The organism is Pimelobacter simplex (genome assembly GCF_900114845.1).
Taxonomy (GTDB): domain Bacteria; phylum Actinomycetota; class Actinomycetes; order Propionibacteriales; family Nocardioidaceae; genus Nocardioides; species Nocardioides simplex.
This window is the reverse complement of sequence record NZ_FOUK01000001.1, coordinates 1,279,972-1,391,554: the sequence shown is the minus strand read 5'-3', so window position 1 is coordinate 1,391,554 and position 111,583 is coordinate 1,279,972. Positions and strand designations below refer to the sequence as shown.

The 111,583-nt window shown below is 73.4% G+C and carries 112 protein-coding genes and 1 pseudogene (2 of these 113 running past the window's edge); 52 read left to right on the top strand and 61 right to left on the bottom strand.

All coding sequences use genetic code 11. From position 1 onward, the window contains the following. Both BM223_RS06795 and ndk read right to left on the bottom strand, forming a co-directional pair. Positions 1–506, bottom strand: partial view of a rod shape-determining protein gene (locus BM223_RS06795; RefSeq protein ID WP_269465042.1) — the beginning only. The gene continues 526 nt to the left of window position 1, outside the view; only the first 506 of its 1,032 coding nucleotides appear in the window; its start codon is at positions 504–506; its stop codon lies beyond the left edge, outside the window. A 200-nt stretch (positions 507–706) separates the two neighbouring features. Beyond that, positions 707–1,117 carry a nucleoside-diphosphate kinase gene (ndk, locus tag BM223_RS06790; RefSeq protein ID WP_038680623.1) on the bottom strand — a complete coding sequence of 137 codons (411 nt, stop codon included), beginning with the start codon at positions 1,115–1,117 and terminating at the stop codon, positions 707–709. Positions 1,118–1,164: 47 nt separating this feature from the next. On the opposite strand from ndk, the gene BM223_RS06785 reads away from it, so the two are divergent. Then, positions 1,165–1,623, top strand: a complete 459-nt coding sequence (locus tag BM223_RS06785; RefSeq protein ID WP_038680625.1) for a protein-tyrosine phosphatase family protein — start codon at positions 1,165–1,167, stop codon at positions 1,621–1,623. On the opposite strand, the gene BM223_RS06780 is transcribed toward BM223_RS06785, so the two are convergent. After that, complete coding sequence (locus BM223_RS06780; RefSeq protein ID WP_052138885.1) at positions 1,598–2,359, bottom strand: MerR family transcriptional regulator; 762 nt, start codon at positions 2,357–2,359, stop codon at positions 1,598–1,600. The two genes, BM223_RS06785 and BM223_RS06780, sit on opposite strands and share 26 nt — an antisense overlap. A gap of 142 nt (positions 2,360–2,501) precedes the next feature. On the opposite strand from BM223_RS06780, the gene BM223_RS06775 reads away from it, so the two are divergent. The 9 genes from BM223_RS06775 to BM223_RS06735 are packed head-to-tail and all read left to right on the top strand — an operon-like array spanning position 2,502 to position 12,383. Beyond that, positions 2,502–3,311 carry an MlaE family ABC transporter permease gene (locus BM223_RS06775; RefSeq protein ID WP_052138886.1) on the top strand — a complete coding sequence of 270 codons (810 nt, stop codon included), beginning with the start codon at positions 2,502–2,504 and terminating at the stop codon, positions 3,309–3,311. After that, positions 3,308–4,138: an MlaE family ABC transporter permease gene (locus tag BM223_RS06770; RefSeq protein WP_038680627.1), complete on the top strand. Its 831-nt coding sequence runs from the start codon at positions 3,308–3,310 to the stop codon at positions 4,136–4,138. The genes BM223_RS06775 and BM223_RS06770 overlap by 4 nt, the downstream gene beginning before the upstream one ends. A 16-nt stretch (positions 4,139–4,154) precedes the next feature. Then, positions 4,155–5,234 (top strand): MCE family protein, encoded by a 1,080-nt coding sequence (locus tag BM223_RS06765; protein ID WP_038680629.1) that lies wholly within the window; start codon positions 4,155–4,157, stop codon positions 5,232–5,234. Then, positions 5,231–6,292: an MCE family protein gene (locus BM223_RS06760; protein WP_052138887.1), complete on the top strand. Its 1,062-nt coding sequence runs from the start codon at positions 5,231–5,233 to the stop codon at positions 6,290–6,292. The genes BM223_RS06765 and BM223_RS06760 overlap by 4 nt, the downstream gene beginning before the upstream one ends. After that, positions 6,292–7,263, top strand: a complete 972-nt coding sequence (locus tag BM223_RS06755) for an MCE family protein (protein ID WP_038680631.1) — start codon at positions 6,292–6,294, stop codon at positions 7,261–7,263. The genes BM223_RS06760 and BM223_RS06755 overlap by 1 nt, the downstream gene beginning before the upstream one ends. Next, positions 7,260–8,387 (top strand): MCE family protein, encoded by a 1,128-nt coding sequence (locus tag BM223_RS06750; protein WP_038680633.1) that lies wholly within the window; start codon positions 7,260–7,262, stop codon positions 8,385–8,387. Before BM223_RS06755 ends, BM223_RS06750 begins: the two co-directional genes overlap by 4 nt. Then, on the top strand, positions 8,384–9,373 hold the full coding sequence (locus BM223_RS06745) for an MCE family protein (RefSeq protein WP_038680635.1): 990 nt from the start codon (positions 8,384–8,386) through the stop codon (positions 9,371–9,373). Before BM223_RS06750 ends, BM223_RS06745 begins: the two co-directional genes overlap by 4 nt. Continuing rightward, positions 9,370–10,482, top strand: a complete 1,113-nt coding sequence (locus tag BM223_RS06740; RefSeq protein WP_038680637.1) for an MlaD family protein — start codon at positions 9,370–9,372, stop codon at positions 10,480–10,482. The genes BM223_RS06745 and BM223_RS06740 overlap by 4 nt, the downstream gene beginning before the upstream one ends. A 29-nt stretch (positions 10,483–10,511) precedes the next feature. Next, the gene (locus tag BM223_RS06735; RefSeq protein WP_038680639.1) at positions 10,512–12,383 is read left to right on the top strand and encodes an AMP-dependent synthetase/ligase; all 1,872 of its coding nucleotides are present in this window, start codon (positions 10,512–10,514) and stop codon (positions 12,381–12,383) included. A 208-nt stretch (positions 12,384–12,591) separates the two neighbouring features. Here BM223_RS06735 and BM223_RS06730 read toward each other — a convergent pair whose 3' ends face one another. Genes BM223_RS06730 through BM223_RS06720 form a run of 3 tightly spaced genes read right to left on the bottom strand, consistent with a single transcriptional unit; the run spans position 12,592 to position 16,156 of the window. Beyond that, positions 12,592–13,551, bottom strand: coding sequence for a zinc-dependent alcohol dehydrogenase (locus BM223_RS06730; protein WP_052138888.1), 960 nt, complete (start codon positions 13,549–13,551; stop codon positions 12,592–12,594). Continuing rightward, positions 13,548–15,047, bottom strand: a complete 1,500-nt coding sequence (locus BM223_RS06725; RefSeq protein ID WP_038680641.1) for a class I adenylate-forming enzyme family protein — start codon at positions 15,045–15,047, stop codon at positions 13,548–13,550. Before BM223_RS06725 ends, BM223_RS06730 begins: the two co-directional genes overlap by 4 nt. Then, positions 15,044–16,156 (bottom strand): zinc-dependent alcohol dehydrogenase, encoded by a 1,113-nt coding sequence (locus tag BM223_RS06720; RefSeq protein ID WP_141267575.1) that lies wholly within the window; start codon positions 16,154–16,156, stop codon positions 15,044–15,046. Before BM223_RS06720 ends, BM223_RS06725 begins: the two co-directional genes overlap by 4 nt. Before the next feature lie 120 nt (positions 16,157–16,276). On the opposite strand from BM223_RS06720, the gene BM223_RS06715 reads away from it, so the two are divergent. From BM223_RS06715 to fdxA, 11 genes are all read left to right on the top strand, one after another. Beyond that, positions 16,277–17,467 (top strand): ABC transporter substrate-binding protein, encoded by a 1,191-nt coding sequence (locus tag BM223_RS06715; protein WP_052138890.1) that lies wholly within the window; start codon positions 16,277–16,279, stop codon positions 17,465–17,467. Continuing rightward, a complete protein-coding gene (locus BM223_RS06710; protein WP_038680643.1) occupies positions 17,464–18,336 on the top strand; it encodes a branched-chain amino acid ABC transporter permease in 873 nt (290 codons plus the stop codon). The genes BM223_RS06715 and BM223_RS06710 overlap by 4 nt, the downstream gene beginning before the upstream one ends. After that, complete coding sequence (locus BM223_RS06705) at positions 18,333–19,298, top strand: branched-chain amino acid ABC transporter permease (RefSeq protein ID WP_052138891.1); 966 nt, start codon at positions 18,333–18,335, stop codon at positions 19,296–19,298. The genes BM223_RS06710 and BM223_RS06705 overlap by 4 nt, the downstream gene beginning before the upstream one ends. Next, positions 19,295–20,083: an ABC transporter ATP-binding protein gene (locus BM223_RS06700; RefSeq protein WP_038680645.1), complete on the top strand. Its 789-nt coding sequence runs from the start codon at positions 19,295–19,297 to the stop codon at positions 20,081–20,083. The genes BM223_RS06705 and BM223_RS06700 overlap by 4 nt, the downstream gene beginning before the upstream one ends. Further along, positions 20,080–20,784, top strand: a complete 705-nt coding sequence (locus BM223_RS06695; protein ID WP_038680647.1) for an ABC transporter ATP-binding protein — start codon at positions 20,080–20,082, stop codon at positions 20,782–20,784. The genes BM223_RS06700 and BM223_RS06695 overlap by 4 nt, the downstream gene beginning before the upstream one ends. Positions 20,785–20,848: 64 nt before the next feature. Then, complete coding sequence (locus BM223_RS06690) at positions 20,849–21,451, top strand: 2-oxoacid:ferredoxin oxidoreductase subunit gamma family protein (protein ID WP_052138892.1); 603 nt, start codon at positions 20,849–20,851, stop codon at positions 21,449–21,451. Beyond that, positions 21,448–22,554, top strand: a complete 1,107-nt coding sequence (locus tag BM223_RS06685; protein WP_038680649.1) for a hypothetical protein — start codon at positions 21,448–21,450, stop codon at positions 22,552–22,554. The genes BM223_RS06690 and BM223_RS06685 overlap by 4 nt, the downstream gene beginning before the upstream one ends. Before the next feature lie 2 nt (positions 22,555–22,556). Continuing rightward, positions 22,557–23,372, top strand: a complete 816-nt coding sequence (locus tag BM223_RS06680) for a thiamine pyrophosphate-dependent enzyme (RefSeq protein WP_082003740.1) — start codon at positions 22,557–22,559, stop codon at positions 23,370–23,372. After that, positions 23,365–24,090, top strand: coding sequence for a GntR family transcriptional regulator (locus BM223_RS06675; RefSeq protein ID WP_052138893.1), 726 nt, complete (start codon positions 23,365–23,367; stop codon positions 24,088–24,090). Before BM223_RS06680 ends, BM223_RS06675 begins: the two co-directional genes overlap by 8 nt. Further along, positions 24,090–24,335 (top strand): 4Fe-4S dicluster domain-containing protein, encoded by a 246-nt coding sequence (locus BM223_RS06670; RefSeq protein WP_038680651.1) that lies wholly within the window; start codon positions 24,090–24,092, stop codon positions 24,333–24,335. Before BM223_RS06675 ends, BM223_RS06670 begins: the two co-directional genes overlap by 1 nt. Then, the gene (gene fdxA / locus BM223_RS06665) at positions 24,332–24,652 is read left to right on the top strand and encodes a ferredoxin (protein ID WP_038680653.1); all 321 of its coding nucleotides are present in this window, start codon (positions 24,332–24,334) and stop codon (positions 24,650–24,652) included. Before BM223_RS06670 ends, fdxA begins: the two co-directional genes overlap by 4 nt. 4 nt (positions 24,653–24,656) lie before the next feature. On the opposite strand, the gene BM223_RS06660 is transcribed toward fdxA, so the two are convergent. The 8 genes from BM223_RS06660 to ahcY all read right to left on the bottom strand — a co-directional run bounded on the left by BM223_RS06660 (position 24,657) and on the right by ahcY (position 34,411). Beyond that, on the bottom strand, positions 24,657–25,868 hold the full coding sequence (locus BM223_RS06660; protein WP_038680655.1) for a winged helix-turn-helix domain-containing protein: 1,212 nt from the start codon (positions 25,866–25,868) through the stop codon (positions 24,657–24,659). Between the two features lie 150 nt (positions 25,869–26,018). After that, positions 26,019–26,678: a response regulator gene (locus tag BM223_RS06655; protein WP_235318970.1), complete on the bottom strand. Its 660-nt coding sequence runs from the start codon at positions 26,676–26,678 to the stop codon at positions 26,019–26,021. Between the two features lie 100 nt (positions 26,679–26,778). Then, positions 26,779–27,402, bottom strand: coding sequence for a ribosome hibernation-promoting factor, HPF/YfiA family (gene hpf, locus BM223_RS06650; protein WP_038680659.1), 624 nt, complete (start codon positions 27,400–27,402; stop codon positions 26,779–26,781). A gap of 520 nt (positions 27,403–27,922) precedes the next feature. Next, the gene (locus BM223_RS06645; RefSeq protein WP_052138895.1) at positions 27,923–28,663 is read right to left on the bottom strand and encodes a ComF family protein; all 741 of its coding nucleotides are present in this window, start codon (positions 28,661–28,663) and stop codon (positions 27,923–27,925) included. A 62-nt stretch (positions 28,664–28,725) separates the two neighbouring features. Further along, positions 28,726–30,462, bottom strand: a complete 1,737-nt coding sequence (locus BM223_RS06640) for an LpqB family beta-propeller domain-containing protein (protein WP_038680660.1) — start codon at positions 30,460–30,462, stop codon at positions 28,726–28,728. Beyond that, positions 30,459–32,213 carry an MtrAB system histidine kinase MtrB gene (gene mtrB, locus BM223_RS06635; protein ID WP_235318972.1) on the bottom strand — a complete coding sequence of 585 codons (1,755 nt, stop codon included), beginning with the start codon at positions 32,211–32,213 and terminating at the stop codon, positions 30,459–30,461. Before mtrB ends, BM223_RS06640 begins: the two co-directional genes overlap by 4 nt. Further along, the gene (gene mtrA / locus BM223_RS06630) at positions 32,185–32,892 is read right to left on the bottom strand and encodes an MtrAB system response regulator MtrA (protein ID WP_038680662.1); all 708 of its coding nucleotides are present in this window, start codon (positions 32,890–32,892) and stop codon (positions 32,185–32,187) included. The genes mtrB and mtrA overlap by 29 nt, the downstream gene beginning before the upstream one ends. Positions 32,893–32,968: 76 nt before the next feature. Beyond that, the gene (gene ahcY / locus BM223_RS06625; protein WP_038680664.1) at positions 32,969–34,411 is read right to left on the bottom strand and encodes an adenosylhomocysteinase; all 1,443 of its coding nucleotides are present in this window, start codon (positions 34,409–34,411) and stop codon (positions 32,969–32,971) included. 234 nt (positions 34,412–34,645) lie between these two features. Here ahcY and BM223_RS30215 point away from each other — a divergent pair. Then, positions 34,646–35,635, top strand: a pseudogene (locus BM223_RS30215) (DUF222 domain-containing protein); the annotation flags it as partial. A gap of 188 nt (positions 35,636–35,823) precedes the next feature. Here the strand turns inward: BM223_RS30215 and BM223_RS06615 are convergent. After that, positions 35,824–37,185 carry an MFS transporter gene (locus tag BM223_RS06615; protein ID WP_082003741.1) on the bottom strand — a complete coding sequence of 454 codons (1,362 nt, stop codon included), beginning with the start codon at positions 37,183–37,185 and terminating at the stop codon, positions 35,824–35,826. A 301-nt stretch (positions 37,186–37,486) separates the two neighbouring features. On the opposite strand from BM223_RS06615, the gene BM223_RS06610 reads away from it, so the two are divergent. The 3 genes from BM223_RS06610 to BM223_RS06600 all read left to right on the top strand — a co-directional run bounded on the left by BM223_RS06610 (position 37,487) and on the right by BM223_RS06600 (position 39,190). Beyond that, entirely contained in the window at positions 37,487–38,254 is a 768-nt protein-coding gene (locus BM223_RS06610) for a class I SAM-dependent methyltransferase (RefSeq protein ID WP_052138896.1), read from the top strand. A gap of 10 nt (positions 38,255–38,264) precedes the next feature. Beyond that, entirely contained in the window at positions 38,265–38,717 is a 453-nt protein-coding gene (locus BM223_RS06605; protein WP_038680670.1) for a 6,7-dimethyl-8-ribityllumazine synthase, read from the top strand. Between the two features lie 113 nt (positions 38,718–38,830). After that, positions 38,831–39,190 (top strand): DUF6234 family protein, encoded by a 360-nt coding sequence (locus BM223_RS06600; RefSeq protein WP_038680672.1) that lies wholly within the window; start codon positions 38,831–38,833, stop codon positions 39,188–39,190. Here BM223_RS06600 and BM223_RS06595 read toward each other — a convergent pair. The 6 genes from BM223_RS06595 to BM223_RS06570 all read right to left on the bottom strand — a co-directional run bounded on the left by BM223_RS06595 (position 39,157) and on the right by BM223_RS06570 (position 44,385). Beyond that, positions 39,157–40,182 (bottom strand): DUF808 domain-containing protein, encoded by a 1,026-nt coding sequence (locus BM223_RS06595; RefSeq protein ID WP_082003742.1) that lies wholly within the window; start codon positions 40,180–40,182, stop codon positions 39,157–39,159. The genes BM223_RS06600 and BM223_RS06595 overlap by 34 nt on opposite strands. Before the next feature lie 38 nt (positions 40,183–40,220). After that, positions 40,221–41,312: an acyltransferase family protein gene (locus BM223_RS06590; RefSeq protein WP_082003743.1), complete on the bottom strand. Its 1,092-nt coding sequence runs from the start codon at positions 41,310–41,312 to the stop codon at positions 40,221–40,223. Positions 41,313–41,386: 74 nt separating this feature from the next. Next, positions 41,387–42,412, bottom strand: a complete 1,026-nt coding sequence (locus tag BM223_RS06585; protein WP_038680673.1) for an SIS domain-containing protein — start codon at positions 42,410–42,412, stop codon at positions 41,387–41,389. A gap of 9 nt (positions 42,413–42,421) precedes the next feature. Continuing rightward, positions 42,422–42,598, bottom strand: coding sequence for a Trm112 family protein (locus BM223_RS06580; RefSeq protein ID WP_082003744.1), 177 nt, complete (start codon positions 42,596–42,598; stop codon positions 42,422–42,424). Continuing rightward, entirely contained in the window at positions 42,595–43,974 is a 1,380-nt protein-coding gene (locus BM223_RS06575; protein ID WP_038680675.1) for a phosphomannomutase/phosphoglucomutase, read from the bottom strand. Before BM223_RS06575 ends, BM223_RS06580 begins: the two co-directional genes overlap by 4 nt. A 33-nt stretch (positions 43,975–44,007) precedes the next feature. Next, complete coding sequence (locus BM223_RS06570) at positions 44,008–44,385, bottom strand: DUF3499 domain-containing protein (protein WP_082003745.1); 378 nt, start codon at positions 44,383–44,385, stop codon at positions 44,008–44,010. A gap of 50 nt (positions 44,386–44,435) precedes the next feature. On the opposite strand from BM223_RS06570, the gene BM223_RS06565 reads away from it, so the two are divergent. Beyond that, on the top strand, positions 44,436–44,903 hold the full coding sequence (locus tag BM223_RS06565) for a metallopeptidase family protein (RefSeq protein ID WP_235318973.1): 468 nt from the start codon (positions 44,436–44,438) through the stop codon (positions 44,901–44,903). Between the two features lie 16 nt (positions 44,904–44,919). Here BM223_RS06565 and BM223_RS06560 read toward each other — a convergent pair whose 3' ends face one another. From BM223_RS06560 to BM223_RS06550, 3 genes are all read right to left on the bottom strand, one after another. Beyond that, positions 44,920–46,365: a DUF5719 family protein gene (locus BM223_RS06560; RefSeq protein ID WP_038680678.1), complete on the bottom strand. Its 1,446-nt coding sequence runs from the start codon at positions 46,363–46,365 to the stop codon at positions 44,920–44,922. Beyond that, on the bottom strand, positions 46,358–49,219 hold the full coding sequence (locus BM223_RS06555) for a glycosyltransferase family 2 protein (protein ID WP_075018480.1): 2,862 nt from the start codon (positions 49,217–49,219) through the stop codon (positions 46,358–46,360). The genes BM223_RS06560 and BM223_RS06555 overlap by 8 nt, the downstream gene beginning before the upstream one ends. A gap of 85 nt (positions 49,220–49,304) precedes the next feature. Further along, a complete protein-coding gene (locus tag BM223_RS06550) occupies positions 49,305–49,559 on the bottom strand; it encodes a WhiB family transcriptional regulator (RefSeq protein ID WP_038680682.1) in 255 nt (84 codons plus the stop codon). Positions 49,560–49,703: 144 nt separating this feature from the next. Here BM223_RS06550 and cofD point away from each other — a divergent pair, with 144 nt between their 5' ends. The 3 genes from cofD to BM223_RS06535 are packed head-to-tail and all read left to right on the top strand — an operon-like array spanning position 49,704 to position 52,535. Beyond that, positions 49,704–50,762 carry a 2-phospho-L-lactate transferase gene (gene cofD, locus BM223_RS06545; RefSeq protein ID WP_255319153.1) on the top strand — a complete coding sequence of 353 codons (1,059 nt, stop codon included), beginning with the start codon at positions 49,704–49,706 and terminating at the stop codon, positions 50,760–50,762. Then, complete coding sequence (gene cofE / locus BM223_RS06540; protein ID WP_052138898.1) at positions 50,762–51,739, top strand: coenzyme F420-0:L-glutamate ligase; 978 nt, start codon at positions 50,762–50,764, stop codon at positions 51,737–51,739. The genes cofD and cofE overlap by 1 nt, the downstream gene beginning before the upstream one ends. Positions 51,740–51,785: 46 nt before the next feature. Then, entirely contained in the window at positions 51,786–52,535 is a 750-nt protein-coding gene (locus BM223_RS06535; RefSeq protein ID WP_038680686.1) for a DUF3105 domain-containing protein, read from the top strand. Positions 52,536–52,814: 279 nt separating this feature from the next. Here the strand turns inward: BM223_RS06535 and BM223_RS06530 are convergent, their stop codons facing one another. Next, complete coding sequence (locus BM223_RS06530) at positions 52,815–53,894, bottom strand: mannose-1-phosphate guanylyltransferase (protein ID WP_038680688.1); 1,080 nt, start codon at positions 53,892–53,894, stop codon at positions 52,815–52,817. Positions 53,895–53,918: 24 nt separating this feature from the next. Here BM223_RS06530 and BM223_RS06525 point away from each other — a divergent pair, with 24 nt between their 5' ends. After that, positions 53,919–54,638, top strand: coding sequence for a TIGR03089 family protein (locus BM223_RS06525; RefSeq protein WP_038680690.1), 720 nt, complete (start codon positions 53,919–53,921; stop codon positions 54,636–54,638). 40 nt (positions 54,639–54,678) lie between these two features. On the opposite strand, the gene BM223_RS06520 is transcribed toward BM223_RS06525, so the two are convergent. Then, entirely contained in the window at positions 54,679–56,835 is a 2,157-nt protein-coding gene (locus BM223_RS06520; protein ID WP_052138899.1) for an N-acetylmuramoyl-L-alanine amidase, read from the bottom strand. 231 nt (positions 56,836–57,066) lie between these two features. On the opposite strand from BM223_RS06520, the gene BM223_RS06515 reads away from it, so the two are divergent. Beyond that, the gene (locus BM223_RS06515) at positions 57,067–57,666 is read left to right on the top strand and encodes a hypothetical protein (protein WP_038680691.1); all 600 of its coding nucleotides are present in this window, start codon (positions 57,067–57,069) and stop codon (positions 57,664–57,666) included. A gap of 132 nt (positions 57,667–57,798) precedes the next feature. Here the strand turns inward: BM223_RS06515 and BM223_RS06510 are convergent, their stop codons facing one another. Genes BM223_RS06510 through glf form a run of 4 tightly spaced genes read right to left on the bottom strand, consistent with a single transcriptional unit; the run spans position 57,799 to position 62,662 of the window. After that, positions 57,799–58,572, bottom strand: a complete 774-nt coding sequence (locus BM223_RS06510; RefSeq protein WP_038680694.1) for an ABC transporter ATP-binding protein — start codon at positions 58,570–58,572, stop codon at positions 57,799–57,801. 1 nt (position 58,573) lies between these two features. Continuing rightward, entirely contained in the window at positions 58,574–59,473 is a 900-nt protein-coding gene (locus tag BM223_RS06505) for an ABC transporter permease (RefSeq protein WP_052138900.1), read from the bottom strand. Further along, entirely contained in the window at positions 59,466–61,472 is a 2,007-nt protein-coding gene (locus tag BM223_RS06500) for a glycosyltransferase (protein ID WP_038680696.1), read from the bottom strand. The genes BM223_RS06505 and BM223_RS06500 overlap by 8 nt, the downstream gene beginning before the upstream one ends. Beyond that, a complete protein-coding gene (gene glf / locus BM223_RS06495) occupies positions 61,469–62,662 on the bottom strand; it encodes a UDP-galactopyranose mutase (protein ID WP_038680698.1) in 1,194 nt (397 codons plus the stop codon). The genes BM223_RS06500 and glf overlap by 4 nt, the downstream gene beginning before the upstream one ends. An 86-nt stretch (positions 62,663–62,748) precedes the next feature. On the opposite strand from glf, the gene BM223_RS06490 reads away from it, so the two are divergent. Beyond that, positions 62,749–63,882, top strand: coding sequence for a phosphatase PAP2 family protein (locus tag BM223_RS06490; protein ID WP_038680699.1), 1,134 nt, complete (start codon positions 62,749–62,751; stop codon positions 63,880–63,882). Here BM223_RS06490 and BM223_RS06485 read toward each other — a convergent pair. Further along, positions 63,791–64,693 carry a glycosyltransferase family 2 protein gene (locus BM223_RS06485; RefSeq protein WP_038680701.1) on the bottom strand — a complete coding sequence of 301 codons (903 nt, stop codon included), beginning with the start codon at positions 64,691–64,693 and terminating at the stop codon, positions 63,791–63,793. The two genes, BM223_RS06490 and BM223_RS06485, sit on opposite strands and share 92 nt — an antisense overlap. After that, positions 64,690–65,592: a glycosyltransferase family 2 protein gene (locus tag BM223_RS06480; RefSeq protein WP_280522257.1), complete on the bottom strand. Its 903-nt coding sequence runs from the start codon at positions 65,590–65,592 to the stop codon at positions 64,690–64,692. Before BM223_RS06480 ends, BM223_RS06485 begins: the two co-directional genes overlap by 4 nt. A 29-nt stretch (positions 65,593–65,621) precedes the next feature. On the opposite strand from BM223_RS06480, the gene BM223_RS06475 reads away from it, so the two are divergent. Next, complete coding sequence (locus BM223_RS06475) at positions 65,622–67,073, top strand: AAA family ATPase (RefSeq protein WP_052138901.1); 1,452 nt, start codon at positions 65,622–65,624, stop codon at positions 67,071–67,073. On the opposite strand, the gene BM223_RS06470 is transcribed toward BM223_RS06475, so the two are convergent. Then, complete coding sequence (locus BM223_RS06470) at positions 67,070–67,465, bottom strand: hypothetical protein (RefSeq protein ID WP_038680704.1); 396 nt, start codon at positions 67,463–67,465, stop codon at positions 67,070–67,072. The genes BM223_RS06475 and BM223_RS06470 overlap by 4 nt on opposite strands. Before the next feature lie 45 nt (positions 67,466–67,510). On the opposite strand from BM223_RS06470, the gene BM223_RS06465 reads away from it, so the two are divergent. Next, entirely contained in the window at positions 67,511–68,290 is a 780-nt protein-coding gene (locus BM223_RS06465) for an inositol monophosphatase family protein (RefSeq protein ID WP_038680706.1), read from the top strand. A gap of 15 nt (positions 68,291–68,305) precedes the next feature. On the opposite strand, the gene BM223_RS06460 is transcribed toward BM223_RS06465, so the two are convergent. Next, positions 68,306–69,871 (bottom strand): LCP family protein, encoded by a 1,566-nt coding sequence (locus tag BM223_RS06460; protein WP_235318976.1) that lies wholly within the window; start codon positions 69,869–69,871, stop codon positions 68,306–68,308. A 72-nt stretch (positions 69,872–69,943) separates the two neighbouring features. Continuing rightward, positions 69,944–70,903 carry a threonine ammonia-lyase gene (locus BM223_RS06455; RefSeq protein ID WP_052138902.1) on the bottom strand — a complete coding sequence of 320 codons (960 nt, stop codon included), beginning with the start codon at positions 70,901–70,903 and terminating at the stop codon, positions 69,944–69,946. 88 nt (positions 70,904–70,991) lie between these two features. On the opposite strand from BM223_RS06455, the gene BM223_RS06450 reads away from it, so the two are divergent. Beyond that, positions 70,992–71,873 (top strand): LysR family transcriptional regulator, encoded by an 882-nt coding sequence (locus BM223_RS06450; RefSeq protein ID WP_038680708.1) that lies wholly within the window; start codon positions 70,992–70,994, stop codon positions 71,871–71,873. Here the strand turns inward: BM223_RS06450 and BM223_RS06445 are convergent. Next, entirely contained in the window at positions 71,863–72,369 is a 507-nt protein-coding gene (locus BM223_RS06445; RefSeq protein WP_038680710.1) for an acyl-CoA thioesterase, read from the bottom strand. The two genes, BM223_RS06450 and BM223_RS06445, sit on opposite strands and share 11 nt — an antisense overlap. Positions 72,370–72,392: 23 nt before the next feature. On the opposite strand from BM223_RS06445, the gene BM223_RS06440 reads away from it, so the two are divergent. Then, the gene (locus BM223_RS06440; RefSeq protein ID WP_052138903.1) at positions 72,393–73,634 is read left to right on the top strand and encodes an LCP family protein; all 1,242 of its coding nucleotides are present in this window, start codon (positions 72,393–72,395) and stop codon (positions 73,632–73,634) included. An 8-nt stretch (positions 73,635–73,642) separates the two neighbouring features. Next, positions 73,643–74,509 carry a crotonase/enoyl-CoA hydratase family protein gene (locus tag BM223_RS06435; protein ID WP_038680712.1) on the top strand — a complete coding sequence of 289 codons (867 nt, stop codon included), beginning with the start codon at positions 73,643–73,645 and terminating at the stop codon, positions 74,507–74,509. Positions 74,510–74,534: 25 nt separating this feature from the next. On the opposite strand, the gene BM223_RS06430 is transcribed toward BM223_RS06435, so the two are convergent. The 6 genes from BM223_RS06430 to BM223_RS06405 form a co-directional block, all read right to left on the bottom strand. After that, complete coding sequence (locus tag BM223_RS06430; RefSeq protein WP_075018479.1) at positions 74,535–74,678, bottom strand: DUF1059 domain-containing protein; 144 nt, start codon at positions 74,676–74,678, stop codon at positions 74,535–74,537. Positions 74,679–74,793: 115 nt separating this feature from the next. After that, the gene (locus tag BM223_RS06425; RefSeq protein ID WP_038680714.1) at positions 74,794–75,360 is read right to left on the bottom strand and encodes an LPXTG cell wall anchor domain-containing protein; all 567 of its coding nucleotides are present in this window, start codon (positions 75,358–75,360) and stop codon (positions 74,794–74,796) included. Between the two features lie 80 nt (positions 75,361–75,440). Next, positions 75,441–76,205 (bottom strand): class E sortase, encoded by a 765-nt coding sequence (locus tag BM223_RS06420; protein ID WP_082003748.1) that lies wholly within the window; start codon positions 76,203–76,205, stop codon positions 75,441–75,443. A 63-nt stretch (positions 76,206–76,268) separates the two neighbouring features. Next, positions 76,269–76,781, bottom strand: a complete 513-nt coding sequence (locus BM223_RS06415) for a hypothetical protein (protein WP_141267567.1) — start codon at positions 76,779–76,781, stop codon at positions 76,269–76,271. 195 nt (positions 76,782–76,976) lie between these two features. Then, complete coding sequence (locus BM223_RS06410; protein ID WP_038680718.1) at positions 76,977–77,171, bottom strand: hypothetical protein; 195 nt, start codon at positions 77,169–77,171, stop codon at positions 76,977–76,979. Between the two features lie 63 nt (positions 77,172–77,234). After that, the gene (locus BM223_RS06405; RefSeq protein ID WP_038680720.1) at positions 77,235–78,191 is read right to left on the bottom strand and encodes an AraC family transcriptional regulator; all 957 of its coding nucleotides are present in this window, start codon (positions 78,189–78,191) and stop codon (positions 77,235–77,237) included. 99 nt (positions 78,192–78,290) lie between these two features. Here BM223_RS06405 and BM223_RS06400 point away from each other — a divergent pair, with 99 nt between their 5' ends. Continuing rightward, positions 78,291–78,860: a type 1 glutamine amidotransferase domain-containing protein gene (locus tag BM223_RS06400; protein WP_052138904.1), complete on the top strand. Its 570-nt coding sequence runs from the start codon at positions 78,291–78,293 to the stop codon at positions 78,858–78,860. Positions 78,861–78,882: 22 nt separating this feature from the next. Here the strand turns inward: BM223_RS06400 and BM223_RS06395 are convergent, their stop codons facing one another. Beyond that, entirely contained in the window at positions 78,883–81,651 is a 2,769-nt protein-coding gene (locus BM223_RS06395; protein WP_052138905.1) for a fibronectin type III domain-containing protein, read from the bottom strand. A gap of 93 nt (positions 81,652–81,744) precedes the next feature. Further along, positions 81,745–82,914: an acyl-CoA dehydrogenase family protein gene (locus BM223_RS06390; protein ID WP_038680722.1), complete on the bottom strand. Its 1,170-nt coding sequence runs from the start codon at positions 82,912–82,914 to the stop codon at positions 81,745–81,747. Between the two features lie 82 nt (positions 82,915–82,996). Between BM223_RS06390 and BM223_RS06385 the strand changes: the two genes are divergently transcribed. Both BM223_RS06385 and BM223_RS06380 read left to right on the top strand, forming a co-directional pair. Further along, positions 82,997–83,698 carry a TetR/AcrR family transcriptional regulator gene (locus BM223_RS06385; protein WP_200886998.1) on the top strand — a complete coding sequence of 234 codons (702 nt, stop codon included), beginning with the start codon at positions 82,997–82,999 and terminating at the stop codon, positions 83,696–83,698. Then, positions 83,695–84,114, top strand: a complete 420-nt coding sequence (locus BM223_RS06380; protein ID WP_038680724.1) for a CoA-binding protein — start codon at positions 83,695–83,697, stop codon at positions 84,112–84,114. Before BM223_RS06385 ends, BM223_RS06380 begins: the two co-directional genes overlap by 4 nt. 87 nt (positions 84,115–84,201) lie before the next feature. Here the strand turns inward: BM223_RS06380 and purE are convergent, their stop codons facing one another. From purE to BM223_RS06350, 6 genes are all read right to left on the bottom strand, one after another. Next, positions 84,202–84,702, bottom strand: a complete 501-nt coding sequence (gene purE / locus BM223_RS06375) for a 5-(carboxyamino)imidazole ribonucleotide mutase (protein WP_038680726.1) — start codon at positions 84,700–84,702, stop codon at positions 84,202–84,204. A gap of 21 nt (positions 84,703–84,723) precedes the next feature. Next, positions 84,724–85,911 (bottom strand): 5-(carboxyamino)imidazole ribonucleotide synthase, encoded by a 1,188-nt coding sequence (locus BM223_RS06370; protein ID WP_038680727.1) that lies wholly within the window; start codon positions 85,909–85,911, stop codon positions 84,724–84,726. Between the two features lie 27 nt (positions 85,912–85,938). Beyond that, a complete protein-coding gene (locus BM223_RS06365) occupies positions 85,939–86,265 on the bottom strand; it encodes a winged helix-turn-helix domain-containing protein (protein WP_052138906.1) in 327 nt (108 codons plus the stop codon). A 93-nt stretch (positions 86,266–86,358) separates the two neighbouring features. Then, positions 86,359–87,279, bottom strand: a complete 921-nt coding sequence (locus tag BM223_RS06360; RefSeq protein WP_038680730.1) for an adenylate/guanylate cyclase domain-containing protein — start codon at positions 87,277–87,279, stop codon at positions 86,359–86,361. Next, positions 87,272–87,793: a PH domain-containing protein gene (locus BM223_RS06355; protein ID WP_038680732.1), complete on the bottom strand. Its 522-nt coding sequence runs from the start codon at positions 87,791–87,793 to the stop codon at positions 87,272–87,274. Before BM223_RS06355 ends, BM223_RS06360 begins: the two co-directional genes overlap by 8 nt. A 45-nt stretch (positions 87,794–87,838) precedes the next feature. Then, a complete protein-coding gene (locus BM223_RS06350) occupies positions 87,839–88,603 on the bottom strand; it encodes a biotin--[acetyl-CoA-carboxylase] ligase (protein ID WP_038680733.1) in 765 nt (254 codons plus the stop codon). 130 nt (positions 88,604–88,733) lie between these two features. On the opposite strand from BM223_RS06350, the gene BM223_RS06345 reads away from it, so the two are divergent. Together BM223_RS06345 and BM223_RS06340 are read left to right on the top strand one after the other, a co-directional pair. Further along, positions 88,734–90,347: an acyl-CoA carboxylase subunit beta gene (locus tag BM223_RS06345; RefSeq protein ID WP_038680735.1), complete on the top strand. Its 1,614-nt coding sequence runs from the start codon at positions 88,734–88,736 to the stop codon at positions 90,345–90,347. After that, complete coding sequence (locus BM223_RS06340; RefSeq protein WP_038680736.1) at positions 90,344–90,565, top strand: acyl-CoA carboxylase subunit epsilon; 222 nt, start codon at positions 90,344–90,346, stop codon at positions 90,563–90,565. Before BM223_RS06345 ends, BM223_RS06340 begins: the two co-directional genes overlap by 4 nt. 51 nt (positions 90,566–90,616) lie before the next feature. On the opposite strand, the gene BM223_RS06335 is transcribed toward BM223_RS06340, so the two are convergent. Beyond that, on the bottom strand, positions 90,617–91,729 hold the full coding sequence (locus tag BM223_RS06335) for an epoxide hydrolase family protein (protein ID WP_038680738.1): 1,113 nt from the start codon (positions 91,727–91,729) through the stop codon (positions 90,617–90,619). Positions 91,730–91,783: 54 nt separating this feature from the next. Between BM223_RS06335 and BM223_RS06330 the strand changes: the two genes are divergently transcribed. The 4 genes from BM223_RS06330 to BM223_RS06315 are packed head-to-tail and all read left to right on the top strand — an operon-like array spanning position 91,784 to position 96,858. Beyond that, positions 91,784–92,800 (top strand): helix-turn-helix transcriptional regulator, encoded by a 1,017-nt coding sequence (locus BM223_RS06330; RefSeq protein ID WP_052138907.1) that lies wholly within the window; start codon positions 91,784–91,786, stop codon positions 92,798–92,800. Next, positions 92,797–94,467, top strand: coding sequence for a DUF885 domain-containing protein (locus tag BM223_RS06325; protein WP_038680740.1), 1,671 nt, complete (start codon positions 92,797–92,799; stop codon positions 94,465–94,467). Before BM223_RS06330 ends, BM223_RS06325 begins: the two co-directional genes overlap by 4 nt. A 16-nt stretch (positions 94,468–94,483) precedes the next feature. Beyond that, positions 94,484–95,530 (top strand): DNA glycosylase AlkZ-like family protein, encoded by a 1,047-nt coding sequence (locus BM223_RS06320; RefSeq protein ID WP_038680741.1) that lies wholly within the window; start codon positions 94,484–94,486, stop codon positions 95,528–95,530. A 47-nt stretch (positions 95,531–95,577) separates the two neighbouring features. After that, positions 95,578–96,858, top strand: coding sequence for an HNH endonuclease signature motif containing protein (locus BM223_RS06315; protein ID WP_038680743.1), 1,281 nt, complete (start codon positions 95,578–95,580; stop codon positions 96,856–96,858). Positions 96,859–96,931: 73 nt separating this feature from the next. Here the strand turns inward: BM223_RS06315 and BM223_RS06310 are convergent, their stop codons facing one another. From BM223_RS06310 to BM223_RS06295, 4 genes are all read right to left on the bottom strand, one after another. After that, positions 96,932–97,855: an SDR family NAD(P)-dependent oxidoreductase gene (locus BM223_RS06310; RefSeq protein WP_038680745.1), complete on the bottom strand. Its 924-nt coding sequence runs from the start codon at positions 97,853–97,855 to the stop codon at positions 96,932–96,934. Positions 97,856–97,935: 80 nt separating this feature from the next. Beyond that, a complete protein-coding gene (locus BM223_RS06305) occupies positions 97,936–98,352 on the bottom strand; it encodes a hypothetical protein (RefSeq protein WP_141267325.1) in 417 nt (138 codons plus the stop codon). 19 nt (positions 98,353–98,371) lie between these two features. Then, a complete protein-coding gene (locus BM223_RS06300) occupies positions 98,372–99,466 on the bottom strand; it encodes a hypothetical protein (protein ID WP_038680750.1) in 1,095 nt (364 codons plus the stop codon). A gap of 35 nt (positions 99,467–99,501) precedes the next feature. Next, entirely contained in the window at positions 99,502–100,689 is a 1,188-nt protein-coding gene (locus BM223_RS06295) for a homogentisate 1,2-dioxygenase (RefSeq protein WP_038680751.1), read from the bottom strand. A gap of 83 nt (positions 100,690–100,772) precedes the next feature. Here BM223_RS06295 and BM223_RS06290 point away from each other — a divergent pair, with 83 nt between their 5' ends. The 3 genes from BM223_RS06290 to BM223_RS06280 are packed head-to-tail and all read left to right on the top strand — an operon-like array spanning position 100,773 to position 103,519. Next, positions 100,773–101,591 (top strand): hypothetical protein, encoded by an 819-nt coding sequence (locus BM223_RS06290; protein ID WP_038680753.1) that lies wholly within the window; start codon positions 100,773–100,775, stop codon positions 101,589–101,591. Between the two features lie 25 nt (positions 101,592–101,616). Beyond that, positions 101,617–102,843: a fumarylacetoacetase gene (fahA, locus tag BM223_RS06285; RefSeq protein ID WP_038680755.1), complete on the top strand. Its 1,227-nt coding sequence runs from the start codon at positions 101,617–101,619 to the stop codon at positions 102,841–102,843. A gap of 10 nt (positions 102,844–102,853) precedes the next feature. Further along, entirely contained in the window at positions 102,854–103,519 is a 666-nt protein-coding gene (locus BM223_RS06280; RefSeq protein ID WP_052138908.1) for an IclR family transcriptional regulator, read from the top strand. 76 nt (positions 103,520–103,595) lie between these two features. Here the strand turns inward: BM223_RS06280 and BM223_RS06275 are convergent, their stop codons facing one another. The 5 genes from BM223_RS06275 to BM223_RS06255 form a co-directional block, all read right to left on the bottom strand. Next, positions 103,596–104,927, bottom strand: a complete 1,332-nt coding sequence (locus tag BM223_RS06275; protein WP_052138909.1) for an MFS transporter — start codon at positions 104,925–104,927, stop codon at positions 103,596–103,598. 67 nt (positions 104,928–104,994) lie between these two features. Continuing rightward, positions 104,995–106,416 carry an FAD-dependent oxidoreductase gene (locus BM223_RS06270; protein WP_038680759.1) on the bottom strand — a complete coding sequence of 474 codons (1,422 nt, stop codon included), beginning with the start codon at positions 106,414–106,416 and terminating at the stop codon, positions 104,995–104,997. Then, positions 106,413–107,192 carry an SDR family NAD(P)-dependent oxidoreductase gene (locus tag BM223_RS29480; RefSeq protein WP_038680761.1) on the bottom strand — a complete coding sequence of 260 codons (780 nt, stop codon included), beginning with the start codon at positions 107,190–107,192 and terminating at the stop codon, positions 106,413–106,415. The genes BM223_RS06270 and BM223_RS29480 overlap by 4 nt, the downstream gene beginning before the upstream one ends. Further along, positions 107,185–108,000: an SDR family NAD(P)-dependent oxidoreductase gene (locus BM223_RS06260; protein WP_038680763.1), complete on the bottom strand. Its 816-nt coding sequence runs from the start codon at positions 107,998–108,000 to the stop codon at positions 107,185–107,187. The genes BM223_RS29480 and BM223_RS06260 overlap by 8 nt, the downstream gene beginning before the upstream one ends. Beyond that, the gene (locus BM223_RS06255; RefSeq protein ID WP_052138910.1) at positions 107,997–108,491 is read right to left on the bottom strand and encodes a nuclear transport factor 2 family protein; all 495 of its coding nucleotides are present in this window, start codon (positions 108,489–108,491) and stop codon (positions 107,997–107,999) included. Before BM223_RS06255 ends, BM223_RS06260 begins: the two co-directional genes overlap by 4 nt. A gap of 138 nt (positions 108,492–108,629) precedes the next feature. Here BM223_RS06255 and BM223_RS06250 point away from each other — a divergent pair, with 138 nt between their 5' ends. The 3 genes from BM223_RS06250 to BM223_RS06240 all read left to right on the top strand — a co-directional run bounded on the left by BM223_RS06250 (position 108,630) and on the right by BM223_RS06240 (position 111,027). Further along, the gene (locus tag BM223_RS06250; RefSeq protein ID WP_218030666.1) at positions 108,630–109,328 is read left to right on the top strand and encodes an IclR family transcriptional regulator; all 699 of its coding nucleotides are present in this window, start codon (positions 108,630–108,632) and stop codon (positions 109,326–109,328) included. Positions 109,329–109,362: 34 nt separating this feature from the next. Beyond that, a complete protein-coding gene (locus tag BM223_RS06245) occupies positions 109,363–109,962 on the top strand; it encodes a Maf family protein (RefSeq protein ID WP_038685054.1) in 600 nt (199 codons plus the stop codon). Positions 109,963–110,634: 672 nt separating this feature from the next. After that, positions 110,635–111,027, top strand: a complete 393-nt coding sequence (locus tag BM223_RS06240) for a hypothetical protein (RefSeq protein ID WP_052138911.1) — start codon at positions 110,635–110,637, stop codon at positions 111,025–111,027. Here BM223_RS06240 and BM223_RS06235 read toward each other — a convergent pair. Further along, a protein-coding gene (locus tag BM223_RS06235) for an acyl-CoA dehydrogenase family protein (protein WP_038680769.1) crosses the window boundary here: on the bottom strand, positions 110,993–111,583 show its 3' portion. It continues 609 nt past the right edge of the window; 591 of the gene's 1,200 nt are visible here — the last part of the coding sequence; its start codon lies beyond the right edge, outside the window — the gene reads right to left on this strand; its stop codon occupies positions 110,993–110,995. The two genes, BM223_RS06240 and BM223_RS06235, sit on opposite strands and share 35 nt — an antisense overlap.

Genomic DNA, 111,583 nt, shown 5'->3' with positions numbered 1-111,583 from the left:
ATGACGGCGACCTCGGTGGTGCCGCCGCCGACGTCGACGATCATGTTGCCGGTCGCCTCGTGCACCGGCAGCCCGGCGCCGATCGCCGCGGCCATGGGCTCCTCGACGACGTACACGCGGCGGGCGCCGGCCTGGTAGCCGGCCTCCTTGACCGCGCGCTGCTCGACCGGCGTGATCGAGCTGGGGACGCAGATGACCATCCGCGGCTTCGCGAAGTAGCGGCGCCGGTGCACGCGCGCGATGAAGTGGCGCAGCATCTGCTCGGTCGCCTCGAAGTCGGCGATCACGCCGTCGCGCAGGGGGCGCAGGGCGGTGATGTTGTCCGGCGTCCGGCCCAGCATCTGCTTGGCCTGGTGCCCGACGGCGATCACCTCGCCGGTGCTGTCGTTGAGCGCCACGACGCTCGGCTCGTCGAGCAGCACACCCCGCCGGCGGACATAGACGAGCGTGTTCGCGGTGCCGAGGTCCACGGCCATGTCGCGGCCGATGATGGAGTTCGCCCTCACGCTTCCTCGCAAGACGTCGCCGGACCGACCGGTTGGGGCCGGGTCCGCTCGCGCGCGTCTGGGGAAGCCGGCTCACCCCGGGGAGATCACCGGGGAGACCTCCGTGCGCACGCTCCGACGGCCTCCGTCAGCGAGCGTAAGCAAGGAAGGCGGTCACACGGGGTAGCCACGCCGTGTCGGCGTGGTGTAGTACCCCGGGCTCAGCCGAGGTTCGGGAACCAGAGCGCGATCTCGCGCTCCGCCGACTCCGGCGAGTCGGAGCCGTGCACGAGGTTCTCGCGGTTCGACAGCGACAGGTCGCCCCGGATGGTGCCCGGCGCCGCCTTGCGGCCGTCGGTCGCCCCGTTGAGCGCGCGGACCACCTCGATGGCCTCGTCGCCCTCGAGGACGAGCGCGACGAGCGGACCGCTGGTGACGAACGTGCGCAGCGGCGGGTAGAAGTCGCGCTCGACGTGCTCGGCGTAGTGGGCGTCGGCCATCGCGGCGTCGATGTGGCGGTGCTCCAGGGCGACGATGCTCAGTCCCTTGGCCTCGAACCGGGCCAGCACGTTGCCGACCAGGCCGCGGCGGACCGCGTCGGGCTTGAGGAGGACGAGGGTGCGTTGGGTCACGTGCGTGACCCTAGGCCATGCGTCCCGGCCGTTTGTAGGTTGGCCCCGTGGACGAGCTGTGGGATCCGGCGGCGCCGGGCGTGCTCACCCTCCCCTCCGGGCTGCGGGTGCGGGGACGGGGACTGAGCCGGCCGCTGCCCGCCGGCCCGCTCCCGACCTACGGCGTGTACCTGCTCGGCAAGGCGCCGGACCCCGTGGCCTGGCCGAGCCGCTGGGTGCGCTGGCCCGACTTCCGGCTGCCGGCCGACCCCGACGACCTCCCCGCCGTCCTGACCGACGTGCTGCGCCGGGCAGCCTCCGAGCGTGTCGAAGTAGCGTGTTCCGGCGGCCGAGGACGCACCGGTACGACGCTCGCCTGCCTCGCCGTCCTCGACGGCGTCGCGCCGGACGAGGCGGTCGGCTTCGTACGACGGCACTACCACCCGCGCGCGGTCGAGACGTTCGGCCAGCGTCGGTTCGTACGACGGTTCGGGCCCGGGGTCAGCGGCGGTCGAGCGACCGGGTGATCACCTTGTTGGCCGAGCGCTGGAAGCCGCGCACGATGGCCTCGAGCGTGAGCCGGCGCAGGGTGGCGATGGTGGCCTCGAGCTGGGCGGCATCCTCGCGGGAGTGACGGCGGTCGTGGCGCCAGGGCTCGACGACCTCGTCGTGCAGGACGACGGTCAGCTCCTCGGCCAGCGCCGACATGTGCCGCTCGATGGCCTCGCCGGCCGCGCGCATGCCGGCCACGGGGATGTCGACCTGGAGCAGCTCGACGGCGACGTCGAAGCCGTGCACGGGCGTGTAGCGGACTCGGCCGCGGTCGTCGGTGCTCCGGCGGAGCATGCCGAACTCCTCGACCAGGGCGACCTCCTCGTCGGTGAGCCGGCGTCCGGCGTGCTCGTCGAGCTGGCGGCGGGTGAGCTCGGCCGGCTCCCCCACGGTCCAGGAGGTGAGCATCGCGCGCTGGACGGCGAGGTCCTCGACGCCGGCGTCGGCGGGTAGCGAGGCGAGGTACTTCTCGATCGCCTGGAGCGTGAAGCCGTGCCCCTGGAGCGCCCGGATCATCTCGAGGCGGGCGAGGTGGGTGTCGTCGTACCAGGCCATCCGGCCGCGCCGCGCGGGCGGCGGGAGCAGGCCGAGGCTGGCGTAGTAGCGGGTGGTGCGCACGGTCAGGCCGGCGGCCGCGGCGAGCTCGTCGATGGTGCGCAGGCCCTCGTCGCGCTCGGACGACGGTCCCGACTCGACCCCGATGGCGCTCATGACTGTCACAGTACGGCTGTCATTTCAGCGACGCAACGCGGGGATGAACGGAGGGGTTGACGTACGTCACATCCGCGGGGACAGTACCGGTGTGACAGTTCTACTGTCATTCTCGACTGCCCCGCGAGAGACAGGAGTGACGATGCCGGCCACCAGCGCGGCTCGCGTCCTCCCGGCGCTCGCCCGTCCGCTCGGCGAGGTCGTCGGCCTCCTGCGGTTCGGCCGGCAGGTGTTCGCCGCGGTCCTCACCAGCATCGGCAGCCGCCGCTTCCCGCTCGCCGAGACCGTGCTGCAGACCTGGTACGCCATCCGGGTCTGCACGCTGCCGGCGCTCGCCGTGTCCGTGCCGTTCGGCATCATCCTGGCGCTGCAGGTCGGTGTGCTCGCCCAGGAGGTCGGCGCGGTGGCGTTCACCGGCGCCGGCAACACGCTCGCCGTCGTCCGCCAGGCCTCTCCCCTGATCACCGCGCTGATGCTCTCCGGCGTCGCCGGCTCCGCGATCTGCGCCGACCTCGGCTCGCGCCGGATCCGCGAGGAGATCGACGCGATGGAGGTGATGGGCCTCCCGGTCGTCGAGCGGCTCGTCGTGCCGCGGATGTTCGCGATCGTCGCGGTCGCCGTGCTCCTCAACGGCGTCGTCATGTTCTTCACGATCATCACTACGCTCGGCGTCAGCGTCGTGCTGCAGGACCTGCCGCCGGGCAGCTACCTCGCGTCGGTGACGACGCTCGCCCAGCTCTCCGACCTGTGGCTCTCGCTGACCAAGGCGGCGATCTTCGCTGTCATCTGCGCCGTGGTCGCGTCGTACAAGGGGCTGCGGGCCGGCGGCGGCCCGACCGGCGTCGGCGACGCGGTGACCAGCGCGGTGGTGACCAACTTCGTGCTGCTCTTCGCCGCCAACTTCGTCATCTCCCAGGTGCACAGCACGTTCGCCGGGGGTCCGATCGGATGACGGCGATCGAGCAGACCGTCGACAGGGCGGTGGTCGGTCCGCTCGCCGGCATCGGCCTGCAGCTCGTGCTCGCCTGGCGCGCGGTCGCGGCGCTGCCGGTCGCGCTGACCCGCTACCGCGGCGAGATCCGCCGGGTGCTCGCCGACGTGACGCTCGGCTCGGGCATCTTCCTGGTCGGCGGCGGCGTGGTCGGCGTCGTCCTGCTGCTCTCGACGCTGACCGGCACCGAGGTCGGCCTCGAGGGCTACCAGGGCCTCGACGTGATCGGCCTGGCTCCGCTCACCGGCTTCATCTCCGGCTACGCCAACACCCGCGAGCTGGCGCCGATGGTCGCCGCGCTCGGCTTCGCGGCGCGCATCGGCTGCGGCTTCACCTCGCGGCTGGGCGCGATGCGGATCAGCGAGGAGATCGACGCCCTGGAGTCGATGGCGATCCGGCCGATCCCCTACCTGGTCAGCACCCGGCTGGTCGCGGCCTGGATCGTCGTCCTGCCGCTCTACCTGATCGGCCTGGTCGGCACGTACGTCGCCACCGACGTCATGGTCACCACGTTCTACGGCCAGTCGGCCGGCACCTACGACCACTACTTCCGCACGTTCGTCGCGCCGGTCGACGTCATCTACTCGGCGATCAAGGTGGTCGTGCTGACCACCGTCGTCACCCTGATCCACTGCTACCACGGCTTCACCGCCACCGGCGGGCCCGAGGGCGTCGGCCGCGCCACCGGCCGCGCGATCCGGGCCAGCATCATCTCGCTCACCGTCGTCGACATCCTGCTGACGCTCGTCCTGTGGGGCGTCGACCAGCAGGTCCAGATCTCCGGGTGACGGCGGCGACGACACGATGAGCGAGTTCCTGTTCCCCCACTCCCGGGTCGATCCCGTGGTGCTGCGACTGCGGCTCGCCGCGGTCGGGCTGGCCGGGTTCCTCGTTCTCGGGCTGTTCGCCGGCGTGCTCGGGCTGCAGACGCTCGGCGTGCTCAGCGGCGACGTCCGGGTCACCGTGCAGCTGCCCACGGTCGGCGACACCCTCGGCATCAACTCCGACGTGAAGTTCAACGGCCTGCGCGTGGGCCGGGTGACCCGGGTCGACCCGGCCGGCCCCACCGCCGAGGTGCTCGTCGCCCCCGAGCACGCCGACCTCATCCCGGCCGCCGTGCGCGCCCGGGTGCTGCCCGGCACCCTCTTCGGCAACGAGTACGTCGACCTGGTCGCCGCCCGCTCGAAGGCCGCGCCCACGGCGTCCACCCACCTCGCCGACGGCGCCGTCGTCCCGGCCGACCGGTCGGTGGCGACGCTGCGCCTGATGGACACCTTCTCCGCGACCCAGCGGCTCCTCGCCGCGGTCGACCCCGCCCAGTGGGATGTCGCGCTCTCCCAGCTCGCCGACGCGCTCGACGGCCGCGGCGCCCGGATCGCCGAGCTGGTCCGCGACGGCGACGCCTTCCTCGCCCGGTGGACGGCGCTCCAGCCGCAGGTGCGCCGCGACCTCGACCTGCTCACCCGCGACACCGACCTGGCGGGCGACGTCGAGCCGCAGCTGGTCGCGGCGCTGCGCGACACTCGCCCGCTCGCCCGCACGCTGGTCGAGCAGCAGGACGGCACCACCACCCTCCTCACCGGGACGGCCGCGCTCACCGACGACGTCGCGACCTTCCTGCGCACCAACGGCGCCGCGACCGCGCGGCTGCTCAACGCGACCGCCGCCAACCTGGAGGTCTTCGCCCAGCGCTACCCGGCGTTCGCGCTGCTGCTGCGCAAGGTCCCGGTGCTCCTGCGCAACGGCGCGGCCGCCGTCGAGAACGGCCGGATCCAGATGGAGGGCGTGCTCGCCCCCCAGCTTCTCGACCCCTACGACGCGAGCGATCCGGCCGACTGCCCCACCTACCGAGGGCTGCACGGCCGGTGCGGGGGTGCGCGATGAGGAGCCGCCAGCTCAGCGAGCTGCGCCGGCACAAGTCCGCGGTCCTCGGGGTCGCCGTCTTCGCCGCGGTCGCCGTCGTGCTCACCAGCATGGTCGCCGGGACGCTGTCCCGCTCGACCAGCGGCGACACGATCAGCGTGACCGCGGTCTTCCGCGACGCGACCGGCCTGCGCGCCGGGGACGACGTCCGGGTGGCCGGCGTCCGGGTCGGCCGGGTCACCGGCACCCGGGTCGGCACGGGCGACGAGCGCGGGCTCGCCGTCGTCACGCTGAGCGTCGCCGCCGACCAGCGGCTCCACGACGACGTCGTCGCGGCGATCGACTACCTCAACCTCATGGGTCAGCGCTATGTCGCGCTCTCCCGGCCGTCCGGGGCCGAGCAGCAGGCGGGCCGGCTGCACGACGGCGACCGGATCCCGCTCGCCCGCACCCGTCCCGCGCTCGACCTGACCGCGATGTTCAACGCGTTCGAGCCGATCTTCGACCTGCTCCAGCCCGGCGACATCAACCAGCTCGCCACCGACATCGTCCAGGTGCTGCAGGGCCAGGGACCGACGCTGCGCCACCTGCTCGAGCAGACCGCCGAGCTCACCTCCGGCCTCGTCGACCGGGACGCGGCACTCGCCCGGGTCGTCGACAACGTCACCCTGGTGCTGCGCACGACCGCCGAGCACCGCACCGAGGTCACCGCCCTGGTCGACGGCCTCGCCTCGCTCACCTCCGGACTCGCCCGGGACGGCGACCGGATCGGCACCAGCCTCGACGCGCTGGCCCGGCTGTCCGCCACCACCGCCGACCTGGTCGACGAGGCCGGCGGCCCGGCCGTCGACGTCGCCCGGCTCAGCAACCCGTGGCTCCGCTACCTCGCCGAGCGGCGCGACCTGCTCGCCCGTACCGGCGGCGCGGTCCCGAAGCAGCTCGACACCTACCTGCGCACGCTCGGCTACGGGAGCTACCTCAACGTCTACGTCTGCACCCTCTCGGCCGGGCTGGCCGGGGTGCCCACCACCCTCGACCTCGGCGTCACGGGCAACCGGTTCTCGAAGAGGTGCCGCTGATGACCCGTCTCGGCTGGCCGCTGCGCGCCGTCGTCGCGGCCGTGGTGCTCGGGCTGCTCCTCCTGGGTGTCCGGGCGCTGGGCGGCGATCCGTCGTACCACGTGCGGCTGCGGCACGCGGCCGGCATCGAGCCCGGGGACGACGTCCGGGTCGCGGGCCTGAAGGTCGGCAAGGTCCGCGCCGTGACCGCCGACCGCGACCAGGTCGACGTCCGGTTCACGCTCGACCAGGCACCCGGCGACCTCGGCGTCACCACCGACAGCACGGTCGAGGTCAAGCTCCTCTCGATCCTCGGCGAGCGCTTCCTCGCGCTCTCCCCCGGCGCCGGCGACGCGCTGGCCGGCGGCGCGACGATCGGCGTGCGGCACGCGGTCGACAGCTACACGATCGAGCGGTTCTGGCTGGAGTCGACGCCGCAGGTCGAGGCGCTCGACCTCGACCGGGTGCAGCAGGCCATCGACGTGCTCGCGACCGACCTGGCGGTGGCACCCGAGGAACTGCGGGACGCTCTCGACGGGATCGCCGGCGTCTCCGCCATCGCCACCGACCGCGAGCAGCAGCTCGACGACCTGCTCGCCTCGACCCGCGCGGTCACCGACCTCGTCCTCGACCAGACCGCCCAGCTCGACCGGGTGCTCGGCAACGGCACCACCGTGCTGCGGATGGTGCAGGAGCGCCAGGACACGCTGCGCGCGCTGCTGAGCGATGCGCACCGGTTCGTCACCGGGCTCACCGCCGTCGTCCGGCAGAGCGCGCCGCAGCTCACCCCCGCGCTGCGCGACCTGCGCCGGGTGCTCGCGGTGCTCGACGACCACCGCGCCGACCTCGAGCGCACGATGCGGCTGGCCGGTCCGACGATGCGCGTGTTCACCAACGCCACCGGTGACGGCCCGTGGCTCGGCGTCAACGCGCCGTGGGCGATCGTCCCCGACGACCTGGTCTGCTCGATCACGCCGGAGGACTGCCGATGAGCCGCCGCCTCCTGCTCACCGCCCTCGTCCTCGCGCTGGTCGCGGCAGCCGGGCTGTCCGGCGCGCGGCTGGTCGGCGGCGACGACCCCGACGACCTCGTCGTGACGGCCGACTTCGCCGACACCACCGGCGTCTACGTCGGAAACGACGTGACCTACCTCGGCGTCAAGGTCGGCGAGATCGTCCGCATCGAGCCGCGGGGCACGACGATGCGCGTGGTCCTCCACCTCGCGCCCGACACCCGCGTGCCCGCGGACGCCGGCGCGGAGATCCTCCAGGGCTCGCTCGTCACCGACCGGTTCATCGAGCTCGGCCCGGCCTGGGACGGCGGCCCGACGCTGCGCGACGGCGCGCACATCGAGGCGTCGCACACCCGGGCACCCGCGACCGTCGACGAGATCGCCACCGCCGTCGACGACCTGGTGCGGGCCCTCGACGGCACCCTCGGCAGCGAGGGCCGCGGAACCGGCCTCGGCGACGTCCTGTCCACGACCGCCCGGGCACTGAAGGGCAACGGACCGCACCTGCGGGCCGCACTGGCTGAGAGCCGCGACGCACTCGCCACGATCAACGCCAAGGACGCCGACCTCACTGCCGTCAGCAAGAACCTCGTCACGCTGGTCACCACGCTCGCGGAGCGCGACCGGGCGCTGCGGACGTTCACGCACGCGGCGGCCGACACCGGCGGCGTCCTCGCCGACCAGCGCGAGGCGCTCGTCGCCACGCTCGACAGCCTCGACGAGCTGACCCGGCTGGCCGACCGCTTCCTGAAGGACAACGGCGCCGTGCTCGGCGACGACCTGGCCGGGCTGGCCGACGTGGTCGGGATCGTGCGCCGGCACCAGGACTCCCTCGAGGAGGCCTTCGACACGATGCCCACGATGGCCGAGAACTTCGCCCGGGCCTACGACTGGGACCTGGGCCGGCTGCGCGTGCAGTTCGCGTTCAGCGCCGGCCCGTTCTCGGCGATGTTCCGCGACCACACGTGCCGGGTGTTCGCCGAGAAGCTCGTCGGCGAGACCGGCACCCGGGTCTGCGGGCTGCTCTTCAACGGCCAGGGCACGGGCGTGCTCGACCCGATCCTCGACGGGCTCTACAACGGGCTGCCGGGGGCGATCCCGTGACCGGGCGGCTGCGACGCGGGCTCGCCGTTCTCCTGGTGCTGGGCGGGGTCGTGACCGGTACGGCGGGGTGCGGGCTCACGCTCGAGGACGTCCCGCTGCCGAAGCTCGTCGACGGACCGACGTACCCGCTGACGATCGAGTTCACCGACGCCCTCAACCTCCCCGTCGACGCACCGGTCAAGCTCGACGGCGCGACCGTCGGCCAGGTCACCGCGGTCGAGGCGGGCGACTACGTCGCCGAGGTCGAGCTGGCGCTGTCGACCAGCGTGCGGCTGCGGGCCGGCTCGCGCGCCGAGATCCGGCTGACCTCGCCGATGGGCACCGCCTTCGTGCAGCTCTTCCCGGCCGCCGAGGGAGAGGTGCTCGCCGAGGGTGCGACCATCCCGGCGGCCGCGACCGGCGCCGCCCCCGACGTCACCGACCTGCTCAGCGCACTGTCGACGGTCGTCACCGGTGGCAGCTTCGCCGACATCTCCACGATCGTCCACGAGCTCGACACCGCGCTCACCGGCAACGCCGACGACGTACGCCGCCTGCTCGGCCGGCTCGACACCGCCGTCACCGACCTCGACCAGGACCTCCCCCGGCTCGACCGGTTGACCGGTGCGCTCGACCGGCTCACCACGCGGCTGGCCGGCGACCTGCCCGTGATCACCCGCTCGCTGACCGAGCTCACCGACCTGGTGACCACGCTCGACGAGCAGCGCGACGAGATCGTCGCCGCGCTGGCGTCGCTGCAGCGCTTCGACGCCGTCGCCACCCCGCTCACGAAGGCGGTCCGCGCCGACCTGGTGGCGCAGCTGAAGGACATGCGGCCCGTCGTCCAGTCGCTCCTCGACGGCCGCAAGGACGTCGACGGCGTCATGGCCGGCCTCGTCGCGTTCGCCGAGGGCAGCGACCGCGCGGCACCCGGGGACTTCGCCAACTTCGACCTGACGTTCCTGCTCGACCTGAAGGCGCTCACCGCGACGGGAGCACCGCGATGAACGACTCCGCCCGCGTCTGGCAGCGCCGCAGCCGGCTCGCCCAGGTGCTGATCCTGCTCATCCTGGTCGGCGGCGTCGTCTACGTCGCCGACACCGTCGTCGGCGGCTCGCTCTTCCACCGTCCGCGCACGATCACCGTCGAGCTCCCCCAGGCCGCCGGGCTGCACCCGGGCTCGGTGGTGACCTACCGCGGGCAGCGGATCGGCGAGGTCAGCGACGTCCGGCTCTCCGCCGACGAGGGCGTCGGTGCCGTCGCCACGCTGAAGATCGAGGCGGACGTCGACCTCCCGCGCGACAGCGAGATGCAGGTGCGCAACCTCTCCGCGGTCGGCGAGCAGTACCTCGACGTCCGCCCGCGGAGCGACGGCGGGCCGTTCCTCGCCGACGGTGCCACCGTGCCGGTCGCCGACACCACGGTGCCGCTCGGCGTGCCCGAGGTGCTCGCCCACGCGCAGGGCCTGATGGCGCACCTCGACGTCGCCGACATCCGCACCATCGCCACCGAGACCGCGGCGATCTTCGGCGACAGCGACCAGGACGTCGACCTGCGCTCGCTCGCCATCGAGATGGAGACCGCGTTCGCGCTGCTCCGGCGCCTCGAGCCCGACCTCACCACCCTCGCCCGGCGTGCCGAGACGCCGCTGCGGACGGTGGCCGACCTCGATCCCGAGCTGCGCCGGCTCGCCACCGACCTCGAGGCGATCGCGCAGTCACTGGCCGACGCCACGCCTGCCGTGCGCCGGACGGTCGCGACGTCGCTCGACCTGCTCCCCCGCCTGCAGCGCTGGTGGCGTGCGGCCTCGCCCGAGCTGCGCCGGATGCTGCGCGACGGCGTGCCCCTCAGCGAGATGGCCGCCCGGCACCTGCGCGGGCTCCAGCACTGGCTGGACTGGGCGCCCGTGCAGGCCGACGTGATGGCCGGCAGCACGCGCGACGGCAGCGGCCGGGTCGTGCTCGTGCCGCGCATCCTCAAGAACTGCGTCTACGACCGTGGCGTCCAGCGCGACGTCCAGGACACCCGGCGCCGCCCGCCCCGGACCGACGTCCGCTGCACCGACCCGCCCCCCGGAACCCAGGGCCGCGGCTCCGCCCGCGTCCCCCAGCAGTAGCCCCCCACCCGCACACCGAGAGGAACCCGATGAGCACCGACACCCTGACGATCCGCGCCGAGATCGAGCAGGAGATCGCCGGCCTCACCCTGCCGATCGCGCTGGCCCGCACGGCCGACGCCGAGGGCGAGCGTCCGGCGTACTCCGATAAGATCGGCATCGACATGTCCACCGGATATGCCCCGGGATGGCGCACCATCGGGTGGACCGAGCTGCGCGAGCGCGCGCTCGACGTGGCCGGTGCGCTCGTCGCGTCCGGCGTCGCGGCCGGCGACCGGGTGGCACTGATGGCGAGCAACCGGATCGAGCACGTCGTCGCCGACCTGGGTGCCGTGCACGCGGCCGCCGTCTCGATGTCGGTCTACAACACGCTGTCGCCCGAGCAGGTCGCGTTCGTCGCGGGGCACGCCGAGCCCGCGGTCGTCGTCCTGGAGAGCGCGGACCACCTGGCCCGGTGGGAGCGGGCGCTCGCCGCGAGCACGTCGGTGCGCCGGGTCGTCGTCATCGACGCCGAGGCACCGGCCGGCGACGACCGCTTCGTCACCTGGGATGCGTTCGTCGCCGAGGGTGCGGCCTGGCGGGCCGAGCACGCCGCCGAGCTGGCCGAGCGGACCGCGTCGATCGCCCCCGACGACGCGCTCACGATCCTCTACACGTCGGGCACCACGGGCAACCCGAAGGGCGTCGTCCTCACCCACCACGCGGTGCTCTACGAGTGCGCGTGCTCGCTGCGCACCGCCGCGCCCACCCAGCACAACGACTTCATCTCGTACCTGCCGTTCGCGCACATCGCCGAGCGCACGCTGGGCATGTACATCCCCCAGGTCAACGGCGCCCACATCCACCTCATCGCCGACCCGGCGCTGCTGCTGGGCGCGCTCGGCGAGGTGCACCCGACGCGCTTCTTCGGCGTCCCGCGGGTCTGGGAGAAGATCAAGACCGGCATCTCCGCCAAGCTCGCCGCCGAGACCGACCCCGAGAAGAAGGCGCAGGTCGAGGGGGCGCTCGCGATCGGCCTCGAGTACGTCGAGGCGCAGCAGACCGGCGGCACCATCTCGCCCGAGCTCGAGGCTCGCTTCCAGGCCGCGGACGCCGGGCTGCTCGCCTTCCTGCGCGCCCTGCTCGGCCTCGACCGCTGCGAGTGGGCGGCCTCGGCCGCGGCACCGATGCCGCTCGAGGTCGCCCGCTTCTTCGCGGGTCTGGGCATGCGGATCTACGACGTCTACGGCATGACCGAGACCTGTGCCGCCGTCACCGCCTGCGGTCCCGACGACTTCCGCCTCGGCACCGTCGGCCGCGCCCTGCCCGGCATCGAGATCGCCATCGCCGAGGACGGCGAGATCCTCGCCCGCGGCCCGGTCGCGTCGAAGGGCTACTACCAGCAGGAGTCCGCGACGGCGGAGCTGATCGACGCCGACGGCTGGGTCCACACCGGCGACATCGGCGAGCTCGACGACGACGGCTTCCTCAAGGTCGTCGACCGCAAGAAGGAGATCATCGTGACCTCCTCCGGCAAGAACATCGCGCCATCCAACATCGAGAACTACCTCAAGGAGAGCCCCCTCGTCGGCCACGCCCTCGTCTTCGGCGAGGGCCGCCCCTATGTCGTCGCGGTGCTCACCCTCGACGCCGAGATCGCCCCCCTCGTCGGCGCCCAGCTCGGCATCCCGGCCGGGACGTCGCTCGCCGAGCTCGCCGAGCACCCCGCCATCCTGGCGATGGCGCAGCAGGCCGTGGACGCCGCCAACGAGCGGCTCTCCCGCCCCGAGCAGGTCAAGGCCTGGGAGCTGCTGCCGGTCGAGTGGACCGCGGAGTCCGAGGAGCTCACGCCGACGCTCAAGCTCAAGCGCCGCGTCGTCCACGCCAAGTACGCCGACGTCCTGGAGCGGCTCTACGGCTGAGGCCCGGCCGGGCGCGGGGCCGTGCCCGGCCGATCGTCGGGTAACACGCTGTCCACCTGCCTTCGCGCCGCTTGTCGTTGCTTCCACGCCGTTGCCGTCGGCGTGTCGGGACGACAACCGCCGACCAGCAACGTGGACAGCGTGTTACAGCGGCAGGGGCCGGGCGCAGGGGCAGGGGGCCGGGCGCAGGGGCCGGGCGGGAGCGCGCTCAGAACGCCAGCGCCACCTTGCCGGCGCCCCGGGACGGGTCGCCGGCGAGGGCGAAGGCCTCGGCGACGTCCTCGAGTCCGAAGGTGTGGCTGAGCATCGTCGGTGCGTCCGGGGCGGCGGCGGACACGATCTCGACGGCCTCGGCGAACGACGCGAGCCCGTCCTCGAGCTGGGCGTTCCAGGTCATGTCGAGGGTGGCGCGCTTGCGGAAGACCGCCCGCATCGGCCAGGTCTCCAGCTCGTCGTCGCCGTAGAGGCCGAAGAGGCCGATCCGGCCCTCGTCGCGGACCATCCGCATCGCCTGGTGCCGGGTGGCGGCGGTGCCGGCGGCCTCGATGGCGAGCTCGACGCCGGCGCCGCCGGTCAGCTCGTCGACCACGGCGACGACGTCGTCGTCGGGGGCGTGCACCACCGTCGTCGCGCCGTACGACGTCGCGGTGGCCAGGCGCGCGGGCGACAGGTCGCTCGCGATCACCTGGTCGAAGCCCGCGCGCCGCAGCAGCTGGACGAACGCCAGCCCCGCGGGACCGGTCCCGACCACGGCGGCCGCGCGCGGCTCGGCGGTCGCGGGCCAGAAGCGCTTCATCGCGAAGATCGCCGTGCCGAGCTGCTGGGCGAGCACGAGCCGGTCGGCCGGCACCCCGTCCGGGACCGGGACGACGGCCGAGGGCGGCAGCACCTGGAGGTCGGCGAAGCACGCCGCCACCGCCGCGGGCGGCGTGCAGAGCACCCGGGTCCCGACCACGAGCGAGGCGGAACGGCTCTCGACCACGACCCCGACCGCCTCGTGGCCCGGGCTGCCGGGCATCCCGTTCCCGCCCTCGGCGGCCAGGTGCAGGTCGGAGCCGCAGATCGCGGCGACCTCGGTCCGGATGAGCACCTCGCCCGGCCCCGGCGCCGGATCGGGCACCTCGACCACCTCGAGCCGGCTCGGGCCGGTGACGAGCGCAGCCCTCACCGGGCGTCGCCGATCTGGGCGGCGAGCACCCGGCGCTGCACCTGGCCGGTGGCGAGCGTCCGCGGGATCGCGTCGACGCCCACGACCAGCCGCGGGTGCTTGTGCCGCGCGAGGCGTCCGTCGAGGAGCTGACGCACCGCGTCGACGTCCGGCAGCACCGAGGACGAGCGCACCGCCAGGCAGACGATCTCGCCCCACCTGTCGTCGGGGACGCCGACCACCGCGAAGTCCTCGGCCCCGGGCAGACCGCGCAGCGCGGCCTCGACCTCGGTCGGCCACACGGTCTCGCCGCCGCTGCGGATCAGCTCGCTGACCCGGCCGGTGATGAAGAGGTAGCCGTCCTCGTCGAGGTGCCCGACGTCGCCGGACCGGTAGGTGCCGTCGACCAGCACCGCGGCGGTCTCGTCCGGCCGGTCGAGGTAGCCGTTCATCAGCGTCGGCGAGGCCACGCAGATCTCCCCCTCGTCGCTCGTCCACAGCAGCGACGGCGGCGTGGCGAGCCCGACGCTGCCCGAGCGGGTGCCGAGGTGGGCGTGCGCGTCGTGCAGCCGGGCCATCGAGCCGGCCTCCGTCGTCCCGTAGAGGACGGTGGTCGTCGCCTGCGGCACGCGGGACTTGATCCGCTCCAGCAGGGTCTCGGAGATCCGCGAGGTGCCGGTGTCGGCGTGGTGCAGCGAGCTCAGGTCAGCCGCGACGTCGGTCGCGTCGAGGACCCGCTCCCACACGGCCGGGATGGCGTAGAACGCCGACGCGCGCCACCGCTCGACGGCGGTGAGCAGCTCGGCCGGGTCGGCGCGGTGCACGAGGTGGATGGCGCGGCCGTTCTGCCACGCCTCCATCACGTAGTGCCAGCCGCCGTAGTGGAACAGCGGGAACGCCGTGACCAGGCCGGTGCGCCCGCGCATCGCCTGGCCGAACGTGCCGCCGCCCGCGGCCGAGCGCAGCCAGCTCGCGCGGTGGCTGACCAGCGCGCCCTTGGGTCGTCCGGTGCTGCCGCTGGTCAGGTAGAGGATGTGCGGCAGCCGGTCGTCGACCGCCGTCCCCAGCGGCCCGCCGGACAGGCGGGCGCACAACGCGTCCAGGTCCGCGCCGGGCACCAGGCCGTCGGCGTCGAAGACGGCGAGCGGCAGCTCGCGCTCGCGGGCGAGCTGCTCGGCCTCGTCGAGGTGGTCGAGGTCGGTGACGAGCAGCCGCGGTCGCACGTAGTCGAGGACGCCGGCCAGCTCGCTCGCCGGCAGCTGCGGGTTGAGCGGCGCGAAGATCGCGCCGAGCCGCCCTGCGCCGAGGAAGCCGTCGAGCGCCCGCAGCGACGGCGATCCCCACCAGGCGACGGTGTCGCCGGTGCCGATGCCCAGCGCCGCGAAGGCACGAGCCGTGCGGTTGCCCGCCTGGTCGAGCTCGCCGAAGCGCACCTGCTGCGCGCCGAGCGTGGCGGCGAGGGCGTCGGGGCGGACCCGGGCGACGCCGGCGACGGTGGTTCCGAGGTCGAGACTCACGACAGCTCCATCTGTGCGGGGTTGATCGCGCCGTACCGGCTCTTGTGCTGGGTGATGTCCATCGCCTCGTGGATCGCCCCCAGTCCCGGCACCGTATGCGTGATCAGGGCATCGGGGTCGACGAGGTTCCGCTGGACGAGTCCGAAGGAGTGCTCGAAGACGCTGGCGCCGCTCGCGTAGTCACCGGCCCCCGAGCGCGGGTGCACGAGGGTGACCGACTTGCTGCGCAGCAGCCCGGTCGGCAGCGGCGCGTGCGCGTCGAGCACCGAGACCATCGCGATCCGCCCGCCCCGTCGTACCGCCTGGGCGGCGAGCTCGACGGTGCTCAAGCCCGCGAGGCCCACGTCCGCGCTGCCGCCCGCCGTCTCGAGGACGACGTCGAACCCGATGCCGTCGGTCAGCTCGAGCGCCGTGGCGAGCACGTCGGAGCCCGCGTCGATCAGCGCGTCGGCACCGAAGCGCCGCCCCAGCTCGAGCTTGCGCGGGCTGTGCGTCGAGAGTGCGACCAGGCCGGCGTTGCCGTGCCGGGCGACCGCGACGCCGAGCAGCCCCATCACGCCGCCGCCGAGCACGAGCACCGACTCCCCCGGCCGTACATCGAGCGCCGCGTGCGCGTGCACCGCCCCGGCGAGCGGCTGGATCGCCGCGGCCGCCGAGAGCGAGACGCCGTCGGGCACCGGCACCACCGCCGACGCCGGGACGACGACCCGCTCGGCCAGCGCGCCCGGCCGGGTGAACCCGATGATCGCCGGCGCGACGCACGCGCCGGCCCACGAACGGCGGCAGGCCGCGCAGGTCCCGCACGGCAGCGTCTCGACCGCGGTCACCCGCTGGCCGACCCGCAGCCCGGTCGCCTCGGGGTCGACCGCCGTCCCCAGGGCGATGATCTCGCCGGCGAACTCGTGCCCGCCGAACTGCAGCGGCCCGTCCTCCAGGCGCCGGGCGAGCTGGTCGCTCAGGGCGACGTCCGCACCGGCCAGGAGCATGCACTCGGTGACGCTCAGCTGGACCCGGCGCACCGCGATCACGACGTCCCCGGGGCCGCACCGGGGCTCGGGCACCTCGGCGACGTCCACGACGAAACCGGGCTTCACGACGACTGCCTGCAACGGATCGTTCCTTCCTCTCGGGGCCGAGCCGGGGGGCTTGTGTAACCCACGTCACGGTGATCTAATCACGCCCACTGCATTTTGAATACATTGTTCAAGATCTGAAATTCAGGAGGCACAGTGACCCGATTCAGGGCGACGATCGCCGGACTGCTGACGCTCACCGTCGGCACGGCGCTCACCGGATGCGGCTCCTCGGGCGACGACGACAACGGCGACACGGTGGTGATCGGGCTGGTCTGCGACACGACCGGTCCGGGCGCCGGCTACGCGACCCCCGCGTGCACGGCGACGAAGGAGACCATCGACCAGGTCAACGCCGACGGCGGGATCGACGGCAAGAAGGTCAAGGTGGTCCAGGGCAACGACGAGAGCGACCCGACCAAGACCCCCACGGTCATCCAGAAGCTCGTCAGCCAGGGGGCCGACGCGCTGCTCATGCTCACCAGCAGTGCCGGGGTGCTCCAGGCCAAGTCGCTCATCGAGCGGACCAAGATCCCGGTCTTCATGCCGGTCGCGGCCAACCCGCAGGTCACCGAGCCGCCGAGCAACACCTACCTCTACCAGCTCGGCACGCCCACCTCCGACTGGGCGACGGTCTACTGCGCCGCCTTCGACTCGCTCGGCGCCAAGAAGGTCGCCTTCCTCCAGGACAGCTCGCCCTCCCAGGTGCAGTTCAACAAGGGCCTCATCGACAGCCTCGACTGCGTCGACCTCGACGTCGTCAACGGCGCCATCGACGCGACCGACCTGAGCGCCGAGGTCGCCAAGATCAAGAACGCCGGCCCGGACGCCGTCCTGGTCGCGACCCAGAACGCCAACTTCGACGTCCTCGCCCAGAACACGCTGCACCAGCAGCTGCCCGGCGTCCCGCGGTTCACCGAGCTGCTGCTGAGCTCGCTCCCGTCCGCCTGGGCGCAGGCCCAGCCCGGCGCCCTCGAGGGCCTGGTCGGGCTGGCCGGCACGACCGACACCAACACCAGGACCGTCGAGGTCGCCCAGTTCTTCGCCGAGACCGAGGGCGCCGACTTCCGGGTCAACAACTTCTGGACCCAGTCGTACGACGCGGTGCAGATCCTCAAGCAGGCGATCGAGGAGTCCGGCACCACCGACGGCGAGAAGCTCAACGCCGCCATCCAGGAGGTGACCGGCTTCGTCGCCAGCTCGGGCTATCCCGGCTTCACGCTCTCGTTCGGGGACGACAAGCACCTGGGCGCCGACGGCATCTGCGGCCTGGTCCTGGTCGAGTGGGACAAGGACAACCAGGTCGCCGGCCCATGGTCGGGCTACGAGCCGGACTGCGCGGCATGACCAACCCCCAGCTGTGGATCGCCGTGGTCGAGAACGGGTGCTTCTTCGCCCTTCTCGGCCTGGCGTTCTACTTCAACCTGACCGGCGCCGGGTTCTTCAACTTCGGCATCGGCGCGATCGCCATGGCGGCCGCCTTCACCGGCAGCTGGCTGGTCACCGAGCACGGCCTGAGCCGGCCCCTGGCCGGCGTGGTGGGGGTGCTCGGGGCGATCGCGATCGCGGTGGTGATGGAGCTGGCGGTGGTCCGTCCGGTCCAGGCCCGCGGCGAGGGCGAGCTGTCCGCCCTCGTCGCGGTCGGCGCCAGCCTGTTCACGATCATCCAGCTCAGCGGGCTCTTCCTGGGCCACGAGGCCCGGTCGGGCCAGCCGTTCTGGTCGACCGCACCGTTCAGCGTCGGCTCGGCGCGGGTCGGCTCGACCGTCGTCCCGATCGTGGTGATCACGGCCGCGCTGTTCACGCTGTCGTACCTCGCGCTGCAGCGCACCCGGCTCGGCCGGCTGACCCGGGCGATCGGCAACGACACCGACGCCGCGCGAGTCCTGGGCCTGCCGATCAACACCGCGCGGCTCCTGTCGTTCGCCGCGGCCGGGCTGATCGCGGCGCTGGCCGGGATCACGTTCGCCGGCCGCAGCGGGGTCAGCCCCGACAACGCCCTGCACTGGACGATCACCGGCTTCCTGGCGCTCGTCATCGGCGGCACGGGCACCGTGTGGGCGCCGCTGCTCGGCGGGGCGCTGCTCGCGCTAGCCAACGTCTTCATCCCCTTCTACTTCGGAGGTGACGTGCTCGCCTACGGCCTCGTCGTCGTCGCCATGCTCTTCTTCGCCTTCCGCCCCGAGGGCGTCTTCGCACCGAGGGTGCGGGTATGAGCGCCCGGCTCCCGAACGTGGCCGGCGTGCTCGGCCTCGTGCTCCTGGTCGTGTGGGCGGGCAGCGACCTCTACCGCAGCAGCCTGCTCGTCACGATGCTGACCTACGCGCTCGTCGCGCTGGGCATGTACGTGCCGTTCGTGCTGGCCGGCTCGCTGTCGCTGTCCTACAGCGCCTACGCCGCCACCGGCGCGTACGCCGTCGCCATCGGGACGGCGCACGCGGGATGGCCGCTCTGGCTCGGCATGCTCGTGGCACCCCCGGTGGCCGCGATCATCGCCGTGGTCCTGGGCGCGGCGACGATGCGGCTCTCCGGCTTCTACCTGGGCGCGGTGACGCTGCTCTTCGCGGAGGCCTTCATCCAGCTGCTCGGCAACCTCGGCGTCACCGGCGGTCCGAGCGGCATCGTCGGCCTCCCCCTGCTGAGCTTCGGCGGCTGGGAGCCCTCCCCGCAGCAGACCGTGCTGATGGCGGTCGTGCTGACCGGCGTCCTCGCGCTCGCCCTCGACCGGCTGCGGCGCAGCCCGTGGGGCGTGGTCATCCGGGCCTCGCGGGAGGTGCCGATCGCGGTCGACACCGCCGGCGTCTCGGTCTCGGTGCTCAACCTCGTCGCGCTCGGCGCCGGTGCGGCGATCGCCTCGCTCGGCGGCGCTCTCTTCACGACGTACGTCGGCGCGGTGAACCCGGAGACGTTCAGCGTCAACGTCATCTTCCTCGCCGTCTTCATGCCGCTGATCGGCGGCATCGGCAACCCGTGGGGCGCCGTGCTCGGCGCGGCGATCGTCGTCCACCTGACGCTCAACGTCGACTCGCTGGCCTCCAGCGGGACGCTCCTGGTGTCGCTCAGCGTGCTCGTCATCCTCGTCCTCTTCCCACGCGGGGTGCTCGGCTTCGCCGGCACCGCGGCCCGCGGCGGGACCACCCTCCTCACCACCGTCACCAAGCGAGGTGCCCGCACATGACCACCGCCGACCCCCTGCTCTCCGGCAGCGGCCTGAGCAAGAGCTATGGCGGCGTGCACGCCGTGAGCGACGTGTCGTTCACCCTCCACGCCGGCGAGGTGCTCGGCCTGATCGGGCCCAACGGCGCCGGGAAGACCACCCTGGTCGACCTCGTCACCGGCGCCCAGGACGCCGACACCGGCGAGCTCGTCCTCACCGGCAGCCCGCTGCGCGGCGGCGCCGCCCACCGCGCCGCCCAGGGGCTGGCCCGGACCTTCCAGCACCCGCAGCTCGCGCTCGACCTCAGCGTCGCCGACAACCTGCTGCTGGGTGCGTACGCCGCCCGGCACCGCGGCCTGGGCCGGCTCCTCGCGGGCCTGGTCCGCGGCATCCTCCGCCCGCACGCACCGGCCGACCGGGCCCTGGCCGAGCGCCTCGCCACGTCGGTCGGGATCTCCGGGCTCGACCGGCACGCGCGCGACCTCACCCTCGGCGAGCAGCGTCTCGTCGAGGTCGGTCGGGCACTCGGGGCCGAGCCCTGCGTGCTGCTCCTCGACGAGCCCTTCGCCGGCGCCGACGCCCACGGCGTCGCCGGCACCACCCGGGTGATCGAGGTGCTGCGCGGCGCCGGGCACGGCGTGATCCTGGTCGACCACAACGTCGACCTGGTGACCACGCTCGCCGACCGGGTGATGCTCATGGAGCGCGGCCGGGTCGCCTTCGAGGGCAGTCCTGCCGACTGCCTGGCCAGTCCGGAGATGCAGCGCGTCTACTTCGGCACCGCCCCCGAGGAGGTCGCGTCGTGACCGCGCTCGAGATCGCCGGCCTCTTCGTCCGGTACGGCGGCGCGCTCGCCGTCGACGACATCGCGCTGTCCGTGCCACCCGGGCAGGTGACCGCCCTCGTCGGGCCCAACGGCGCCGGCAAGAGCAGCGCCGTCCTCGCCACGTGCGGCACGGTCCGCTCGACCGGCGAGGTGCGCCTCGACGGCGAGCGGGTCGACGGCTGGTCGCCCGGACGGCGTACGAGGGCCGGGCTGGCGCTCGTCCCCCAGGGCCGGCAGCTCTTCTCGCGCCTCACCGTGCGCGAGAACCTGCTCATCGGCGCCGACCAGCTCCGCCTCCCGGCACGCTCGGTGGCGGCCGCCGAGGAGCGCTTCCCGATCCTGGCCGAGCGCCGGAGCAGCCTGGCCGGCGTCCTCAGCGGCGGCGAGCAGCAGATGCTCGCGGTGGCCCGCGCCCTCATGGGCCGCCCCCGCGCGCTGCTCCTCGACGAGCTCGTCACCGGGCTCGCGCCGCTCATCGTGCAGCAGCTCGCCACGACCGTGCGCGCGCTCGCCGACGACGGGCTCGCCGTCCTCGTGGCGGCGCCCGACCTGGTCGGCCTGCGCGACGTCGTCGACCGGGGCTACGTGCTCGTCCGCGGCCGCGTCGTCGCGGAGGTCGAGGGCGGCCACCGGCCGCTGCAGTCGGCGTACGAGCGCGCCCTCGGGCTGGCCGTCGGGTGACCCGCGTCACGTTGCCGCTCCCCGTTCTGCATATTAAATTCAAAGTAGGAGGTGAGGCACGACCATGAGCCCCACGAGCACGACCGGCCCGCGCGGCCGCGAGCACGCCCTGATGGTCTCGGGCATCGGTGGCCAGGGCATCCAGCTCCTGGCGAAGACGCTCGCGCAGGCCCTGACCGCGCAGGGGCGCTACGCCATGCTCGGCGCCGAGTACGGCGGCGAGATGCGCGGCGGACCCACCCAGGCCACGGTCGTGGTCGGTGACGCTCCCCTGCGGGCGCTGCCGATCGTGCCCCGCGCCGACGCGGCGATCCTCATGCACGACCGGTTCAGCGAGAACACGCTCGCCCGGCTGGCCGCCGGCGGGCTCACCCTGGTCAACTCGTCGGTCGCTCCCGAGGAGTTCCTCGCCGACCGCGAGCACGTCGTCCGGGTACCGGCCACGGTGCTGGCCCGCGAGGCCGGCGCCGCCCAGGCCGGTGGCTTCGCGATGCTCGGCGCCTACTGCGCGCTGACCGGCGCGGCCGGGCACGACGAGTTGGTCGCGACGATGACCGCGCTGCTGCCGCCGTACCGCCGCCAGCACGCCGAGGGCAACGCCCGCGCCCTCGAGGCCGGAGCCGCCCACGTCACCTCTGTCCCCACTGCCGCAGGAGCCCTCACGTGACCCTCGAGCTGCTGCAGGGCAGCGTCGCCATCACCCGCGCCGCGCTCGCCGCCGACTGCAAGTTCTTCGCCGGCTACCCCATGTCGCCCTTCACCCCCTTGCTGGAGGCGATGTCGCGCGAGATGGCGGACGCCAGCGGCGTCTGCATCAACGCCGAGAGCGAGATCGAGGGCGCCAACATGGCGCTCGGCGCCTCGGCCGCCGGCTTCCGCGCGGCGACCGGCTCGTGCGGCCAGGGCATCGCGCTCATGCAGGAGACCATCGCCGAGGCCGCGCTCAACGAGACGCCCCTCGTCGTCTTCAACATGGCGCGCAACCAGCAGGACTACTACCAGTGCACCCGCGGCGGCGGCTGGGGCGACTACCGCACCATCACGCTCGCCCCCAAGGACATCACCGAGGCCGTCGAGCACACCCAGCTGCTCTTCCACCTCGCCGACAAGCACCGCGCGCCGGTGATCCTCTACGGCGACGACCTGCTCGCCAAGACCCTCGTCGGCGTCGACGTCGCTCCGCTCGACCTCCCTGAGCTGCCCGCCAAGGACTGGGCCCTCGACGGCTCGGCCAGCGGCACCGGCAGCTCGCGCCAGGTCTGGACGTTCGCGATGGGCAAGAAGAACGACCCCGGCCCGGGCCCCGACGGCCAGTGGCGCCGCGTCGCGGCCAAGTTCGCCGAGATCGAGCAGGTCGAGGCGCGCCACGAGACCGTGCACGCCGAGGACGCCGAGACGCTCGTCGTCGCCTTCGGCTCGGCCGCCAAGTTCGCCGAGTACGTCGTCGAGGAGCTGCGCGAGGAGGGCCACCGGGTGGGCCTGTTCCGCCCGATCACCCTGTGGCCCTTCCCCGGCGCGGCCCTGGCCGAGGCCACCCGCGGCGTGGAGCGGGTGCTCGTGTTCGAGCTCAACGCCGGGCAGATGATCGACGACGTCCGCCAGTGGGCGCACGACCGCGACACCATCCGGTTCATCGGCGGGGTGAGCATCGACGAGTCCGGGCTGGCCTTCGGACCGCTGCTCGACGCGCCCGTGATCCGGGAGCGGATCCTCGCCGAGCACGCCGAGCACGCCGAGCCCGCCGCTGCCGTCCCGACTGCGAGGAGCTGACCATGGCCACGACCGACATCACCATCGACACCCGCACCGCTCCCCCGCCGCCGGCCTCGAAGGCCGCCGCCGGCGCGCCGTCCCTCATCCTGGGCGAGCACTCGCTGTGCCCCGGGTGCGGCGAGCCGGTCGCGCTGCGGCTGCTGCTGGAGACGCTGCAGGACCTCGACGTCGTGCACCGCTCGATCGGCGTCGTGGGACACGGCTGCTACGGCAGCTTCGTCCGGATCATGGACGTGGACGTCCTACAATGCCTGCACGGCCGCGCCCCCTCCTGTGCCACCGGGATCAAGCGGATGCGGCCCGATTCGGTGGTCTTCACCCTGCAGGGGGACGGTGACATGGTCAACGAGGGCCTCCAGGAGATCCTCCACTCGGCGGCCCGCGGCGAGAACATCACCTGCATCCTGCTCAACAACGGCGTCTTCGGCGACACCGGCGGCCAGCAGACCGCGACCACGGTGCTCGGCCAGCGGACCAAGACCAGCCTCGAGGGACGCAACGCCGAGCAGCACGGCTACCCCATCCCGATCGCGGACATGGTCGCCTCGCTCCAGGGCAGCGGGTACGTCGCCCGCGGCGCCGTCTCCACGCCGGCCGCGGTCGCGAAGACCAAGCGGATGATCAAGCGCGCCGTCCAGTCGCAGCTCGACGGCAACGGGCTCTCCCTCGTGGAGATCCTCACCATGTGCCCGACGGGCTGGTTCGTCCCGGCCGCCGAGGGCGCCGACTACCAGGGCTCGTCGATGGAGCCGGTCTACCCGATCGGTGAGCTGAAGAGCCCCGAACCCCAGACCCAGGAGGCAGTGCATGCTTGAGCGGGCCAACACGAGCCAGGCCGTCGCGGACGTCGTCGTCCAGCGGATCATCAGCGGCGAGCTCGCCGCCGGCGACCGGATCGACCTCGACGCCCTCGGCAAGAGCCTGGGCGTGAGCCGCTCCCCCATCCGCGAGGCGCTCATCCAGCTCGAGCGCGACGGGCTGGTCGAGATGCCCTACCACCGCGGGGCGTTCATCGCCGAGATCGGCGTGGCCGACGTCCGCGAGGGGTTCACGCTCTACGCCCTGCTCTCCGCGCTGCCCGCCCGCACCGTCGTCTCGCGCCGCGACCCCGAGGTCTGGGCCGAGCTGACCGAGGCCGCCGAGGCGGCCCTCGCCGCCGGCTCGGTCGACGAGTTCGAGAAGCAGGCCCAGCGCTTCCGCCGGGTCATCGCCCGCGCGGCCGGCGGACCGCACCTGCGCTCCCTGCTGCGGACCTTCAACGGTCTGGTCCGGGTGGCCTCGCGACTGTCCATGGAGGACGACCTCGAGCAGGAGCGGAGCCTCTTCCGCGCCGAGTTCGAGGCCTTCCGCGACGACACCCCCGCGGCCGCCGTCACCGCCACCGTCCGCCACGTCGTCGGTACCGGCGAGCACGCCGTGCGCGTGCTCCGCGACCGCGGCGTCCTCCCCGACAGCGAGGGCGACGCCCTCGACGTCACCGTCGAGGACCTGCTCACCGTCGGCAACCTCGTCCGTCCCGAAGGAGAGGCCTGATGGCCACCACCGAGAACGGCCGCGTCACCCGCGGCACCCTGGTCATCGACGCCGACCGCTGCAAGGGCTGCGAGCTCTGCATCGCCGCCTGCCCGCCGTCGGTGCTGGAGATGTCGACCGACGTCAACGAGATGGGCTACCGCTACCCACTCCTGCACGACGGCTGCACCGGCTGCACCGCCTGCCAGATGGTCTGCCCCGACTACGTCTTCGACGTCTACCGGCTGAAGGCGCCGCGCGCATGACCTACGTGATCTCGGCGTCCTGCGTGGACGTCAAGGACCGCTCCTGCGTCGAGGAGTGCCCGGTCGACTGCATCTACGAGGGCACCCGGATGCTCTACGTGCACCCCGAGGAGTGCGTCGACTGCGGCGCCTGCGAGCCGGTCTGCCCGGTCGAGGCGATCTACTACGAGGACGACCTGCCCGCCGGGCAGGAGGACTTCCTCGCCGTCAACACGGGCTTCTTCGACGACCTCGGCTCGCCGGGTGGGGCGGGGGCGCTCGGGGTGGTGGCGCACGACCACCCGGTGGTGGCGGCGCTGCCGGTGGCCTCGGCCTGATCGCTCAGGCGGCCTGGCTGCTGACCTCCACCGCGAGGGCCGGCGCCAGGTCGCCCCGCGGCGCCACCACGATCTCGGCCAGCCCCAGCCACCCCGCCATCCGCTCGAGCTCGGCGGCCAGCTCGGCCGCGGTGTCGGCGGGCGCGTGCGGCTCGGACCAGGCCGACTGCACCAGCAGCCGGGACGTCGCCCGGTCGGCCTTGAGGTCGACCCGGCCGACGATCCGCTCGCCGAGCAGGAAGGGCAGCACGTAGTAGCCGTGCACCCGCCGCTCGGGCGGCGTGTAGATCTCGATCCGGTAGAAGAACTCGAACAGCGCCTCGGCGCGCGCCCGCTCCCACACGACGGGGTCGAAGGGGCTCAGCAGGGTGCGGGCCCGGACCCGGCGCGGGAGCCGCGCCTCGCGGTGCAGGTACGCCGGCCGCTGCCACCCGGCCACCTGGACCGGCTCGAGCTCACCGGAGGCCACCAGCGCGTCGACCGCCGGCCGGGCGTCGCCCGCCCGGATGCGGTAGTAGTCGGCCAGGTCCTGGACCGTGCCGACGCCGTGGGAGCGCGCGGCTCGTCGTACGAGCTCGAGGTGGGCGTCGGCCTTGCTCAACGCCGGCTGGTCGAGGACCGCCGCCGGCAGCACCCGCTCGGGCAGGTCGTAGCGGATCTCGAACTGGCTGTTGCGCCCCGCGATCGCGAGCTCGCCGGTCATGTAGAGGTAGTCGAGCATCCGGCGCGTGCGCGACCAGTTCCAGCCCCAGTGCTCCTTGGCGCGCGGCAGCCCGTCGTCCAGCTCACGCGCGGTGCTCGCCCCCCGATCGGTGATCTCGGCGATCAGCGCGGTCTCGAGCTCGTCGCCCTCGGACACCGTGAACCACTTGCCCCGTCGCCCCCGGTAGTCGTCCATCCGGTGCCTCATCGCCGGCCACAGCTCGACCGGCATGTAGGCCTGGACGTGCGCCCAGTACTCCACCACCCGCCGCCGGCTCCGGCCCGAGCCCGCCCGCCGCAGCAGCTCGGCGTCGTAGGCACCCATCCGCGAGTAGAGCGGCATGTAGTGCGCCCGCTGCAGCACGTTGACGCTGTCGACCTGCAGGACGCCGGTGCGCGCGAGGGTGCGGTCGAACGTCCGCAGCGTCGGGACGGCGTGCGGCGGGTCGAGGAAGCCCTGCGCGGCCAGCGCGATCCGGCGGGCCTGCGACAGCGACAGTGACTGCGTACTCACGGCGCCACCCTAGGAGGCGGCGCCGACAGCCGGCCGGGAGTCAGTCGTGCCGACCGGCTGGCCGCTCGGCGAACCTCGCCCCGCGCAGGCCTCGACTGCGCGCGCGGCAGCGCGGCGCGAGGCCCGAGCGACGCGCTCGCGCGAGTCAGATCAGTCCAATTCGACGAGCTTCGCGCGGACGGCGTACATGACCGCCTCCATGCGCGAGTGCAGCTGCAGCTTCTCCAGGATGTTGCGCACGTGGTTCTTGACCGTGTTCTCGCTGATCGCGAGCTGGGCCGCGACGTCGCGGTTGCTCAGCCCGCGGGCGACGAACCGCAGCACCTCGAGCTCACGCTCGGTGAGCTTGAGGGCGGGGCCCGTCGCCCGGTCGGGCTTCGACATGGTCTTGAACTCGTCGATGAGCTTGGCCGCCATCGACGGGCTGATCAGCGACTGCCCGTCGGCGACCACGCGGATGCCCTGGGCCACCTCCTCGATGGACGAGTCCTTGAGGAGGTAGCCCGAGGCGCCGCTCTTGACCGCTTCGTAGAGGTCGGCCTCGTCGTCGGAGACGGTCAGCATGATGATCTTCGTCGTCGGGACCGCCTCCTTGATCGCGACGCACGCCTCGATGCCCGACTGCTTCGGCATCCGTACGTCGAGCAGGACGACGTCCGGCGCGGAGCTCGTCACGAGCGCGACCCCGTCGATGCCGTTGCTGGCCTCGCCGACGACGTCGATGCCGTCCTCGATGCCCAGCAGCATCGTCAGGCCACGCCGGAAGAGCTCCTGGTCGTCGACCACCACCACACGTACCGGCTCGCTCACAGGTTGCCCCCCCGGCCCTGTGGCATCCGGTGAAGTCCCACTCGCCACAGCGGCATCATGGCACGACTTCGGCGTGCGCAGCGGTCCAGACCATTGTGGATCAGCCTTCGGCGCCCCCGATGTCGAGCGAGATGACCCCGTAGTCGTAGCCGCGACGGCGGTAGACGACGGCCGGCCGCTCGCTCTCCTTGTCGACGTACAGGTAGAAGTCGTGCCCGACGAGCTCCATCTCGTAGAGGGCCTGGTCGAGCGTCATCGGGTTGGCCGGGTGGGTCTTCTCGCGGACGACGAGAGGCCCGTCGCCGGTCACCGTGATCGGCCCGACCTGCCGCTCGATGGCGACGTCGTCGTTCTCGGTCTCGGTCTCGACCTGCACGTCGGAGAGCGCCTTGCCCACCGAGACGGGCGTCCGCCGTCCCCGGTGCACCCGGCGCCGGTCGGCAGCCTTGCGCATCTGCGCAGCCATCTTGTCGAGGGCCAGGTCGAGGGCGCCCATCTTGTCGTCGGCGGACGCCTCCGCGCGGATCACCGGCCCCTTGGAATAGGCCGTCAGCTCCACATGGACGGAATGGTCGTGCTGGCGCGGGTTGGCTTCGCAATCCACCTCCACGTGCACCCGCATGATGCGGTGATCGTGCTTCTCCAGCTTCGCGAGCTTCTCAGCGGCATGCTCTCGGAACCGGTCCGAGATCTCGCAGTGCCGTCCAGTGACCACGACGTCCATCAGATACCTCCAAGGATTTTCGGTGTGATGGGTTCTCCCGCCATCCGGGGCGGGACGTCTGCTCGTCGGCCGTGTGCTCGACCGACGGAAAGGAAGGGGCGCCCGAGGCGCCGGTGGAATACCGACTGCGAGCGCGGCAGCGCGTCGAGAGCCGCTCGTCGGGCAGCTTGCTGCCGGTTCGAAGCGTCGAAGACGCGCTCGCGCCCAAGAGAGAGGAGTTCCGCCCGGCCGACCTGGTCTTCTCCCCCACACCCGCCTGCTGAGGCTCTCGCAGCTTGTTGCCACTACTGACCTTCTCCCGGAGCCGGACGTATCTGACGTCCGGACCGAGGCAGGACTGACGACTAAGCCGCACCGTGATCACCGACCCGGGGGCCGGCTTACGTGGGCCGTTTCGCCTGCGACTGGCATCGGCTTGCCACACCTGGACGGGCTCGCGCCCGGCCTGGGCGACGCAACCACGGACCCGGGCGGACTCCATGACCAGACGTTAGTCCGTCGGTGGTGACGAAGAAAGCCTTCACCCGAAGTTCGGGACGGCGACCTTGCGCCGGGTCGCGGCGACGGTCGCGGCGGCCAGCACGGGCACCCCCGTGGCACGGAGCGCGCGCTGTGCCTCGCGCAGCGTGGCGCCGGTGGTGAGGACGTCGTCGCAGAGGACGACGTGAGCGCGGGGGCACCGCTCCCCCACCCTCCGGACGACGCCCGCGGGTGCGGTGAGCGTCCCCGCGAGGTTGGCGGCGCGGGCGGCGACACCGAGCCCGGCCTGGTCGACGAGACCGGCGCCGGGGCGGACCCGGACCAGCCGGGCGACGCGCACGCCGGGGCCGAGCGCGCGGGCGGCGGCGCGGGACATGGCGAGGGTCGGGTCGTGCCCGCGGTGGCGCACGGCGGCGGGCCGGGAGGGCACCGGCACGAGGAGGACCGGTCCGCTCCCGGCCGGCACCGCGGCGTCGTCGAGCGCCGCGCGGACCGAGCGGGCGAGCAGCCGGCCGAGGGGCCGGGTGAGCGCGAGGACCCGGTGCTCCTTGTGGGCCAGCACGAGCGCGCGCAGCACGGTGTCGTAGTCGCCGACGGCGAAGGTGGTCACCGTCCCGGTCGCCGGCGGCACGGTGCCGTGGGGCGTCGCGACGTCGGGCAGTGCGGTCCAGCAGGCGGGGCACAGGGCGCGCCCGGGCCGCTCGCAGCCGACGCAGCGCGAGCCGAGCACGAGGTCGGCGAAGGCGTCGGCGAGCTGAGGCAGGACGGGCAGGGCGGGCACGTCCGCCACCTCACCAAGCCCCGGCCGGCCGGGCAAGCGCGGGGCCGCGGCCTGTGGAGGACCTAGCCGGCGTAGTCGAGCTGGGTGAGCGGGAGGGACCCGGCGTCGTACGACTCCTGGCGCACGACGTCGATGTAGCGGTCGCCGTAGACGGCGAGCATCGGGGTGTCGGCGACCGGGGACGCCGTGAAGCCGATCACCCGTCCGGTGACGATCGTCGAGAGCGCGTCGACGCCGACGGTGGCCCCGTCGGCGGAGACCACGTCGACCTCGGACAGCACGCCGGGCGAGGTCGGCGCGAGCAGGCCGATCTGGATCGGGCTGGTCCAGGAGAGGTCGGCGATCCGGCTGCCGTCGGGCGGCCGGACGACGGACGCCTCGTGGGTCAGGCCGACCCTGCCGCGGGCGCCGAGCACGACCCGGGCGCCGAGCACGCGGTCGCCGTCGGGACCGCGGACGACGGCGATCAGGCGGGTGCCGTCGCGGCTCACGATGAGCGAGCGGGCGCGGGCGCCGGTCACCCCCGCGACGTCGATCTGGCGGGCCTCGCCGTCCTCGACGAGCCACACCACGGCGCTTCCCGAGCGGCGGTCGAGGACCCACAGCCGGCCCACGCTGTCCCAGCTCGGCCGCGCGTACTGGCCCCCGCTGAGCACCGTCGTGAGCGCCTCGGCGGAGTCGGCGCGCAGGGGCCCGACCCGGACCCGGCGACCGCCGAGGTCGACGCCGGCGACCCGCTCGCCGTCGGGCCGGACGGCGACGGCGACCAGCCCCGCGTCGTCCGCGCCGAAGTCGCCGGTGACGACCGAGAGCTCGCCGAGGGGGCCGGAGACGAGCCGGCCGCGGCTGATCCCGTACACCTGGTGCCCGGAGCCCGGTCCGGCCGGGCCGAAGGCGGAGGCCGACTCGACGGAGTACTGCGAGGCGCCACCGGGCAGGGGCAGGTCGGTCCCGTCGAGGTTGACCCGCAGCGCGGTGATGCTCGGGTCCTGGCGCAGCGTCCAGGCGAGCTGGGCGAGCATCAGCTCGGCCTCCTCGGCGGTCACCTTCGGCGCCTCGCCGACCAGCGTCACGTGGGCGATGCCCTCGTCGTCGACGGGCACGGAGAGACCGACGGTCAGGCCGGGGGGCAGGAACGAGCGGACGATCCCCCGCGCCAGCGGCGGCGGTCCGCTGAGCAGCGCCGAGACCAGGCTCGACGCGAGCTGGTCGCCCAGCGGCACGAACACCGGCTCCGGGACGAGGATCTGCGCGAGCGGGTCGAAGTAGAAGAGCGAGACCTGGCGGTAGCGCTGCCGGAACCACGACGCCGGGACGACGAGCGCGTCGGGCGGGTCGGCGATCCGGAACTCGCCGTTCTCGATGGCGAGGTGGAAGGTCAGGGTGAGCTCGTCCTTGGGCATCGCGCCCCGCCAGGCCCCGATCTGGTCGAGCCGGTCCGCGGCGGTGAGCTGGACCGAGACCGAGCCCGCGGTCTCGCGCACCGGCAGCGAGTCGCTGTAGATGACGGTCTCCTGCTCGGGGTTCCAGCCCGCGGAGGCCTCGCCGGTGAGGTACTGCTTGGCGACGCTCGTCTGGATCGGCCACGCGGTCATCGCGTCGAGGAAGCCGGTGATCACCTCGGTCCGGGTGGCGCCCGCGCCGGGCGGCCGGGCGTCGATGTCGCTGGCCCGGCGGGTGTCGGTGCGGTTGGTGCCGCCGCTCTCGACGACCGGTCCGCTGGTCGGCAGCGAGACGCAGCCCGACAGGACCACCGCGAGCGCGATCACGGCGGCCAGGCTGACGATCCGGCGGTTCATCGCTCCTCCTCGCGCGCCGGGACGACCGTGCCCGGGCCGACCACGGCGGCATCGCTGGACGCGGCGTCCTCGGGGATCAGCGGGAGCGGGCTGTGCCGCAGCGTGCCGCCGTTGTGGCGCGGCACGGTGAGCCGGAACTGCGCCCCCTGGCCGGTGCGTCCCCAGGCCTGCAGCCAGCCGCCGTGCAGGTGCGCGTCCTCCTGGGCGATGGCCAGGCCGAGGCCGGTGCCGCCGCTGGTGCGGGTCCGGGCCGGGTCGGAGCGCCAGAACCGGTTGAACACCATCGAGGCCTCCCCGGGCGCCAGCCCGATGCCGTGGTCGCGGACGGTGATCGCCGCCGCCTCGTCGTCGGAGGCGAGCCGGACGATGACCGCCTCGTCGGGGTCGTCGACGAGCGCGTGGTCGATCGCGTTGGTGACCAGGTTGCGCACGATCCGCTCGACGCGGCGCACGTCGACCTCGGCGCGGACCGGGACGCGGGGCTCCTCGACGACCACCCGGATGCCCCGCTGGTCGGCCAGCGGCTGGGCGGCGGCGACGACCCGACGTACGACGTCACCGAGGTTGACGTTCTCGGGAGTGAGGACGGCGGCGCCGGCGTCGAAGCGGCTGATCTCCAGCAGGTCGACGAGCAGGTTCTCGAAGCGGTCGAGCTCGGCCTGGAGCAGCTCGGCGGCGCGCGCGGTGCCGGGGTCGAACTGCTCGCGCGCGTCGTGGAGGACGTCCGAGGCCATCCGGACCGTGGTCAGCGGCGTGCGCAGCTCGTGGGAGACGTCGGAGACGAACCGGCGCTGGACCCAGCTCAGCTCCTCGAGCTGGCGGATCTGGCGCTGCAGGTTGGTCGCCATCTGGTTGAAGGAGTAGGCCAGCCGGGCGATGTCGTCCTCGCCGGCCACCTGCAGGCGCTCCTGGAGCCGGCCCGCGGCGAGCCGCTCGGCGACCTGGCGGGCCATCCGGATCGGGGTGACCACCTGCCGGGTCACCACCCAGGTGAGCCCCGCGACGAGCGCGAGCAGCAGGCCGGCGGCGGTCAGGAGTGCACGGGTGACCAGGCCGAGCGTGTCCTTCTCCTCGGTGAGCGGGAACAGGAAGTAGAGCGTGTAGGTCTTGCCGTCGGACGGCAGCTGGACCTGGGAGCCGACGATGATCCCCGGCACCCGCGTGGTCGGCCCCTCGACACCGGTGGTCGCGTCCCGCGGCCGGCGCACGATGTCGGTGTAGGTCCACGCCGTGGGCCGGTTGACGCCGTCGAAGTGGTCCTCGAGGCTCCGCGGCACGCTGACCAGGTCGAGCCCGCTCGTGTACTCGCCGCCGCCGGTGCGCAGCGGCGGGTCGTCGCCCTCGGGACCCGCCAGCACGACGGCGTACCCGCGGCTGACCCCGCGCTCGATGATCGGGTCGACCAGGTCGCGCTGCTGGCGGCCGGCGTTGACCTCGGTGCCGGACGCCGCCTCGAGCCGGTCCCGGGCGTCGGACACCTCGGCGTCCACCTCGCCCAGCACCACCTCGGCACGATGGCGCAGCAGGCCGTCGCGGGTCTGCTGCAGCAGGATCCAGCCCACGCCGCTGATCACGACCGCCGAGAGCACCAGGGTGCTCGCCACCACCCGGGCCTGGATCGAGCGGCGCCAGAACGTCAGCGCGCGCCGCAGCCGCGGCGCCAGCCAGCCCCAGAGCCGCCGCAGCCGGTCGAGCAGCGCACGCCCGACCCGCGCCGCGCCGCTAGGCGGAGCCGGCCTTGTACCCGACACCACGCACCGTCAGGACGATCTCGGGGTGCTCGGGATCGTGCTCCACCTTGGACCGCAGCCGCTGGACGTGCACGTTGACCAGCCGGGTGTCCGCGGCGTGCTGGTAGCCCCAGACCTCCTCGAGCAGCACCTGCCGGCTGAACACCTGCCCCGGCTTGCGGGCCAGGCACAGCAGCAGGTCGAACTCCAGCGGCGTCAGCGAGATCTCCTCGCCCCCGCGGGTGACCGCGTGCCCGGCCACGTCGATCTCGACGTCGCGGATGGCCAGCGTCTCGTGCGGCACCGCCTCGGTGCGCCGTACCCGGGCCCGGATGCGGGCGACCAGCTCCTTGGGCTTGAACGGCTTGACGACGTAGTCGTCGGCGCCCGACTCGAGCCCGACGACGACGTCGACCGTGTCGCCCTTCGCCGTCAGCATCACGATGGGCACCCCGGACTCGGCCCGGATCTCCTTGCACACGTCGATCCCGTCGCGGCCCGGCAGCATCAGGTCGAGCAGTACCAGGTCGGGGCGGTAGTCGCGGAACGCCGCCAGCGCCAGGTCGCCGCGCGGGCAGACCCGGCTCTCGAAGCCCTCCTGGCTCAGCACGATGCCGAGCATCTCGGCCAGCGGGGCGTCGTCGTCCACGACGAGGACGCGGCCCCGGGTGGGGTACGGCGCGCTGGCAGACGGGGTCATGCGGTCAATCCTAGGTGGGAGAAGCGCGGAGCCCCGCACCCTGACGGGTGCGGGGCTCGCGCGGCGTGCTGGGAGCTCAGTAGCGGTAGTGCTCGGGCTTGTAGGGGCCCGCCACGTCGACACCGATGTAGGCGGCCTGCTCCTTGGTCAGCTCGGTCAGCTCGACGCCGAGGGCGTCGAGGTGCAGCCGGGCGACCTCCTCGTCGAGGTGCTTGGGCAGCACGTAGACGCCGACCGGGTACTCGTCGGTCTTGGTGAAGACCTCGATCTGGGCGAGCACCTGGTTGGTGAAGGAGTTCGACATCACGAACGACGGGTGGCCGGTCGCGTTGCCGAGGTTCAGCAGACGGCCCTCGGAGAGGACGATGACCTTCTTGCCGTCGGGGAAGATCCACTGGTGGACCTGGGGCTTGATCTCGTCCTTGACGATGCCCGGGATCTTCGCGAGGCCGGCCATGTCGATCTCGTTGTCGAAGTGGCCGATGTTGCCGACGATGGCCTGGTTCTTCATCTTCTCGAAGTGCTCGACCTTGATGATGTCGTAGTTGCCGGTCGTGGTGACGAAGATGTCGGCGTACTCGACGACGGACTCGAGGCGCTTGACCTCGTAGCCGTCCATCGCGGCCTGCAGCGCGCAGATCGGGTCGATCTCGGTGACGATGACGCGCGCACCCTGGCCGCGCAGCGACTCCGCGGAGCCCTTGCCCACGTCGCCGTAGCCGCAGATGACCGCGACCTTGCCGCCGATCATGACGTCGGTGGCGCGGTTGATGCCGTCGACGAGCGAGTGGCGGCAGCCGTACTTGTTGTCGAACTTCGACTTGGTGACCGAGTCGTTGACGTTGATCGCCGGGAAGAGGAGCGAGCCCTCCTTGAAGCGCTCGTACAGGCGGTGCACGCCCGTGGTGGTCTCCTCGGTGACGCCCTTGATGCCCGCGGCGATGGTGGTCCAGCGGGTCGGGTCGGCGGCGACGGAGCGCGCGAGGACCCGGAGGACCTCCTTGAACTCCTCGTTGTCCGTCGAGTCCTGGCCCGGCACGACGCCGGCCTTCTCGTACTCGAGGCCGAGGTGGACGAGCATGGTGATGTCGCCACCGTCGTCGAGGAGCATGTTGGGGCCGACCTTGTTGCCGTCGGCGTCGGTGAAGTCGAAGACCTTCTCGGCCTCGTCCCAGTACTCGGCGAGCGTCTCGCCCTTCCACGCGAACACCGGCGTGCCGGCCGGCGCCTCGGCGGTGCCGTCCTTGCCGACGACGACGGCCGCGGCGGCGTGGTCCTGCGTCGAGAAGATGTTGCAGGTCGCCCAGCGGACGTCGGCGCCGAGGGCGGTCAGCGTCTCGATCAGGACGGCGGTCTGGATGGTCATGTGCAGCGAGCCGGCGATCCGGGCGCCCTTGAGCGGCTGGTCCGCGCCGTAGCGGGCGCGCATCGCCATCAGGCCGGGCATCTCGTGCTCGGCGAGCTCGATCTCCTTGCGGCCGAACTCGGCCAGGCTCAGGTCGGCAACCTTGTAGTCCATGAAAGTGATCCTCGAGTTCGATTGTCGTCAGACAAATCTGGGTCCTGCGGCGCATCTGCGCATCGTCGGGATCTCCCGCGCATGACGGTCCCCACCCTACAAGCGCCGTCCGAGGCCCGCTGAATCTCCGGAAACGTCCACTTTCCCTCCCCACCCACCCCTCCCCACCCCTCTCTCCACAGCCCACCCCTCCTCCCCCCGGTTTCCCTCGCCCCCTCCCCCTGAAGTGGTCCCATGACCACCACCGCCACCGTCACCGCCCTGTTCCCCGAGCACACCCCCGCCGACCTCCTCCACACCATCCGCAGCGGCGTCCGCAGCCGCGAGACGCTCGTCGTCGCCGAGTGGGACGCCATCGTCGCCTGGGCCGAGCGCCACGTCCTCGCCACGCCCGAGGGCGCGGCCACCCTCACCGAGGGCGTCATCGACACCGGCGTGCCCATCGCCGGCGACGGCGCTCCCCTGGTCAGCGACTACCACCCCATGGAGCTCGTCTCCGCGCTCGGCCGCTCCGCCCACGGCGGGCGCGCCTTCGTCGGCCGCGTCGTCGAGTGCGCCTGGCGGCTCCCCCACGTCTACGCCGCCGTCGCCGCCGGCCGGCTCGCGCCCTGGCGCGCCGAGCGGATCGCCGACCTCACCCGCCCGCTCTGCGCTCCGGCCGCCGCCTTCGTCGACCGCCAGCTCTACGACGTCACCGCGGTCGGCTGGGCCCAGCTCGGCCGCCTCGTCGACGAGGCCGTGCGCCGCTTCGACCCGGCCGCGGCCGAGGCCCGCCGGATCGCCGCCGCCAGCCGGCGCCGTCTCGACGTCGACGAGCCCGACACCGACGGCCTGGTCCAGCTCAGCGGCACCCTCGACGCCGCCGACGGCCACGACCTCGACCTCGCCGTCCGGCGCCGTGCGGTGCAGCTCGGCCGGCTGGGCAACGAGCAGCCGCTCGAGGTCCGGCGGTCGATCGCCGTCGGCGAGATCGCCCGGCAGGACCTCCTGCTCGACCTCGACGGCGCCCCCGGACGCAAGGTCGTGCTCAACGTCCACCTGACCGACGACCCCGCCAACCCGGTCGCCCGCTGGGACGACGGCGCCTGCCCGGTGAGCCCGGACCAGGTGCGCGAGTGGCTCCAGGTGGCCGGGAGCTCGGTCGTCGTGCGGCCGGTGGTCGACCTGGCCGAGCACGTCCCGGTCACCTCCTACGAGGTGCCCGACCGGCTGCGGACCAGGGTCGCCCTGCGCGATCCCACCTGCCGCTTCCCCCACTGCACCACCCGGGCCGGCCGCTGCGACCTCGACCACGCGGTGCCTCACGGCGACGGTGGCCCCACCTGCCCCTGCAACCTGGTCCCCCTCTGCCGCCGGCACCACCGGGCCAAGACGTTCAGCGCCTGGCGCTACGTCACCCTCGGGCCGGGCAGCTACCTCTGGCGCTCGCCGCGCCGGCTGCTCTTCCTGGTCGACCACCGCGGCACCCACCCCTTGGACGTCGATCGCACCGAGCTCACCCCGCTCTGGCGCTGCTCCGGCGTCGCGGTGGCGACCACCACGGCCGCGACCCCGAGCCCGGCGCCGACCCACAGCGGTGCGAGGGCGCCGGTGCCGGCTGCGGTCAGGACGCCCGCCGCCACCAGCGGACCCACCACCGCCCCCACGTTCAGGGCTCCCGTTGCGTAGGCGCCCGCCATCGTCGGCGCCGCCTCGGCCTCCCGCAGGCAGCGTGCGATCAGCGCGGTCCCGACCCCGAACGACACCGCCCCCTGGACCAGCACCGCCGCCAGCAGCGCTCCCGGCCACGCGGCCACCAGGGCGAGGACCGTCCAGCCGACCGGCACCGCCACGAGCGCCGCCCGGGGCACCCCGCCCGTGGTCGTACCCGCGCCCGGGCGGGGCCCAGGGTCCACGTCAGCGGAGGTGTCGACGTGGGTGTCGACGTGGGAGTCGACCCAGCGCCCGGCCAGCGTGACCCCCGCGAACGACCCGAGCCCGAACAGCACCAGCGCCACCGGGACCCACAGCTCCGCCAGTCCCGCCGGCCCGACGACCACCGGCGCCACGAAGGTGAACCCCGCGAACGTCGCCGCATTCACCAGGGCCGCCAGCGCCAGCGCCCGGACCACCCGCGGCCGGCCCAGCACGCCCAGCTCGGCCCGCAACGAGGGCGATGGTGTCGGCGCCGGTGCCGGTGCCGGTGCCGGTGCCGAAGCCGGTGACGGTGCCGGCCGCTCCCCGCCGCCCGGGCGCCGCGGCACCCCCACCAGGACCCCGACCGCCGCGGGCAGGCACAGCAGCGCGATCGCCCAGAACGTCGCCCGCCAGCCGAGCACCGTGCCCACCAGCGCTCCGGCGGGGACGCCGAGCACCGTGGCGAGCGTCGTCCCGGAGAGGAGGATGGCGAGCGCCCGCCCCCGCCGCTCCGGCGCGACCAGGGTGGTCGCCGTGCTCAGGGCGACGGCGAGGAAGCCCGCGTTCGCCAGCGCCGCCACCACCCGGGTGACCAGCAGCAGCGGCAGGTCCGCGGCGAGCGCGCCCACCACGTGCGTCGCGGCGAACACCAGCACGAACCCGAGCAGGCTGCGCCGCGCCGGCCACCGCCGCGCGAGCGCCGCCGTCAGTGGCGCACCGACGACCATCCCGATCGCGAACGCCGGGGTCGCCAGCCCCACGGCCGCCACCGGCCGGTCGAGATCGGCGGCCAGGTCCGGCACCAGGCCGGCCAGGACGAATTCGGACGTGCCCATGGCGAACACCGCCACGGCAAGGAGGTACAGCGGAAGAGGCATCGAGACTCCCAGGAGGGACGAAGGGGACGGACGAGACGGAACGAGCGGAGATCTCGCTCGCCACCACGCGCCCCACCGCCACCGACGAGCAGCGGCCGCGTCGCACCGCGCCACACCGGCGCGGCGCCACTCGGGCTCAGGCCCGGGCTCGGCTGCTCAGTCGTGCAGGGACGTGCGGTGACGACCGCACGCCCCGGTCCTGGATGCCTCGGGACTCGACATGGCTCCACCCTAGGGCGCCGCGCCACGCCCGGCCCACCGCTTTTCGGCGGTCCCGGTCGGCGCGGCGGATCATGGTCGCGTGGACCTCGATCGCGACCGGGCGCAGCGCCAGGCCGTCGTCCGCCACTACGACCACCGCGCCCCCACGTACGACGACGGCCCGCTCCACCGCGCCCTCGCCACCGCCGTCGCCGGCCTCGTCACCGAGGCCCTCGACGCCGCCCCCGACCCGCACGACCAGCGCCGTCCCGTCGTGCTGGACGTCGCCACCGGGACCGGCCTCGTCCTGCGCGCCCTCGCCGCGCCCACCCCCACCCCCACGCCCACGGCAGCCCGCCTGGTCGGCATCGACCTGTCCCCGGGGATGCTCCGGATCGCGACCGCCGCCCTCCCCCCGCCGGCGGCCACGTTCGTCCGCGCGGACGCCACCTCGCTCCCGCTGGCGGACGCCTCCGTCGACGTCATCACGCTGGTGACCGCGCTCCACCTGCTGCCCTCCGCGGCGGCCGCGGATGCGGCGCTCGCCGAGTGCGTCCGGGTGCTCCGGCCCGGGGGCCACCTCGTCACCGCGACGTTCACCGATCCCGCGACCCCGCCCGCGCCGGCCCCAACGCCAGCCCCCGCCGCAGCCCCGACCTCAACCCCGACCCCAGTCCCGGCCCGCCGCCACGACGCCTACGCCACCGTCGCCCAGCTGACCGCCGTCCTCACCCCGCACGGCCTCACCCTCCGCCGGCACCGGACCTGGACCGACGGCGAGCACCACCTCCTCCTCTGCCACGCCGTTCTCTGCCACGCCGTTCCGGCCAGCGGCCCCGTCCGGCCGGCGCCGCCGGCCAGCCAGTAATCTCGTCGCCGTGTCCGCGCCCTCGTCTGCCCCCGCCACTGGTCCCCGCGTCGCGATCGTGGCGGCGCGCTGGCACGCCGACATCGTCGACGTCGCCGTGAGCACGTTCACCGGCGAGCTCGAGGAGCGCGGCTACCGGGTCGACCTCGTCCGGGTGCCGGGCGCGTTCGAGATCCCCCTGCAGGTACGGCGGCGCGCCCTCTCCGGCGACTACGCCGCCGTCGCGGCGGCGGCGCTGGTGGTCGACGGGGGCATCTACCGGCACGACTTCGTGGCGTCGTCGGTGGTGGACGCGCTGATGCGGGTCCAGCTCGAGACGGACGTGCCGGTGTTCTCGGCGGTCCTGACGCCGCACCACTTCCACGAGCACGACGAGCACGCGAGCTACTTCCGCCGGCACTTCGAGACGAAGGGGCGCGAGCTCGCGAACGCGGTCGACGCGATCGTCAAGCTGCCCGCCTGAGCCTGCGCACTCAGGCGCCCGCCGCGGCTGAGCGGCAGCCTGCTGGGGTGCGACCACCCCCACGACCACCCCCACCCTCACCCCCACCCCCGCCCCTCCTGGCCGCCCTCGAGATGCTGGCGTCCCTGGGCGCGGTGGTGGTGATCGTGCTGCTGCCGCTGCAGTACCTCGGCGCGCACCTGTGCGCGTGGGGTGAGTGCGCGGTCCCGGGTCCGGACGAGATCCGGACGTTCCGGGTGCTGGCGGGCGTCCTGGCGGTGGCGGTGGTGACCACCCTCGCCCTCGCCGTACGACGTCGCGCCCGCCTCGCCGTCGCCGGCCACGCCGTGGTCGGGGTGGTGGGGCTGGTGGCGGCGCTGGTGTTCGCGATGCCCGGGATCGACTGGGCGGGCCTGCGGCAGGACGAGCCGCCGGCGCGAAACCCGGACTACGTCCCGTGCTACTCCGGCTCGGACGACTGCGTCGGAGGCTGAGCAGGGGGCGCGGCGGGCGCGGTGGGCTCGTCGGCGTCGTAGCGCTCGATGGGGTCCTTGTCGCCGCTGAACGGGAGGGCGCGGACGATGAGCACGACCACGCTGCCGACGACGAGTCCGATCACGGCGGAGATCGCCGTGTTGGCGAGCCAGGCGAGCACCGACCCGAGGAAGCCGTGGACGGCGTGCTCGATGTCGTGCTCGATGTCGTGGACCCACTCGTAGGGGGCGTTCCACCAGCCCACCTCGTGGATGTTGACGAGGAGGATGTGGCCGCCGACCCAGAGCATGGCCACGGTCCCGATGATGGAGAGTGCGGCCAGGACGCGCGGCATGGCGGCGACGAGGCCGCGGCCGATCCGCTGCGCGAGCGCGGAGGGGCGCTGGGCGAGGAGGAGGCCGGTGTCGTCCATCTTGACGATGAGCGCGACGACGCCGTAGACGGCGACGGTGATGACGAGGGCGACGACGACGAGGATCGCGAGGCGGGCCCAGAAACTCTCGTCCTTCACCGAGTCGAGGGCGATGACCATGATCTCGGCCGAGAGGATCAGGTCGGTGCGGACGGCACCGGCGATCATCTTCTTCTCGGCCTCGGGGCTCACCTCGGTGACGGGCGCCGCGTGGTCGTCGTGCTTCGAGAAGAGGTGCCACACCTTGTGCGCGCCCTCGTAGGCGAGGAACGTGCCGCCCGCCATCAGGATGACCGGCAGCAGGCCGGGCAGGAACTCGCTGAGCAGCAGCGCGACCGGCAGGATGATGAGCAGCTTGTTGCGGATCGAGCCGATCGCGATCTGCTTGACGATCGGGAGCTCGCGCTCGGCCGCGAGGCCGTGGACGTACTGCGGGGTGACGGCGGTGTCGTCGATCACCACGCCGGCGGCCTTGGTGGTGGCGCGGCCGGCGGCGGCTCCGACGTCGTCGATCGAGGCGGCGGCCATCTTGGCGATGGCGGCGACGTCGTCGAGCAGGCCGAAGAGTCCGGCGCTCACGACGGCTGCTCGTGGGTGCTGAGGCTCATGGCGGAAGGCTACCGGCCGGCGCGCACCGCCTCCGCCGCGTGCTCGGCCGTGGGCGCCGTCCCGTTCTCCTGCTCGTGGACGACGGCGGTCAGCACGACCGCCTCGCGGACCTTGCGCTGGGCGACGCCGAACGGATCGGCGACGTGGGTGAGCACCCGCCGGACGGGCGGCGCGGCGAGGCCGAGCGCGATCGCGAGCCCGAGCGTGGTGCCGACGACCAGGCTCAGGCCGACGTGGTCGGCCGACCACTCGCGGAAGCCGCCGTACTCGAGGCCCTTCACCGCGAAGCCGTGGAAGAGGTAGACGATCATCGTCGCGGCACCCATCCGGGTGAACCAGCCGCCCACCCGCGGGACGACGGCCAGCCAGGCGAACGTCCCCGCCAGCCCGACGCCGACGACCAGGAGCCGGGTCACCAGGGCGGTCGCGGTCGTGTCGTCCATCAGCGTGAACGGCCGGTAGTACAGGTAGCCGGTCCCGGCCCAGTGCTGCAGGTTGACCGCGAGGACGCCGATGAGGCCGAACGTCGCGACGCCGAGGAGCGCCGGGGTCCGGCCGCGCAGCCACTCCATCCGCTCGGGGGTCAGCATCGTGCCGAGAACGAAGAACGGCAGGAAGCCGAGGATCCGGGGCAGGTCCATCCAGCGGGTCCACTCGCCGTCGAGGAAGCCGCTGGCGAGGCAGATCGCGAGCGCCAGGACGACGGCCCCGCTGCCCAGCGGGCGCAGCAGCGGCACCGCGAGCCGCCACACGACGAGCGCGAGCAGGTACCACATCGGGAAGTGCGGGTCGGTCCACAGGTACTCGAGCCGCTCACCGCCCACGTGCAGCCGGAACCAGGCCAGCGCCCCCTCGAACAGCACGTAGGGGACGAGCAGCGTGGTGACGAGCTGCCAGAGCCGGTCCGGCCGGTAGCTGAACCCGCGCGAGAGGTAGCCGGAGAGGAAGACGAAGGCCGGCATGTGCCAGAGGTACACGAAGTCGTAGAGGTGTCCCGCCGGCCCGTCCGAGGGCAGCAGGGCCCACGTGTGCCCGAGCACGACGAGCACGATGAGGCCCATCTTGGCGTTGTCCAACCAGGGATCCCGATGAGTCGGCATCACTCCTTGGTACCCGGACCTGCTGAGGAAAGTCCAAGTGTCCGACAACCAGACACCGGGTCTCGGCCGCCTTCTCAGTCGGCGACGAGCCCCAGCCGGAGGTACTCGGCCGCGTAGGTGCCGCTGAGCAGCAGCGAGGCGTAGCGGCCGACCTCGCCGACGGCCTCGGAGGCGACGTGCTCGATGCGGACGTCATGCCCGCGGGCGGCGTCCTCGAGCCGGCGCCGCTGGTCGCGGACGACGGGGTCGTCGACGCCGTCGTCGAGCAGCACGAGGACCGGGCGCCGGTCACCCGTCTCGTCGGCGAACGGGTCGGCGAAGACGTTGCGCGGTCGCGCCGCCTCGATCACGGGCAGGAGGTGCTCGGCGTCGCCGGCGAGCGCGGCCCGCCCGGACGTGCGGCGGATCGACTCGGCGATCCGGCGCGCGGCGCGGGCCGCCAGCACCGAGCCGCCCCACAGCAGGGGGTTGGCGTCGGCGAGCGAGATCGCGAGCACCTTGGCCGGGTTGATGGAGATGTCGCGGTGCGGCGAGCAGGCGATCGCGACCGCGTCGAGCGCCTCGGCGACGGCCTCGGGCTCGGCCTCGGGGCCCAGGTGGACCTGGTCGAGGAAGGAGAGCATGGCGACCGCGGTGGCGAGCTGGTCGCTGGTCCGCGTGGGGAGGATCGTCGCCCAGCGGCCGGTGGCGTGCTCGGCGACGATCGACTCCGGCGGCGCGGCGACGACGAGCTGGCAGCCCCGGCGCGCGGCCTCGGCGACGGCGAGCGCGGTGCCGGCGTCCCCGCCCTCGGGCGCCAGGACGACGACCAGGTCGAGGCTGCCGGCCCACCCGGGCAGCGCCGGCGAGGGCCAGGCGACGAACGGGACCGGGCAGAAGGGCTCGAGCACGGCCCGGAGCAGGCGGGAGTCCGGTCCGGCGGCGATCACCGCGCGGGGCCGGGTCTCGGCGGAGCGGGCGACCGCCTCGGCGATCGCCTCGGCCGCGCCGTCGACCTCACGACGTACCCGGGCGCCGGACTCGGCCAGGGTGCGCAGCCGCAGGTCGGCCGCGGCCAGGGCCGAGGCGTCGTCCAGCCGGGACTCGTCGAACCAGACCATGGCCGGGCCTCAGGCCGGCTTGCGGGCTTCGTCGACCAGCAGGACCGGGATGCCGTCGCGCACCGGGTAGACCAGGCCGCAGCCCGTGCAGGCGAGCTCGGGGACCTCGGTGAGGGTCAGCTCGCCCTTGCAGGACGGGCAGACGATGATCGCGAGCAGCTCCGGGGAGACCTCCGGGGCGCTCACTTGCCGCTCCGGATGATCGCGAGGGCCTCGTCACGGACTCGGGCCATGGTGGGCTCGTCCTTTCCTTCGGCGTTCAGCCGCAGCAGCGGCTCGGTGTTGGAGGCGCGCACGTTGAACGCCCAGTCGGCGTGGCCGACGCTCAGCCCGTCGAGCCGGTCGATCGTGACGCCGTCGCGGTCGACGTACGCGGCCTCGAGGGCCCGCAGGACGACGTCCTGGTCGGCGACGGTGCTGTTGATCTCGCCGCTGAGCGGGTAGCGCTCGTAGGCGCGCAGCAGCTCGGAGAGCGGCCGGTCGGTCTCGGCGAGCGCCGCCATCGCGTGGAGCGCGGCGAGCATGCCGGAGTCGGCGCGCCAGAAGTCGCGGAAGTAGAAGTGGCCGCTGTGCTCGCCGCCGAAGATCGCGTCGGTCTCGGCCATCGTCGCCTTGATGTACGAGTGGCCGACCCGGGTGCGGACCGGCGTGCCGCCCAGCTCGGTGACGATCTCGGGCACCGCGCGCGAGGTGATCAGGTTGTGGATCACCGTGGCGCCGGGCTCCTTGGCCAGCTCGCGGGCGGCGATCAGCGCGGTCAGCGTGGACGGCGAGACCAGCTCGCCGCGCTCGTCGACGAGGAAGCAGCGGTCGGCGTCGCCGTCGAACGCGAGGCCGATGTCGGCACGCTCGGAGATCACCCGCTTCTGCAGGTCGACGAGGTTGGCCGGCTCGATCGGGTTGGCCTCGTGGTTCGGGAAGGTGCCGTCGAGCTCGAAGTACATCGGGATCATCTCGACCTGGTCGGCCAGCCGCTCGAAGACGGCGGGCGCGGTGTGCCCGGCCATGCCGTTGCCGGCGTCGACGACGACCTTGAGCCTGCGGCCGGTGACCGGCGCGAGCGAGAGCAGGTGGGCGGCGTAGGCCTGCAGCACGTCGTGCTCGCCGATGGAGCCGGAGCGCCCGCTGCCGGTCACGGGTGCGCCGGCGGCGACCCGGTCGCGGATGTCGGCGAGGCCGCTCTCCATGCCGACCGGCTGCGCGAGCGCGCGGCACATCTTGATGCCGTTGTACTGCGCGGGGTTGTGGCTCGCCGTGAACATCGCGCCCGGCAGGTTCAGGTGACCCGAGGCGAAGTAGAGCTGGTCGGTCGAGGCGAGGCCGATCATCGTGACGTCGGCGCCCGCGGTGGTCGCGCCGTCGGCGAAGGCGCCCGCGAGCGCGGGCGAGCTCGGCCGCATGTCGTACCCGATGACGAGGGCGTCGACGCCGAGGACGGCGACATAGGCCGCCCCGGTGGCGCGGGCGAGCTCCTCGTCGAGCTGTTCGCCGACGATGCCCCGGACGTCGTAGGCCTTGAAGACCTTGCTCAGGTTCTCGGGTGAGGTCGTGGAACCGGCCATGCGGCGACCTTAGTGCACGCGCGTGAGGCGGGGTTACTCCGAGGTCAGCATGCGCAGGTGACCCTTGCGGGCCACCTCGCGTCCGGGCTCGCGCGGCGCCTCGACGGGCTCGCGCCGGACCGGCCGGGCCGCCTCGCGGACGGCATCGGCGAGCGCGAGCAGGTCGTCGTTGCTGGGCCCCTGCTGCTGGTTGCCGAGCGCGAGCCGGACGACCTCCCAGCCGCGCGGCGCGGACAGCCGCTCGCTGTGGACGTCGCACAGGTCGTAGGCGTGCGGCTCGGCGAAGGTCGCCAGCGGGCCGAGCACGGCGGTCGAGTCGGCGTAGACGTAGGTCAGGGTGGCGACGGCGCGACGGGCACAGGCCGTACGCGAACACGTACGCAGGCTCTGGGGTGCCGGACTCGCGCTCACGCGGCAGACGCTACCGCTCCCGGCCCCGGCGAGTGGATAGGCTCGCGGACGTGGAGCAGTCGGACCAGGAAGCGGAGGCGGAGCTCGTCCCCCGCCGCCGGCGCGACCGGCGCGGCCACGGCATGCGCGGCCCCGCGGTGCTGCCGCTCGACGCCGGGCACCGACCCCCGGTCCCCCGCAGCTCGCGGGAGACCTTCGACCGGATCATGCTCGACGTCGTCTCCGCCATCGACGCCCGCTGGTCCGACCACCTCGGCCTGGTCGAGTACGCCGTCGAGGACACCCCCGACCTGCCCGACGACTGGGACTCCGGCCGGGTGCCGCTCTCGTCGCTCGTGCGCGGTGCGGGCAGCCGGCCGACGCGGCTCGTCGTCTTCCGGCGTCCGCTGGAGCACCGGGCGGCGGACCGCGCGGACCTCGAGGCGATCGTGCTGACCGTGGTGGTCGAGCAGGTCGCCGAGCTGCTCGGCATCGAGCCGAGCGATGTCGACCCGCGGTATCCGTCGGACGACGACTGAGCCCGCCACGGCGGCACTACTCCGGCGCGACCGCCGGGATCCGCGCGTGCGTCTCGGCCGGCCGCAGCCGCAGGGTCGCGAGACCGCCCTGCCGTCCGGCCACCGGCATCGAGAACACCCCGGACACCCGGGTGTTGCGCGGCTCGACGCTCACCCGCACCGCGCCCGGCGGCAGCGCCAGCGAGGCGGCCCGGTCGGGGGCGACCTCGAGCTGGTCGTCGCGGAGCGACGTGCCTGCCGCGTCGTACGACGTCACGTGGACGACGCCCGCACGCTGGGCGCCGCCGACGAGGAGCGTCTTCGCGCCGGTGGGGACGACCGCCGCGGTGGGCTCGCGGACGTCGATCGCGGGCGCGAGCAGGACCAGGTCGGAGGCCTGGAGCAGGCGGACGGAGGCCACGACCGGCTCCGGGGACTCGACGAGGACGCCGACGACGCCCTCGCCGCTCTTGCCGGAGAGCATCGGGCCGAGGTCGACGGTCGCCAGGGCGCCGGGCGCGACCGAGATGGGCTCGGCCTCGGTGGGGGTGAAGGTGGACTCGGTGGTGACGAGGCGGACGGTGGCGCGGACCTCGTCCTGGCCCGGGTTGGCCACGTGGAGCGTGGCGCCGGCGGGCTTCGCGGGGATGCCGAGGATGAGGTTCTCGGTGTCGGGGGCGGCCTGTGCGGGCTGGAAGTCCGTGGTCACCCGGCCGCGGCCGAGGGGGTCGCGGGTGGTGCGGGCGGTCGCGGTGACCCGGCCGCGGATGACGGTGACGTGGGCCGCGGTGAGCGTGCGGCGGGGCGCGGTGACGGCCAGGTCGATCCGCTTGACGCCGTGCGCGGGGACCTGGATGCCGCGCAGGGCGGGCTCCTCGACCGGGCCGGAGGCGTCGGAGAGCGCGATGTCGACGACGGCCTCGCCGTCGTCGGGGTTCACGAGCTCGACGGTGGTGGCGTAGCGGGCGCTGGCGCCGAGGCCGACCAGCCACTCGTCGTACGCCGGGGCGCGGCACTCGGGGACGGCCAGGCTCTCGCCGCGGCCGGCGACGATGCCGGGGGCGGCGTCGCCCTTGCCGGTGAGGACGGTGGCGCCGGTGCTGCCCGGGACGACGGCGGTGCCGTCGGCGGGGACCGGGACGGGGCTCGCCGCGGTGACGGTGGCGTCCGCGCCGGCGCCGGCACCGGTGAGGACGTCGAGGTCGCCGCCGGGGACGCCGGGGCTGCGCCCGACCCGGATCGTCGTGGCGCCCGGCTCGAGGCCGGACGGGCAGACCTCGGTCGCGGAGGTGAGGGCGGCGCTGGTGGGCGGGCGGACGCCGCCGAGCTGGGGGGTGTCCTCACCGCCGATCGCGCCGACGCCGAGGGCGACGACGGTGGGCAGGCCGATCGCGAGGGCGACGAGGATGTCGACCCGGCGACGCCGCACGACGGAGGCGCGGCGGCCGCTCCGGCCGGCGGGGGCGGGGGTCGGGTCAGTCATCACGGTTCCTTCGCAGCGGCGGGAGGGCCAGCACGACCAGGACGGGGATCGCCACCCACTGGACCACCAGCAGGAGCCAGCGCAGCCAGGAGGTGGGGGACGGCAGGGCACCGGGCTCCAGGGTGACCTGCCAGGCGCGGGTCCCGCGCTCGGAGCTGGCCTGGACCAGGCCGGAGGTGGCGTCGAGGCTGGCGGCGACCGCGCCGTCGGCGGGAGCGGCCTGGACGATGTAGAGGACGCCGCGCCGCGACAGCTCGGCCACGGCGTCGGGGTCGGGCGAGGTGACGAGCGAGCGGATGAGCGCGCTCACCTTCGGGTCCTCGGGGGTGAGCGCCGCGATCTCGTCCTCGCCCACGGTCGGGCCGTCGCCGCGGCGCACCTCGTAGCGGACGCCGTCGTCGATGCTGCCGCGCAGCACGAGGACGCCGTCCTCCTCGGCCTGGGCGGCGCGCTGGGCCATGTAGACCGGGACGTCGGACGGCGGCGGGTCGGTGAGGTCCTCGCTCCCCCAGCCGGCGAACCAGACGAGGCCGGCCAGCGGCGCGACCAGCCCGGCCAGCGCGACCAGACCGAGCCCCGCCTGCGCGGGCTTGGCCTGGTCGCCGAGGTGGTGCAGGGCGAGCCCGCCGAGGACGGCGGCGGTGATCCACGCGCCGGCCAGGAAGAGCAGCACGGCGCCGACGCCGGGCTGCTGGGAGGTGGTGCCGCTGAGGTCGATCCGGGTGACCGCGAGCGGAACGGCGACCACGGCGGTGATCGCGGCGACCAGCCAGCAGAAGACGACGGGGATCCGGGTGGCGCGCGGGACGAGGGCCAGGAGCGCGAGGACCGGCAGCACGAAGCCGAGCCAGGCCGGGGCGCCGAGACCGCCGAGCCGGCCGGCGAGGAGGTCCCAGCCGGAGGTGGCCGCGGTCGGCCAGCGGCCGATGTCGAGGAGGGTCCCGGCGGCGGCGCCCTCGAGCAGGGCGGGCAGCCACCACGGCAGCAGGACGACGAGCGGGACGAGCAGCGCGGCGACGGGAGGCCCCCACACCGAGCGGTCCCGGGCCTCGCCGGGCACCAGGCGGATCGCGCAGCCGAGGAGCACGGCGACGAGCACGGCGGTCACGAACCAGGACGGCGGCGCGACCGCGGTCAGCACCGCGAGCAGCAGCCCGGTCCGCCAGCCCGCGCGGCGGCGGTGGGCGGCGTCGGGGTCGGCGAAGCCGAGGGCGCTGTGCGCCATCCAGGGCAGCACGGCGGCGGCGACGACGATCCCCCAGCGGCCACCGCCCCAGGCGCCGGCGACGAGCGGCACGAGCGCCCACGAGACCGCGCCCCACAGGAGCAGCCAGCGTGGGGCGCCATAGGGGGTGACGAGGCGGCCGACGACCCGCAGGAAGCGCCACGCCCCCCACAGCCCGAACGGCGCGGCGAGGGCCATGAGCAGCGACATCAGCAGGGACGGGCCGAACGGGATGCCGAGCAGCGCCAGCAGGAGCACGTAGGGCGGCGCGGGCACCGCCGAGCCGAAGCCGAGGGGATGGTGGCTCTCGACGTGCAGCGCCCACCAGGCGCCGACGCCACTGGGGGTGGGCGACAGCGCACCACCGCTGATCCCACCGACGACGTCGCGCACGCCGACGAGCAGCGCGATGACGGTGACGGCGGTCGCGACGGCGACCGGGCTGGTGAAGAAGCGGACGACGATGCCGGTGTCGGCGAACTCGTCCTCCTCGCCGCGGTGCCGTGCGGGCGGCGGTCCCTGGGCGGCGTCGCGCTCGGCGGCCGCGGCCCGGCGCCGGTCGGCGACGTCGGCGGCCTGGTTGGTGGCCGCCGCGACGAGGTCGCCGACGACGTCGAGGCCGTGCCGGTAGGGCAGCCACCAGGGCGCCAGCAGCCGGCGGACCCGGGCCCGGTCGGTGCCGGTCCGGGCCCGGCGCGCGGCGCGGATCCGGCCCGGGTGACGCAGCACCGCGATGAGCGCGGCGAGCTCGTCGAGCGCCTCGCCGACGGCACGGACGCAGAGCAGCCCGACCACGCGCAGCAGCGTGCCGAGCACGAGCCGGACCGCCCGGAAGGGCAGTGTGGCGCCGCGGGCGTTGGCCAGCAGGGTGAAGAGCGCCGCGCGGCGCTCCTGGAAGTGGGTGTGCCGCCCGGTGAGCGGGGTGCGGCGGATGCCGCGGTGCGCCGCCTCGGCGTGGAAGACGACGGCGGACGGCACGATCAGCGTGGTCCGCCCGGCCGCGGCGGCGCGCCAGCCGAGGTCGATGTCGTTGCCGAAGATCGGCAGCTCCGGCGAGTAGCCGCCCAGCTCCTCGAGGGCCGTGCGGCGCACGAGCAGTCCGGCCGAGTTGACCGCGAGCACCTCGCGGACCTCGTCGTGCTGGCCCTGGTCGTACTCGCCGCGCTCCAGGCCGGTCTCGCGCCGGCCGGTGCCGCTGATGGTGACGCCGAGCTCGAGCAGGCGGCGCAGCGAGGGCCACTCGCGCAGCTTGGGACCGAGGAAGTCGGCGTCCGGGCGGGCGGCCGCGGCGGCGAGCAGCTCGGCGAGCGCGTCGGGCGCGGGATTCGCGTCGTCGTGGAGGATCCAGATCCACTCCGGCTCGGCACCGGCCTCGGCGAGCGCGACCAGGCCGTCGGCGACGGCGTCCGGGAACCCGGTGTCACCGGGCCGCGCGCGGACGGTGAGCGGGACCCGGCCCTCGAGCGCGGTCCGGACCAGGTCGGCGCTGCCGTCCCGGCTGCCGGTGTCGACGGCCACCACTCGCGCCACGGGGGCGATCTGCGCGAGCAGGCCGTCGAGGACCGCCGGGAGCCAGGACGCACCGTCGTGGCTCACGAGGAGACAGGCGACCTCTGGATGCTCCGACACGATGCCCGACCCTACGTCTGACGGCCCGAAGGGGGCGAACCGTCAGTCGCGGTCGGCGACGTGCCGTCGGTCTCTCTCGCCGCGGTCAGACGGCGCGCTTCTTCAGCTTGCGACGCTCACGTTCCGACAGGCCACCCCAGATGCCGAAGCGCTCGTCATTGCCCAGCGCGGCCTCGAGGCACTCGACGCGGACCTCACAGGTCTGGCAGACCTTCTTGGCCTCACGCGTCGATCCTCCCTTCTCAGGAAAGAAAGCCTCGGGGTCGGTCTGAGCGCACAACGCACGCTCCTGCCACCCCAGCTCGTCGGAATCTGCTTCGACCAGGAACAGTTCCCTCACGATTTCGCCCCTTACGACTCGACCCGGTGCCCCGAACGACACCACTGGAATTACATACGTGTCATACCCAAACAGTCAAGGTCGAGTCTGCTATAGGCGCCCCCGTGCACGCTGCCCTTTTCGGGCACGGCACAGTTGACCCCCGTGGAATCGACTTCTGACGCGACAGCCGCTGGACCTATCGGCGGACCTCTGCGGAAGCTGACCGTCCTCTCGGGCGGCATGGGCGGAGCCCGGTTCCTGCAGGGCCTGCTCCAGGGCATCGCCGCTGGAACACTACCGGGTGTGGCCACGGACGCCCACGTCACGGTGGTCGCCAACAACGCCGACGACTGGTGGATCCACGGCCTCAAGGTGTGCCCCGACCTCGACACGGTGATGTACACGCTCGGCGACGGGATCGACCTCGAGCGCGGCTGGGGCCGCCGGGCCGAGACGTGGAGCGCCAAGGAGGAGCTCGCGGCGTACGGCGTGGAGCCCACCTGGTTCGGCCTCGGCGACCGCGACATCGCCACCCACCTGGTGCGCACCCAGATGCTCGAGGCCGGCTACCCGCTGTCCCAGGTGACCCAGGCGCTGTGCCGGCGCTGGCTCGAGCCGGCGTACGGCGACCGGCTCACGCTGCTGCCGATGACCGACGACCGGGTCGAGACCCACATCGCCGTCGCCGACGCCGACTCCCCCAGCGGCAAGCGGGTCGTGCACTTCCAGGAGTACTGGGTGCGGCTGCGCGCCGAGGTGCCGGCCGAGCAGGTCGTGTTCGTCGGGCTGGACCAGACCACTCCGGCCCCCGGCGTCGTCGAGGCGATCGCCGGCGCCGACCTCGTGGTGCTCCCGCCGTCCAACCCGGTGGTGTCGGTCGGCACGATCCTGGGCGTGCCCGGCATCCGCGAGGCGATCCGCGCGACCCCCGCCCGGGTGGTCGGCCTGTCCCCCATCGTCGGCGCCAGCCACGTGCGCGGCATGGCCGAGCAGATGCTGAACTCGATCGGCGTCGAGGTCAGCGCGGCCGGCGTCGGGCTCAACTACGGCGCGCGCAGCGCCGGCGGGGTCCTCGACGGCTGGCTGGTCGACGAGCGCGACGCCGACCAGGTGGCGCGCCTCGAGGCGGCCGGCATCGCCGCCGCCGCCGTCCCGCTGATGATGACCGACCACGAGGCGACCGCCGCGATGGCCGCTGCCGCGATCGAGCTGGTCGGCTGATGCGTCTGCAGGTGGTGGCGCCCGACGGCGTCCCCGAGATCCGGCCCGGCGACGACCTCGCGGCCGCGCTCCTCGGCGCGATCGAGGCGCTCGGCCCCGACGCGCTCGCCGACGGCGACGTCCTCGTCGTGACCAGCAAGGTGGTCAGCAAGGCCGAGGGCCGGGTCGAGACCGGCGACCGGGACGCCTGGGTGGAGGCCGAGACCGAGCGCGTCGTCGCGCGTCGCGGGGGCACCCGGATCGTGCGCAACCGGCTCGGTCTGACCATGGCCGCCGCCGGCGTGGACGCCTCCAACGTCGACGCCGGGACCGTCGTCCTGCTGCCCCTCGACCCCGACGACTCCGCCCGGCGGCTGCGCGCGGCCGTCGCCGAGCGCACCGGCCGCAATGTCGGCGTCGTCGTCACCGACACCGCCGGCCGGACCTGGCGCGAGGGCCAGACCGACATCGCCATCGGCGCCGCCGGCGTCCAGGTGCTCGAGTCGTTCGCCGGACGGGTCGACGCCCACGGCAACGAGCTCGCCGTCACCGCCCCCGCCGTCGCCGACGAGATCGCCTCCGCCGTCGAGCTCGCCCAGGGCAAGCTCGGTGCCCGGCCCTGCGCCGTCGTCCGCGGCCGGGCGGACCTGGTCCTGCCCCCCGGCGAGGACGGCCCCGGCGCCCGCACCCTGATCCGCGCCGACGGCGCCGACCTGTTCGGGTACGGCGCCCGCGAGGCCGTCATCCAGGCGGTGGCGCAGCACCCGGACGCCCGGACGCCCTTCGGCAGCACCGTCACCGCCCCCGACCTCGTCGAGGCGCTGCGCCGCGCCGGGATCACCGCCCGCACCGCGGCCCCGGACGACGTCCGCGCCGAACCGGGCCGGCGCGCCGCCGCCGACATCGTCGCCTTCGCCCACGGCTGGGCGAGCTCCACGGACCCCGCCGACGGCGCCGTCGCGGACACCGACCTGCGGTTTCGACCGCTGACTCCGTAGACTCACCGCGATTCCGCCGCTACCACCAAGACGAGGTACCCCGCACGTGGCCAAGTCCAGCAAGTCCGAGAAGTCGGACCGCCGCCAAGTCATCGACGAGATCCGGCGCAAGCAGAAGGGCGCCGACCGGCGCCAGGGTATGGCCATCGTCGGCGTGTGCGTCCTCGTCGCTGTGCTGATCATCGGCGCCGCGGCGTACCCGAAGGTGCGCGAGATCATCGACACCCAGAAGTGGAAGGGCAAGTCGGTCGACGAGATCGGCACCTCCGCCGACGTCTGCGGCGACATCACCGAGAAGGACGCCAACGGCAGCGGCGAGCACGTCCCCACCGGCCAGCAGGTCAAGTACGAGGACGTCCCGCCCGCCTTCGGTCCCCACTGGAACGAGGCCGGCGTCGCCCCCGCCCCCATCACGGACCGCTTCTACACCTCCAGCTCGCGCCCCGAGCTCGAGTCGCTCGTGCACAACCTCGAGCACGGCTACACCGTCCTCTGGTACGACACCACGGTCGCCGACGACTCCGGCGAGATCGCCGCGATCCGCTCGATCGCCAAGATCATGGACGCCAACGACACCAACCAGCGCCTGAAGTTCAAGGCCGTCCCGTGGACCAAGAAGGACGGCGGCGCCTTCCCCAAGGGCCAGCACATCGCGCTCACCCACTGGCGGATCGACCCCGACACCCAGAAGCAGTACGGCGCCTGGCAGTACTGCTCCGACGTCAGCGGTGCGGCGCTGAAGAGCTTCATGGACAAGTACCCGTTCACCGACGCCCCGGAGCCCTACGCCTACTGAGTCGGCCGGCGCGAGCGCGGCTTCGCCGAGGCGAGGGCAGCAAGCTGCCCGGAGATCGGCTCTCGCCGCGCTGCCGCGCGCGCTGTCGAGGCGGCGACGGCGCGAGGCGGCTCGGCGGCCAGACCGTCCGGTGGGTCGGCGCGAGCGCGGCTTCGCCGACGCGAGGGCAGCAAGCTGCCCGGAGATCGGCTCTCGCCGCGCTGCCGCGCACGCTGTCGAGGCGGCGACGGCGCGAGGCCGCTCGGCGGCCAGACCGTCCGGTGGGCGGCGCGCCGGGTGCTACGTGAGGTCGTGGCGGCCCTGATCCTTCAGGGCCGCCACGACCTTCTTCACTTCCTGCGCCCGTGCCCGCGTGGTCACCAGCAGCGCGTCCGGGGTGTCGACGACGACGACGTCGTCCAGCCCGATCACCGCGACCACCCGCCCCGAGCGCGGGACGACGATCCCGCTGGCGCCGATCACCTGCGCGAGCGAGGAGTCGCCGAGGATCGTGCAGTCCTCCTCGTCGCCGAGGAGTCCGGCGAGGGAGTCGAAGTCGCCGACGTCGTCCCAGCCGAAGGCGCCGGGGATGGTGACGACGCGGCCGGCCGCGGCGGCGGGCTCGGCGACGGCGTGGTCGATGGCGATCCGGGGCAGCCGGTCCCACAGCTCGGGGAGGCGGCCGGGCTCGGCGGCGATGGTGCGGAGGTTCGCGGCGAAGGTGGGGTCCTGCTCGGCGAGGAGGTCGAGCAGCACCGTCGGGCGGACGACGAACATGCCGGCGTTCCAGCGGTAGCTGCCGGTGGCGAGGTACTCCTCGGCGACGGGCACCGAGGGCTTCTCGACGAACTCGACGACCTGACGCGCGGTGGGGTGACCGGCGAGGGGGTCGCCCTGGCGGACGTAGCCGAAGGCGGACGACGGGAAGGTGGGCTCGATGCCGATGGTGACGAGCCAGCCGTCGCGGGCGGCGGCGACGGCCTCGGCGACGGCGGCGCGGAAGGCGGCAGCGTCGGGGATGACGTGGTCGGCGGCGAAGGAGCCCATCACCTCGGCGCCGCGGTGCTCCAGGATCGCGGCGGCGAGTCCGATCGCGGCCATCGAGTCGCGGGCCGAGGGCTCGGCGACGACGGCGTCGCCGGGGAGGCCGGTGAGCTGACCCCGGACGGCGTCCTCGTGGGCGGCTCCGGTGACGACGAGCAGGCGCTCGGCGACGAGGGGCGCGAGCCGGTCGCGGGTCTGCTCGAGCAGGGAGTGGCCGGTGCCGGTGAGGTCGTGCAGGAACTTCGGTGAGCCCGAGCGGGACAGGGGCCACAGGCGGGTACCGGCGCCGCCGGCGGGAACGACTGCCCAGAAGCCCGGGATCTCGTCAGCGACCATGGGCGGCACCCTATCCTCGGGCTCGTGACCACCTTCGCCGCCGTCCTCGCCCAGCGCCTGCGCCAGGATCCCGGGAAGCCGCTGGTGACCTTCTACGACCACGCGACCGGCGAGCGGGTCGAGCTGTCGACGACGACGTGGGCCAACTGGGTGGCCAAGGCCGGCTCGCTGCTCGTCGACGAGCTCGGGCTCGAGCGCGGCGACCGGATCGCCGTCGACCTCCCGCCGCACTGGCTGGGCACCGTCTTCCTGGGGGCCGCCTGGAGCGCCGGGCTGGCCGTCGTCCCGGTGGACGACGACGGGCTCGCGGCCGTCGTCTGCGGCCCGGACACGCTCGAGCGGTGGGGCCCGCAGGCCGCGGACCTCGTCGTCCTCGCGTGCGCGCTGCTGCCGCTGGGGGTGCGCTTCGCCGAGCCGCTGCCGGCCGGGGTGCACGACGTCGGCGTGGAGATCTGGTCCCAGCCGGACGCTTTCGTCGCGTGGGACCCGGCCACCCCCGACGACCTGGCCCACGCCGGCCCGGGGGGCGAGCTCGACCAGGCGGCGCTGTGGACGGCGGCGGCCGCCGGCCGGTTGTCCGGCGGCGGCCGCCTGCTGTCGGTCGCCGACCCCGTTGCGGAGCCGATGACCTTGAGTGAGCCGCTCGCACTCGGCGGGTCACTCGTCCTGGTCGCCCGGGCCGAGCCGCAGGAGCTCGAGGCGACGTACGTCGCCGAGCACGCCACGGCCCGCTTCCCCGCCTAGGCGACCAGGACAAGCCTGGTCGGGGGCTGCGTCCTCCTCCTCAGCCCGCCAGGTCGAACTTCGGCCGGGTGGTGACGAGCACGGGCGTGCCGAGCTTGCCTCCGACCTGGGGCACCAGGTAGACGCCCTTGGTGGTCTTGTTGCGGACGGCGACCAGCTTGGTCGTCGACCCGGGCATGGTGCCGAGACCGACGATCCAGTCCCAGCTGGCGGCCGCGGTGCTGATGGTCGCCGCCGAGCTCCAGCCGCCCGGCCCGTTGCCGCGGTAGAGGACGAGCGAGCTGCCGTTGCGGACCAGGCTGTCGGGCGCGCCGTCGGTGTCCCACAGGCCGACGCCGATCTGCTGGGTGCCCGTCACCGCGCTGTACGCCGGGTAGCTGGGCGAGACGCCGGCGAGGCCGCGTCCGGGGTAGATCCGCATCCGGTCGCCCTTGGGCTGGCCCATGAGGTCCGGGTAGCCGTCGCCGGTGACGTCGCCGACGGAGGCGAGCATCTTGACGCCCTTGAAGCTCCCCGGCAGCGCGACGCCCGGGTAGAAGGTCGCTCCGGTACGGCCGCGGAACAGGATCGCCACCTTGTCGCTCTTGCGGATCGCGATGATGTCGTTGCGCCCGTCGCGGTCCCAGTCGCCGACCCGCATGATCTGCGAGGCCCACGGCGCGAAGATGTTGGTCTTCGTCCGGCCCGCGGTGCGCCAGGTGGTGCCCTTGCGGACGACGTCGAGCAGCATCAGCCGGCCGTTGCTGGTCTTGCGGGCGAGCAGGTCGGGGTTGGCGGTCCCGACGTAGTTGCCGATCATGTCGCGCCCGGACCAGCCCTTCTGGGCCTTCGCGGCGAGCGAGCGGATCGTGCCGAGCTGGGCGTACAGGTAGCGGCCCGGGCACGCCGTCGAGCCGGCGTCGCGGTGGCCGTTGATCGCCTTGAACTTCTTGCTGCCGACCAGCTGGCTGGTCGACGCGGCGTTCACCCCGTGCAGCGACAGCTTCCAGGCGAACAGGGCGCCGTACGCGTTGATCATGGCCGAGCTCGGCTGGGCGATGTCGTAGTTGCCGATCGCCGACATCGCGAACGAGTAGTTGTTGTACCCCTGCGTGTGCGCACCCACGACGGGACGGTCGACGCCGCCCGCGCGGCCCTCCCAGATCCGGCCGAAGCGGTCGACGAGGAAGTTGTAGCCGATGTCGCTCCACCCGCGCGAGCGCACGTGGTAGCTGTAGATGCCGCGGATGATCCCGGGCACCTGGCTCTTCGTGTAGTCGTTCGCGTTCACCGTGTGGTGGACGAATCCGGCGCGCACCTCGTAGTACTGCGGCGGGGTCTTGTCGCGCAGCCGCTCGTCGGCGCCCCACTGGGCACGCGAGTAGATCTGCGGCTTGGGCGTGGTGACCGCGGCCTGGAGCTCGAGCCCGTCACCCTCTCCGCCGGTTCCGTCGTCCCCACCGTCGGTCGCCGGCGGCGTGCTCGGGGCGTCGCCGGCCGGCGTGCCCGGCGCGGCGAGGCGCGCGGTGTCGATCGCGGGCTTCTCCTGGGCGGTGGCGTCCGGCGTCCCCGGGTCGATGACGGCGAGCTTCATGTCCGCGGGCGGGGCGGTCTTGGTGGTGGTCACCTGGACCTGGACCTGGTCGACGTCGCCCACGAGGACGGCGTCGGTGCCCGGGCGGGCCTGCTTGCCCTCCGCGCTGCGCGGGTCGGGGCCGTGGTCGTCGTGGTACTCCGCCGCGGTCCAGCCGCTCCACGCGCCGCCGCCGGTCCGGGTGCGGACCTTGACCGCGATCGCGTCGTCCGGGACCACGGCCGCGTCGTGCGCCCAGGTCACACCGACCGTCCCGTACCCCGACACCGGCAGCGCGCCGCTGGTCACGGTGTCCCCGCCCCCACTGCGGGGAGCGGTCGTGCCGCGGAGCGCCACCCGCCCGTGGACCCCGTTGGCCGGAGCGGTGAGCGGGTACTCGGTGACCTCCGGGTCGACCTCCGCGGTCGGCACGGTCGCCGACTGCAGCGCGACCTCCGCCTCGGCGGTGCGGGCACCCGCGGTGGCAGCGCCCTCGGGCTGCGCGGGACGGACGTCCATGGTCACCGTGCGCGCGGCCGGCGTGAGGACGGCGACGACGACCGCCAGCGCGAACAGCTGCTGGCACAGCGTCACGAACCGCCCTCGGCGGGTGCGCTCAGGGATCTCCGTGGGGTACGGCGACATGATCAAGCTCCAGACGTGTGTGGCGGGGAAGGAGTCACACGAGTAGCAACTTTCACATGCGTCACAGGAGCCTGGGAAGACCTCGTGAGTAACTACATCGCTGTAATTTCCAGTCGACACGCCGATCGTTGCCAGATTTCTGATCGGCCCTCCGGGGGCCGGGCTGAGGAGCCGTCGTCACCGGCATGCCATGATGCGGACGTCGTAGCCGCTCGACTCTCGGGAGCCCCCATGTCACGTCCCCTGCGCAACGCCCTCGCCCTGGCCGTCGCGACGCTCACCGTCGCCACCGCGGCCGGCACCGCCCCGGCGTACGCCGGCAGCCAGCACGCCCGGGACCGGGCCCGCGACGTCCGCACACTCGTCGACGAGGGCCAGCGCGGCGCGCCCGCCCGCAACGACTCCGCCCGCGACCTGCTCTCCGCCGACGCCCGGTTCGCCAAGAAGCGCCTGGTCGTCTCGGTCCGCTTCCGCAACCTCCGCTCGAGCGGCTTCGTGCTCTTCACCGACGTCCGCACGCCCACCGGCCGCTACCGGGTCCAGTACGACGCCGAGAGCACCCGCCCGTTCGTCACCGTCCACACCATCGGCGGCGCCACCAGCTCGTGCCGCACCACCGCTGTGCGCGCCAACCCCCGCACCGACCGGGTTCGCGTGGTCCTCCCCCGCATCTGCATCGGCGGCGGCAAGGCGACCTGGGCCAAGTTCGGCGCCCTCGCCCTCCACGAGCGCGCGGATGGCCGCTTCGCCGTCGACGACCTGCGCCGAGCCGACCGCGTGGACGTCTCCGCGACCGGCATCAAGCTCGGCCCCCGCATCCGCTACAACTGAGCGGCGGCGGGCCGCCAAGCCACCCCGCACCGCGCCCACGTCACCCGCGAGCGCGGCAGCGCGTCGAGAGCCGGCACCTCGGGCAGCTTGCTGCCTCTCCAAGCCGGCGAAGACGCGCTCGCGCCCGACAGCTCAGATGTCGTTGCCGATCTCGTCGTCGCCCAGCTCGTCCTGGTCGTCCGGCTCGTCGTAGTGCAGGTACTTGATGCCGCCCTCCGGGTCGCCGTCGTAGGCGAGCCGGCCCTTCTCCAAGACGATCACCCGGTCGCACATCTTCTGGACCGAGGCCGCCGCGTGGCTGACGTAGAAGAGGGTTCGCCCGCTGTTGCGGACCTCCTTCATCCGCTTCATGCACTTGGAGCGGAACGGCTTATCCCCGACCGCGAGCACCTCGTCGGCCAGGAAGATGTCGGAGTCGACGTGGATCGCGATCGCGAAGCCCAGACGTGCCTTCTGCCCCGACGAGTAGTGGCCTACGGGACCGTCGAGGGTCGGGCCGAGCTCGGCGAAGTCGACGATGGAGTCGAACTTGCGGCGGACCTCGGCCTCGCTCATGCCGAGGATGGCGGCGTTGAGGTAGAGGTTCTCGCGGCCGGAGAGCTGGTTGTGGAAGCCGGCGCCGGTGGCGATGAGGCCGGCGATCCGGCCGCGGGTGAGGATCTGGCCCTCGTCGGGGCGCATGACGCCGTTGATCATCTTGAGCAGCGTGCTCTTGCCGGAGCCGTTGAGTCCCATGATGCCGATGGACTCGCCCTGCTCGACGGTGAAGGAGACGTCGTCGACGGCCTTGAAGGTGTGCCCGGTCGCCCGGCCCTTGGCCTTGGCGACGGTGACCTCCTTGAAGGTCCGGTGGTAGCGGAGGGTGAAGAGCTTGGTGGCGTTCTCCACCACGATCGAGGTCGCCATGTCAGAGTCGCTCCGGGATCTTGTTCTCGAGCCGGCTGAAGACGAGCTGCGCGATCGCGAGCAGCACGAGGCTGGCGAGCAGCGCGAGCACGCCGACGAGCATCAGGTTGTCCGGCATGAGGCCGTCCTTGGCCTGCTGCTGGGGCGTGAGGGTGCCGGTCCAGAAGGCCCGCTGGAAGAGCAGGACGGCGTCCGCGATGGGGTTGAGCAGGAAGTACTGGGCGCCGGAGCCGAACTTCTCGTGGACCATCGAGTACGGGTACATCATCGTCACGCCGAAGCGGACGAAGTTGTTGAAGATGCTCACCGCGTTGCCGAAGTCGCTGAAGAAGACGTTGGCGGCGCTGAACATGAGGGCGCCGGCGATGCCGAGGGTGCCGATGATCGCGAGGGCGAGGACGAGGGCGGCGAGGCCCTCGGCGTCGGGCGTCCAGCCGCTGAGCGCGGCGGCGATGCCGAGGATCACGATCTGCGGGACGACGTGGTAGAGCGAGACGAGCATCGTCGCGACGGGGAACATCTCGCGTGGCATCGCCATCTTCACGACGAGGGCCCGGTTGCGCACGATGGAGCGGGTGCCGGCGCCGAAGGTCTCGTTGAAGAAGTGGACGATGATCAGGGCCGCGAACAGGTGGATCGGGAAGTTCGGGACGCCGCGGTGCTGGCCGAGGATGACGCCGATCACGAACCAGTAGATGAAGAACTGCGACAGCGGGTTGATGTAGGACCAGAGCAGCCCCAGGAACGAGCCCTGGTAGCGCGCGCTGATCTCCCGCTGGACGAGCAGCTTGAGCAGGTAGCGCCGGTGGAAGACGGCGAACAGCCCGTTGTCGGCCGACGGCGGCCGCAGTGGCGGCAGCTCGGCCTCGTCCGCGGGCACCTTCTCGGCGGCCTCAGTCATCGGCACCTCCGTCGGTCCAGGGGGCGAAGGTCTTCTCCCAGGTCTCGGGAGAGGTGATGTCGCCGAGTGCGTCACGGTACTGCTGGGCCAGTTCGTCCCACTCGCGACGGTAGCGCGCGTGGATGGCGAGGGTGCGCTTGACCAGGTCCTTGAAGCGCTCGTTGTCGCGGACGTAGAGCGCGGCCGAGGTGCCGTCGTTCATCGAGACGACGGCCGAGTCGAAGGACGCGAGCCGGTACCACTTGGCGTCCATGGCCCGGATCTCGACCTCGGGGAACTCCCGGGAGAGGCTGCGCGGCTTCTTCAGGTGCCGGATCGGAGCCAGGCCCGCGGTGATGAGCTGTGCCTTGCGGCTGGGCACCTCGGTGAGGTCCTTGCCCTTGCGCGGCGGCTTCTCGCGGCGGATCGGCGGGAAGTCGGCGTTGTCGGCGTGCAGCTGGGCGTCGCTGAACTGCTTGCGGAAGGCATTGACCTCGGCGAGCCGCGTGGGCAGCATGTCGTGCAGCGCGTGCGGCCCGGCGAGCACGTCCTCGAGCGCCATGAGCCGCAGCTCGGCGGTCGAGTACTGCATCGACACGAGGTGCGCGAGCTGGTGGTTGATGCTCTCGCGGATCATCCGGCCGCCACGCGGGTACGTCGAGTGGAGCAGCGCCGCGACGAAGCGGTTGCGCAGGTGGAAGTAGGCCTGCCAGTCGACGGCGTCGTTCTTGTCGCTCCACGGCACGTGCCACACCGCGGCACCCGGGAAGGTGACGGTCGGGTAGCCGGCGGCCTTGGCGCGCAGGCCGTACTCGCTGTCGTCCCACTTGATGAAGAGCGGCAGCGAGAGGCCGATCTCCTCGATCACCTGGCGCGGGATCAGGCACATGAACCAGCCGTTGAAGTCGACGTCGACCCGCTTGTGCAGCCAGCGCGCGGAGCGCAGGTTGCGGGCGCCGAAGTCCCAGTCGTTGTAGCTGTCGAGCGGCGACATCCACCAGAAGCGCCACGGCTGGATGATCTCGCCGAAGCTGTGCAGCCGGCTCTTGGCGAAGAGGCTGAACATGTGGCCGCCCACGATCGTGGGACGGCGGGCCAGGTCGCCGAAGGTGACCGCGCGGATGATGCCCTCGGGCTCGCAGACGACGTCGTCGTCCATCATCATCGCGTAGGTCGCGGTGCCCTTGCGGACCGACTCGAGCTGGCCGCGGGCGTAGCCGCCGGAGCCGCCGAGGTTGCCCTGCTCGATGACGGTGAGCTTCGCCCCCAGCGCGTCCTGCGCGGCCGGGAAGAACTCGCTGCCGGTGACGGGCTGGGTGCCCTGCTCCATCACGAAGACCGTGTCGAGGTACGGCGCGAGCTCGGGGACGCCGAGCTGGCCGAGCAGCTCGGCGCAGAAGTCGGGGCGGTTCATCGTCGTGATCGCGAGGTCGACGGTGCCGTGCTCGGCGCGGTCGGCGGGGACCTCGGCGCTCCACTCGGCGGACTCGACGGTGACGTCGCCGTGGCCGGCCACGACGTCGTACCAGTACCAGCCGCCGTCGACGAAGGGGCCGAGCGACAGGTCGAAGCTGAGCGTGGTCGGGCCGTCGGCCTCGACGACGACGCTGTCGACCTTCTGCTGGCGGCCGTTGGCCATCGACTTGTTGACGATGACGGTCGCGCCGGCGCCGCGGACCGTGACGTCGAGGCGGACCTCCTTGACGACCGTCCAGCGCCGCCAGTAGCTGGCCGGGAAGGCGTTGAAGTAGGTGCCGAAGGAGAGCTTCTCGCCCGACGGCACCGCGACCGCGGTGCGCGAGAGCAGCTGGTCGGGACGGACGCCGCGCCCGCTCGACGTCTTCTGCCGGATGGAGGCGTTGTTGAGCTCCTTGGCCGCGCGCGAGCCGCCGACGACGTACTTGTCCTCGTCGAGGGTGGCCTCGTCGGGGTCGAGGTAGAGCGGCAGGACGTCGACATCGCTGTCGACGGGCAGGATCTGGCGCTGCAGCAGGCGGCGCACGGTCGCGGTCTCGCTCATGCGTCCACCCCGCCGCTCTTGAGCTCGGCCCCGTCGGCGAAGTGCGGGCGCAGCGTGTTGTCGTACATCGAGAGCGCGGAGGCGATGGCCATGTGCATGTCGAGGTACTTGTAGGTGCCGAGGCGGCCGCCGAAGAGCACCATCGGCTCGCGCTCGGCGAGATCGCGGTACTTCAGCAGCTTCTCGCGGTCCTCGGCCGTGTTGACCGGGTAGTACGGCTCGTCGGTGTCCTCGGCGAAGCGGCTGTACTCGCGCACGATGACCGTCTTGCCCTCGGGGTAGGAGCGCTCGGGGTGGAAGTGCTTGAACTCGTGGATCCGGGTGAAGTCGACGTCCGGGTCGGGGTAGTTCATCACCGAGCAGCCCTGGAAGTCGTCGACGTCGAGGACCTCGGGAACCAGGTCGACCGTGCGCCACGAGAGCCGGCCCTCGGAGTTGCCGAAGTACTCGTCGACCGGGCCGGTGTAGACGATCGGGACCTTGCCCTTGAACCGGTCGGCGACGTCGTCGGCGAGGAAGTCGGTCTCGAGCACGACCTCGATGTTGGGGTGGTCCGCCATCTTGGCGAGCCACGCGGCGTAGCCGTCGGTGGGCAGGCCCTCGTACTTGTCGTTGAAGTACCGGTTGTCGTAGGTGTAGCGCACCGGGAGCCGCGAGATGATGTCGGCCGAGAGCTCCTCGGGCGCGGTCTGCCACTGCTTCGCGGTGTAGTGCGCGATGAACGCCTCGTAGAGCGGGCGGCCGATGAGCGAGACGCCCTTCTCGACGAAGTTCTCCGGCTCCTTGTCGCCCAGCTCGCTCGCCTGCTCCTTGATCAGCGCGCGCGCCTCGGCCGGCGTGTACGCCGCGTCGAAGAACTGGTTGATCGTGCCGAGGTTGATCGGCAGCGGGTACACCTGCTGGTTGTGCGTCGAGTAGACGCGGTGCTGGTAGCCGGTGAACGTGGTGAACCGGTTGACGTACTCCCACACCCGCTCGTTGCTCGTGTGGAACAGGTGCGCGCCGTACTTGTGCACCTCGATGCCGGTCTCGGGCTCCGGCTCGCTGTAGGCGTTGCCGCCCAGGTGGGCGCGGCGCTCGATGACCAGGACCTGGAGCCCGAGGTCGTTGGCGCAGCGCTCGGCGATGGTCAGGCCGAAGAAGCCGGAGCCGACGACGACGAGGTCGGGGTTCGACGAGGGGAAAGACACGATCCGTGAGTCTACGGACTCGACAACCCCTTCCCCATTCGGGCGCGCTGTGCCTCCTTGGGGGAGGTGACGAATATCCTGTTCTGGTGTATCGACACCAGGAGAAGCGCCGGGGCGCACCGCTGTTCGCTCTGGCATGGCTCGCGGGGCTCGGTCTCGCGGTCCTGACCGTCGTCTTCTCGAAGCTCGAGGACATCCCGATCCGCGACCCCGACAGCGTGGTCCCGGGCTACATCCGCTTCCCCGCGATCGTCCTCGGCGCCATCGCGCTCGACGTCGTCCCCCGGACCTTCCTCGCCGCGGGCCGTCCGGGGGCGGGCTGGGCCGGCCGGATCGCGACGACGTTCCGGACCGTGCTCAAGGAGCGCTGGCCGCTCTCGCACTGGAAGTTCGCGCTGAATGGCGTGATCGCGTGGTACCTCTGCTACGCCGCCTTCCGCAACGTGAAGAGCATGGCGCCGTTCGTCCACGAGCGGAACTTCGACTCCCAGCTGGCCGACCTCGACAAGTTCCTGTTCGCCGGCCACGACCCGGCCGCCACGCTCCACGCCTGGTTCGGCACCGGCCTGGCCGCGCACTTCTTCTCGTCGGTCTACATCGTGTGGATCGCGCTGGTCCCGGTCTCGATCGCGATCGCCCTGGTCTGGACCAGGCAGACGCGCGCCGGCGAGTGGTACGTCACGGCGGTCGCCGTCGACTGGGCGCTCGGCGCGGTGCTCTACGTGCTCGTGCCGACCGTCGGCCCGATCTACTCCGACCGGGGCACGTTCGCGGGCCTGCCCGAGACCTACGTCACCCGGCTGGCGAACTCGATGTGGGACGACCGGGTCGCCACCATCAACAGTCACGGCGAGTCCGGGCTGCAGACGATCGCGGCGTTCGCCTCGCTGCACGTCGGCATCATGATGACGATCTGCCTCATCGTCCAGCTGGTCAAGCTCGCCCGCTGGGTGCGGATCACCGCCTGGACATTCTTCGGCCTCACCGTGCTCGCCACGGTCTACCTGGGCTGGCACTTCTTCGTCGACGTGATCGCCGGGGCCGCGCTGGGCGCGTTCGCGGTCTGGATCGCCGGCATCGCCACCGGCAACCGGGTGGGCCTGCGGGCCCGGCTCGTGCCCGACCCGGTCAGCGTGCCGGCGGGGTCCGCATCCCCCGAGCATCCCGGAGCGCTCGCGACACGTTCCGCGCCTCTGCCCGACCACCCCGCAGCGGACTGAGGACGACGACAGCCAGCGCCACCAGCCACGGCTTGAGCCGCACCAGCGCGTTCTCGCCGTAGCGGAAGTGCACCGCGAACAGGTTGCGGTACATGTAGTAGCCCTTCCACCCGGCCAGGTCGTGCTGCTGGTCGAAGTCGAGCTGGCGGACCAGGACGGCGTCGCGCACGGCGCGGATCGGGAAGCCCGCCCGCCGCGCACGGATGGCGAAGTCGACGTCGTCGTAGAAGATGAAGTACGACGCGTCGGGCAGCCCGATCCGGTCGATCACCTCGCGCCGGACCAGGAAGCCCTCGAAGGCGACGTTCTCGACCTCGACCGTGGCCGGCATCTCCGCCCGGGTGGCGTACGTCGAGTCGATGCTCGCGGTCTTGGGCCGGATGGCGAGCGGGTTGCGCAGGTCGAAGCGCAGCGCGGCCTTCTCGACGAGCGCGCCGGAGCGGTCCTCGCGCACCGCGATCAGGCAGGAGCCGTCGACCTCCAGGAGCCGGGTGAGGCAGTCGGGCGCGGGGACGACGTCGTCGTCCATCAGCCACATGACGTCGTAGCCCTGGTCGTAGGCCGTCTGCAGCCCGAGCCGGAAGCCGCCCGCGCCGCCGAGGTTGTCGGTGGTGTGGATCGCGACCAGCCCCGGGAGCCGGCTGGCCTCGAGCACCTCGCGGGTGTGGTCGCTGCTCGCGTTGTCGACCACCACGACCGCGTCGGGGGCGCGCTCGAGCCCGGCGAGGCCCTCGAGCATCCCGCGGAGCAGGTCGGCCCGGTTGTAGGTGACGACGACGACGGCGACCCGCTCGGCCGGCTCGGCGCTCACCGCAGGTACTTCCGGTGGCCGGTGAAGTCGCCCCGCAGCCCGGCCACGGCGGCGCGGGCGCTGAGCGGGATGCGCGCCGGCTGCGGCCGGGTGAACAGGTAGAACCACACGGTCTTGAGCCAGAACAGCAGCACGTGCACCCAGCCGCGGTAGGCGCGCAGGTTGAGCGTGTTGTTGCGGGCCATGCAGTAGTGCTTGAGGTCGCTCGGCGTGTGGTTGTACGTCGTGCGCCCGAACATCATGGGCGTGCCGAGGTCGTCGGTCGCCGGGTGCAGGAAGTGCGCGTCGACGACGGTCGCGATCCGGGCGCCGGCCGCCTGGGCACGCCAGAGGTACTCGACGTCGTCGCCCCAGATGAAGAACTCCTCGCGCGGCAGCCCGATCCGCTCGACCAGGTCGCGGGTCACGATCACGCCGTTGAACGGGATGACGACGTCGTCGATCAGCCCGTCGACCGCGGCCGCCTCGACGGCGGCCATCTCGTGCACCACGCGGGTCCCGCCCGGCAGCCGGATGGGGAAGCACAGCCGCGCGGGGTCCTGCTCGGCCAGCACCGCAGGCCCGCAGAACTCGAGCCCGTCGCGCTCGACGCGGTCGAGCAGCAGGTCGAGGCAGTCCGGGGCGGGGAGGCCGTCGTCGTCCATCAGCCAGACCAGGTCGGCACCCTCGCGCACCGCCCAGCCGAGGCCGTGGTGGAAGCCGCCAGCGCCGCCGGTGTTGGTGGCGAGCGTCTCGTGCACGACCAGCGGGTCGTCGAGCGAGGCGAGCCACTCCCCCGTGCCGTCGGTCGAGGCGTTGTCGACGACGAGGATCCGCTCGAGCCCGGCGACCTCGCGCAGCCGCGGGACGAGTCGCTGCAGCATCGCCAACCGGTTGAAGGTCACGATAACCGCCTGCACACGCACGGAGCAGACCCTATCCTCGGGCCATGGTGGACACCGACGACGCACCCCGGCTGTCCGACATCGGCGGCTACGGACGCTTCCTGCTGCGGAGCATGTCCCAGCGGGCGCGCGCCGCGGCCCAGCCGACCTTCCGCGCCGTCGTGGGCGAGCACCTCGGCGTGCCGACCGACGGGCTGGCGGTGGTCCGCGAGGCGTGGCCGGCCTACGAGCACGTCAACGTGCAGGCCGCCCTCGACGCGGTGCTCGACGAGGACCCGGGCGCCCAGGTGCTCGGCATGACCGGCCACCGGCACCACGGCCCGTTCGGGCTGGCCGAGCTGATCGGCGACGACCCGCACCAGGCCCAGTACGGGCCGCGGCCGGGCAATGTCACCCGCACCGCGCTGCCGAGCGGCCCGGGCGGCGCGACCCGGGAGTGCCTCCAGGCGGCGGTCGTCCTGCTCGGCGCCGGCCCGACGGCGTGCGCGCTCCTGCTGCTCGGCCCCGACGACGAGAGCGGCCGGAACCAGCTCGCCGTCGAGATCGTCGCCGCCGAGCCGGCCCGGGCCGAGGCGCTCGGGCTCCGGCTGCGCGACGAGGCGCTCGCGCGCAACGTCTACCGCGGCCAGGTGGTCTCGTTCGGCGCGAGCATGTTCGGCGAGCGCGGCTCGCTGCTGCGCTTCCACGAGCGCCCCACGATGGCGCCCGGCGACCTGGTGCTGCCGCCGTCCACCTTCGCCGACCTGCGCCGCCAGGTCGTCGGGGTGGCCCGCAACAGCGCCCGGCTGCGCGCGGCCGGCCAGCACCTCAAGCGCGGTCTGCTGCTCTACGGCCCGCCGGGCGTCGGCAAGACCCACTCGGTGCGCTACCTGGTCAGCGAGCTGACCGACACCACCGTGGTCGAGCTGACCGGCGACACGCTCCACGCGATCCGCGAGGCGTGCTCGATCGCGCGCGCCCTCCAGCCGTCGATGATCGTCGTCGAGGACGTCGACCTGATCGCCGAGGAGCGCAGCCACTACGGCGGCGAGACGCCGCTGCTGTTCACGCTGCTCAACGAGATGGACGGCCTCGACGAGGACGCCGACGTCGTCTTCCTGCTCACCACCAACCGCGCCGACCTGCTCGAGCCGGCGCTCGCCTCGCGTCCGGGCCGGGTCGACCAGGCCGTGCACATCGACCTCCCCGACCGGGAGTCGCGGCGCCGCCTGGTCGAGCTCTACCGCGGCGCGCTCGACATCGACCTGAGCCGGCTCGAGAGCGTGCTCGACCGGACCGACCGGGTGACCGCGTCCTTCCTCAAGGAGCTGCTGCGCCGCGCCGCCGTCGTCGCGGCCGAGCGGGACGGCGCGGCCGCGCCCGACGCGCCCCTGGCGGTCGGTGCCGACGACCTCGACACCGCGCTCGCCGACCTGCTCGACACCCGCAACCAGATGACCCGGGCCGTGCTGGGGTTCGGCGGCGAGGACCCCGACGACCCCGACGAGATGGCCTAGAGGCTGTCCGGGACGACGAGCGCGTCGGGGTCGAGCCGCGGCGGCACGCTGGCGAGCGCGACCTGGACCAGGGCGGTGCGGGCCTTGATCGTCACAGCGCGCCGCAGCCGGCCGCCGCCGTCGGCCGCGAGGCTCTCGACGACCTCGCTCACCTGGGCGTCGGTGTAGGTCGGCCGGGTGCCCGGCTCGACGTCGACGTCGGGTAGCGCGACGAGCACCGGCAGGATCTGGTTGCCGAGGGCGTCGAGGACCTGGAAGCGCTGGTAGCGGTCCATCTCGTCCCACACGGTGTCGATGTCGACGCCGCGCTTGCGGACCTTGCGGTCGGCGGCCACGACCTGCTTGGCCGCACCCGTCAGCGCCGCGGTCAGCTCGTGCTCGGTGAATCGCATGGCCCCAGGGTAGGTGGCCCGCGTCGCACCACTACCGTGGCACCCGTGGACACCGATGCTGTGCTGAGGCTCCTCCAGGACGTCGCCGCGGAGGTGATCACCCCCCGGTTCCGCCAGCTCCGCGACGACCAGGTCGCCGAGAAGAACCCGGGCGACCTGGTGACCGTGGCCGACCACGAGTCCGAGGTCCTCATCACGGCGGCGCTGCAGGCGGCGTACCCCGGCGCGCTCGTGCTGGGCGAGGAGGCGATGGCCTCCGACAAGACCCTGCTCGACCGCTTCGCCGAGGCCGACCACGCGTTCACCGTCGACCCGGTCGACGGCACCAAGAACTTCGTCAACGGCTCCCCCGACCACGCCGTCATGGTGGGCGAGGTGCGTGACGGCGAGGTGGTGCGGGGCTGGATCTGGCAGCCGCAGCACGAGAGGTCGTACGTCGCGGAGCGCGGCGCCGGCGCCTGGCTCAACGGCGAGCGGCTCACCGTCGCCGGCTCCGGCACGGCGCCCTACCGCACCGCGCGGCGGTCGTGGGTCGGGCGCGACCTGGTCGGCCTCGGCACCCTGCAGCTGACCTGGGCGTGCTGCGGCGTGGACTACCCGCACCTGATCGCGGGCGACGCCGCCGCGCTGCTCTACAACCGCAGCATGCCGTGGGACCACCTGCCCGGCTCGCTCATCCTCACCGAGGCCGGCGGCGCGATCGGCCGCCACGACGGCACCCCGCTGACCCCGCTCCGGCTCGACGGCGGGATCGTCGCGGCGCCCGACCGGGCGACGTACGACGCCGTGGTGGCCTCGCTGGCCGACCCCGGCTCGCTGCAGTAGCAGCGGAGCGGCTCGTCAGCAGGCGGCCGCGACGTCCTCGCTCTGGTTGGCCGCGTAGCCGTCGTTGCGCGAGCCCAGCGAGCCGCCGGTGACCTTCTGGCCGGAGGCCTTCTTCTTCTTGCCCGTGGCGGCGGGCTTGGCCTTGCCCTCGGCCTGGTCGATGGCGTCGGAGATCAGCTTGCGGACCTTCGCGATGTCCGGCTGGGCGGTGTTGATCTGCGGCGGGACGAGCGAGACGCTCGACACCTTCTGGTCCTTCGCGCGCAGGCCGAGCTTGGCGAAGTCGCCAAGCGCGCCGCCGGGGATGTCGGTCTTGATCATCGCGGAGGACGCCTTGGCGATCTCCTGGAAGTTCGCGAGCGCCTGCTGCGGGCTGAGCTGGGTGAGCATGGCGCTGAGGACGCACTTCTGGCGCGCCATCCGCGAGTAGTCGTCGGATCCCTCGCGGGCCCGGGCGAACCAGAGCGCGTCGTGGCCGTCGAGCTTGCGCTTGCCGGGCTCGATGTAGCCGGTGACGTCCTTGCCGAGGCCGCCGACCGGGATCCGGTCGCGGACGTTGAGGGTGACGCCGCCGAAGGCGTCGACGAGCCGCTCGAAGCCGCGCAGGTTGACCATCACCCAGTAGTTCATCCGCAGCCCGGTGATGCCCTCGACGGCCTGGACGGTGGCGTCGATCGTGGGGTGCGCGGAGCCCTTGAAGAGCTGCTTGTGGTCGCCGGCCCAGGTGCCGACGCCGTTGAGGTAGCAGCCGTCGCAGCTGTAGCCGTCGGGGAACTGCTCGTCCATCACGCTGCCCTTGCGGAACGGGAAGTTCTGCATGTTGCGGGGCAGGCCGATCATCACCGTGCGACCGGTCTGGGCGTCGATCGAGGCGACGGTCATCGAGTCCGGGCGCAGGCCCCACCGGTCGGTGCCGGAGTCGCCGCCGATGAGCAGGACGTTGTAGCGGCCGTCGTGGGCGGCGCCGAGGTCGCCGCTGGTGAACATGGTCAGGAAGTCGCGCTGCACGGCGGCCAGGTGGGCGCCGAAGAGCATCGCGCCCGCCACCGAGAAGCAGAGGATGCCGTTGACGCCGACGACCGCGCGCCGGTGCGGCAGGCGCAGGCTGAGCGGCTGCCCGAGGCGCCAGGCGTCGACGAAGAGCGCGGCCCAGGCGACGGCGCCGATGATCAGGTAGAGCCGGATGACGAGCATCACCGTCGCGTTGAGCGCGAGGTCGAGGCCGAAGTCGGGGTGGGTCGAGGTCCAGCCGACGACGACCAGCAGGGTGAGCAGCGAGCCCAGCCACACCCGGACCGCGATCCGGCCGACCTGGCGGTTGCCGGCGACGAGCTGGGCCGAGCCCGGCACGACCAGGGTGAAGCCCATCAGGGTCAGCGCGCGGCGGAAGCGGACCCGCGCGGCGCGGTCGTCGACGCCGACCGGGGTCGGTGCCCAGCGCTCGGCGGCGGCCTCGTCGCGCGGGGCGCGCACGCTGTCGTTGGTCCGGCGGTCGAGACCGCCCTGCCGGCGCCGCCGGGCCCGGGCCCGCGCCTCGTGACGCTCGCGACGTCGCGCGTCGGCGGATCCGGGCTGCTGCACCCGCCCAGTATCACCAGTCCCACACGTCACACCGGGCGCGACGCGCCGCGACCCCGCAGACGCGGGGCCCGCTCAGGCCGCGGTGGCGACGCCGGCGAGCCGGGCGATCTCGTCGACCGAGGCGTTGCCGCCCGTGCACATGACCGCGACCGGGCCCGACGGCCACTCGTGCGCGGCGCGCGCTCCGGCGAGCGCGGCGGCGCCGGCGCCCTCGGCCAGGGTGTGGGCACAGGTGGCGCGCAGCCGGGCCGCGTCGTCGATGGCGGCGTCGTCGACGAGGACGAAGTCGTCGAGCCGGGCGCGCAGGACCTCCTGCGTGCGGGGGTAGCCGGTGGTCGTCGCGAGCCCCGCGGCGCGCGTGGTCGCGGGCGCGGTCTCGATGGTGCCGCTGCGCCACGAGCGCCAGCCCGCCGGCGCGGCGGACGACTGGACGCCGATCACCCGGCACCGCGGCGCGAGCGCGTCCCGGGCCAGGCAGGCGCCGGCAGCACCGGTGCCGCTGCCGACCGGGACGAAGACGGCGCTCAGCTCCGGCGCCTGGCCGAACAGCTCGAGGTAGGCCGTCGCGTGGCCCAGCACGATCCGCTCGTCGGTGGGGCACACGAATGCGGCGCCCGTCGTGGCGGCCAGCCCCCGGGCGTGCTCGGCGGCCTCCCCCAGGCTGGTCCCGGCGAGCACGACCTCGGCGCCCAGCGCCCGCACCGCGTCGCGCTTGCTCGCGGGGGCGCCGGCCGGCATCACGATGGTGGCGCGGACGCCGGCCAGGCGGGCGCCGTACGCGACGGACTGGGCGTGGTTGCCGGTCGAGCAGGTGACCAGGCCGTGCGCGCGCTCGGCGTCGGTCAGCCGCACCGCGAGGTGGACGCCGCCGCGGACCTTGAAGGCCCCGGTCGGCAGCACGTTCTCGTGCTTGACCAGCACCGCGCGGCCGTCGAGCGCCTGGTCGAGCAGCGGGTGGGACTGCAGCGGGGTCGCCGGCAGCTCCTGCCGCACGATCTCGGCGGCGGTGCGGACGTCGTCGAAGCGCAGCATGGGTCCATCGTCCGGCAGCGGGCACCCATCGGTCCAATAGTTCCTTTCGAGCGTTTCCATCGACATGGTCGATCAGTAGGCTGCGGTCATGATCGACCTGCGCCGCCTCGAGGCCCTCGTCGCCGTGCACCGGACCGGCTCGGTCTCGGGCGCCGCGGCCGCGCTGCACTACGGGCAGCCGACCATCTCCCACCACCTGCGCCGGCTGGAGGCCGAGACGGGCGCCGTGCTGCTGCAGCGGGTCGGGCGCGGGGTCCGGCTCACGCCCGAGGGCGAGCGGTTGGCCCGCCGCGGCGAGGAGGTCCTCGGACTGCTCGCCCGGGCCGAGGCCGAGCTCGCCGCGACGACCAGCCTGCAGTCGGGCCGGGTCCGGCTGGCGGCCTTCCCGTCGGGAGCCGCGACGCTCGTGCCCGGCGCGATCGCGCTGCTCGCCGAGCGCCACCCGGGGATCCGGCTCGACCTGGTCGAGGCCGAGCCGCCCGAGGCGCACGAGCTGCTCCGCGCCGGCGAGATCGACCTGGCCCTCACCTTCGCCTACCCCGACCAGCCCGAGCCGGAGCAGATCACCGTGGTGCCGGTCGTCGACGACCCGCTCTACCTGGTCACCCGCGCGGACGCCGCGCCCGGACCGGCGGTCGACCTCGCCGACTACGCCGCCAGCGGCTGGATCGCCGGCTGCGAGCGCTGCCGGCGCGAGCTGCTCAGCCTCTGCGCCGAGGCGGGCTTCACGCCGTCGATCGCGTTCGCCAGCGACGACTACGTCGCCGTGCAGTCCCTCGTGGCGACCGGGCTCGGCGTCACCGTGCTGCCCGGCCTGGCGCTGCGCGCCCACCAGCACGCCGGCGTCGTCCGGCGCCGGCTCGACGCGCACCGCCGGGTCCAGCTCGCGACGTACGGCGCCCCGCCCCGGCCCGCCGCGGTCGACGCGGTCGCGGCCGCCCTCACCGAGGCGGCCGGGGTCAGCCGCTGACCCGTCCGGCCTCGATCTCCTGGCGCCGGGCCAGCCGGTGCGCCCGGCGGATGCCCGCCTCGCGGTGCCGGCGCTGGTCCTCGGCGCTCTCGGGCTCGAGCGCCGGCACGGGCCGTCCCCGGCCGGCGGCGTCGACCGCCACGAAAACGAAGTAGGCCGACCCGACGTGGCGCACCTCGCCCGCGGCGTCCCACGGCTCGGTCTCGATCCGCACGCCGATCTCCATCGACGACGTCCCCACCCAGTTGACCTGCCCGAAGGTCCGGATGATGTCGCCCACCCGGACCGGCTCGAGGAACGCCATCTCGTCCAGCGCCGCCGTCACCGCCGGCCCGCCGCTGTGCCGCTGGGCCACGACCCCCGCCGTCGAGTCGGCCAGCTTGACCACCTCGCCGCCGTGGATGTTGCCCAGCAGGTTGGCCTGCGCGCGCGAGGTCAGCGTGGCCAGCTCGATGCGGGAGTACGACGGCGTGCGTGCCGCCACGATTTCGCTCACAGGCTGACGGTAGCGTCCTGGACATGGCAGGGCGCGACAACGGTTCCGGCGGCGACGACTTCGACTGGGTCTACGGATCCCAGCCCGGCAGCGGCGACCCCGAGCCCACCCGGCGGATCCCGGTCCAGCGACGGCCGGGTGCGGCCGGGTCCCCACCGCCGCCGCCCCCGCAGCAGCCGACCCGGCGGCTGCCTCCCCCGCAGCAGTACGACGCGCCCGGCCGGCCCGCCGGTCCCGGTGGCCCGAGCGGCCTGAGCGGTCCAGGCGGCCCCAGCGGCCCGAGCGCCCCGCCGTCGTACGCCGCCCCGCGGCGCAGCCGCTGGTCGCGCCCGCGCACCTACGTCCGGCTCGTCCTGCTGCTCCTCGTGCTGTGGCTCGTCTACCTGGTCGCGGTCCCGATCGTGGCCTGGAACCGGGTCGACAAGGTCGCCTTCGAGCCCTCCGGCGAGCGCCCGTCCGACCAGCCGGGCACGACCTACCTGCTCGTCGGCAGCGACTCGCGCGCCGGGCTCTCGCCCGAGGAGCGCAAGAAGCTCCACACCGGCGACGCGAAGTCCGAGCTGACCGACACGATCATGCTGCTGCACACCGGTGACGGGCCGACCACGCTCGTCTCGATCCCGCGCGACTCGCCGCTGCCGATCCCCGGCTTCGGCACCTCCAAGATCAACTCGGCCTACGCCAAGGGCGGCACTCCCCTGCTGGTGCAGACGCTCGAGAAGGCGACCGGCGTGCGCATCGACCAGTACGTCGAGATCGGCTTCGGCGGCCTCGTCGGCGTCGTCGACGGCGTCGGCGGCATCGAGATCTGCCCGAAGCAGCGGATCCGCGACAAGGAGTCCGGCCTCAACGTCAAGAAGGGCTGCCAGGAGGTCGACGGCGCCACCGCGCTCGCCTACGCGCGGGCCCGCAAGTACAGCCCGATCTCCGACCTGGCCCGGGTCCAGCAGCAGCGCGAGGTCGTCGCCGCGGTCGGCGACAAGGTGCTCTCGCCCTGGTCGGTGCTCAACCCGATCCGCTGGTGGCGGCTCAACTCCGCCGTCCCGGACTTCTTCCGGTTCGGCGAGGGCGCCGGCCCGACCACCGCCGCGAAGTGGGCGCTGGCGATGACCAAGGTCGAGAAGTCGTGCACCGTGCCGCTGGCCCGGGCCGACGCCACGTGGGACGCCCAGCGCGCGAAGCAGCTCTTCGGCAAGGTGATCGCCGACAAGACCGACGAGATCACGCCGAAGCTGTGCACCGCGACCGGCCTGGCCGCCCGCTAAGGAGAACCATGACCTACCAGACCCTCACCTGGACCGTCGACGCCGACGGGATCGCGACGCTGACGCTCGACCGTCCCGACGCGCTCAACGCCTTCGACCTGACCATGGCCCACGAGCTGCTCCAGGTGTTCACCACCGACGCCCACGACGACGCCGTCCGCGCGGTCGTGGTGACCGGCGCCGGGCGGGCCTTCTGCGCCGGCATGGACCTCAGCTCCGAGGGCAACGTGTTCGGGCTCGACGAGTCCCTCACCTTCACCCCCGACGAGTTCCGCACCCACTACGACGAGGCGCCCTACGCCGAGGGCGTGCGCGACACCGGCGGCAAGGTCACCCTGGCGATCCACGCGCTGCCCAAGCCGGTGATCGCCGCGATCAACGGTCCCGCCGTCGGCATCGGCGCCACCATGACGCTCGCCATGGACCTGCGCCTGGCCTCGACCAAGGCCCGGATCGGCTTCGTCTTCGGGCGCCTGGGCATCGTCCCCGAGGCCTGCTCGAGCTGGTTCCTGCCGCGGATCGTCGGCATCCAGCAGGCCCTCGAGTGGGTCTACTCGGCCGACATCCTCACCGCCGAGCAGGCCCACGCCGGCCGGCTGGTGCGCAGCCTGCACGAGCCCGACGACCTGCTGCCGGCCGCCTACGAGCTCGCCCGGTCGTTCGTCCGGGACCGCTCGCCGGTCGCGCTCGGCCTGGCCAAGCAGCTGCTCTACCGCAACAGCGCCGCCGCCGACCCGCTCGAGGCGCACCTGAGCGACTCGCTGGCGATGTACTGGACCTCGATCGCCGACGGCAAGGAGGGCGTCGCCGCCTTCCTCGAGAAGCGGACGCCGCAGTTCACCGGCAAGGCCTCCGCGCTGCCGCCGATCCGCTGAGCGGGGCGGCCCGACCCCGGCGGGGTCACATCGCCATGAACAGGATCTCCTCGCGGCTGTACTCCCGGCCCGGGTGCTCGGCCGCGAGGTGCTCCTGCACCTTCGTGACCAGCTCGTCGTCGGTGTCGGCACGCAGGGTGGTGTCGCAGGGGCAGCGCAGCGAGGGCATCACGGACCTCCAGGGATAGAACAGGTTCTGGTCCGGCCAGCCTAGCGCTGCCCGGACACGACGCCGGCCGCTCCCACGAGGTGGGAGCGGCCGGCGTGCAGGTCGTGCGCGGGGATCAGACGGCAACGGAGGCGGTCCGGCGCCGGCCGTAGCCGACCCCGCCCGCACCGGCGACCACGAGACCGCCGCCGAGCAGCAGCCACAGCAGGTCGGGACCACCCGTGTTGGGCAGGCCGTCGTTGTCGTCCTGGTCGGGCGTGCCGGCGCCGATCCGGAAGTCGGTCGTCGCCGAGGACGGCAGGAACGTGTCCGTGTCGTCCGGGCTGAGCGCGGCCCGGGCGAGGTAGGTGCCCTTGGGCAGCCGCGGCCCCTCGACCGAGACGACGTCGTCGACGAAGTGGACGGTGGTGGTGAACACCGGCGCGGCGACGAGCGCCCGGGCGTTGCGGGCGGCGGAGCCACCGGCCGAGACCTGGATCGCGATGTCGCCCTCGGGCGGCGTCGGGTAGTTGGCGCTCGCGCTCACCTTGAGCGTGATGGGCTTGCCCGGTCCGTGGACGACGACCTCGATGTGCGTCTGGGTCGGGACCTTCGGCGAGTACGGATCCGCGGATGCGGTCGCCATGGGTGCGACGGCACAGGCCATCGCCAGCGTCGCGAGCGCGACGAACTTCTTGAGCACGTGTGCCTCCTTGAACTATCCCCATGCAACGACCCGCGTGTTCAAGGTGACGGGCGGTGCACCAGCATCCTAGTGGTACGTCAGCCGTTCGTGGGTGTCGTCTCGACCAAGTGTCCGAAAACGACCGACCGGTTGTCGGTGTGGAAGATCTCCGAGCACGTGAGCAGCGTGATCAGCTGGTCGCCGGCCTCGGCCGGCGGCTGGGTGCCCCCGGAGCGCGGGTTGACCGGCTTCGGGTCGAGCACCCAGGTCTGGGTGAACGGGATGATGAGGTCCTCGCCCCCGGTGTCGAGCACGTAGGTGTACGTCGCCGCGCGGGTCTCGACGACGACCTTGTCGCCCGCCTCGAGCTCGGGGAACTCGGCGAACGGCTCACCGTGGGTGACCCGGTGGCCGGCGAGCACGTAGTTGCCCACCTGACCCGGCTCGCCGGTGTCCTCCATGTGACCCACGCCCGCCGCGAGCACCTCGTCGGAGGAGCCCTCGAGCACCGGGATCGCGTAGTCCTTGCCGAAGCGCGGGACGTGGAGGATGGCGGTGGCGTTGCCGAAGTCGGTCCGGACGACGTCCTGGCCGTCACCCCAGCCCTTCTCGATGGCCTGCCGGACCTCGCCCTGGCGCTTGTGCGACTGCCAGTTGGTCCCCCAGAACTGCCAGGCCACCCAGCACAGGATCGCCAGGCCAGCCAGGATCAGGCCGCAGCCGAACCAGAACGAGATGCGCTTGCGCGTGGACGGCTTGGTGGCGGTGGCGGTGCCCCCGCCGCTCCCACTGCCGTGCCTCGGTCGCGAGCGTCGCCGGCGAACCCGCTCGGGCTCCCCGTCCGGCAGGTCGGTCTGCGTCATCAGTCCCCTCCTCGGGACCCGTCGGAGGGCCCCACCCCATCCAACGCGACGCAGCCGCCGGTGTCACGCCCGGCGGCGTCCGACCTCCACCAGCCCGCCGCCCGCGGCGACGAGACCCAGTCCGGACAGGAGCACGAGCAGGTGCGGACCGCCGGTGTTCGGCAGGTCCTCCGACGGTCCGGCGTCGTCGCCGCCGATCCCGAACGGCGCCTGGTCACGGCAGCCGGCGTACCGGTCCCCCTTGGGGACGAAGTGCACCCGGGCGACGTGCTTGCCCGGCGCGAGGCGCGGGCCGACGATGCGCAGCGGGGTGCCGTCGTACCGGAAGGTCCGCGCCCAGCGCTCGGAGCTGAGGGTCAGCCGGACGGTGCCGCGCGGGTCCTGGCCGTCGGAGGCCTCGACGCTCACCCGCACCACGACGCGCTTCCCCACGACGGCGGTCGGCACGCTCACGTGGCAGCTCGTGGGCACCGTGGGCGAGTAGGGATCGGTGTCCGCCCGCGCGGCGCCGGGAAGGCACAACGCCACCGCGAGGAGCGCGGTGACCGCACTCGCCAGAACCAGAAGTCGACGCATCGAACCCCATCTCCCGAAAGATGAACAGGGACGGCCCCCCACCGCCCGAACCAGAGGGTGAAACCACTGGCTCAACGCAGTGGGGTGACCTGGGTTACGTCGAAAATCGTCATTTCGCGAACTGAACGGGCTTTCCGCGTGCACCAAGGCAGGTCATTTGCTAATGAGCCGACCTCGGGGGTCGCGCGGACGCCCTCAGCCCGGGGTGTGCGCCTCTCGGCACTCCGCGCACACCCACCAGCGGACCAGGACCTCGCCGTCCTTGCCCAGCGTGGCGGGGCCCGGCACGTGGGCGGTCATCCGCTCGCAGGCGAGGCACTCCAGCCGGCGGCGCGCCACGGCGAGCGGCGTCGGCCCGGACAGGGGCGGCGGAGAGACGAAGTCGGTCACTCCTCGACGCTAGGCAGCCGTGGCTCCCGCCGGTATCCGCTGAGCGCCGACTTCCGGCGCCCGCTATCCCGCCGGCGCATCCCGGCGGAGCGTGGCGCCGGGCGTCTCGTCGTACGCGCGCCGGTAGGCCTGGCCGAAGTGCCCTTGGTGCACGAAGCCCCAGCGGCTCGCGATCTCGGCGACACCGGCGCCTTCCCCCGACGTCGAGGCGGAGAGCTCACCGTGCACCCGGCGCATCCGGACGTCGTTGACGTAGCGCATCGGCGTCGTGTCGAGATGGCGCCGGAACGCCAGCTGCAGCGACCGGATGCTCACGTGGGCGGCGGCCGCGATCTCACCCGGCGACAGGTCGGAGCCGGCCCGCTCCTCGATGTAGTCGATCGCGCGGCGCAGCGCCGCCGGGTGCGCGTCGCGCCGGTCGCCCGCGCTCTCGGCGGCGGAGGTGCTCGGGAAGGCAGCCAGCACCTGCGCGGCGAGGTACCGCGTGGCGGCGCCGACCACCAGCGGGTTGCCCGCCGACCCGGGATCGCTGAGCACCGCACGGTCGAGGTGGTCGATCGCGGCGCGCACCCGGGCGCCGGCCGCGGTATCGAGGGGGCGGTGGTCGAGCAGCGCGACGCCGTCCTGGCCCGCGGCGGGGGCGGCGACCAGCCCCAGCACCGCGGGGTCGAGCATCGTGATCGAGTACGTGGCCTGCTTGACCTCGCCGCGGTAGGCGCGCTCGGGCGGGGCGAGCGAGAACAGCTCGCCGGCGCCGAAGTCGTCGGGCCTCGAGCCCGCGGGGCCGTGGCCCTCGATCGTGCCCGACGCGATGTCGCACAGGCAGATCCGGCCGAGCGGCTCGACGTCGTACGACATGTCGAACGGGAAGTCGACCCGGTCGACGGAGATGGCCTCGGCGGCGGTCCGCACGACCTTGGCCCGCGCCCGCGGGCCGGTCCGGCCGATCCGCATCGGCGCGTAGTGCGTGCTCAGAAACTCCTCGGTCCGCTCGAGCTCGTCGCTCTCGAAGTGGATCAACGGGACCACCTCCCCTCAGGTCAGGTCCGCACCCCAGGGTAGCCGGGACCCGGCTGACGGCCCCCGGGTACGCCGTCCGGCCCCGGGTACCGCGCACGGATGACCGACACCGAGAACCCTCTGAAGATCGCCTTCCTCGTCGCCCCCGAGGGCATCGAGCGCGTCGAGCTCGACGAGCCGTGGCAGGCCGTCGCCGACGCCGGCCACCAGCCCGTACTGGTCAGCACCCAGCCCGGCGAGGCCCAGACGTTCGAGCACCTCGACAAGTCCGAGACCCGCCCCATCGACGTCACCGTCGATGCCACCGACCCCGCGTCGTACGACGCCCTGGTGCTGCCGGGCGGCGTCGCCAACCCCGACGCGCTACGCACCGATGAAGGCGCGGTCGCCTTCGTCCGCGCCTTCATGGAGTCGGCCAAGCCCGTCGCCGCGATCTGCCACGCCCCCTGGACGCTCGTCGAGGCCGACGTCCTCCGCGGACGCCGGCTCACGTCGTGGCCGAGCCTGCAGACCGATCTCCGCAACGCCGGCGCCACCTGGGACGACGAGCGCGTCGTCGTCGACGGCAACCTGATCACCAGCCGCAGCCCCGACGACCTGCCCGCGTTCATCGGGGCGCTGGTGGAGGCGTTGGAGCACGGGGCCGGAGCCGCGGCCGCGCCGGCCTGAGCGCGGCCCCGGCTCCGTCCGCTCAGCGCCGGACGAGCAGCGCCACCCGGCGGTTGGCGTCACGCCGGTGCGCGGTGCCGCCGATCATGGCCGGACGCTCCGGCCCGATGCCGACCGCCCGGGTGGTGAGGCCGGGCCGCTTCCCCTCGAGGAACGCGCACACCGCCTTCGCCCGCTGCTTCGACAGGATCCGCTCGCGACGCACGCTGCCCGCGTAGTCGGCGTAGCCCTCGCAGGTCAGTGCCCGGACGTTCTCCAGGCTGCGAGCCAGCACCACGAGCTGCTGGCGGCCGGCCGGCGTGAGCCGTGCCGAGTCGAACCGGAAGAGCTCGGTCAGCTGCACGCCCTGGCGTGCGGCCAGCTGGTGGCCCCGCACCTGGCGCGCGGGGACGGCCAGCGTCCCGTTGCGGGTGCGGTAGAGCGCCTTGGTCGCGCGCAGCGGACCGCGGGTGCGGGCCGGGTGCGCGGGGACCGGAGCCAGCTTCTGGCGCTCCGCCTTGGTCAGCGGGTCGCGGTACCACCGCACCGGCGCCACCGGCGCCACCGGCGTCGCCGCCGTCGAGGGCGCCGACTCGGGCGAGTCACCCTGGGCGTTGGTCGCCCGGACCGTCACCGTGTAGGCCTTCCCGTTCGTCAGCCCGCCCACGGTGCACGGGCTGGCGGCACAGGTCGTCGTCACGCCGCCGGGCTGCACGGTCACGACGTACGCCGTGATCGGCGAGCCACCGTCGCCCGGCGCGCTGAAGGAGACCACCAGCCGGCGGTCGCCGGGCTTCGCCGAGACGCCGGTCGGCGCGCCGGGGACGCCGGTCGGCGTCACGGCCGCCGACGGGTCGGACTCCGCGGAGTCGCCCTGGTCGTTCGAGGCGTGGACCGTGAACGTGTACGCCGTCCCGTTGGTCAGCCCCTCGACCCGGCACGGGCTGCCCGGGCAGGTCGCGGTGGCGTCTCCCGGAGCAGCGGTCACCGTGTACGACGTGATCGGCGACCCGCCGTCCTTGCCGGGCGCGGTGAAGAAGACGTCGGCGTCGCCGTCACCCGGCTCGGCTGCGACGTGCGTCGGGACGCCGGGCACCGCCACGGGCGTGACCGCCGCCGACGGGTCCGACTCACCGGAGTCGCCGTTGGCGTTGGCCGCGCGGACCGTGAACGTGTAGGCGGTGCCGTTGTCCAGGCCCTCGACCGTGCAGGGGCTGCCGGGGCAGGTCACGGTCGCGGTGCCCGGGGTCGCGCTCACCGTGTACGACGTGATCGCCGCGCCGCCGTTGTCGAGCGGCGGGGTGAACGAGACGCGCGCCGCGCCGTCCTGGGGCGCTGCGGACACCGCGGTCGGCACGCGGGGCAGGCCGCTCGGGGTGACGGCCGCCGAGGACGCCGAGGGGTCGGACTGACCGGCGTCGTTGGTCGCACGGACCGTGAACGTGTAGGCCGTGCCGTTGTCCAGATCCTCGACCGTACAGGGGCTGCCGGGGCAGGTCGCGGTCGCGGTGCCCGGGCTCGCACTCACCGTGTACGACGTGATCGCCGCGCCACCGTTGCTGACCGGTGCCGTGAAGGTGACCTGCGCCTCGCCGTCACCGGGTTGCGCGGCGACACCGGTCGGCGCGCCCGGCTTCGTCGCCGGCGTGACCGGCGCCGACGGCTCGGACTCTGCGGAGTCGCCGTTCTCCGTGGTCGCGCGGACCGTGAACGTGTAGGCCGTGCCGTTGTCCAGGTCCTCGACCGTGCAGGGGCTGCCGGGGCAGGTCGCGGTCGCGGTGCCCGGGCTCGCACTCACCGTGTACGACGTGATCGGCGAGCCGCCGTCGCTGACCGGCGGCGTGAACGACACCTTGGCCGCGCGGTCCAGCGGCGTCGCGGTCACGCCGGTGGGCGCGCCGGGGCGGGCGAGGCCGTTGAAGGTCAGCGTCACCGACCCGGTGGCGCCGTCGCCGGCCACGAGGCCGGGGAGCTGGACGCCGCCCGTGCCGGGCTTGACGCCGATCGCGGCGTTCGTCAGGTAGCCCGAGGCGAGCGAGGAGCCACCGCCGCCGCCGGCCTCGTAGATGTTGAGGATGCCCTGGTTGCCCGTGGCACCGCCGCCACCGCCGCCGTAGCCGCCGCCACCGCTGCCGCCGGCGGAGTTGTTCGGGTAGGTGCCGCCCGCGCCGCCGGCCGCGACCGTGGGCGAGCCCGGGTTGTTGCTGGCGCCGGCGCTGCCCGCGGCGTAGTTGCCGGTGCCGCCGGCACCGCCGGTTCCGCCGATGCCGGGCTGCCCGGGCGCCGCCAGCGCGGCGTTCTCGCTGGTGCCGGCCGAGCCGGCGTTGCCGCCGTCGCCGTTGTAGGCGCCACCACCACCGGCACCCGCGATCGCGAGCTTCGCGATCAGGTTGTGGCCGGCGTCGAGGGCCATGAGGCCCGAACCGCCTCCGCCGTAGCCGTAGCCGTGGTTGTTGCCCGCGCCCGCCGCTCCCACGACGACCTTCAGGTACGCCGTGCCGGCCGGGAGCGTCAGCGTCCCGCTGACCTCCGCACCGTTGCCGCCGACGTGCGAGCGGGCCGGGTACCCGGCACCGCCGCCGGCACCGACCACCGCGACGTCGACGTCGGTGGTGCCGGCCGGCACCCCGAGGACGTAGTCCCCGGCGCTCGTGCACGACACCGTGCTCGCCAGGGCCGGGGCGGTGCCGTCGAGGCAGGGCGAGGAGGCGGGGACCGCGGTCGCCGTCGGCGCGGCGACGACGACGGCCGCCGCCGCGGCGACCGAGGCGGCCAGCGCCGTCAGACCTGGTTTGCGAAAGGTGAAGACCATGACGCGAGGTTCACAGTCCCAGGCCCGTCCCGGGCCGGAACGGGCCTCAAATGGCAGACCGGTCAGAACAGCCGGGACTTTGTCCCCGGATGCTCAGATCTCGCTCTGCACGCCCGCCAGCAGCTGACGCGCCATCACGATCCGCTGCACCTGGTTGGTGCCCTCGTAGATCTGGGTGATCTTGGCGTCGCGCATCATCCGCTCCACCGGGTAGTCGCGGGTGTAGCCGTAGCCGCCGAGCACCTGCACCGCGTTGGTGGTGACCTCCATGGCGACGTCGGAGGCGAAGCACTTGGCGGCGGCGCCGAAGAAGGTGAGGTCGCTGTCGCCGCGCTCGGAGCGGCCGGCGGCGGCGTAGGTCAGCTGGCGCGCGGCCTCGACCTTCATGCCCATGTCGGCGAGGAGGAACTGCAGGCCCTGGAAGTCGGCGATGGACTTGCCGAACTGCTGGCGCTCCTTGGCGTACGACAGGGCGTAGTCGAGCGCGCCCTGGGCGACGCCGACGGCCTGGGCGGCGATGGTGATCCGGGTGTGGTCGAGGGTCTTCATGGCGTACTCGAAGCCCTTGCCCTCCTCACCGATGATCCGGTCGCCGGGGATCCGGACGTTGTCGAGGTAGACCTCGCGCGTCGGGGAGCCCTTGATGCCGAGCTTCTTCTCCGGGGCGCCGAACGAGACGCCGGCGTCCGACTTCTCGACGACGAAGGCCGAGATGCCCTTGGTGCGGGCGTCGGGGTCGGTGGTGGCGAGGACGGTGTAGAACTCCGACTCCCCCGCGTTGGAGATCCAGCGCTTGGTGCCGTTGAGGATCCAGTCGTCGCCGTCGCGCACCGCGCGGGTCTTCTGGTTGGCGGCGTCGGAGCCGGCGTCGGGCTCGGAGAGGCAGTACGAGAAGCCGCCCTCGCCGCGCGCCAGGGCGCCCAGGTAGTGCTTCTTGAGCTCCTCGGAGCCGCCGATCATGACGGGCAGCGAGCCGAGCTTGTTGACCGCCGGGATCAGGGACGCCGAGACGTCGGCCCGGGCGACCTCCTCGATCACCAGGACGGTGGCGAGCGCGTCGGCGCCGGCGCCGCCGAACTCCTCGGGGACGTGCGGCGCGTGGAAGTCGGCGGCCCGGAGGGCCGCGGCGGCCTCGTGCGGGTAGCGGGCCTCCTCGTCGACCGCGGCAGCGAAGGGCGCGACCTTGGCGTCGCAGATCGCGCGGACGGCCTCGCGGATGGCCTGGTGCTCCTCGGAGAGGGCGTACATCGGGAAGTCGCTCATGCGGGTTCAGCTCCTGCGGTCGCTCGACGGTACTCAGTATCATACTCGCGGGACTCCGTTCCGTCGAACTACGCTGGTGCCCGTGCCTGCCGCCGCCACCTCCCGCGACCGCCTCGTCGCCGCCGCCTTCGAGCTCTTCGAGGGCCACGGGTACGACGCCACGACCGTCGACGAGATCGCGACCCGCGCAGGCACCGGCCGCAGCACCTTCTTCCGGCACTTCCGCGGCAAGGAGGACGTCGTCCTGCCCGACCACGAGGCGCTGCTGGGCCGCGTGGGCGGCCGGCTCGCGACGGCGTCGCCGGGCGGCTACGAGGTCGCGCTGCGGGAGGCGGCCGGGATCGTGCTCGCGCACTACCTGGCCGAGGGGCCGACCGCGCGGGCCCGCTACCGGCTGGCGAGCAGCGTGCCGGCGATCCGGGACCGTGAGATCGCGAGCGTCCAGCGCTACGTGCGGCTTTTCGCCCAGCACATCCACCGCTGGCTCGACACTGAGCCCGACGGCCCCCTGCGCGCCGAGCTGGTGGCGTCGGCGGTGGTCATCGCGCACAACCACGTGCTGCGGCGCTGGCTGCGCGGCGAGACCGACGACGACGCCGCGACCGCCGCACTGCTCGACCACTCGCTGACCCTGGCCGTGTCGCTCCTGCGGGCACCGGCCGAGCCGGGCGGGACGCCGACCGTCGTCATCGCCGGCGACCAGGCCGACGTCGAGCAGGTCGTGCAGGCCGTGCGCGCGGCGCTCGGGAAGAAGCCGGCCACCCCCGGCCTTGGGTCTTCATGACCACATCCGCACCCGCGCACCAGGACCCCGCCGCGATCGACCTCATGCTCGACGAGCTCACCACGTGGGCGGTCGTGGGCCTGTCCGGCAACCCCGACCGGACGGCGTACCGGATCGCCGAGCTGCTCCAGCAACGCGGCAAGAAGATCGTGCCGATCCACCCGAGCGCGCCGACGGTGCTCGGCGAGCAGGGCTACGCCACCCTGGCCGACGTCCCGTTCCCGGTCGACGTCGTCGACGTCTTCCGCCGCTCCGAGGAGGCCGGGGTGTTCGCCGACCAGGCCGTGGAGATCGGCGCGAGCGGCGTCTGGTTCCAGCTCGGCGTCGTCGACGAGGCGGCCTTCGAGCGCACCCGCGCCGCCGGCGTCGCGATGGTGATGGACACCTGCCCGGCCATCGAATGGCGCCGGCGCTGAGGGCGACACCTGGCAGTTTCACCGCCTAGGCGGTGAAACTGCCCCTGAGCACAGGGAGTTCCGTAGGCCAACGCCCGGTTTCACCGCCTAGGCGGTGAAACTGCCGCCCCGGACGACGGCGCCCTTCGCCTCGGCGACGGCCTTCAGCTCGGCCTGGAACGCGGTCATCCGCTCCTGCAGCGCGGGATCGGTCGCGCCGAGGATCCGGACGGCGAGCAGCCCCGCGTTGCGCGCCCCGCCGATGGCGACGGTCGCGACCGGCACGCCCGCCGGCATCTGCACGATGGAGAGCAGCGAGTCCATGCCGTCGAGGTACTTCAGGGGCACCGGGACGCCGATCACCGGCAGCGGCGTGACGGCGGCGAGCATGCCGGGCAGGTGGGCGGCTCCGCCGGCGCCGGCGATGATCACCGACAGCCCGCGCCCGGCGGCCTCCTGGCCGTAGGCGAGCATCTCGGCCGGCATCCGGTGCGCGGAGACGACGTCGGCCTCGTACTCGATGCCGAACTCCTCGAGCGCCTCGGCGGCCAGCTTCATCACCGGCCAGTCGGAGTCCGAGCCCATCACGATGCCCACGCGCGCAGTCATGGGCGCAAGGCTAGGCGGTGCTCAGTCGCTGTCGTTGCCGAGGTCGCCGCGGAACCAGGCCGCCGCGTGCCGGGCCCGCTCGAGGCAGTCGTCGAGGTCGTCGCCGTAGACGTTGACGTGGCCGACCTTGCGGCCCGGCCGCAGCTCCTTGCCGTAGAGGTGCACCCGCAGGTGCGGGTCGCGGGCGAGGGCGTGGGGGTAGCCGTCGTACAGGCGCCCGACGTCGGGGTCGTCGCCGCCGAGGATGTTGACCATCACGGTCCACCGGGCGCGGGGCTCGGGCGAGCCGAGCGGCAGGTCGAGGGCGGCGCGCAGGTGGTTCTCGAACTGGCTGGTGACGGCGCCGTCCTGGGTCCAGTGGCCGGTGTTGTGGGGTCGCATGGCGAGCTCGTTGATGAGGATCCGGGTGCGGCCCTCGGCGTCGACGGCCTCGAACAGCTCGACCGCGAGGATGCCGGTGACGTCGAGCTCGCCGGCGATCCGCAGGGCCAGCTGCTGGGCGGCCGCCGCGGCGGCGGGGTCGAGGTCCGGGGCGGGCGCGACCACCTCGCGGCACACGCCGTCGACCTGCAGGGTCGCGACGACGGGGTACGCGGCGGCCTGGCCGCTGGGCGAGCGGGCGACGAGCGCGGAGAGCTCGCGGCGGAAGTCGACGAGCTCCTCGGCGAGCAGCCGGACGCCGCGGTCGGCGGCCGCGGCGGCCGCGGCGAGGGGCTCGGCGGCGTCGGCGAGGGTGCGGACCATCCACACCCCCTTGCCGTCGTACCCGCCGCGGGAGACCTTGAGCACGCACGGCAGGCCGAACGCCTCGACCTCGGCCTCGGACGCGACGACGGCCCAGCGCGGCTGGGGGGCGTCGAGGCGGGCCATCGCCTCGCGCATGACGATCTTGTCCTGGGCGTGCACGAGCGCCTCGGGGCCCGGGTGCGCGATGACGCCGTCGGCGGCGAGGGCACGCAGGTGCTCGGTCGGGACGTGCTCGTGGTCGAAGGTGACCACCGAGCAGCCCTGGGTGATCGCGCGCAGCGTCGCCAGGTCGCGGTAGTCGCCGACCTGCTGGTCGGGGATCACCTGCGCGGCCGAGACGCCCTCGGCCTCGGCGAGCAGCCGCAGCGGGACGCCGAGCGCGACGGCCGGCTGGGCCATCATCCGAGCGAGCTGGCCGCCGCCGATGACGGCGACGCGAGGGGCGAGTTCGGTCGAGGACACGGCCGAACCCTAACCGGGCGGCGAGGCCTACGCCGAGCCGGTGGCCTCGGTCGCGGTGGCCACCTCGAAGCGCAGCCCCTGGCCGCGGATCGTGGTGATCAGGTGCGGCTGCCGGGTGTCGTCCCCGAGTTTGCGGCGCACCCAGCCGAGATGGACGTCGATCGTCTTCGACGACGTCCAGAAGGTGACACCCCACACGTCCCGCATGAGCTCCTCACGGCTGACCACCGAGCCTGCGCGGACGATCAGCGCATGCACGAGGTCGAACTCCTTGCGCGACAACAGGATCTCGCGGTCCCCACGCCACGTGCGCCGGGTCATCGGATCGACCCGTACGTCCTGCACCTCGATCACTCGCTCAAGGTAAGGACGCGGCGGCCTCCGCGAAGGCGAAACGAGAGGAATTTTGCTTTCGCTCAGGAACCGCTCGGTGTGCGAAGGCCCAGGTCAGGCGCGTCGTACGGCGACCGGCTCGACCACGCCGAAGCCCCGGACCGGGCGCGCGGGCAGCGGCCGGGACTCGATCTTGTCGGCCGGCAGGAGGTCGGCGGTGGCGTGGTCGACGATGATCCGGTTGCGGCGGGCGACCTGGGTCAGCCGGGCCGCGAGGTTGACCGGCGGGCCGAAGACGTCGCCCAGGCGCAGCACCACGCCACCGGTGGCGAGACCGACGCGGACGTCGGGCATCCGCGGGTCGCGGCCGATCACGTTGATGATCCCCTCGGCAGTGGCGAACGCGGCCATCGGGTCGTCGTTCACGAAGAGGACGGCGTCGCCCATGCTCTTGATCAGCCGGCCGCCGTCGCGGGCGATCACGTCGCCGCAGCGGGACTCGAAGACCTCGACCAGCTCGCCGATGCGCTCGCGGGAGACCTCGTTGGACAGGGCGGTGAAGCCGACGATGTCGGCGAACCCGACGCTGAGGTCGGTGGTGTGCGGGTCGTCGTCGAGGGCGCGGACCGACTCCATGCGGGCGATCGCGGCGTCGAGGTGCCGGCGCCAGGCGTAGACGAGCAGGCCCTCGAAGCGCTCCCCCAGCCGGGCGAGCACCCAGGCGGCGTCGCCGCCCTCGCGCAGGGCGGTGGCCTCGTCGACGTGCTGGACCAGCTCGCCGACCTCCCAGTCGGCGAGGCGGGCCATGGTGATGCCGACGCCGCGGGTGACGTTGAGCGCGACGTCGAGGTCGATGACGCCCTCGCCGAGGATGTCGACCATGAGCCGCATCGCCTCGACGTCGGCCTCGGTGTAGGCGCGCTCGTCGCCGTGCTCGGCGAACCCGAGCGTGCGGAAGAGGCGGCGGGCCTGGTCGAGCGGGATGCCCGCGCGCTCGGCGACGTCCGCGGCGGTGAGCTCGGGCTCGTCAGACACCTTCGTCCCGCCGCGCGTCGGGGCGGGCGTGGAGGTCGTGGAGCAGCTCGTTGAGCTGGCGCTGGGTGGCCTCGACGTGGGGGATGTCGTTGAGCCGCACCGTGCCGAAGGTCGAGGCGTCGGCGATGATCAGGCTGCCGCAGCCGAACGGCCGGTCGATCAGGTTGATCTCGATGGAGATGTCGCTGACCCGGGCCAGGGGGATGTCGTGGCCGCGGCGGGTCACGATGCCGTTGCGGGTGATGAGCCGGCGGTCGGTGAACGCGTGCACCGTGGTCAGCCAGACCAGGAACGGCCGGACCGTGAACCACAGGATGCCGAGGATCGCGAGCACCCACACGATGAGCGTGAGCACCCGCTGGAAGCCGTCGTTCTCGAGCTTGACCTGGGCGACGACGGCGATCGCGAGGAACACGATCAGCGCCAGGATCGGCACGAACAGCGCCTTGGGGTGCTGGCGCGTGCTGATGATCAGGCGCTCGCCGGGGTTGAGCAGCTTCTTCGAGATGGCCACGAGGGGATCATCCCACCAAATGCCCCGCGCGCAGGCGGAAGCCCGCTACGCGTCGGTAGCCCGGACGTGGATCACGTCGCCCGCGCCGACCCGCTCGGGCCCGTCGGGGGTCTCGACGACCAGCCGGCCGTCGTCGTCGATGTCGGTCGCCCGGCCCAGCAGCTCGCCCCCACCGGGCAGCTCGACGCGGACCTCGCGGCCCAGCGTCGCGCAGTGGGAGCGGTACGACGTCGCCAGGCGCGTGGTGCCCTGCTCGCCGCCGGCCTGCCACACGTCGTAGCCCTCGCGGATCGCGGCGACGACCTGGAGCAGCACCTGCGTTCGGTCGGGCGCGCCGGGGGCGGAGATGGCCAGGCTGGTCGCGGTCGCGACGGGCAGCTCGTCGGCGGTCGTGCTGACGTTGATGCCGACACCGACGATCGCGGCGGGGCCGGTGGGCGTCTCGACCCGCTCGACCAGGATCCCGGAGACCTTGCGGTCGCCGTCGAGGAGCACGTCGTTGGGCCACTTGACGCGGGCGTCGTAGCCGAGGGAGGTGAGCGCCTTGGCCACGTTGTGGCCGACCAGCAGCGGCAGCCACGGCCAGGACGCCGGGGGCACCGTCGGGCGCAGCAGGAGCGAGAACGTCACCGCCGTCCCGGGAGGCGTCTGCCACACCCGGTCGAGCCGGCCGCGACCGGCGACCTGGTGGTCGGCGACGACGACGAGGCCCTCGTGGGCTCCGGCGCGGGCGCGCTCGGCGGCGACCTCGTTGGTGGAGGGCGCCTCGGGCAGCAGCTCGAACGCGAGGTCGGGCGTCAGCGTCGACACCTCCGCGAGCCGGGCGGCGTCGAGGGGTCCACGGACTGGGGGCTGAGTCGGGCCGAGAGTCACGGGCACTACCCTGGCGCAGCAGACGCCCTGAGGAAACCCCGGGGTGGCAGGAGTTCGAGGAGGCCACGTGACCGCCCAGCCGCAGTCGGCAGACGACCAGCAGATCGACATCCACACCACGGCAGGCAAGCTCGCCGACCTGGAGCGTCGTACTGACGAGGCCGTGCATGCTCCCGCCGCCAAGGCGCAGGAGAAGCAGCACGCCAAGGGCCGCAAGACCGCCCGCGAGCGGATCGAGCTGCTCTTCGACGAGGGCTCGTTCGTCGAGCTCGACGAGTTCGCCCGGCACCGCTCGACCGCCTTCGGGCTCGAGAAGACCCGCCCCTACGGCGACGGCGTCATCACCGGCTACGGCACGATCGACGGCCGCCAGGTGTGCGTGTTCTCCCAGGACTTCACCGTCTTCGGCGGCTCGCTCGGCGAGGTCTACGGCGAGAAGATCACCAAGGTCATGGACCTCGCGATCAAGTCCGGCTGCCCGATCATCGGCATCAACGAGGGCGCGGGCGCCCGCATCCAGGAGGGCGTCGTCTCGCTCGGCCTGTACGGCGAGATCTTCAAGCGCAACGTGCACGCCTCCGGCGTGATCCCCCAGATCTCGCTGATCATGGGCAACTGCGCCGGCGGCCACGTCTACTCCCCCGCGGTCACCGACTTCACGATCATGGTCGACCAGACCTCGGCGATGTTCATCACCGGTCCCGACGTCATCAAGACGGTCACCGGCGAGGACGTCACCATGGAGGAGCTCGGCGGCGCCCGGGCCCACAACACCAAGTCGGGCAACGCCCACTACATGGCCTCCGACGAGGAGGACGCCCTCGAGTACGTGAAGGCGCTCATCTCGTTCCTGCCCCAGAACAACCTCGACGAGGCGCCGTCGTACGACGAGCCGGCCGACCTCGAGCCCAACGAGGCCGACATCGCGCTCGACACGCTGATCCCGGACTCCCCGAACCAGCCGTACGACATGCACGACGTCATCGCCACGATCGTCGACGACGCCGACTTCCTCGAGGTGCAGGCGCTCTTCGCGCCCAACATCATCACCGGCTACGGCCGGGTCGAGGGCCGTCCCGTCGGCATCGTCGCCAACCAGCCGATGCAGTTCGCGGGCACGCTCGACATCGACGCCTCCGAGAAGGCCGCCCGGTTCGTCCGGTTCTGCGACGCCTTCAACATCCCGGTGCTGACCTTCGTCGACGTCCCCGGCTTCCTGCCCGGCGTCGACCAGGAGCACCTCGGCATCATCCGCCGCGGCGCGAAGCTGATCTACGCCTACGCCGAGGCGACCGTGCCGCTGGTCACGATCATCACCCGCAAGGCCTACGGCGGCGCCTACGACGTCATGGGCTCCAAGCACCTCGGCGCCGACATCAACCTGTCGTGGCCCACCGGCCAGATCGCCGTCATGGGTGCCCAGGGCGCGGCCAACATCGTCCACCGCCGCACGCTGGCCGAGGTCGAGAAGGCCGGCGGCGACGTCGAGGCCAAGCGCGCCGAGCTGATCGACGAGTACGAGACCACGCTCGCCAACCCCTACATCGCCGCCGAGCGCGGGTACGTCGACGGCGTGATCATGCCGCGCGAGACCCGCGCCGAGGTGGTCAAGGCGCTGCGCCTGCTCCGCACCAAGCGCGAGACGCTGCCGCCCAAGAAGCACGGGAACATCCCGCTGTGACCGGCGACGAGACGCTGCTCCGGATCGTCACGCCGGACACCACCCCCGAGGAGGTCGCCGCCATCGTCGCGGTGCTCTCCTCCCTGGGGGGCGGCGCGCCGGCGCCCGAGCCGCCGCGCTCCGAGTGGGCCAACCCGGCCCGCGGTGCCCGGATCGCGCCGGGGACCACGCTGTCCCACGGCCGGGGCGCCTGGCGGGCCAGCGGCCTGCCCCGCTGACGAACGACGACGCGCCCGCCACCTGGTCCAGGTGGCGGGCGCGTCCGCGTCTCAGGCGAAGAACACCCGCAGGTCCGCGACGACGTCCTCCGGGACCTCCTGCGCTGCGAAGTGCCCGCCCCGCGGGAACTCCGACCAGTGGTCGATGTTCGCGTTGTCGCGATCGGCCAGGGAGCGGATGGTCTGGAAGTCGTCCTTGAAGACGGCGACCCCCAGCCGTCCGGTGCTGACCACCGGCTCGGCGCCGGAGTGCTGCTCCTCGTAGTGGTAGCGCGCCGCCGAGCCGTAGGTGTTGGTCAGCCAGTAGAGCGTGGCCTGGGCGAGCACCTGCTCGGGCGCGACCAGGCTGGTGCCGTTGCCGAAGCTCTCGAACAGCTCGCTGTAGGCGAGCACCGCGACCGGCGAGTCGGCCAGGCCGGCGGCGACCGTCTGGGGGCGGGTGCCGTTCATCTGGTTGTAGCCGCCGACGGACTGGAACCACTGCATGTGCTCGAGCGCGGCGTACTCCTTGGGCCCGAAGCCCTCGAACTCCGCCGGGTCGCCGCTCGGGAACGAGAACAGGTGCAGCACGTGGGCGCCGCGGAAGCCCTCCGGGTTCGCGACGGCAAGCTCGCGGCCGACCATGGCGCCGCCGTCGCTGCCGTGGATGCCGTAGGAGTCGTAGCCGAGCCGGCGCATCAGGACGTCGTACGCCGCCGCGACCCGCTTCATCGTCCAGCCGGTGTCGGCGACCGGCGTGGACCAACCGAAGCCCGGCATCGACGGGATGACCAGGTGGAAGGCCTGGTCGGCGGTGCCGCCGTGGGCCTCGGGGTCGACGAGCGGCTCGATCATGTCGAGGAAGTCCAGCTGCGAGCCCGGGTAGGTGTGGGCGAGCAGGAGGGGCGTGGCGTCCGCGTGCTTCGAGCGGACGTGGAGGAAGTGGATGCGCTGGCCGTCGACCTCGGTGACGAAGCCGTCGTAGGCGTTGAGGCGGGCCTCGACCGCGCGCCAGTCGAGGTCCTTCCAGCGCTCGACCATGGCGCGGAGGTAGGACTCGGGGGTGCCGTACTCCCAGCTGTCGCCGGGGACGGCGGGAGCGAAGCGGGTCCGGTCGAGGCGGTCGCGGAGGTCGTCGAGGTCGGTCTGCGGGATGTCGATGACGAAGGGGGTGATCTGGTTCATGGCAGTGACGCTAGGAGCGATACCGGCACGGTTCGTTCCTGTTAGAACGGCTCTGTGCAGAAAACCTCCGGACGCGTCCTGGCCCTCCTCGGACTGCTCCAGTCACGCGTCGAGTGGACCGCTCCCGAGCTGGCGCGGCGGCTCGACGTCACCGAGCGGACGGTGCGCAACGACGTCGCCCGGCTGCGCGAGCTCGGCTACCCCGTCGAGGCGCTGCGCGGGCGCGCCGGGCACTACCGGCTCGGGGTCGGGGCGAAGCTCCCGCCGCTCCTGCTGGACGACGAGGAGGCGGTCGCCGTCGCGGTCGGCCTGCGCACGGTCACCGGCGTGGCCGGCTTCGAGGAGAGCGGCGGGCGGGCTCTCACCAAGCTGGAGCACGTGCTGCCCGACCGGCTGCGCCGCCAGCTCGCCAGCCTGCGCGAGGCGACCGAGGCCGGCCCGGTCAACACCGACTCCAACGTCGAGGACCCCGAGGTGGAGCCCGGCGTGCTCACCGAGATCGCGGCCGCCGTCCGCGACCACCGGGGGCTGCGCGCCTTCTACGGCGAGGCCGGCGAGCGGATCGAGATCGAGCCCTACAAGCTCGTCGCCTGGCAGCGCCGCTGGTTCGTCGTCGGCCGCTCCCCCGACACCGGCGACTGGGCGCCCTACCGGGTCGACTGGATGACGCTCCGGCTGCCCGGCGGCCGTGCCTTCACCCCGGCCCCGCTGCCCGGCGACCTCACCGAGCTCGTCGTCCGCGAGGTCGCCCGCACCGGCTGGGCGGTGCACGCCCGCCTCGTCATCGACGCCCCGGCCGACGAGGTGCTGGCCCGGATCAACCCGGCCGTCGGCGTCGTCGAGCCGCGTCCCGACGGCCGCTCGGTGCTCGTCACCGGCGGCGACAGCCTGGAGGTCGTCGCCGTGTGGATCGGCATGCTGGGCCTCGACTTCACCGTCGAGTCGCCGCCCGCGCTGGTCGACCACCTGCGGGTGCTGGCGCAGCGCTACGACCGCGCGGTCAGGCAAGGTGACGACCGCGGCGCAAACCGGATGCCGCTGTCGGACCCGCCACCTAGGCTCGGCCCATGACGCGACGCGTGGACGCCCGCACCGACCAGTACGTCGAGGACCTCGCCGCCCTCGACCCGATCACCGCGACCTTCGCCGGCATCGCGGGCCACGACGACGAACTGCCCGACCTCTCCCCCGACGGCTTCGCCGCCACCGAGGAGCTGCACCGCCGGGCGCTGGCCGACGTCGCCGCACTCGAGGCCGCCGACGAGCGCGAGCAGGTCGCGCAGGACGCCTTCCTCGAGCGGGTCGGGCTGAGCGTCGAGCGGGCCGACGCGGGCGTCGAGCGCAGCGAGTTCTCGGTGATCAGCAGCGCGCTCCACGCCGTGCGCGAGGTCTTCGACCTGATGCCCACCGAGACCACCGAGCACTGGGAGGCCATCCGGGCCCGGCTCGCCGCCGTCCCGGCCGCCCTCGACGGCTACCGCACCACCCTGACCGAGGAGGCCGCCGCCGGGCGCGTCTCGGCCAAGCGGCAGTACGCCGAGGTGGCCGGCCAGGTGCGCGGCTGGACCGGGCAGGAGGGAGCGGCGGGCGACTACTTCGAGCGTGCGGTGGCCGACGCGCCCGCGCCGCTGCGCGACCACCTGGCCGAGGCGGCGCGCACCGCGTCGACGGCGTACGCCGAGTTCGGCCGCTTCGTCGAGACCGACCTGCTCCCCCAGGGCCGCGAGGTCGACGGCGTCGGCCGCGAGCGCTACCAGCTCGCGTCCCGCTACTTCCTGGGCGCGTCGGTCGACCTCGAGGAGACCTACCGCTGGGGCTGGGACGAGCTCAAGCGCATCGAGGACGACATGGCCGCCACGGCCGGTCGCATCGTCCCGGGCGGCTCGGTCGCCGACGCGGTCGCCGTCCTCGACGCCGACCCGGCCCGCGACTGCGGCAGCCGCGAGGCCTTCCAGGCCTGGATGCAGGAGCGCTCCGACACGATCCTGGCCGACTTCGACGGCCTCCACTTCGACATCGCCGAGCCGATCCGCACGCTGCAGTGCAAGGTCGCACCGGTCAACGACGGCGGAGCCTGGTACACGCCGCCCTCCGAGGACTTCTCGCGCCCGGGCACCATGTGGTTCTCGTTCACCGACGCCAACGAGCGCTTCTCCACCTGGCGCGAGACGACGACCGTCTTCCACGAGGGTGTCCCCGGCCACCACCTCCAGTGCGCCCAGGTCGTCCACCGGGCCGACCTGCTCAACCGCTGGCAGCGGCTGCTGTGCTGGGTGAGCGGGCACGGCGAGGGCTGGGCGCTCTACGCCGAGCGGCTGATGGACGAGCTCGGCTACTTCGCCGACCCGGGCGAGCGGCTGGGCTTCCTCGACATGCAGGGCTTCCGCGCGGCGCGGGTCGTCGTCGACATCGGCGTCCACCTCGGGCTGACCGTGCCCGCCGACAACCCGTTCGGCTGGCGCCCGGGCGAGACCTGGAACGCCGACCTGGCCTACGAGTTCATGCGCGCCCACTCGCGCATGGACGACGGCTCCCTGCGGTTCGAGGTCAACCGCTACCTCGGCTGGCCGGGGCAGGCGCCGTCCTACAAGGTGGGCGAGCGGATCTGGCTCGAAGCCCGGGCCGCCGCGCAGGCCCGGCACGGCGCGGCGTTCGACCTCAAGGCGTTCCACACCGCGGCGCTCGACCTCGGCTCGCTGGGCCTCGACCCGCTGCAGGCCGCGCTCGCGCGCCTCTGAGCCGGCACGGGTCGCGGTGCTCCACCTCGATCGCGAGCAGGCCCGGCGGATCGCGGTCCGGGCGCAGCTCCTCGACGACCGGCGCAGCCGCTCGGTCGCCGAGGTCGTCGACGAGCTGACCCTGCTCCAGGTCGACCCGACGGCGGCGGTCGCCCCGAGCGCCGACCTGGTGCTGTGGTCGCGGCTCGGGGCCGACTACGAGCACTCCGACCTGACGTTCGCGCTCGAGACGGAGCGCTCACTGGTCGAGCACTCCTCGTTCGTGCGGCCGATGGACGACATCGGCCTGGTCCTGGCCACCGCCCCGCGCGAGCTGCACCCGACCGCCCACGCGTGGCTCGCCGCCAACGCCGGCTTCCGGGCCGACGTCCTCGCCCGGCTCGACGCCGACGGACCGCAGACCGCCGCCGAGCTCCCCGACACCTGCCAGGTCCCGTGGGCGTCGAGCGGCTGGAACAACGACAAGAACGTCAACCGCCTGCTCGAGGTGCTCACCCGCCTCGGCGACGTCGCTGTGTCCGGACGCCGCGGCCGGCTGCGCGTGTTCGACCTGGCCGAGCGCGTCTACCCACCCGACCTCGACGTCCCCGGCTACGACGACGCGCGCGCCGCACTCGACCGGCGCGAGCTCGCCGCTCTCGGCCTGGCCCGGTCAGGCCCCGGCACACCCGTCACGGTCAAGGGCACCGACGGCACCTGGCGAGCCGACCCCGACGCGCTCGCCACGGCCGACGCCCCCTTCGTCGGCCGCTGCGCCTTCCTCTCCCCCTTCGACCGGCTGGTGCACGACCGCGACCGGACGCTCGCGCTGTTCGAGCACGACTACGTCCTGGAGATGTACAAGCCCGCCGCCCGCCGGCGCTGGGGCTACTTCGCGCTGCCCGTGCTCCACGGCGACCGGCTCGTCGGCAAGCTCGACGCCAAGGCCGACCGCAAGGCGGGCGTGCTCCGGGTCCACGCCGTCCACGAGGACGTCCCGTGGGCGCCCGAGACCGGCGACGCGGTCGAGGTTGAGCTGGCGGCGCTCGGCGCGTGGCTGGGCCTCGACGTGGTCCGCGGGTAGCCGTCTGGTTGGGGGGTTGTGTCGGACCCTCCTGATCTAATACGGGTATGACTTCGACCGCCCTTCTCGCCGACCTCCGGGCGGAGGTGCGCGGGCGCGAGGAGTCGGTGGTTCGGGAGTGGGCGGGCATCGTGGAGTGGGCCGCGGGCAACACCGTGACCGGCCCGGGGGCGGGTGCGGCGACCATCCGGGACGGGTTCGTCGACACGGGTCTGCCGATCGCCGGCGAGGGCGCCCCGCTGGTCTCAGAGTTCGCGCTCATGGAGCTGGTCGCGGTGCTCGGCCGCTCCCCTGACGGCGGCCGGGTCTATGTCGGCCGGGTGCTCGAATGTGCGTGGCGGCTGCCGCAGGTCTACGCCTCAGTGGTCGCCGGCCGCCTGGCGCCGTGGCGCGCCGAGCGGATCGCCGAAGCCACCCGCGCCCTCTGCCCTGCGGCCGCCGCGTTCGTGGACCGCCAGTTGTTCAACGCCACCGGCGTCGGATGGGCGCAGCTGGAGCGGCTGATTGCCGAGGCGGTCATCCGGTTCGACCCCGAACGCTACGAAGCCGAGCGTTCGGCGGCGAGCGACCATCGCTACGTCGAGGTCGGCGCACCCGACACCAACGGCCTCGTCTCGATCGACGGCCTCCTCGACGCCGCCGACGGCCGTGACCTGGATGACGCGATCAGCCGCCGCGCCATGCTGCTGGGCCGGCTGGGCAACGAGGCGAGCGTGGACGTGCGCCGCTCCCAAGCCCTCGGCGACCTCGCCCGCAACGACCTGACGCTCGATCTCGGCACGGAGGGCTCGCCCGGCCGCCGGGCGGTCCTGAACGTGCACATCACGGACGCGACCCTGGCGGGAAGCAACCCGGTCGGCCGCTGGGACCAGACCCCGATCAGCGCCGAGCAGATCCGTGAATGGCTGGCCCAGCCGTGCATGTCAGTGCTGGTCCGCCCGGTGATCGACGTCGCCGGGCATGTGCCGGTGACGGCCTACGAGATCCCGGACCGCCACCGCCAGCAAGTCGAGCTCCGCGACCACACCTGCCGCTTCCCGTACTGCACCCGGCCAGCGATGCGTTGCGACCTCGACCACGCCCGACCCCACAACCGAGGCGGGCCGACCTGCCCCTGCAACCTCGTCCCACTGTGTCGGCGCCACCACAGGGCCAAGACCCACAGCCAGTGGCGCTACCAAGTCACCCAGATCGGCACCTACGTCTGGCGAAGCCCGTCGGGCTTCCGCTTCGAGGTGAATCACCGCGGCACACACCAGCACGACCACTCCGATGAAGCCGACGACCCCGAGCCAGGGGTGTACCGGCAACAACCCGACACCCGCTGATCACCGCAACCAGGTACCTCACCACTGCGGCGCGCCACCACGCCATCAGTAAAGAAGACCCTGCACCGAAGCGCTACGACACCGCCTCCTGACCCTCCTGGCTCGCGGCGTACTCGGCATAGGTCGGGTACGTCGCCGTGAACGAGCTCGGCGCCCCCAGCCACCCGCGGTACGACGCCGGGCTGCTGCCGTCGACGTCGGTGACGCCGTAGGCCTCGCCGAGCTCGCTGCTGTAGAAGCACTCGCCGGTGCGCTCGGCGCGGTGGTCGTCGTCGGCGATCGCGGCGATGATCCGGCCGAGGTACTCGGGGGTCTCGGCGCTCGGGAAGACCCCGCCGTCGAAGTTCGCGCCGGCCGCGATGTGGGCCTGGACCCGCTCGGTGAGCAGCAGGCCGGGCCAGATGCTGAGGGCGGTGACGCCGTGCGGCCGCAGCTCCTGGGCCATGTCGTAGACCATCTTGTCCGAGCCGGCCTTGCCCGCGCCGTACGGCGGGGTGTGCACGCCGGGGACGTGCGTGCGCGCGCCGGGCGAGGAGATGTGCACGATCAGGCCCTCGCGCTGGCGGACCATCATCCGGGCCGCGTGGTAGGCCGCGACGTAGTGCGAGCGGAGGCCGACGTCGAGGAGTCGCAGCTCACTCTCGAGCGGCATCTCCCAGAACCCGCGCTCGCCCGGGGGCTCCGAGGGCAGCGCGATCGCGTTGTTGACCAGGACGTCGATGCGCCCGTGGTCGCGCTCGATCCGGGCGAACAGCTCGGCGACCTGGGCGTCGTCCGCGTGGTCGCAGGCGACCGCGATCCCGGTGCCGCCGCGCTCGTCGACCTCCGCGGCCGTCGCCGCGACGGTGCCGCCGAAGCCGTCGGCGTCACTGCCCTCGGTGGTGGTGCGGCCGGTGACGTAGACGGTCGCGCCGGGGGCGAGCCCGTGGGCGATGCCCCGGCCGGCGCCGCGGGAGGCGCCGGTCACCAGGACGACGCGGTCGGATCGGAGTGCCATCGGAGTTCCTCTCGTTCGGGCTCCGAACGCTGGCCCACCGGGGACGGGCGGCCCCGCGCTCCTCCCGGAGGACGGGAGTGTCAGCGGCCCTCGGCGTACAGCTCGGCGGGGTAGGTGATGCTCGCGCCGGAGGCCGGGTCGGTGACCACGACCTGCTGGTCGACGCCGGTCCAGTCGACGTCGAGCTCGGCACCGGCCGCGGAGACGAGGAACGGATATCCCGCACTGAACCGGACGTCGAGCGGCTGGCCGTCGTGCACCGGTGCGATCTCCAGGTAGGTGCGCTCGGAGTGCACCGGCGTCGCCGGGTAGCGGCTCACCACGAGGCAGTAACCCTGGCGCCCGGACGCCGTCGGGTCGGTCGCGCAGTCGCGCCACAGCTCGTCGCGACCCCAGCCGTCGAGCAGCTTGAGCCCGGTCCAGGCGACCGCCACGACCAGCAGGACCGCGCCCGCCGTCAGCATCGACGTCAGCACGGCCACCCTGGTCCTGGTCACGCCGAGCACCCTGCCCCGATCAGCGGGTCGCGAACCTCGTCCAGTGCGCGCCGTCGTCCTGGCTGCGCCAGGCTGTCCCCGGGGTCCCGGCGACCCAGACCGCCGGCCGGGCGCCCGGCTCGACGATCAGCGGCGCCGCCTCCGGGACGTCGGTGACCCGCGGCTGGTCGCTCGCGACGTGCTCCAGCCGGTCGCCGACGACGCGCCACACGCCGCTGCGCCCTGACGTCTCGCGCGCGTCCCAGCGCGTGGCCAGCACCCGCACGACGCCGTCCGCACCGACCCACCCGCCGGTCGTGGTCAGGTGCGCGCGGCCACCGGGGTGGATCGCCGTCCTGGTCCACGGTGCGCCGGCGCGCCACACCGCGACGAGCGGGAAGAGCGTGGCGCCGTCGCTGCCCTCGAGCACGACCGGGACGGCGCCCGGGACCCGCATCGCGAGGAAGCCCGAGCCCTCCCCCAGGAGGGACCGCTGCCAGGTGGCGCCACCGTCGTCGGACCGGTGGTAGGCGGTGGGTCCGGCGAGCGCCAGCCCGTCGATCACCACGCCCCGGCCGCCCACCTCGTGCAGGCCCTTCGGCGCCGGCACCGGGTGCGCCCGGCCGTCGGCCGCGACGCCGATCAGCCGCAGCCGTCCGGGATCGCCCCGGACCAGCAGCGCCTCGCCCGCCGCGAGCGGACCCGGCCGCCCGCCGAGCCGGACGGCGACGTCCGCCGCGGGGTCGGCGCCGACGACGCGCAGCCGGGCGCCGTCCCAACCCTCGCGAAGGGCGTACCGGCCGGCGCCGAGGGCGGCCACCTGGGTGCCGGCGGGCACGTCGAGGAGACGCCGGGTCGCGTAGGAGTCGTCGGTGAGGGCGAGCGTCCAGGCGCTGTCGTCGGCCCGGTCCTGCCACACGCTGACCCGGCGCTCGACGGCCCCGGGGGTCACGACGAGGGCGAGCAGGCTCGCGTCGGGAGCATCGACGACCGCGGCCTCGGCCTCGACCGCGACCTCGGCCTCGGCCGGCACAGGCGGCTCCGGCCCCCGCTCGGAGCACCCCGCCGCCACGAGCAGCAGCAGGACCACGGCGAGCAGCGGGACGAGCGCGGAGCGGCGGTGTCGAGGGGTCACACCCCTACGACTCCTGAGCCGCGCCGCCGGTTGCCTCAGCCCAGCGAGCGTGCCCAGGTCCAGGCGTACTCCGGGTCCTCGACCGCGAGGCCGCCCTCGCCGAGGTCGAGCGGCGCGAACGTGTCGACCATGACGGCCGACTCCTCGAAGAACTCCGCGCCGAGCGAGGCCTCGATCGCCTGCGGCTGCGGGCCGTGCGCGTGACCGCCCGGGTGCAGCGAGATCGAGCCGAGCCCGATGCCCGACCCCTTGCGCGCCTCGTAGTCGCCGGCGACGTAGAACATGACCTCGTCGGAGTCGACGTTCGAGTGGTAGTACGGCACCGGGACGGCGAGCGGGTGGTAGTCGACCTTGCGCGGCAGGAAGTTGCAGATCACGAAGTTGTGGCCCTCGAACACCTGGTGCACCGGCGGCGGCTGGTGGATCTTGCCCGTGATGGGCATGTAGTCGTCGATGTTGAAGGTGTAGGGGTAGAGGCAGCCGTCCCAGCCGACGACGTCGAACGGGTGCGTGGCGTAGGTGTAGCGGGTGCCGACGACCTGCCCGCCGACGCGGTGCTTGACCAGCACCTCGACGTCCGCGGCGCCGGACTCGTCGAGGTGGACGCCGGTCGGCCCGTGCAGGTCGCGCTCGCAGTACGGCGCGTGCTCGAGCAGCTGGCCGTAGCGCGAGAGGTAGCGCTTGGGCGGGGCGATGTGGCTGTTGGCCTCGATGGCGTAGAGCTGCGAGGGCTCGGCGGGAACCCAGCGGTGGGTGGTCGCGCGCGGGATGACGACGTAGTCGCCGGCCCGGTAGGACAGCACGCCGAAGACGGTCTCGACCGTGCCGGAGCCGGACTCGACGTAGACGCACTCGTCGCCGATGGCGTTGCGGTAGAGCGGGGTCCGGGTCTCGGGGCCGCCGGTGGTGACGTAGGAGATGCGGACGTCGGCGTTGCCGAGGACGAGGCGGCGGTCGGTGACCGCGTCGGTGCCGGTGGTCAGGTCGTGCAGGCGCAGGTGCCGCGGCTTGAGGGGGTGGTTGGGCACGCGGGTCTGGTCGGGCAGCTCCCAGACCTCGGCGCTGCTGATCGCCGAGGGGACGCCGCGGTGGTAGAGCAGCGACGAGTCGGACGAGAAGCCCTCCTCGCCCATGAGCTCCTCGTAGTACAGCTGCCCGTCAGCGTCCCGGAACTGCGTGTGCCGCTTCTGCGGGATCTCGCCGACCTGCCGGTAGTACGCCATCGTCGTGCTCCCTCTCACCTCACGTGCTCGATATTCGAACACCCTCTGTTCTCATTCCGAACGTTAGTCGCTACAGTGATGCCGTGTCCATCCCCGTGTCCTTCCAGCACCTCGTCGACGACGCCGCGATCTTCCCGCCGGGACTGGCCCCGCTCCCCGCGGCCGTCACGGCCCACCGCGCGCTCGCGACGACGCCCTACGCGGCGCTGGTCGGACCGCTCGTCGTCGACACCGCGCGGCTCGACGAGCTCGGCAGTCTCGACGCCGAGGGGGTCGAGGTGAGCGTCGTCGTCCCCACCGCGGACGAGGTCGCCGGCGTCGCGGCCCGGGCCGCGGCGGCGGGCGTGCGGCTCGCCGCCCTGGAGGTCAAGCTCGGCGGACCTGGGGGGTCCGCCGAGCAGGTCGCCGCGATCGCGGCGGCGCGCCCGGCCGGCGTGACGACGTACGTCGAGGTGCCCCGGCCGACCGCCCCCGAGTGGCCCGCGGTGCTCGACGCCGTCGCGGCGCACGGCCTGCGGCTCAAGCTGCGCACCGGCGGCACCGAGGCCGTGGCCTTCCCGAGCGAGGACGAGGTGGCCGCCTGGATCGCCGCCGCAGTGGCCTCCGGCCTGCCGTTCAAGTGCACCGCCGGCCTCCACAACGCCGTGCGGCACACCGGCGCGACCACCGGCTTCGAGCACCACGGCTACCTCAACATCCTGCTCGCGACCGCCCAGGCGGTCGGCGGCGCCGACCCGGGCACCCTGGCCGCGACGCTCGCCGAGCGCGACGCCGCCACGCTGGCCGCCGCGGTCCGGGCCGAGTCCGGCCTCGCCGCCGCGCGGACCACCTTCACCTCCTACGGCTCGTGCAGCGTCGTCGAGCCGTACGACGACCTGGTCGCCCTCGACCTGCTCGCCTGACCACCCCTATCCCGAGGAGCACTCCATGACCGACCCGCAGCCCACGACCACCACCTGGGTCGACGGCGCCGCCGGCAGCCTCTACGACGTCGACAACCTGCCGTACGCCGTCGTCGCGACGGGCGACGAGCCCGCCCGGATCGGGGTCCGGATCGGCGAGCACGTGCTCGACCTCGGCGCCGCGGCGCGCGCGCTGCGCCCGGAGTGGACGCCGCTCCTCGCCGTCCCGCGGCTCAACGAGCTGATGGCGGCCGGCGCGACGACGTGGGCCGAGGTGCGGGCCTGGGCGGTCGAGCTGCTCACCGACGCCACCCGGCGCGACGAGGTCGAGGCGTGGCTGCTGCCGCTCGCCGACGTCACCTGCCGGCTGCCGTTCGAGGTCGCCGACTACGTCGACTACTACGCCTCCGAGCACCACGCGACCAATGTCGGCCGGATCTTCCGGCCCGACGGCGCCGCGCTGCTGCCGAACTGGAAGCACCTCCCCGTCGGCTACCACGGCCGCGCGGGCTCGATCGTCGTCTCCGGCACGCCCGTGCACCGGCCGGCGGGCCAGCGCAAGGCGCCGACCGAGGACGCGCCGACGTACGGCCCGAGCCGGCGTCTCGACATCGAGGCCGAGCTCGGCTTCGTCGTCGGGCGCTCCGTGCCGCTCGGCCAGCGGGTCGGCACCGGCGAGTTCGCCGAGACGGTGTTCGGCGTGACCGGCGTCAACGACTGGTCCGCGCGCGACATCCAGGCCTGGGAGTACGTGCCGCTCGGCCCCAACCTGGCCAAGTCCTTCGCCACCTCGATCAGCGCCTGGGTCACCCCCCTCGCCGCGCTCGAGCCGGCCCGGGTGCCGCTGCCCGGCCAGGACGACGTGCCGGTGCTGCCCTACCTGGCCGAGGACGGCCCGTCGGGCTACGACATCGAGGTCGAGGTCGAGCTCAACGGCACCGTCGTCGCGCGGCCGCCGTACCGCTCGATGTACTGGTCGCCCGCCCAGATGCTCGCCCACCTCACCGTCAACGGCGCCTCGCTGCGGGTCGGCGACTTCTACGCCTCCGGCACGATCAGCGGACCCGAGAAGGACCAGCGCGGCTCGTTCCTCGAGCTCTCCTGGGGCGGCCAGGAGCCGTTCGCCGTGGGCGACGCCGAGCGGACCTTCCTCGAGGACGGCGACGAGGTCGTCCTGCGCTACACCGCGCCCGGCGCCCGTGGCCGGATCGGCCTCGGCGAGGTCCGTGGCAAGATCCTGCCGACCAGCTGAGGAGGAACGGGTGTCGGATTCCGGTTCGCAGACGCTCGAGCGCGGGCTCGCGGTGCTCCTCGAGCTCGGCCGGCACCCGGAGGGGCTGACCGTCGCCGAGGCCGCGGCCGCCTGCGGGCTGCACCGCTCGATCACCTACCGCCTGCTGGTCTCCCTGCACCGGACCGGCTTCGCCGCCCGCGACGACGAGGGCCGGTTCACCGTCGGACCGACCGCCACCGACCTCGCCGACCACAGCCGCCCGCGGCTGCGCGACGTCGCCGAGCCCGTGCTCCACCAGCTCGCCCTCGAGATCGACGCGACCGCCAGCCTGGTCGAGGTCGTCGGCGACGCCGCCGTCACCACCGTCGTCGCCGAGCCGCCCACCGACGGCCCGCGCTTCTCGTACCGCCTCGGCAACCGCGACCCCCTCGACCGCGGCGCCGGCGGCCTCGCCGCCCTCGCCTCGGGCCCGGCGCGGCCCGGCGAGCCCGCCCGGGTCGCCGAGATCCGCGCCGCCGGCCTGGTCACCACCTCGGCCGAGCTCAACCCCGGCGCCCACGGCATCGCCGCTCCCCTGCCGGGCTGGCAGGTGCTCGCCGCGGTCAACGTGGTCACCTCGCGGCCCGAGCTGCTCACTTCGGCGGCGGAGCCGATCCGCCGGGCGGTGCGGGCGATCAGCGCCGCGCTGGGCTGAGGGCCGGACGACGACAGACCCCCGCCGGACCTCGCGGTCCGGCGGGGGTCTCGTCGTCCGACGCCCGGGAGGAGCCTCAGACGATCTCGGTCACCGCGGCCGGCGTGCCCTTGTCCGGCTTGACCCAGATCAGCAGCACGATCGCCAGCGCCATGCAGGCGGCCGGGAAGATCATGCTGAAGATGACGTCGTCGGCCGCCGCGGTCTTGCCGATCACGAACGGGCCGAAGAAGCCGCCCGCCGCCGCGATCGCGTTGATGGTGGCCAGGCCGACCGCGGTCTGCGAGCGGGTGAGCGCCTCGGAGGCCAGCGCCCAGAACGGGCCGAGGTAGGAGAAGACGCCGACCGCGAGGAGGCACAGGCCGATCATGCCGAGGCTGGGCGTCTCCTTGAAGACCATCGTCACGACCAGGCCGAGGACGGCGACGGCGAGGGTGGTCATCACGATCGGCTTGCGGTTGCCGAGCAGGTCGGAGTAGCGCGCGACCAGCAGCATCGCAATCGCACCGCAGACGTAGGGGATCGCCCCGACGAGGCCGATGTTGGTCGAGGAGTAGCCCGGGTTGAGCTGGGCGACGAGCTGGGGCAGGAAGAACGTCATGCCGTAGAGGCCGACCGCGTAGAGCAGGTTGATGAAGGCCAGGTAGAGGATCTTCGGGTTCTTGACGGCGTCGAGGGAGATCTCCATGTGGCCGTCGTCCTCGGCGTCGTACTCCTTGCTGATCTCACCCTCGAGCCAGGCGGCCTCGTCCTTGCTCAGCCAGCGGGCCTTGTTGGGGCGGTCGGCGAGGTAGAGGAGCACCCAGACGCCGAGCAGCACCGGCGGCAGGCCCTGCAGGATGAAGACCCACTGCCAGCCGGCCAGCCCGAACCAGTGCACGTGGTCGAGGATGACGCCGGCGGTGGCGCTGCCGATGAGGAGCGCGACCGGCTGGGCCAGCGAGAAGCCGGCGATGCCGCGGCTGCGGTCCTGCGAGCGGAACCAGAAGGTCATGTAGAGCAGCAGCCCGGGGAACAGGCCCGCCTCGGCGACGCCGAGGGCGATCCGCGCGATGTAGAGCTGGGTGGTGTTCTGCACGAAGCCGGTGAGCATCGTGATGATGCCCCAGCTGATGGCGATCCGGGCCAGCCAGATCCGGGCGCCGACCTTCTTCATGATGATGTTGCTCGGCACCTCGAGCACCGTGTAGGCCACGAAGAAGATGGCCGCGATGGTGCCGTACGTCGCCAGGCTGATGCCGAGGTCGGTCGACATCTGGAGCTGGGCGTAGCCGATCGACGCCCGGTCCATGTAGTTGAACATGTAGAGCAGGAAGGCGGCGGGCAGCACGGAGCGCTGCACCTTGCGCAGGACGGTGTCGCCGTGCACGGCAGTGCCCGAGCGAGCAGCGGGGATGCTGGTGGACATAAGGGGACTCCAGGGATCCAGTGGTTGGGATTTTACTGCTGCCGAGATCAGCGGGGAGGACGGGGCGTCAGCGGCCCGAGGCGGCGTTCTGGCCGGCCAGCCGGCCGAGGGTGAGTGCGTTGGCGACGGCGTTCCCGCCGCCGACGTACCGGCTGCCGAGGACGCCGCCCCCGGCCTCGCCGGCGGCGAACAGGCCCGGGATCGGCCGGCCCCGCTCGTCGAGGACCGCCGCGTTGTGGTCGATCTCGAGACCGGCGTGGGTGCACACGAGCTCGGCCGGAAGCACGCGGGTGGCGTGGAACGGCGGGGTCGCGATGGGCGTGAGGGGTGCGGTGACGCCCTTGGCGGCCAGCGTCTGGTCGCGCTGGAAGTCCGCGTCGCTGCCGTGCGGGAGCTGGTCGTTCCAGCGCTCGACGGTGGCCGCGAGTCGGTCGGCGGGGACGTCGATCCGGGCGGCGAGCGCGGCGAGGTCGTCGGCGCGGACGACCTGGCCCTCCTCGACGAGCGCCGTGACCCGGCCGGGGGTCCAGTCGGCGTAGCCCTCGGGGAGCGCCTGGCGGGCGGCCTCGTCGAAGACCATCCACACCGGTCCGCCCTGGGCGTCGATCTGCCCGCCCGAGACGGCGTACGACGCGTCCTCGTCCATGAAGCGCCGGCCCACGTCGTTGACGTGGACCCGCGACCTCGGCGGGAAGCCCGCCTGCCAGTGGTGCGCGCGCACGAACTGGGCGGTCGGGAGCATGAGCCCCCAGCCCTCGCCGGCCACCGACGCGGCGACCTGGCGACCGAAGGCCAGGTGGTCGCCGCGCGAGCCCGGAGCGGCCACGACGAAGAGCGACTCCCCCGCGCGCAGCGCGTCGGGGAACCACCGCTCGACCAGGGCCGGGTCCTGCGCGAGCCCGCCGGAGGCGACGACGACCGCGCCGGCGGTCAGCTCGACGCCGTCCGCGACGACGCCGCGCACCCGGCCGTCGGCGACCAGCAGCCGCTCGACCCGGGTGTGCAGCACGGCCTCGACACCGGCCCGCTTGCGCGCCCGGTCGAGCACCTGGACCAGGCCGTAGCCCTGGTCCTTGGGCACGTGGGCACGCCAGACGTCCTCGACGCCGGCCCGGGTCAGGCCGGGGGTGTGCGCGTCGGGCGAGACCTGGGCGGGGACCTCGACGCCGAGGTCGAGCAGCCACTCCAGGGTCGGGCCGGTCAGCTCGCAGAAGCGGCGCACCAGGCCGGGCTTGAGCAGCCACTGGTTGAGGTCCATGTAGTGCTGGAAGAACCGGTCGACGGTGTCCTCGACCCCGAGCGCCTTCTGCACGCTGGTCTCCGCGGCGGTGAACATCCCCGCGGAGAGCTGGGTGGAGCCGCCGAGCTCGCCCTCGGACTCGAAGAGGATGACGCTCTGCCCGCGCTCGGCCGCCGAGACGGCGGCCGCGAGGCCGGCGCCCCCGCCGCCGATGACGATGACGTCGTAGTCAGGCTCGTGGGCGCTCACAGCGTGCCCTCCATCTCGTCGAGGATCCGGTGGTAGGTGCCGTTCGAGACGAGCGCGCCGTCGACGGTGAGCTCGCCACCGGACATGTACGACGAGCCCTCCCCCAGCAGGAACGCCACGACCGCGGTCACCTCGTCGGGCCGGCCCATCCGCCCGAAGGGGATGCTGGCGACCGCGGAGGAGACGAAGCCGTCCGAGCCGGCCAGCAGCGGCGTCTCGACCAGCCCGGGGTGCACCGAGTTGACCCGGATCCCCCAGCTCGCGAGCTCGCCGGCAGCCGACTTGGTCAGCCCGCGCAGCGCCCACTTCGACGTCGAGTACGACGGCGAGAAGTAGCCGATCTGCCCCGCGATCGACGAGATGTTGACGATCGAGCCGCCGCCCGAGTCGCGCATCAGCGGCGCGCACGCCTGGATGCCGTAGAACGGCCCGTCGGCGTTGATCGCCATGACCTGGCGCCACACCTCGGGCGTGGTGTCCATGAACCGCAGGCGGCGCGAGACGCCGGCGTTGTTGACCAGCCCGTGCAGGGCGCCGTACGTCGCGCGGACGTCGGCGACCAGGGCGGCCCACGCCTCCGGCGCGGTGACGTCGAGCCGGTGCGCGCTGGCGGTGCCGCCGGCGGCCCGGATCTCGTCGGCCACCGGCGTGGCGTCGGCGACGTCCGCGAGGACGACGCTCCAGCCGTCGGCCGCGAGCGCCCGGGCGTGGCCCGCGCCCATGCCACCGGCGGCGCCGGTGACGAGGACGACGCGTCCGGCTGCCTGCTCAGACATGCCGCGAGCCGCCGTCCACGGCGAGGATGTGGCCGGTCACGTAGCGGGCGCTGTCGGAGAGCAGGAACAGCATCGGGCCGACGATCTCCTCGGGCGAGCCGAGCCGGTGCAGCGGGATGCTGTCGAGCGCCTTGGCCAGCGCCGGCGGGTCGTCCTGGACCCAGCGGGTCATCTCGGTGTCGACGAAGCCGGGCGCGATCGCGTTGACCCGGATGCCGAGGTCGCCGTACTCGACGGCGAGGCACTCGGTCAGGTGCGCGACGGCCGCCTTCGACGAGCAGTACGCCGCGCGCCCGCGGCGCACCCGCACGGCAGCGACCGAGGCCATGTTGACGATCGCGGCGCCCGGCGCCATCACGGACGCGGCCGCCTGGGCGCCGTACAGGACGCCCTCGACGTTGATGGCGAGCGTCGCCTGGATCTGGCTCACCGGGATGTCGGCGGCGGGCGCCTCGGGGAAGATGCCGGCGTTGTTGATCCACAGGTCGACCCGGCCGAACCGCTCCACGGCGAGCTCGGCGACGCGCTGCTGCGCGTCCCGGTCGCGGACGTCGACCGCGGTGGCGACGACCTGGCCGGCGCCCTCGGCGTCGGCGTTCTCGGCGGTCAGGGTCGCCGCGGTCTCCTCCATCTGGGCGAGGTCGAGGTCCGCGCCGACCACGTGCACGCCGCGCCGGGCGAGCGCCGCGGCGAACCGCGCGCCCATGCCCCGGCCGGCGCCGGTGATCACGGCCACCTTGCCGCGCAGGTCGGGGTGGTCGACGACCATCGGCGTCGACTCGACGCGTCCGGGGTGCTCGGTGGTCATGCGGAGGCTCCTTGCTGGTGGTGGTTCTCGGTCAGGTGGTTCTGGTCGTCGCGGCGCACCCGGCGGCGGGCGACCCGCCAGCCGTGGGGCGCGGCGTCGTCCCGGACGAGCTCGTCGGTGAGCGTGGTCAGCCGGACCAGCCGGCTCTCCTCGCCGGCGGGCGTCGCGACGATCTGCAGGTACGCGTGCGCGACGACCCGGTCGGGGTCGCCGGCCGCAGCGGGGACGGGCAGCACGTCGACGGTGGTGACCACGTGCCGCAGCCGGGTCGCCGTCCGCGCGCACGAGGCGCGGAAGTCCTCGGCGAAGCGGACCAGGGCCGCCGTCCCGACGGCCGGCTCCGGGTACGACGGCGAGTCGAAGACGCCGTCGGCCGTGAACGTCGCCGCCCAGCCCGGGGCGTCGCCCTCGTCGATGAGCCGGGACTGCCGGGCGTAGAGCCGGGTCACCGCGATCACCACGGCGGCCGGGACCTCGGCCAGCTCGGTCATGCTTCCCCCTTGTGTGCGATAACCGCACGCTGCGTGCTATAACTGCACGGAAGGTTAAGCACGTCACAGTCGGGTGGTCAAGCCCCCGACGTGACCCCGAGCACGTCGGAGGTCGGCCAGGTGGGGAGAATGAGCCGCATGAGCGAGGCAGACGAGGTCGTCCTCGACAGCTCCATGTCGAAGACGCTGCACTCGGGGCTGCGCGTCCTCGAGGTCCTCAGCGCCCGCGGGAGCGCGATGACGATCACCGAGATCGCCGACGCGGTCGGCGTCCACCGCACCGTCGCCCACCGGTTCGTGCGCACGCTCGAGGCGCACCGGCTGCTGCGCCGCGACCGGGCCAAGCGCTTCCACCTGGGCACCGGGCTCGTCCCCCTCGCCGAGCCGGTCGAGCGCGACCTGCGCACCGCCGCGCTCCCCCTCCTCGAGGAGCTCGCCGACGAGGTGAGCGCGACCGCCCACCTGGTCGTGCAGGAGGACAGCCGCCACGTCCGCGCGCTCATGGTCGTCGAGCCCCGCAACGCCTCGGTGCACGTGGCCTTCCGGCCCGGCCAGCTCGACGCGATCGACCGCGGCTCGGCCGGCCTCGCGATCCTCTCCGGCCAGCCCGCCCGGGCCGGCGAGCGGGACGAGGTGCACACCGCTCGCGAGCGCGGCTACGCGGTCAGCTTCTCCGAGGTCGTCCCCTCGGTCCACGGCGTCTCGGCCCCGGTCCCCAACGGCCGCGACGGCGCCCAGCTCAGCGTCGGCGTCTCGGTCTTCGACCTCGGCGACGTCGACCGCCTCGGCGCCGCCGTCCGCGCCACCGCCCAGCTGATCGGCCACGTCACCGGCTGACCCGGCGTCCGCGGCCCACCGTAGGGTGGGCGCCGTGCCGACCCTCGTGCTCGCATCCGCGTCCCCCGCACGCCTGACCACCCTCCGCAACGCCGGCCTGGAGCCGACGGTGATCGTCTCCGGGGTCGACGAGTCGCAGGTGCGCGACGTCCCGCCTGCCGAGCTCGCCCTGCGCCTCGCCGAGCTCAAGTGCAATGCCGTCGCGCCGCGTCCCGAGGTGCCCGCCGACGCGCTCGTGCTCGGCTGCGACTCGGTCCTCGAGCTCGACGGCGAGGCGCTCGGCAAGCCGGCCGACGCCGACGAGGCGGTCCGCCGCTGGCAGGCCATGCGCGGGCGCTCCGGCGTGCTCCACACCGGCCACTGCCTGCGCGACGTCGCCGGCGGGCGGCAGGTCGCCACGACCGCCTCGACCACCGTCCACTTCGCCGACGTCACCGACGACGAGATCACGGCGTACGTCGCGACCGGCGAGCCGCTCCACGTCGCCGGCGCGTTCACGGTCGACGGCCGCGGCGGCGGCTTCGTCACCGGCATCGAGGGCGACCACCACAACGTCGTCGGCGTGAGCCTGCCGCTGCTGCGCGAGCAGGTCCGGACGCTCGGGCACCGGTGGACCGACCTCTGGGCCGGCTGAGCCGGCTGCTCCTGGTGGCGCTGCTCGTCGCGCCGCCCGCGGCCGCGCACGGCACTGCGCCCGAGACCCCCGTGCTCACCACCGGCAGCCACCGCACGACCCTGCCCGCCGACGGGCCACGGACCTTCCGCCTGGAGCGCACCGCGCCCGGCACCACGCTCCACGTCGCGCTCTGGTTCACCGGTGCCGGCGAGTCGGTCGGCGAAGGCGTGCGCCTCTCGCTCGGCACCGCCCCCGGCGACGAGCGGTGCGGCAGCGGCGCCGTCTTCCGCCCGACCCTCGGCGAGCCGGCCCCGCTCCTCGTCACCACCGTCTCCTCCTGGACCGACACCGCCGAGCACCCCTGCACGACGGCCGACGCGCTCACGGTCACCGTGGGCGTCCCCAGCGACCCCGCCGACCGGGGCCGGGCGGCGACCCTGCTCGTCCACGAGGAGCCGGCCCTGTCGTCGTACGCGTTCGAGCTGCTGGACGAGCCGGTCACCCCCGGCTGGGTGCCGCCCCCGCCGGCGGACCCGCGCCCGCTCGAGGCCGGCCGCACGCCGGCCGACGCCCCCGCCGTCGACGACGAGCTACGAGATCACCGTCCCGCCGGGCCGCACCGCGCTCGTCGCCATCCCTCTCGACTGGGACCAGACGCTGCGCGCGCAGACCACCGACGACACCCTCGCCGTGCACGTGCTCGGGCCGGTGCTCGGCGCCAGCGAGGCCTCCGCCGAGCCGGGCCGCGCCCAGTCGCAGGTGGTGTCCTACCGGCACCGCGAGTCGTACGACGTCAGGGCCGCCGGCGCCGCGCTCGCGGGCGTCCACTACGTGCTCGTCAGCGCTCCCGGCGCCCGGGGAGCTGTCACCACGACGCTCACCCTGGCCCGCAGCGGGGTCGCCGCCGCCGGCATCCCCGACTACGCCGACGGCTCGCTGCGCGCACCGCCCACCGCGAGCGTCCCCGATGACGGCGACGGCGGCCGGACCCCGCTCCTGGTCGGAGGCGGGATCGCGGCCGCCGTGGCAGCGCTGCTGGTGGTGGTGGCTACTCGACGGGCAGCCCGAGCCCGCGGGCGATGAGCATCCGCTGGACCTCGGACGTGCCCTCGCCGATCTCGAGGATCTTCGCGTCGCGGTAGAACCGGGCGACCGGGTACTCCTCCATGAAGCCGTAGCCGCCGAAGACCTGGGTCGCGATCCGGGTCGCGGTGACCGCCGACTCGCTCGCGTAGAGCTTGGCGACCGACGCCGCCTGCTTGAACTCCTTCATCGACGGGCCGCGGCCACCCATCATGGCGTCCTTCATCGCGGCGGCGCGGTAGGTCAGCAGGCGCGAGGCGTGGAGCATGACCTCGAGGTCGGCGATCTGGAAGGCCACCCCCTGCTTGCGCCCGATCGGGCCGCCCATCGTCTGCCGGTCGAGGGAGTACTCGACGGTCAGGTCGACGCACGCCTGGATCAGGCCGACCGCCAGCGCGGCGATCGCCACGCGGCCGTCGTCGAGCGTGGCGAGGAACTGGGCGTAGCCGCGCCCCTTCTCGCCGAGCAGGTTGCTCTCGGGCACCCGGCAGTCGACGAAGCTCAGCGGGTGGGTGTCGGAGATGTGCCAGCCGAGCTTGTCGTAGGCCGGCTCGGC

Excerpts from the sequence above, each read along its gene's own strand:
- BM223_RS06710 (WP_038680643.1), top strand. The coding sequence starts at position 17,464 with ATGACCAACCCCCAGCTGTGGATCGCCGTGGTCGAGAACGGGTGCTTC.
- BM223_RS06690 (WP_052138892.1), top strand. The coding sequence starts at position 20,849 with ATGAGCCCCACGAGCACGACCGGCCCGCGCGGCCGCGAGCACGCCCTG.
- BM223_RS29480 (WP_038680761.1), bottom strand. The coding sequence starts at position 107,192 with ATGTCTGAGCAGGCAGCCGGACGCGTCGTCCTCGTCACCGGCGCCGCC.
- BM223_RS06310 (WP_038680745.1), bottom strand. The coding sequence starts at position 97,855 with ATGGCACTCCGATCCGACCGCGTCGTCCTGGTGACCGGCGCCTCCCGC.
- hpf (WP_038680659.1), bottom strand. The coding sequence starts at position 27,402 with ATGGACGTCGTGGTCACTGGACGGCACTGCGAGATCTCGGACCGGTTC.
- BM223_RS06275 (WP_052138909.1), bottom strand. The coding sequence starts at position 104,927 with ATGTCCACCAGCATCCCCGCTGCTCGCTCGGGCACTGCCGTGCACGGC.
- BM223_RS06640 (WP_038680660.1), bottom strand. The coding sequence starts at position 30,462 with ATGAACCGCCGGATCGTCAGCCTGGCCGCCGTGATCGCGCTCGCGGTG.
- BM223_RS06420 (WP_082003748.1), bottom strand. The coding sequence starts at position 76,205 with ATGACGCAGACCGACCTGCCGGACGGGGAGCCCGAGCGGGTTCGCCGG.
- BM223_RS06780 (WP_052138885.1), bottom strand. The coding sequence starts at position 2,359 with ATGAGCGCCATCGGGGTCGAGTCGGGACCGTCGTCCGAGCGCGACGAG.
- BM223_RS06575 (WP_038680675.1), bottom strand. The coding sequence starts at position 43,974 with ATGGCCGGTTCCACGACCTCACCCGAGAACCTGAGCAAGGTCTTCAAG.
- BM223_RS06335 (WP_038680738.1), bottom strand. The coding sequence starts at position 91,729 with ATGAACCAGATCACCCCCTTCGTCATCGACATCCCGCAGACCGACCTC.
- BM223_RS06470 (WP_038680704.1), bottom strand. The coding sequence starts at position 67,465 with ATGCGATTCACCGAGCACGAGCTGACCGCGGCGCTGACGGGTGCGGCC.
- BM223_RS06450 (WP_038680708.1), top strand. The coding sequence starts at position 70,992 with ATGATCGACCTGCGCCGCCTCGAGGCCCTCGTCGCCGTGCACCGGACC.
- BM223_RS06760 (WP_052138887.1), top strand. The coding sequence starts at position 5,231 with ATGAGGAGCCGCCAGCTCAGCGAGCTGCGCCGGCACAAGTCCGCGGTC.
- BM223_RS06750 (WP_038680633.1), top strand. The coding sequence starts at position 7,260 with ATGAGCCGCCGCCTCCTGCTCACCGCCCTCGTCCTCGCGCTGGTCGCG.
- cofE (WP_052138898.1), top strand. The coding sequence starts at position 50,762 with ATGCGTCTGCAGGTGGTGGCGCCCGACGGCGTCCCCGAGATCCGGCCC.
- BM223_RS06390 (WP_038680722.1), bottom strand. The coding sequence starts at position 82,914 with ATGAGCGACTTCCCGATGTACGCCCTCTCCGAGGAGCACCAGGCCATC.
- BM223_RS06255 (WP_052138910.1), bottom strand. The coding sequence starts at position 108,491 with ATGACCGAGCTGGCCGAGGTCCCGGCCGCCGTGGTGATCGCGGTGACC.
- BM223_RS06435 (WP_038680712.1), top strand. The coding sequence starts at position 73,643 with ATGACCTACCAGACCCTCACCTGGACCGTCGACGCCGACGGGATCGCG.
- BM223_RS06505 (WP_052138900.1), bottom strand. The coding sequence starts at position 59,473 with ATGACTGAGGCCGCCGAGAAGGTGCCCGCGGACGAGGCCGAGCTGCCG.
- BM223_RS06770 (WP_038680627.1), top strand. The coding sequence starts at position 3,308 with ATGACGGCGATCGAGCAGACCGTCGACAGGGCGGTGGTCGGTCCGCTC.
- fahA (WP_038680755.1), top strand. The coding sequence starts at position 101,617 with ATGACCGACCCGCAGCCCACGACCACCACCTGGGTCGACGGCGCCGCC.
- BM223_RS06585 (WP_038680673.1), bottom strand. The coding sequence starts at position 42,412 with ATGGTCTGGTTCGACGAGTCCCGGCTGGACGACGCCTCGGCCCTGGCC.
- fdxA (WP_038680653.1), top strand. The coding sequence starts at position 24,332 with ATGACCTACGTGATCTCGGCGTCCTGCGTGGACGTCAAGGACCGCTCC.
- BM223_RS06475 (WP_052138901.1), top strand. The coding sequence starts at position 65,622 with ATGGTGGACACCGACGACGCACCCCGGCTGTCCGACATCGGCGGCTAC.
- BM223_RS06315 (WP_038680743.1), top strand. The coding sequence starts at position 95,578 with ATGACTTCGACCGCCCTTCTCGCCGACCTCCGGGCGGAGGTGCGCGGG.
- purE (WP_038680726.1), bottom strand. The coding sequence starts at position 84,702 with ATGACTGCGCGCGTGGGCATCGTGATGGGCTCGGACTCCGACTGGCCG.
- BM223_RS06615 (WP_082003741.1), bottom strand. The coding sequence starts at position 37,185 with ATGCCTCTTCCGCTGTACCTCCTTGCCGTGGCGGTGTTCGCCATGGGC.
- mtrA (WP_038680662.1), bottom strand. The coding sequence starts at position 32,892 with ATGACCCCGTCTGCCAGCGCGCCGTACCCCACCCGGGGCCGCGTCCTC.
- BM223_RS06440 (WP_052138903.1), top strand. The coding sequence starts at position 72,393 with ATGGCAGGGCGCGACAACGGTTCCGGCGGCGACGACTTCGACTGGGTC.
- BM223_RS06590 (WP_082003743.1), bottom strand. The coding sequence starts at position 41,312 with ATGCCGACTCATCGGGATCCCTGGTTGGACAACGCCAAGATGGGCCTC.
- BM223_RS06675 (WP_052138893.1), top strand. The coding sequence starts at position 23,365 with ATGCTTGAGCGGGCCAACACGAGCCAGGCCGTCGCGGACGTCGTCGTC.
- BM223_RS06510 (WP_038680694.1), bottom strand. The coding sequence starts at position 58,572 with ATGGCGACCTCGATCGTGGTGGAGAACGCCACCAAGCTCTTCACCCTC.
- ahcY (WP_038680664.1), bottom strand. The coding sequence starts at position 34,411 with ATGGACTACAAGGTTGCCGACCTGAGCCTGGCCGAGTTCGGCCGCAAG.
- BM223_RS06680 (WP_082003740.1), top strand. The coding sequence starts at position 22,557 with ATGGCCACGACCGACATCACCATCGACACCCGCACCGCTCCCCCGCCG.
- BM223_RS06705 (WP_052138891.1), top strand. The coding sequence starts at position 18,333 with ATGAGCGCCCGGCTCCCGAACGTGGCCGGCGTGCTCGGCCTCGTGCTC.
- BM223_RS06415 (WP_141267567.1), bottom strand. The coding sequence starts at position 76,781 with ATGCGTCGACTTCTGGTTCTGGCGAGTGCGGTCACCGCGCTCCTCGCG.
- BM223_RS06500 (WP_038680696.1), bottom strand. The coding sequence starts at position 61,472 with ATGAGCGAGACCGCGACCGTGCGCCGCCTGCTGCAGCGCCAGATCCTG.
- BM223_RS06295 (WP_038680751.1), bottom strand. The coding sequence starts at position 100,689 with ATGGCGTACTACCGGCAGGTCGGCGAGATCCCGCAGAAGCGGCACACG.
- BM223_RS06560 (WP_038680678.1), bottom strand. The coding sequence starts at position 46,365 with ATGACTGACCCGACCCCCGCCCCCGCCGGCCGGAGCGGCCGCCGCGCC.
- BM223_RS06765 (WP_038680629.1), top strand. The coding sequence starts at position 4,155 with ATGAGCGAGTTCCTGTTCCCCCACTCCCGGGTCGATCCCGTGGTGCTG.
- BM223_RS06775 (WP_052138886.1), top strand. The coding sequence starts at position 2,502 with ATGCCGGCCACCAGCGCGGCTCGCGTCCTCCCGGCGCTCGCCCGTCCG.
- BM223_RS06430 (WP_075018479.1), bottom strand. The coding sequence starts at position 74,678 with ATGCCCTCGCTGCGCTGCCCCTGCGACACCACCCTGCGTGCCGACACC.
- BM223_RS06520 (WP_052138899.1), bottom strand. The coding sequence starts at position 56,835 with ATGTCGCCGTACCCCACGGAGATCCCTGAGCGCACCCGCCGAGGGCGG.
- BM223_RS06670 (WP_038680651.1), top strand. The coding sequence starts at position 24,090 with ATGGCCACCACCGAGAACGGCCGCGTCACCCGCGGCACCCTGGTCATC.
- BM223_RS06400 (WP_052138904.1), top strand. The coding sequence starts at position 78,291 with ATGACCGACACCGAGAACCCTCTGAAGATCGCCTTCCTCGTCGCCCCC.
- BM223_RS06600 (WP_038680672.1), top strand. The coding sequence starts at position 38,831 with ATGCTGGCGTCCCTGGGCGCGGTGGTGGTGATCGTGCTGCTGCCGCTG.
- BM223_RS06380 (WP_038680724.1), top strand. The coding sequence starts at position 83,695 with ATGACCACATCCGCACCCGCGCACCAGGACCCCGCCGCGATCGACCTC.
- BM223_RS06530 (WP_038680688.1), bottom strand. The coding sequence starts at position 53,894 with ATGGTCGCTGACGAGATCCCGGGCTTCTGGGCAGTCGTTCCCGCCGGC.
- BM223_RS06740 (WP_038680637.1), top strand. The coding sequence starts at position 9,370 with ATGAACGACTCCGCCCGCGTCTGGCAGCGCCGCAGCCGGCTCGCCCAG.
- BM223_RS06250 (WP_218030666.1), top strand. The coding sequence starts at position 108,630 with ATGAGCGAGGCAGACGAGGTCGTCCTCGACAGCTCCATGTCGAAGACG.
- BM223_RS06735 (WP_038680639.1), top strand. The coding sequence starts at position 10,512 with ATGAGCACCGACACCCTGACGATCCGCGCCGAGATCGAGCAGGAGATC.
- BM223_RS06455 (WP_052138902.1), bottom strand. The coding sequence starts at position 70,903 with ATGCTGCGCTTCGACGACGTCCGCACCGCCGCCGAGATCGTGCGGCAG.
- BM223_RS06515 (WP_038680691.1), top strand. The coding sequence starts at position 57,067 with ATGTCACGTCCCCTGCGCAACGCCCTCGCCCTGGCCGTCGCGACGCTC.
- BM223_RS06700 (WP_038680645.1), top strand. The coding sequence starts at position 19,295 with ATGACCACCGCCGACCCCCTGCTCTCCGGCAGCGGCCTGAGCAAGAGC.
- BM223_RS06325 (WP_038680740.1), top strand. The coding sequence starts at position 92,797 with ATGACGCGACGCGTGGACGCCCGCACCGACCAGTACGTCGAGGACCTC.
- BM223_RS06260 (WP_038680763.1), bottom strand. The coding sequence starts at position 108,000 with ATGACCACCGAGCACCCCGGACGCGTCGAGTCGACGCCGATGGTCGTC.
- BM223_RS06755 (WP_038680631.1), top strand. The coding sequence starts at position 6,292 with ATGACCCGTCTCGGCTGGCCGCTGCGCGCCGTCGTCGCGGCCGTGGTG.
- BM223_RS06395 (WP_052138905.1), bottom strand. The coding sequence starts at position 81,651 with ATGGTCTTCACCTTTCGCAAACCAGGTCTGACGGCGCTGGCCGCCTCG.